At 67.9% G+C, this 113,088-nt stretch carries 100 protein-coding genes (2 of these 100 running past the window's edge); 61 read left to right on the top strand and 39 right to left on the bottom strand.

The window, feature by feature from the left end; translation table 11 throughout:
* Positions 1 to 415, top strand: the 3' portion of a protein-coding gene (locus CFB45_RS16535) for a sugar O-acetyltransferase (RefSeq protein ID WP_089426458.1). Its footprint begins 143 nt before the window's first position; only the last 415 of its 558 coding nucleotides appear in the window; its start codon lies beyond the left edge, outside the window; it ends in the stop codon at positions 413 to 415.
* 2,127 nt (positions 416 to 2,542) lie between these two features.
* A complete protein-coding gene (locus tag CFB45_RS16530; protein WP_089426457.1) occupies positions 2,543 to 6,115 on the top strand; it encodes an indolepyruvate ferredoxin oxidoreductase family protein in 3,573 nt (1,190 codons plus the stop codon).
* 92 nt (positions 6,116 to 6,207) lie between these two features.
* On the opposite strand, the gene CFB45_RS16525 is transcribed toward CFB45_RS16530, so the two are convergent.
* Complete coding sequence (locus CFB45_RS16525) at positions 6,208 to 7,875, bottom strand: Na+/H+ antiporter (protein ID WP_089426456.1); 1,668 nt, start codon at positions 7,873 to 7,875, stop codon at positions 6,208 to 6,210.
* 298 nt (positions 7,876 to 8,173) lie between these two features.
* Between CFB45_RS16525 and CFB45_RS16520 the strand changes: the two genes are divergently transcribed.
* The 3 genes from CFB45_RS16520 to CFB45_RS39030 all read left to right on the top strand — a co-directional run bounded on the left by CFB45_RS16520 (position 8,174) and on the right by CFB45_RS39030 (position 10,534).
* On the top strand, positions 8,174 to 9,460 hold the full coding sequence (locus CFB45_RS16520) for a sensor domain-containing phosphodiesterase (protein WP_089426455.1): 1,287 nt from the start codon (positions 8,174 to 8,176) through the stop codon (positions 9,458 to 9,460).
* Between the two features lie 88 nt (positions 9,461 to 9,548).
* Positions 9,549 to 10,274: a copper homeostasis protein CutC gene (locus tag CFB45_RS16515; RefSeq protein ID WP_089426454.1), complete on the top strand. Its 726-nt coding sequence runs from the start codon at positions 9,549 to 9,551 to the stop codon at positions 10,272 to 10,274.
* A gap of 116 nt (positions 10,275 to 10,390) precedes the next feature.
* Positions 10,391 to 10,534, top strand: a complete 144-nt coding sequence (locus CFB45_RS39030; protein WP_179255065.1) for a hypothetical protein — start codon at positions 10,391 to 10,393, stop codon at positions 10,532 to 10,534.
* 51 nt (positions 10,535 to 10,585) lie between these two features.
* On the opposite strand, the gene bioB is transcribed toward CFB45_RS39030, so the two are convergent.
* From bioB to aceK, 9 genes are all read right to left on the bottom strand, one after another.
* The gene (gene bioB / locus CFB45_RS16510) at positions 10,586 to 11,608 is read right to left on the bottom strand and encodes a biotin synthase BioB (protein WP_089426453.1); all 1,023 of its coding nucleotides are present in this window, start codon (positions 11,606 to 11,608) and stop codon (positions 10,586 to 10,588) included.
* 54 nt (positions 11,609 to 11,662) lie between these two features.
* Positions 11,663 to 12,382 (bottom strand): dethiobiotin synthase, encoded by a 720-nt coding sequence (gene bioD / locus CFB45_RS16505; protein ID WP_089426452.1) that lies wholly within the window; start codon positions 12,380 to 12,382, stop codon positions 11,663 to 11,665.
* Positions 12,379 to 13,797 carry an 8-amino-7-oxononanoate synthase gene (gene bioF, locus CFB45_RS16500; RefSeq protein WP_089426451.1) on the bottom strand — a complete coding sequence of 473 codons (1,419 nt, stop codon included), beginning with the start codon at positions 13,795 to 13,797 and terminating at the stop codon, positions 12,379 to 12,381. Before bioF ends, bioD begins: the two co-directional genes overlap by 4 nt.
* Entirely contained in the window at positions 13,794 to 15,140 is a 1,347-nt protein-coding gene (bioA, locus tag CFB45_RS16495) for an adenosylmethionine--8-amino-7-oxononanoate transaminase (protein WP_089426450.1), read from the bottom strand. Before bioA ends, bioF begins: the two co-directional genes overlap by 4 nt.
* 514 nt (positions 15,141 to 15,654) lie before the next feature.
* A complete protein-coding gene (locus tag CFB45_RS16485) occupies positions 15,655 to 16,929 on the bottom strand; it encodes a dienelactone hydrolase family protein (RefSeq protein WP_089426448.1) in 1,275 nt (424 codons plus the stop codon).
* Between the two features lie 106 nt (positions 16,930 to 17,035).
* Positions 17,036 to 17,473, bottom strand: coding sequence for a YchJ family protein (locus CFB45_RS16480; protein WP_069248996.1), 438 nt, complete (start codon positions 17,471 to 17,473; stop codon positions 17,036 to 17,038).
* Positions 17,474 to 17,518: 45 nt separating this feature from the next.
* Positions 17,519 to 18,196, bottom strand: a complete 678-nt coding sequence (locus CFB45_RS16475; RefSeq protein WP_089426447.1) for an SDR family oxidoreductase — start codon at positions 18,194 to 18,196, stop codon at positions 17,519 to 17,521.
* A 112-nt stretch (positions 18,197 to 18,308) separates the two neighbouring features.
* A complete protein-coding gene (gene can / locus CFB45_RS16470) occupies positions 18,309 to 19,076 on the bottom strand; it encodes a carbonate dehydratase (RefSeq protein ID WP_039346539.1) in 768 nt (255 codons plus the stop codon).
* Between the two features lie 55 nt (positions 19,077 to 19,131).
* Positions 19,132 to 20,949 (bottom strand): bifunctional isocitrate dehydrogenase kinase/phosphatase, encoded by a 1,818-nt coding sequence (aceK, locus tag CFB45_RS16465; RefSeq protein WP_089426446.1) that lies wholly within the window; start codon positions 20,947 to 20,949, stop codon positions 19,132 to 19,134.
* 304 nt (positions 20,950 to 21,253) lie between these two features.
* Here aceK and CFB45_RS16455 point away from each other — a divergent pair, with 304 nt between their 5' ends.
* Positions 21,254 to 22,333, top strand: a complete 1,080-nt coding sequence (locus CFB45_RS16455; RefSeq protein ID WP_089426445.1) for an MBL fold metallo-hydrolase — start codon at positions 21,254 to 21,256, stop codon at positions 22,331 to 22,333.
* Between the two features lie 16 nt (positions 22,334 to 22,349).
* Here CFB45_RS16455 and CFB45_RS16450 read toward each other — a convergent pair whose 3' ends face one another.
* The 6 genes from CFB45_RS16450 to argS form a co-directional block, all read right to left on the bottom strand.
* On the bottom strand, positions 22,350 to 23,996 hold the full coding sequence (locus tag CFB45_RS16450) for an ABC-F family ATP-binding cassette domain-containing protein (protein ID WP_089426444.1): 1,647 nt from the start codon (positions 23,994 to 23,996) through the stop codon (positions 22,350 to 22,352).
* A gap of 198 nt (positions 23,997 to 24,194) precedes the next feature.
* Positions 24,195 to 25,790 carry an ABC transporter substrate-binding protein gene (locus CFB45_RS16445; protein ID WP_089426443.1) on the bottom strand — a complete coding sequence of 532 codons (1,596 nt, stop codon included), beginning with the start codon at positions 25,788 to 25,790 and terminating at the stop codon, positions 24,195 to 24,197.
* Positions 25,791 to 26,287: 497 nt separating this feature from the next.
* Positions 26,288 to 27,061 (bottom strand): SDR family oxidoreductase, encoded by a 774-nt coding sequence (locus CFB45_RS16440; RefSeq protein WP_043187101.1) that lies wholly within the window; start codon positions 27,059 to 27,061, stop codon positions 26,288 to 26,290.
* Between the two features lie 19 nt (positions 27,062 to 27,080).
* Positions 27,081 to 27,719, bottom strand: coding sequence for a thiol:disulfide interchange protein DsbA/DsbL (locus tag CFB45_RS16435; RefSeq protein ID WP_089426442.1), 639 nt, complete (start codon positions 27,717 to 27,719; stop codon positions 27,081 to 27,083).
* Positions 27,720 to 27,788: 69 nt separating this feature from the next.
* Positions 27,789 to 28,694, bottom strand: a complete 906-nt coding sequence (locus CFB45_RS16430) for an SPOR domain-containing protein (RefSeq protein WP_089426441.1) — start codon at positions 28,692 to 28,694, stop codon at positions 27,789 to 27,791.
* A gap of 133 nt (positions 28,695 to 28,827) precedes the next feature.
* The gene (gene argS, locus CFB45_RS16425; protein ID WP_089426440.1) at positions 28,828 to 30,609 is read right to left on the bottom strand and encodes an arginine--tRNA ligase; all 1,782 of its coding nucleotides are present in this window, start codon (positions 30,607 to 30,609) and stop codon (positions 28,828 to 28,830) included.
* Positions 30,610 to 30,809: 200 nt separating this feature from the next.
* On the opposite strand from argS, the gene CFB45_RS16420 reads away from it, so the two are divergent.
* On the top strand, positions 30,810 to 31,133 hold the full coding sequence (locus CFB45_RS16420; protein ID WP_089426439.1) for a DUF1840 domain-containing protein: 324 nt from the start codon (positions 30,810 to 30,812) through the stop codon (positions 31,131 to 31,133).
* Between the two features lie 115 nt (positions 31,134 to 31,248).
* Here CFB45_RS16420 and metH read toward each other — a convergent pair whose 3' ends face one another.
* The 5 genes from metH to CFB45_RS16390 all read right to left on the bottom strand — a co-directional run bounded on the left by metH (position 31,249) and on the right by CFB45_RS16390 (position 38,108).
* Positions 31,249 to 33,966: a methionine synthase gene (metH, locus tag CFB45_RS16415; protein WP_179255071.1), complete on the bottom strand. Its 2,718-nt coding sequence runs from the start codon at positions 33,964 to 33,966 to the stop codon at positions 31,249 to 31,251.
* A gap of 42 nt (positions 33,967 to 34,008) precedes the next feature.
* Positions 34,009 to 35,076, bottom strand: coding sequence for a homocysteine S-methyltransferase family protein (locus tag CFB45_RS16410; RefSeq protein ID WP_089426438.1), 1,068 nt, complete (start codon positions 35,074 to 35,076; stop codon positions 34,009 to 34,011).
* A gap of 201 nt (positions 35,077 to 35,277) precedes the next feature.
* Complete coding sequence (locus tag CFB45_RS16405) at positions 35,278 to 35,535, bottom strand: BTH_I0359 family protein (protein WP_006477667.1); 258 nt, start codon at positions 35,533 to 35,535, stop codon at positions 35,278 to 35,280.
* Between the two features lie 254 nt (positions 35,536 to 35,789).
* Positions 35,790 to 37,115, bottom strand: a complete 1,326-nt coding sequence (locus CFB45_RS16395) for a DUF3108 domain-containing protein (RefSeq protein ID WP_089426437.1) — start codon at positions 37,113 to 37,115, stop codon at positions 35,790 to 35,792.
* A gap of 126 nt (positions 37,116 to 37,241) precedes the next feature.
* Positions 37,242 to 38,108 carry an IclR family transcriptional regulator gene (locus CFB45_RS16390; protein ID WP_089431738.1) on the bottom strand — a complete coding sequence of 289 codons (867 nt, stop codon included), beginning with the start codon at positions 38,106 to 38,108 and terminating at the stop codon, positions 37,242 to 37,244.
* A 155-nt stretch (positions 38,109 to 38,263) separates the two neighbouring features.
* On the opposite strand from CFB45_RS16390, the gene CFB45_RS16385 reads away from it, so the two are divergent.
* The 6 genes from CFB45_RS16385 to rfaE2 all read left to right on the top strand — a co-directional run bounded on the left by CFB45_RS16385 (position 38,264) and on the right by rfaE2 (position 44,305).
* On the top strand, positions 38,264 to 39,256 hold the full coding sequence (locus CFB45_RS16385) for a fumarylacetoacetate hydrolase family protein (protein WP_039346348.1): 993 nt from the start codon (positions 38,264 to 38,266) through the stop codon (positions 39,254 to 39,256).
* Between the two features lie 137 nt (positions 39,257 to 39,393).
* Positions 39,394 to 40,221, top strand: a complete 828-nt coding sequence (locus tag CFB45_RS16380; RefSeq protein ID WP_089426435.1) for an enoyl-CoA hydratase/isomerase family protein — start codon at positions 39,394 to 39,396, stop codon at positions 40,219 to 40,221.
* Between the two features lie 88 nt (positions 40,222 to 40,309).
* The gene (locus tag CFB45_RS16375) at positions 40,310 to 41,071 is read left to right on the top strand and encodes a PhaM family polyhydroxyalkanoate granule multifunctional regulatory protein (RefSeq protein ID WP_089426434.1); all 762 of its coding nucleotides are present in this window, start codon (positions 40,310 to 40,312) and stop codon (positions 41,069 to 41,071) included.
* A 24-nt stretch (positions 41,072 to 41,095) separates the two neighbouring features.
* Positions 41,096 to 42,322 carry a patatin-like phospholipase family protein gene (locus CFB45_RS16370; RefSeq protein ID WP_089426433.1) on the top strand — a complete coding sequence of 409 codons (1,227 nt, stop codon included), beginning with the start codon at positions 41,096 to 41,098 and terminating at the stop codon, positions 42,320 to 42,322.
* 468 nt (positions 42,323 to 42,790) lie between these two features.
* Entirely contained in the window at positions 42,791 to 43,669 is an 879-nt protein-coding gene (locus CFB45_RS16360) for a diiron oxygenase (RefSeq protein WP_011353352.1), read from the top strand.
* A gap of 150 nt (positions 43,670 to 43,819) precedes the next feature.
* A complete protein-coding gene (rfaE2, locus tag CFB45_RS16355; protein WP_089426432.1) occupies positions 43,820 to 44,305 on the top strand; it encodes a D-glycero-beta-D-manno-heptose 1-phosphate adenylyltransferase in 486 nt (161 codons plus the stop codon).
* Between the two features lie 16 nt (positions 44,306 to 44,321).
* Here rfaE2 and CFB45_RS16350 read toward each other — a convergent pair whose 3' ends face one another.
* The 3 genes from CFB45_RS16350 to CFB45_RS16340 all read right to left on the bottom strand — a co-directional run bounded on the left by CFB45_RS16350 (position 44,322) and on the right by CFB45_RS16340 (position 46,488).
* Positions 44,322 to 44,564 carry a hypothetical protein gene (locus CFB45_RS16350; RefSeq protein ID WP_089426666.1) on the bottom strand — a complete coding sequence of 81 codons (243 nt, stop codon included), beginning with the start codon at positions 44,562 to 44,564 and terminating at the stop codon, positions 44,322 to 44,324.
* A gap of 206 nt (positions 44,565 to 44,770) precedes the next feature.
* Positions 44,771 to 45,571, bottom strand: coding sequence for a type III pantothenate kinase (locus CFB45_RS16345; RefSeq protein ID WP_089426431.1), 801 nt, complete (start codon positions 45,569 to 45,571; stop codon positions 44,771 to 44,773).
* A complete protein-coding gene (locus CFB45_RS16340; protein ID WP_089426430.1) occupies positions 45,568 to 46,488 on the bottom strand; it encodes a biotin--[acetyl-CoA-carboxylase] ligase in 921 nt (306 codons plus the stop codon). Before CFB45_RS16340 ends, CFB45_RS16345 begins: the two co-directional genes overlap by 4 nt.
* 433 nt (positions 46,489 to 46,921) lie before the next feature.
* On the opposite strand from CFB45_RS16340, the gene CFB45_RS16335 reads away from it, so the two are divergent.
* The 3 genes from CFB45_RS16335 (at position 46,922) to CFB45_RS16325 (ending at position 48,558) form a co-directional block, all read left to right on the top strand.
* Complete coding sequence (locus tag CFB45_RS16335; protein ID WP_089426429.1) at positions 46,922 to 47,476, top strand: hypothetical protein; 555 nt, start codon at positions 46,922 to 46,924, stop codon at positions 47,474 to 47,476.
* A complete protein-coding gene (locus tag CFB45_RS16330; protein WP_179255070.1) occupies positions 47,463 to 48,137 on the top strand; it encodes a M35 family metallo-endopeptidase in 675 nt (224 codons plus the stop codon). Before CFB45_RS16335 ends, CFB45_RS16330 begins: the two co-directional genes overlap by 14 nt.
* Before the next feature lie 82 nt (positions 48,138 to 48,219).
* Entirely contained in the window at positions 48,220 to 48,558 is a 339-nt protein-coding gene (locus CFB45_RS16325; protein WP_165765632.1) for an OmpA family protein, read from the top strand.
* Between the two features lie 67 nt (positions 48,559 to 48,625).
* Here CFB45_RS16325 and CFB45_RS16320 read toward each other — a convergent pair whose 3' ends face one another.
* The 3 genes from CFB45_RS16320 to CFB45_RS16310 form a co-directional block, all read right to left on the bottom strand.
* Complete coding sequence (locus CFB45_RS16320; RefSeq protein WP_089426426.1) at positions 48,626 to 49,174, bottom strand: hypothetical protein; 549 nt, start codon at positions 49,172 to 49,174, stop codon at positions 48,626 to 48,628.
* A 210-nt stretch (positions 49,175 to 49,384) separates the two neighbouring features.
* A complete protein-coding gene (locus CFB45_RS16315; RefSeq protein ID WP_089426425.1) occupies positions 49,385 to 50,230 on the bottom strand; it encodes a tetratricopeptide repeat protein in 846 nt (281 codons plus the stop codon).
* An 8-nt stretch (positions 50,231 to 50,238) separates the two neighbouring features.
* On the bottom strand, positions 50,239 to 52,308 hold the full coding sequence (locus tag CFB45_RS16310; protein ID WP_089426424.1) for a bifunctional 2',3'-cyclic-nucleotide 2'-phosphodiesterase/3'-nucleotidase: 2,070 nt from the start codon (positions 52,306 to 52,308) through the stop codon (positions 50,239 to 50,241).
* A gap of 293 nt (positions 52,309 to 52,601) precedes the next feature.
* Between CFB45_RS16310 and CFB45_RS16305 the strand changes: the two genes are divergently transcribed.
* The 10 genes from CFB45_RS16305 (at position 52,602) to CFB45_RS16260 (ending at position 61,621) form a co-directional block, all read left to right on the top strand.
* On the top strand, positions 52,602 to 53,726 hold the full coding sequence (locus CFB45_RS16305) for an MlaE family ABC transporter permease (protein ID WP_089426423.1): 1,125 nt from the start codon (positions 52,602 to 52,604) through the stop codon (positions 53,724 to 53,726).
* Positions 53,723 to 54,637 carry an ABC transporter ATP-binding protein gene (locus CFB45_RS16300; RefSeq protein WP_089426422.1) on the top strand — a complete coding sequence of 305 codons (915 nt, stop codon included), beginning with the start codon at positions 53,723 to 53,725 and terminating at the stop codon, positions 54,635 to 54,637. Before CFB45_RS16305 ends, CFB45_RS16300 begins: the two co-directional genes overlap by 4 nt.
* A gap of 18 nt (positions 54,638 to 54,655) precedes the next feature.
* The gene (locus tag CFB45_RS16295; RefSeq protein ID WP_089426421.1) at positions 54,656 to 55,585 is read left to right on the top strand and encodes an MlaD family protein; all 930 of its coding nucleotides are present in this window, start codon (positions 54,656 to 54,658) and stop codon (positions 55,583 to 55,585) included.
* 23 nt (positions 55,586 to 55,608) lie between these two features.
* Positions 55,609 to 56,247, top strand: coding sequence for an ABC-type transport auxiliary lipoprotein family protein (locus tag CFB45_RS16290; RefSeq protein ID WP_441301355.1), 639 nt, complete (start codon positions 55,609 to 55,611; stop codon positions 56,245 to 56,247).
* A gap of 19 nt (positions 56,248 to 56,266) precedes the next feature.
* On the top strand, positions 56,267 to 57,418 hold the full coding sequence (locus CFB45_RS16285) for a VanZ family protein (protein WP_089426420.1): 1,152 nt from the start codon (positions 56,267 to 56,269) through the stop codon (positions 57,416 to 57,418).
* Positions 57,419 to 57,561: 143 nt separating this feature from the next.
* Positions 57,562 to 57,879 carry a (2Fe-2S) ferredoxin domain-containing protein gene (locus CFB45_RS16280; RefSeq protein ID WP_011694422.1) on the top strand — a complete coding sequence of 106 codons (318 nt, stop codon included), beginning with the start codon at positions 57,562 to 57,564 and terminating at the stop codon, positions 57,877 to 57,879.
* A gap of 13 nt (positions 57,880 to 57,892) precedes the next feature.
* Positions 57,893 to 58,537, top strand: coding sequence for an alpha/beta hydrolase (locus CFB45_RS16275; protein WP_089426419.1), 645 nt, complete (start codon positions 57,893 to 57,895; stop codon positions 58,535 to 58,537).
* Positions 58,538 to 59,024: 487 nt separating this feature from the next.
* Positions 59,025 to 60,338, top strand: coding sequence for a D-alanyl-D-alanine carboxypeptidase family protein (locus CFB45_RS16270; RefSeq protein ID WP_089426418.1), 1,314 nt, complete (start codon positions 59,025 to 59,027; stop codon positions 60,336 to 60,338).
* Between the two features lie 48 nt (positions 60,339 to 60,386).
* Positions 60,387 to 61,313 (top strand): D-amino acid aminotransferase, encoded by a 927-nt coding sequence (locus tag CFB45_RS16265; RefSeq protein WP_089426417.1) that lies wholly within the window; start codon positions 60,387 to 60,389, stop codon positions 61,311 to 61,313.
* Positions 61,313 to 61,621, top strand: coding sequence for an HP0495 family protein (locus tag CFB45_RS16260; protein WP_011353335.1), 309 nt, complete (start codon positions 61,313 to 61,315; stop codon positions 61,619 to 61,621). Before CFB45_RS16265 ends, CFB45_RS16260 begins: the two co-directional genes overlap by 1 nt.
* Here the strand turns inward: CFB45_RS16260 and CFB45_RS16255 are convergent.
* Entirely contained in the window at positions 61,605 to 62,591 is a 987-nt protein-coding gene (locus tag CFB45_RS16255; RefSeq protein WP_089426416.1) for a transcriptional regulator GcvA, read from the bottom strand. The genes CFB45_RS16260 and CFB45_RS16255 overlap by 17 nt on opposite strands.
* Before the next feature lie 102 nt (positions 62,592 to 62,693).
* Here CFB45_RS16255 and CFB45_RS16250 point away from each other — a divergent pair, with 102 nt between their 5' ends.
* From CFB45_RS16250 to CFB45_RS16220, 7 genes are all read left to right on the top strand, one after another.
* The gene (locus tag CFB45_RS16250; RefSeq protein ID WP_089426664.1) at positions 62,694 to 63,020 is read left to right on the top strand and encodes a DUF2917 domain-containing protein; all 327 of its coding nucleotides are present in this window, start codon (positions 62,694 to 62,696) and stop codon (positions 63,018 to 63,020) included.
* 84 nt (positions 63,021 to 63,104) lie between these two features.
* On the top strand, positions 63,105 to 63,863 hold the full coding sequence (lipB, locus tag CFB45_RS16245; RefSeq protein WP_039346281.1) for a lipoyl(octanoyl) transferase LipB: 759 nt from the start codon (positions 63,105 to 63,107) through the stop codon (positions 63,861 to 63,863).
* On the top strand, positions 63,856 to 64,848 hold the full coding sequence (lipA, locus tag CFB45_RS16240) for a lipoyl synthase (RefSeq protein ID WP_039346279.1): 993 nt from the start codon (positions 63,856 to 63,858) through the stop codon (positions 64,846 to 64,848). The genes lipB and lipA overlap by 8 nt, the downstream gene beginning before the upstream one ends.
* A 131-nt stretch (positions 64,849 to 64,979) precedes the next feature.
* A complete protein-coding gene (locus tag CFB45_RS16235) occupies positions 64,980 to 66,005 on the top strand; it encodes an IS110 family transposase (protein ID WP_089425898.1) in 1,026 nt (341 codons plus the stop codon).
* Positions 66,006 to 66,462: 457 nt separating this feature from the next.
* Positions 66,463 to 67,479: a taurine ABC transporter substrate-binding protein gene (gene tauA / locus CFB45_RS16230; RefSeq protein WP_089426415.1), complete on the top strand. Its 1,017-nt coding sequence runs from the start codon at positions 66,463 to 66,465 to the stop codon at positions 67,477 to 67,479.
* Between the two features lie 26 nt (positions 67,480 to 67,505).
* Positions 67,506 to 68,303: a taurine ABC transporter ATP-binding protein gene (locus CFB45_RS16225; protein WP_089426414.1), complete on the top strand. Its 798-nt coding sequence runs from the start codon at positions 67,506 to 67,508 to the stop codon at positions 68,301 to 68,303.
* Positions 68,303 to 69,265, top strand: coding sequence for an ABC transporter permease subunit (locus CFB45_RS16220; protein ID WP_089426663.1), 963 nt, complete (start codon positions 68,303 to 68,305; stop codon positions 69,263 to 69,265). The genes CFB45_RS16225 and CFB45_RS16220 overlap by 1 nt, the downstream gene beginning before the upstream one ends.
* A gap of 127 nt (positions 69,266 to 69,392) precedes the next feature.
* On the opposite strand, the gene CFB45_RS16215 is transcribed toward CFB45_RS16220, so the two are convergent.
* The 3 genes from CFB45_RS16215 to CFB45_RS16205 all read right to left on the bottom strand — a co-directional run bounded on the left by CFB45_RS16215 (position 69,393) and on the right by CFB45_RS16205 (position 74,484).
* Positions 69,393 to 71,075, bottom strand: coding sequence for a YadA family autotransporter adhesin (locus CFB45_RS16215; RefSeq protein ID WP_256978245.1), 1,683 nt, complete (start codon positions 71,073 to 71,075; stop codon positions 69,393 to 69,395).
* A gap of 497 nt (positions 71,076 to 71,572) precedes the next feature.
* On the bottom strand, positions 71,573 to 73,450 hold the full coding sequence (ggt, locus tag CFB45_RS16210; RefSeq protein ID WP_089426412.1) for a gamma-glutamyltransferase: 1,878 nt from the start codon (positions 73,448 to 73,450) through the stop codon (positions 71,573 to 71,575).
* A gap of 71 nt (positions 73,451 to 73,521) precedes the next feature.
* Positions 73,522 to 74,484 carry a LysR family transcriptional regulator gene (locus CFB45_RS16205; protein WP_089426411.1) on the bottom strand — a complete coding sequence of 321 codons (963 nt, stop codon included), beginning with the start codon at positions 74,482 to 74,484 and terminating at the stop codon, positions 73,522 to 73,524.
* A gap of 249 nt (positions 74,485 to 74,733) precedes the next feature.
* Here CFB45_RS16205 and CFB45_RS16200 point away from each other — a divergent pair, with 249 nt between their 5' ends.
* The 9 genes from CFB45_RS16200 (at position 74,734) to CFB45_RS16160 (ending at position 87,705) form a co-directional block, all read left to right on the top strand.
* Positions 74,734 to 76,866, top strand: a complete 2,133-nt coding sequence (locus CFB45_RS16200) for a 3-hydroxyacyl-CoA dehydrogenase NAD-binding domain-containing protein (protein ID WP_089426662.1) — start codon at positions 74,734 to 74,736, stop codon at positions 76,864 to 76,866.
* A gap of 29 nt (positions 76,867 to 76,895) precedes the next feature.
* Entirely contained in the window at positions 76,896 to 78,104 is a 1,209-nt protein-coding gene (locus CFB45_RS16195) for an acyl-CoA dehydrogenase family protein (protein WP_089426410.1), read from the top strand.
* 14 nt (positions 78,105 to 78,118) lie between these two features.
* Complete coding sequence (locus CFB45_RS16190) at positions 78,119 to 79,255, top strand: acyl-CoA dehydrogenase family protein (RefSeq protein WP_089426409.1); 1,137 nt, start codon at positions 78,119 to 78,121, stop codon at positions 79,253 to 79,255.
* Positions 79,256 to 79,285: 30 nt separating this feature from the next.
* Complete coding sequence (locus CFB45_RS16185) at positions 79,286 to 80,491, top strand: CaiB/BaiF CoA transferase family protein (RefSeq protein ID WP_089426408.1); 1,206 nt, start codon at positions 79,286 to 79,288, stop codon at positions 80,489 to 80,491.
* Positions 80,492 to 80,590: 99 nt separating this feature from the next.
* On the top strand, positions 80,591 to 80,896 hold the full coding sequence (locus CFB45_RS16180; RefSeq protein WP_089426407.1) for a DUF485 domain-containing protein: 306 nt from the start codon (positions 80,591 to 80,593) through the stop codon (positions 80,894 to 80,896).
* A gap of 11 nt (positions 80,897 to 80,907) precedes the next feature.
* Positions 80,908 to 82,593 (top strand): cation acetate symporter, encoded by a 1,686-nt coding sequence (locus tag CFB45_RS16175; RefSeq protein WP_089426661.1) that lies wholly within the window; start codon positions 80,908 to 80,910, stop codon positions 82,591 to 82,593.
* 358 nt (positions 82,594 to 82,951) lie between these two features.
* Positions 82,952 to 84,241: a dicarboxylate/amino acid:cation symporter gene (locus CFB45_RS16170; protein WP_060321844.1), complete on the top strand. Its 1,290-nt coding sequence runs from the start codon at positions 82,952 to 82,954 to the stop codon at positions 84,239 to 84,241.
* Positions 84,242 to 84,245: 4 nt separating this feature from the next.
* Positions 84,246 to 86,255, top strand: a complete 2,010-nt coding sequence (locus CFB45_RS16165) for a sensor histidine kinase (RefSeq protein WP_089426406.1) — start codon at positions 84,246 to 84,248, stop codon at positions 86,253 to 86,255.
* A gap of 94 nt (positions 86,256 to 86,349) precedes the next feature.
* Entirely contained in the window at positions 86,350 to 87,705 is a 1,356-nt protein-coding gene (locus CFB45_RS16160) for a sigma-54-dependent transcriptional regulator (protein WP_089426405.1), read from the top strand.
* Positions 87,706 to 87,802: 97 nt separating this feature from the next.
* On the opposite strand, the gene CFB45_RS16155 is transcribed toward CFB45_RS16160, so the two are convergent.
* Positions 87,803 to 88,339, bottom strand: a complete 537-nt coding sequence (locus CFB45_RS16155) for a peroxiredoxin family protein (protein ID WP_089426404.1) — start codon at positions 88,337 to 88,339, stop codon at positions 87,803 to 87,805.
* Positions 88,340 to 88,499: 160 nt separating this feature from the next.
* On the opposite strand from CFB45_RS16155, the gene CFB45_RS16150 reads away from it, so the two are divergent.
* Positions 88,500 to 89,072, top strand: coding sequence for a hypothetical protein (locus CFB45_RS16150; protein WP_089426403.1), 573 nt, complete (start codon positions 88,500 to 88,502; stop codon positions 89,070 to 89,072).
* Between the two features lie 333 nt (positions 89,073 to 89,405).
* Here the strand turns inward: CFB45_RS16150 and CFB45_RS16140 are convergent, their stop codons facing one another.
* Both CFB45_RS16140 and CFB45_RS16135 read right to left on the bottom strand, forming a co-directional pair.
* A complete protein-coding gene (locus CFB45_RS16140; RefSeq protein WP_089426401.1) occupies positions 89,406 to 91,037 on the bottom strand; it encodes a YifB family Mg chelatase-like AAA ATPase in 1,632 nt (543 codons plus the stop codon).
* A gap of 299 nt (positions 91,038 to 91,336) precedes the next feature.
* The gene (locus CFB45_RS16135; protein ID WP_006489451.1) at positions 91,337 to 91,588 is read right to left on the bottom strand and encodes an accessory factor UbiK family protein; all 252 of its coding nucleotides are present in this window, start codon (positions 91,586 to 91,588) and stop codon (positions 91,337 to 91,339) included.
* A gap of 355 nt (positions 91,589 to 91,943) precedes the next feature.
* Between CFB45_RS16135 and CFB45_RS16130 the strand changes: the two genes are divergently transcribed.
* The 7 genes from CFB45_RS16130 to ptsP all read left to right on the top strand — a co-directional run bounded on the left by CFB45_RS16130 (position 91,944) and on the right by ptsP (position 99,369).
* Complete coding sequence (locus tag CFB45_RS16130) at positions 91,944 to 92,282, top strand: P-II family nitrogen regulator (RefSeq protein ID WP_004198020.1); 339 nt, start codon at positions 91,944 to 91,946, stop codon at positions 92,280 to 92,282.
* Between the two features lie 37 nt (positions 92,283 to 92,319).
* The gene (locus CFB45_RS16125) at positions 92,320 to 93,834 is read left to right on the top strand and encodes an ammonium transporter (RefSeq protein ID WP_089426400.1); all 1,515 of its coding nucleotides are present in this window, start codon (positions 92,320 to 92,322) and stop codon (positions 93,832 to 93,834) included.
* A 243-nt stretch (positions 93,835 to 94,077) separates the two neighbouring features.
* Positions 94,078 to 95,367, top strand: coding sequence for a glutamate--cysteine ligase (gene gshA, locus CFB45_RS16120; protein ID WP_011353295.1), 1,290 nt, complete (start codon positions 94,078 to 94,080; stop codon positions 95,365 to 95,367).
* 26 nt (positions 95,368 to 95,393) lie between these two features.
* Positions 95,394 to 96,350 carry a glutathione synthase gene (gene gshB, locus CFB45_RS16115; RefSeq protein WP_089426399.1) on the top strand — a complete coding sequence of 319 codons (957 nt, stop codon included), beginning with the start codon at positions 95,394 to 95,396 and terminating at the stop codon, positions 96,348 to 96,350.
* Positions 96,351 to 96,581: 231 nt separating this feature from the next.
* On the top strand, positions 96,582 to 97,052 hold the full coding sequence (locus CFB45_RS16110) for a PTS sugar transporter subunit IIA (protein ID WP_089426398.1): 471 nt from the start codon (positions 96,582 to 96,584) through the stop codon (positions 97,050 to 97,052).
* A gap of 73 nt (positions 97,053 to 97,125) precedes the next feature.
* The gene (locus CFB45_RS16105) at positions 97,126 to 97,395 is read left to right on the top strand and encodes an HPr family phosphocarrier protein (protein ID WP_089426397.1); all 270 of its coding nucleotides are present in this window, start codon (positions 97,126 to 97,128) and stop codon (positions 97,393 to 97,395) included.
* 201 nt (positions 97,396 to 97,596) lie between these two features.
* Positions 97,597 to 99,369 carry a phosphoenolpyruvate--protein phosphotransferase gene (ptsP, locus tag CFB45_RS16100; protein WP_089426660.1) on the top strand — a complete coding sequence of 591 codons (1,773 nt, stop codon included), beginning with the start codon at positions 97,597 to 97,599 and terminating at the stop codon, positions 99,367 to 99,369.
* A 74-nt stretch (positions 99,370 to 99,443) separates the two neighbouring features.
* Here ptsP and CFB45_RS16095 read toward each other — a convergent pair whose 3' ends face one another.
* The 3 genes from CFB45_RS16095 to gpmA form a co-directional block, all read right to left on the bottom strand.
* On the bottom strand, positions 99,444 to 100,196 hold the full coding sequence (locus tag CFB45_RS16095) for a HesA/MoeB/ThiF family protein (protein WP_089426396.1): 753 nt from the start codon (positions 100,194 to 100,196) through the stop codon (positions 99,444 to 99,446).
* 103 nt (positions 100,197 to 100,299) lie between these two features.
* Positions 100,300 to 101,847 (bottom strand): S41 family peptidase, encoded by a 1,548-nt coding sequence (locus tag CFB45_RS16090; protein ID WP_039346234.1) that lies wholly within the window; start codon positions 101,845 to 101,847, stop codon positions 100,300 to 100,302.
* 278 nt (positions 101,848 to 102,125) lie between these two features.
* A complete protein-coding gene (gene gpmA, locus CFB45_RS16085) occupies positions 102,126 to 102,872 on the bottom strand; it encodes a 2,3-diphosphoglycerate-dependent phosphoglycerate mutase (protein ID WP_027789056.1) in 747 nt (248 codons plus the stop codon).
* 135 nt (positions 102,873 to 103,007) lie between these two features.
* On the opposite strand from gpmA, the gene CFB45_RS16080 reads away from it, so the two are divergent.
* The 5 genes from CFB45_RS16080 (at position 103,008) to CFB45_RS16060 (ending at position 105,921) form a co-directional block, all read left to right on the top strand.
* Complete coding sequence (locus CFB45_RS16080) at positions 103,008 to 103,430, top strand: rhodanese-like domain-containing protein (RefSeq protein WP_089426395.1); 423 nt, start codon at positions 103,008 to 103,010, stop codon at positions 103,428 to 103,430.
* Positions 103,427 to 103,687: a glutaredoxin 3 gene (gene grxC, locus CFB45_RS16075; protein WP_039346228.1), complete on the top strand. Its 261-nt coding sequence runs from the start codon at positions 103,427 to 103,429 to the stop codon at positions 103,685 to 103,687. Before CFB45_RS16080 ends, grxC begins: the two co-directional genes overlap by 4 nt.
* A 107-nt stretch (positions 103,688 to 103,794) precedes the next feature.
* Positions 103,795 to 104,277: a protein-export chaperone SecB gene (secB, locus tag CFB45_RS16070; protein ID WP_089426394.1), complete on the top strand. Its 483-nt coding sequence runs from the start codon at positions 103,795 to 103,797 to the stop codon at positions 104,275 to 104,277.
* Between the two features lie 25 nt (positions 104,278 to 104,302).
* Entirely contained in the window at positions 104,303 to 105,301 is a 999-nt protein-coding gene (locus CFB45_RS16065; RefSeq protein WP_089426393.1) for an NAD(P)H-dependent glycerol-3-phosphate dehydrogenase, read from the top strand.
* A 95-nt stretch (positions 105,302 to 105,396) separates the two neighbouring features.
* Complete coding sequence (locus CFB45_RS16060) at positions 105,397 to 105,921, top strand: O-acetyl-ADP-ribose deacetylase (RefSeq protein WP_089426392.1); 525 nt, start codon at positions 105,397 to 105,399, stop codon at positions 105,919 to 105,921.
* A 34-nt stretch (positions 105,922 to 105,955) separates the two neighbouring features.
* Here CFB45_RS16060 and trmL read toward each other — a convergent pair whose 3' ends face one another.
* The gene (gene trmL, locus CFB45_RS16055; protein WP_021164234.1) at positions 105,956 to 106,426 is read right to left on the bottom strand and encodes a tRNA (uridine(34)/cytosine(34)/5-carboxymethylaminomethyluridine(34)-2'-O)-methyltransferase TrmL; all 471 of its coding nucleotides are present in this window, start codon (positions 106,424 to 106,426) and stop codon (positions 105,956 to 105,958) included.
* A gap of 105 nt (positions 106,427 to 106,531) precedes the next feature.
* Positions 106,532 to 107,329, bottom strand: a complete 798-nt coding sequence (locus tag CFB45_RS16050) for a ComF family protein (protein ID WP_089426391.1) — start codon at positions 107,327 to 107,329, stop codon at positions 106,532 to 106,534.
* A gap of 81 nt (positions 107,330 to 107,410) precedes the next feature.
* On the opposite strand from CFB45_RS16050, the gene CFB45_RS16045 reads away from it, so the two are divergent.
* The 6 genes from CFB45_RS16045 to CFB45_RS16020 all read left to right on the top strand — a co-directional run.
* Positions 107,411 to 108,376, top strand: coding sequence for a methyltransferase domain-containing protein (locus CFB45_RS16045; RefSeq protein ID WP_089426390.1), 966 nt, complete (start codon positions 107,411 to 107,413; stop codon positions 108,374 to 108,376).
* A 195-nt stretch (positions 108,377 to 108,571) separates the two neighbouring features.
* Positions 108,572 to 109,096, top strand: a complete 525-nt coding sequence (locus CFB45_RS16040) for a DUF2244 domain-containing protein (RefSeq protein WP_046544359.1) — start codon at positions 108,572 to 108,574, stop codon at positions 109,094 to 109,096.
* A gap of 55 nt (positions 109,097 to 109,151) precedes the next feature.
* Positions 109,152 to 110,747, top strand: coding sequence for a cytochrome c oxidase subunit II (gene coxB / locus CFB45_RS16035; protein ID WP_089426389.1), 1,596 nt, complete (start codon positions 109,152 to 109,154; stop codon positions 110,745 to 110,747).
* Between the two features lie 43 nt (positions 110,748 to 110,790).
* Entirely contained in the window at positions 110,791 to 112,398 is a 1,608-nt protein-coding gene (gene ctaD, locus CFB45_RS16030) for a cytochrome c oxidase subunit I (protein WP_069248929.1), read from the top strand.
* A gap of 69 nt (positions 112,399 to 112,467) precedes the next feature.
* Complete coding sequence (locus CFB45_RS39025; protein WP_017334314.1) at positions 112,468 to 112,608, top strand: cytochrome oxidase small assembly protein; 141 nt, start codon at positions 112,468 to 112,470, stop codon at positions 112,606 to 112,608.
* A 35-nt stretch (positions 112,609 to 112,643) separates the two neighbouring features.
* Positions 112,644 to 113,088 carry the 5' portion of a cytochrome c oxidase assembly protein gene (locus CFB45_RS16020; RefSeq protein WP_089426388.1) on the top strand. 164 nt of this gene lie beyond the right edge of the window, so 445 of the gene's 609 nt are visible here — the first part of the coding sequence; its start codon is at positions 112,644 to 112,646; its stop codon lies beyond the right edge, outside the window.

The following is a 113,088-nucleotide window of genomic DNA, read 5'->3' as shown; positions in this document are numbered from 1 at the left end:
ATTCGGAGAACTGATCGGCACGCAGGTGGACGACGGCTTCATGTTGATCCCGCCGTTCCATGCGACGGGCGGCACCGGCATGAAGCTCGGGCGCAACGTGTTCGTCAACCAGAACTGCACGTTCTACGATCTCGGCGGGCTCGAGATTGGCGACGACGTGATGATCGGGCCGAACGTCAGCCTCATCACGTCCGGCCATCCCGTCGAACCTTCGGGGCGGCGCGACTTCGTCGTCGCGAAGCCGATCGTGATCGAACGGAACGTCTGGATCGGCGCCGGCGCGACGATCATCGGCGGTGTGACGGTGGGGGAGAACTCGGTGGTCGCGGCCGGGGCCGTCGTCACGCGGGATGTTCCGCCGGATGTGCTGGTCGGCGGCAATCCGGCGGCGGTCATCCGGTCGATTGCCGAGTAATCCGGATTGAGGGCGCGTGCCTGGTCGAGGCAGCCTTGTTGGACTGATGTGGATAACGCACCTCAACGGCGACTCGAAACGCTGTGCATTTGAACGGTGAGCGTGCCGCCGAGGCAGTCTGGAGGGGGCTTTCCGGTAAAGGCCCGATAGCGGCTGGCGGATGCGTGCGCCGTTCCGGTCGATGGTCGGACGAAAGTCGCGCCGCGCGATCGGTTGTGGATATCCTCACGCCGAAACGACTCGGCGCCCTGTGCGTTTCACAGGTGAGGGTCACCGGATGATACGGAAGGCATGAAGCGGGTTGTGGACAACTCGCCCGCGAAACGACGCGAAATGCTGTGGAATTCAACGGTGAGGGGCGGCGTCCGATCGGGCGATGCGCCTTTTCTGGCGCGGTTTTCCGATCTTTGCGTGGTTCGAGGCGTCGCGCATTCTAGCCGAACGCGCGCATGCGTGGCGGAACCGCGTGCGTGCCGCGACGTGGAGATCCGGTTCCGGCTGTCACCCGAAAGGCCGTGCATTTTAACGGCGAGTGCGGGTGCGTGGTCTGCAACGTGCAGATTTCGCGGCGCATCGCGGCGTTCGCAAGCGACTCGAAACGCTGCGCAATGCAGCGGCGAGCGCGAATACGCGATCGGCGATCGGCAGTCGGCGGTCGGCGGTCGGCGGTCGGCGGTCGGCGCGGCAAGACGCGATTGTTCGGCCGGCGGTTCCGTCCGACGTGGCGTGCATGTCCGGTTCGGACGCGAGCGTGCGAGCGGGGCCAACGCGAGCGCCCGTGTGGATATCCGATCACCGAAACGACTCGCGACACTGTGCATTTCGACGGTGAGTGTCAGTACCGATCGGCCGGTGAGCCTTTTCCCGCAAGGATTCCCAGCCGGTCGCGCCTTCCGCGGCGCGCATCCGTTATCGCATCGGTAGACGCGCCTGCATGTGGATATCCTGCGTCGCGGACCACTCGAAGCGCTGTGATTTTCAACGGTGAGGGTGCCCGCGTGGTTGGTCGGCAATGCCGGATCGGGCGTGGATAACCACTGTTGCAGACACTCGAAGCCCTGTGTATTTCAACGGTGAGCGCGAGCCCGCGATTGTGCCGCATGCGCGTTGCGGCGTACATGTCCGGCCGATAAACCTACTCGTGCCCAGTGTGTACTTCTGCGGAGAGTGTGAATCTGCGATTGCGCAGCATGGGGGTTCCGGCGTGCCTGTTCGGCCGATAAGCCCGCTCCCGACTCAATGCATTTCCCTGGTGAGCGCGAGCCCGCGATTGTGCGCCATTCGGGTTCCAGCGTGCTCGTCCGGCCGATAAACCCGCTCGCGACCCAAAGCATTTCCACGAAGAGTGCGAGCCCGCGATTGCCCGGCATTCGTGTACCAGTGCGCCCGTCCTGCTGATAAACCCACTCGCGACCCAACGTACTTCCACCATGAGCGCGAGTCTGCAATTGCCCGGCATGCATGTTTCTGCACGCCTTTCCAGCCGACAAACCCACTCACGACCCTGAGCATTCGAACGTTGAAGGCGAGCCGCCGATCGACACAATACGCCATCGCCGATGTGGATATCCGCAGCCGAAACCCACTCGCCGCGCTGTGAATTTCAACGGTGAGCGTCGAAGCAAGAGCCCAACGCATGCCGACAACGATGTGGACATCCCGGCCTCCACGCCACTCGAAATGCTGTGCAATCGAACGGTGAGCGCGCGAGCCCGATCAGCCGAGGGGCGCGGCGTTGTGGACATCCCGCGCCGCCGACCAATCGCAACGCTGTGCATTTCAATGGTGAGGGTCACCGCCAAGAGACGCTGAAACCCTTGCCACACGGGGCACGAGCGCCACCCGCCCCATACCCGGAGCCACCATCGGACCGCCACACGTTTCCCCGACAAACGACCCGCCCACCCCGACGCGTGGCCCATCCCGCCCGACCGCCGTGCGCGAAAACTCTCTCAAATCCCGCCAAAAAGCTGCGCAGTTTTTCTCACAGGGGGCCCGCCCGAGCAAGATGAGAAAAAACATTCTCGGCTGCGCGCGAAAAAATAGAGCCATTCGCTGCCGCCAGTCCCGCGTCGCCTGACGCCCTGCCGAGCAGCCCAGAACAGCACAATCCGGAGACATCCCCCCATGACTGCCCGCCTGCCCGTCGACGGCACGCCTGCCCTGTCCGACTACCGCCTGACCGACAACCTGACCGCGACGCGCGGCCGGATCTTCCTGACCGGCACGCAGGCGCTGGTTCGCCTGCTGCTGATGCAGCGCACGGTCGACGCCGAACAGGGGCTCAACACGGCCGGCTTCGTCAGCGGCTATCGCGGCTCGCCGCTCGGCATGGTCGACCAGCAGCTGTGGAAGGCGAAGAAACTGCTCGACGCCGGCGGCGTGCGCTTCCTGCCCGCGATCAACGAGGAACTCGGCGGCACGGCCGTGCTCGGCACGCAGCGGGTCGAGGCCGATCCGGAGCGCACGGTCGAGGGCGTGTATGCGATGTGGTACGGCAAGGGGCCAGGCGTCGATCGCGCCGGCGACGCGCTGAAGCACGGCAACGCGTACGGCTCGTCGCCGCACGGCGGCGTGCTGGTGGTGGCGGGCGACGACCACGGCTGCGTGTCGTCGTCGATGCCGCACCAAAGCGACTTCGCGATGATCGCGTGGCACATGCCGGTCGTGAACCCGGCGAACATCGCCGACATGCTCGAATTCGGCCTGTACGGCTGGGCGCTGTCGCGCTACTCGGGCGCGTGGGTTGGCTTCAAGGCGATCTCGGAGACGGTCGAATCGGGTTCGACCGTCGACCTCGACGCACTGCAGACGCAGTGGCCCGCGCCGGAAGGCTTCACGCCGCCGGCGGGCGGCCTGCACAACCGCTGGCCCGACCTGCCGAGCCTCACGATCGAGGCGCGCCTCGCCGCGAAGCTCGACGCGGTGCGCCATTTCGCGCGCACCAACAGCATCGACAAGTGGATCGCCCCGAGCGCGCAGGCGAACGTCGGCATCGTGACCTGCGGCAAGGCGCACCTCGACCTGATGGAAGCGCTGCGCCGCCTCGACCTGACGGTGGCCGATCTCGACGCGGCCGGCGTGCGGATCTACAAGGTCGGCCTGTCGTATCCGCTCGAGATGACGCGCGTCGAAACCTTTGTCGACGGGCTGTCAGAAGTGCTCGTGATCGAGGAGAAGGGGCCGGTCATCGAGCAGCAGATCAAGGACTACCTGTACAACCGCACGGAAGGCGCGCGCCCGCGTGTGCTCGGCAAGCACGACGCCGCCGGCGCGTGCCTGCTGTCCGAACTCGGCGAGCTGCGCCCGTCGCGCATCCTGCCGGTGTTCGCCGACTGGCTCGCGCGCCACAAGCCGGCGCTCGACCGCCGCGAGCGCGTGGTCGATCTCGTCGCGCCGCAGATCCTGTCGAACGAGGCGGACGCGGTGAAGCGCACGCCGTACTTCTGCTCGGGCTGCCCGCACAACACGTCGACGAAAGTGCCGGAAGGCTCGATCGCGCAGGCCGGCATCGGCTGCCATTTCATGGCGTCATGGATGGAGCGCGACACGACCGGCCTGATCCAGATGGGCGGCGAGGGCGTCGACTGGGCCGCGCATGCGATGTTCACCAACACGAAGCACGTGTTCCAGAACCTCGGCGACGGCACCTACTTCCACTCGGGCATCCTCGCGATCCGCCAGGCCGTGGCCGCGAAAGCGAACATCACGTACAAGATCCTCTACAACGACGCGGTCGCGATGACGGGCGGCCAGCCGGTCGACGGCAGCATCTCGGTGCCGCAGATCGCGCGGCAGGTCGAGGCGGAAGGCGTGTCGCGCTTCGTGGTGGTGTCCGACGAGCCGGAGAAGTACGACGGTCATCACGGCCAGTTCCCGCCGGGTACGACGTTCCATCATCGCAGCGAACTCGACACGGTGCAGCGCGAGCTGCGCGAGACGCCGGGCGTCACCGTGCTGATCTACGACCAGACCTGCGCGGCCGAGAAGCGCCGCCGCCGCAAGAAAGGCGAATTCCCCGATCCGGACAAGCGCCTGTTCATCAACGACGCCGTGTGCGAAGGCTGCGGCGATTGCGGCGTGCAGTCGAACTGCCTGTCGGTCGAGCCGCTCGAAACACCGCTCGGCCGCAAGCGCCGCATCGACCAGTCGTCGTGCAACAAGGACTACTCGTGCGTGAACGGCTTCTGCCCGAGCTTCGTGACGGTCGAAGGCGCGGCGCTGAAGAAGGCCGCCGGTGCCGCATTCGACGAAGCCGCGCTCGCCGCGCGCGTCGATGCGCTGCCGGTGCCCGCGACGCATCTCGACGCGGCGCCGTTCGACATGCTCGTGACGGGCGTCGGCGGCACGGGCGTCGTGACGGTCGGCGCGCTGATCAGCATGGCCGCGCACCTCGAAGGCAAGAGCGCGTCGGTGCTCGACTTCATGGGCTTTGCGCAGAAGGGCGGCTCGGTGCTGTCGTTCGTGCGGATCGCATCGAGCGACCGGTGGCTGAACCAGGTGCGCATCGACACGCAGCAGGCCGACGTGCTGCTCGCGTGCGACATGGTCGTCGGTGCGAGCGCCGAGGCGCTGCAGACGGTGCGTCACGAGCGTTCGCGGATCGTCGTCAACACGCACCGGATCCCGAACGCGTCGTTCGTGCAGAACCCCGACGCGAACCTGCATGCGGACGCGCTGCTCGAGAAGATGCACCACGCGGCCGGCGACGGCTACCTGTCGAGCTGCGACGCGCAGGCGCTCGCCGCGAAGTTCCTCGGCGATTCGATCGGCGCGAACATCCTGATGCTCGGTTACGCATGGCAACTCGGCCTCGTGCCGGTGTCGCTCGCCGCGATGATGCGCGCGATCGAGCTGAACAACGTCGCGGTGCCGATGAACAAGCTCGCGTTCTCGATCGGCCGGATGGCGGCCGGCGACGCGGCGGGCCTCGATGCGTTGTGGAACGCGCGTCACGCGGTGGCCGCGCATGCCGCGCCGGAGACGCTCGCCGAGCTGATCGCCGATCGCGAAGCGCGTCTCGATGCGTACGGCGGCGCGCGCTATGTCGAGCGCTACCGTACGCTCGTGAGCGCGGCGCGTGCGAAGGGCGACGACGCGCTGACGCGCGCGGTCGCGACGACGTTCTACCGGCTGCTCGCGGTGAAGGACGAATACGAGGTCGCGCGGCTGTACACGGACGACGCGTTCCGCGCGGCGCTCGAAGCGCAGTTCGAAGGCGTGCCGGGGCAGGCCTATCGCGTGAAGTTCAACCTGGCGCCGCCGACGGTCGCGAAGGCCGGCCGCGACGGCAGCGCACCGAAGAAGCGCGTGTTCGGCCAGTGGATGTGGCCGGTGTTCGGCATGCTGGCGCGCGTGCGCAGCCTGCGCGGCACGTGGCTCGATCCGTTCGGCCGCACCGTCGAGCGCAAGATGGAGCGTGCGCTCGCCGACGACTACGAGACGACGCTCGCGCGTGCGCTCGCCGCGATGACGGCCGGCAATGCGGCGCAGGTCATGCAACTGGCCGATCTGCATGCACGTGTGCGCGGCTTCGGGCACGTGAAGGTGCGCAATCTCGCCGGCGTGAAGCGCGCGGAGCGCGAGCTCGCATTGCAGCTCGGCATCGAAGCGGCGACGAGCGCGGCCGTGCAGCACGCGCTCGACGAGATGAAGGGCGCGGGGATGCTGAAGGGGATTCCGGTCGTCGTCGCGAAGTAACACGAACGCGGGCGGATATGAAAACGGCGACGCGTGTGCGTCGCCGTTTTTTATTGGGCCGCGGCTGCTGCGTACAGGCAGCGGCCGGCCCTTTAGAGAATGCCTTTCTTGCGCGTCGACAGCGCGGTTTCCGACAGGTCGATCTCGCGGAGCAGCTTCGTCAGCGTCTCGTCGGAAATCTTGCTCTCGCTGCGCAGCCGGTACAGCGCGGAGCGTTCCGCGCGCACGGCCGCGATCCGCATCTGCAGTTCCATCGTTTCGGCCTGCTTCGCTTCCGCGCGCGGTGTGGGGCCGTCCTCGGCGAGCGTCGCGAGGCGGCGGCGGTACTGGTCCATCACGCGTGCGGAGATGTCCGCGCAGCGGGCGGCGCCCGATTCGTCGAGATCGACCGAGATCGCGTCGTGCGACGAGTCGATCGCGCGGATCGCGGCCTGCGCGGCGGCCGCGCGCGCGGCGCGTTCCTCGTCGCCGAGCGGGCTGCGCGACGAACGCACGCCGCGCAGCAGCAGCGGCAGGCCGACCACCGCGACGACGAGCGAGCCGAGGATCACGGCCGACGCGACGAAGATCGCCGTGTCGCGGCCCGGCAGCGGCACGCCGTCGGACAGCGCGACCGGAATCGACAGCACGCCGGCGAGCGTGACCGCGCCGCGCACGCCGCCGACCGTCATCACCGCGATCGTGCGCACGCCGGCCATCGTGCCCGCGAGGCCGTGGCGCGCGGCGCGACGGCTCGCGAACCAGCGCAGCAGCCAGACCCACAGGAAGCGGATCGCATACAGCGCGAGCATCATCGCGCAGACGTTGAAGATCATCCGGCCGACGAGCGCGTCGCTCGTGTGGTGCGCGTCGACGAGCGTGCGGCCGATGATGTGCGGCAGCTGCAGCCCGAGCATGATGAACACCATGCCGTTGAACACGAACTCGATCATCGCCCACGTGCTTTCGGCGCGCACGCGCGACGCGACGGTGCTTTTACGCGAGAAGCTCGTGTAGTTCATCATCATCCCGGCCGACACGGCCGCCAGCACGCCCGACAGGTCGAGGTGCTCGGCGAACAGGTAGGCCGCGAACGGCACGAGCAGCGTCATCACGATGCCGGGGGCCGGATCGCCTTCCTGCTCGGCATTCAGGAAGCGCGTCGACAGCGCGCTGAACGCCCACGACACGAGCGCGCCCGTCGCGAGCCCGCCGGCCGCGACGATCACGAACGTCACCGACGCGTCGCGCAGCGAGAACATGCCCGTCAGCGCGGCCGCGATCGCGAATTTCAGCGCGACGAGGCCGGACGCGTCGTTCATCAGCGCCTCGCCTTCGAGGATGTGCATCAGTTGCGGCGGGATCCGGCCCTTTCCGGCGATGCCGGACAACGCGACCGCGTCGGTCGGCGACAGCACGGCCGCGAGCGCGAACGCGATCGGCAGCGGCAACTCGGGTATCAGCCAGTGCGCGAAGTAGCCCACTGCGAGTACCGTCATGAACACGAGCCCGAATGCGAGCATCAGGATCGCGCGGCGCTGCAGGTACAGCTCGCGCTTCGGAATCCGCCAGCCGTCCGCGAACAGCAGCGGCGGAATGAACAGCAGCATGAAGATTTCGGGATCGAACGTGACGTGCAGGTTCAGCTTCGGCCACGCGAGCATCGCGCCGAACGCGATCTGCATCAGCGGCAACGGCAGTTGGAACGGCAGGTTGCGAGTGACGGCGCCGGACAGCGCGACGGTCAGCAGCAGGATCAGGACGGTGAAGACGATTTCCATCGATACGGCGAATACGGGGAATGAAACGATCGTACGGAGTGTAGCGTGCTGGCGTGACGGGTGCGTTCGAGCGGCCGGTGCGCGTGCACGAAAACGGTGCGCGTGACCTGCGCCGGGATGGTGCGGCAACCCGGCGCGAGCCGTGCGGCGCACGGGCTGTCGGCGCCTTGCACGGAGCTTGCTTGAGGTTCGGCAGCCGTCCGGCGTCGACCGGGCAACCGAGGGTCCAACCAATGACATTGCACGCGCCGCTCGCTTCGTCGGGCGCCGCGTTCGAAGGCAATACCAGGAGGAAGGCATGACGATCGTGCAACAGGAGCGTCCGGCCGCCGCGTCGCCGTACCGGTTCGAGCGGGAGGTGAGTTCCGGCTTCGAACGTCTGGCGACGCAGCACCGCGACATGACGCTCACGACCGTGTTCCAGCCGATTTTCAGCCTGTCGCACCAGCGTGCGGTGGGCTACGAGGCGCTGCTGCGCGCGCACGATGCGCTCGATCGCGCGGTGTCGCCGCTCGACGTGTTCGGCGAAGCCGCGCGCCGGGGCGAGCTGCTGCAGCTCGACCGGCTCGCGCAGGCGCTGCATCTCGAGAACTTCGCGCTGCTCGGCGCCGAGCGCGAGTGGCTGTTCCTCAACGTGCATCCGGGCGTGCTCACCGACCCGTTCCAGGCAGCCGCGCTGCTCGCGAACCTGAAGCGGCTCGGCATGCCGCCGCGCCGCGTCGTGCTCGAAGTGCTCGAGCAGCGCGCGGAAGACGTCGAGCGGCTTGCCGAGGCCGTGCGCGAATTCCGCACGCACGGCTTCCTGATCGCGCTCGACGATTTCGGCGCGGGTCACTCGAACCTCGAGCGGATCTGGCAACTGAACCCGGACATCGTGAAGCTCGACCGGATCATGCTGTCGCACGCGGCGCATCGCACGGGGCTCACCGCGATCCTGCACGGGCTCGTGACGCTGCTGCACGAGGCCGGCAAGCTGGTGCTCGTCGAGGGCATCGAGACCGAGCACGAGGCGCAGATCGCGCTGTCCTGCGAGGCCGATTTCGTGCAGGGCTATTACTTCGGCCGGCCGGCGCCGGGGCTGCCGGACAGCGCGGCCGCGACGGGCTGCATCGGCGAGCTGACCGAGCGCTTCCGGCAGCAGACCGACGCGCGCGAACGGCGCGATGCGCAGCGGCTCGCGCCGTACCTGCGCGCGTTCGAACGTGCGGCCGAGCGTCTCGCGGCCGGCGAGCCGCTCGACGAGGTGTGCTGGAACTTCCTCGCGCTCGACGCGGCCGCGCGCTGCTTCCTGCTCGACGCGCACGGCCGCCAGTCGGGCCGCAACGTCGTGCTGCGCGCCGACCGCGCGCTCGCCGAGGCGCGCTTCTCGCCGCTGGCGGACGCGCAGGGCGCGAACTGGCTGCGCCGGCCGTATTTCCGCTCGGCGATCGCCGAGCCGGGGCGCGTGCAGGTCACGCGGCCGTACCTGTCGATCAACGAGGCGCAGCCGTGCGTGACGCTGTCGGTGGCCGTGCGCATCGGCGACGCGCAGCGCGTGCTGTGCGGCGATATCGACTGGCGCGACGACGAGGCGGACGCCGGCTAGCGCCGCGCGCATCGCGGGCGGCACGCTGGCGTCCGTCACGCGGCTCGGCTAGGATGCGCGAATTGTCCTGACGATTCGCGGGCCGCCCATGAACCGAAACGCCGCCTCCTCCGTTCTCCTCGAAGTGATCGCCACGACCGTCGGCGATGCGAAGGCCGCCGCCCGCGCGGGCGCCGACCGCCTCGAACTCGTGACCGCGATCACCGAAGGCGGGCTGACGCCGAGCGTCGGCCTGATCGAAGCCGTCGTGGCCGCCGTGCCGATTCCCGTCAACGTGATCGTGCGACCGCACAGCCGGTCGTTCGTCTATGACGCCGACGATCTCCGCGTGATCGAACGCGACGTGCGCGCAGCCGTCGCGGCCGGGGCGAACGGCGTCGTGTTCGGCGCGCTCGACGCACGCGGCGACGTCGATCTCGGCGCGCTGGCGCGCATCGCGGCCGCGGCGGACGGCCGCGCACTGACCTTCCACCGCGCGTTCGACGTGTCGCGCGACCTCAACGCCGCCTTCGACGCGCTGCTGCGCGTGCCGGCCGTCACGTCGGTGCTGACGTCGGGCGGCCATCCGTCGGTGCTCGACGCGGTCGCGACGATCACGCGGCTCGCGCGGCAGGCGGCAGGCTCGACCTGCACGGTGCTGGCCGGCTCGGGGCTCACGGTCGATGCGGTCGGCGATTTCGTCCGCGCGACCGGCGTGCGCGCGGTGCATTTCGGCTCGGGGGTGCGGCCGCGCGGCGAGGTGCTGGCGCCGGTCGATCAAGCACTTGTCGAGCGCGTGCGCGCGGCGATCGACGGCGCGGCGGCACACGTGTGATGCACATGGCGCACGGCAGCGGCCGCTGCCGTACGCGCGGATACGACACACCGGTGCGCCATCCGGAAGGGCCGGCCACATGACAGGCGCGTCACCCGCCACGCAGGACGGCGCAGATGACAGCGCACGCGTCGATCCGGTGCAGGCGCAGCGGCGCTGCCTGCGAGCATGCGGTCGACGGGCTCGACGGCGTGCGCTGGCGGGTCGGGAAGACCGTGATTCTCGACGCGCAGGGCAACGCGGTGCAGACGATCGGGTGAAAAAAAGCCGGGGCATGCCCCGGCTTTTTCGTGGGTACGCGATGCTGCCGCTTACGCGTTCGCCGTCATCGCGTCCGCGTCGCTCGAACGGATCCCGAGGCGTTCGAACAGCGCGCGGTCCTTCTGCGACTGCGGGTTGCTCGTCGTCAGCAGCTGGTCGCCGTAGAACATCGAGTTCGCGCCGGCGAGGAAGCACAGCGCCTGCAGCCCGTCGTCGAGCTGCTCGCGGCCGGCCGACAGGCGCACCACGGCCTTCGGCATCGTGATCCGCGCCACCGCGATCGTGCGCACGAATTCGAACGGGTCGAGCGGTGCGGTGCCTTCGAGCGGCGTGCCTTCGATCGCGACGAGGTTGTTGATCGGCACCGAATCCGGATACGGATTCAGGTTCGCGAGCTGCGAGATCAGGCCCGCGCGTTCGCGGCGCGATTCGCCCATGCCGATGATGCCGCCGCAGCACACGTTGATGCCCGCGTCACGCACGCGGTCGAGCGTGTCGAGGCGATCCTGGTAGGTGCGCGTCGAGATCACCTGGCCGTAGAACTCCGGCGACGTGTCGAGGTTGTGGTTGTAGTAGTCGAGGCCCGCGCTCGCGAGTTCCTGCGCCTGCTCGTCTTCCAGCATGCCGAGCGTCATGCAGGTCTCGAGGCCGAGTTCCTTCACGCCGCGCACCATCTCGGTCAGCGCCGGCATGTGGCGCTCCTTCGGGTTGCGCCACGCGGCGCCCATGCAGAAGCGGCTCGCGCCGTTCGCCTTCGCCGCGCGTGCGGCGTCGAGCACCGCGTCGACGTCCATCAGCTTCTCGGCCTTCAGGCCCGTGTCGTGGTGCGACGACTGCGAGCAGTAGCCGCAATCTTCCTCGCAGCCGCCCGTCTTGATCGACAGCAGCGTCGACAGCTGCACCGCGTTCGCGTCGAAGTGCTCGCGGTGCACCTGTTGCGCGCGGAAGAGCAGGTCGTTGAACGGCAGCTCGAACAGCGCGACGACGTCGGCGACGCGCCAGCGCTGCGAAACCGGAGCGGCCACGGGAATCGCGTCGGGTTGCATGGTGGCGGCGGTCTGGGCTTGGGTCATATCGTTTTCCTGTCCTGGTCGGGGATGAGGGATCGGGGGATCTGTTTCGGTTGGTCAATGCTGCGCGGTGCGCAGCGTCTCGACGAGCGTGGCGATGTCGAGCATCGCCGCGGCGGATTCGGGGGCGGCCGGGCTCAGGTGCGGAATGCGACCGAGCAGCGGCGCGCCATGCTCGCGCGCGAGCCAGTCGCGCATCGTCGCGATGTTTTCATCGGGGAACGACATTGCCGGGTCGACGTGGTTCGCAACCCAGCCGGCGAGCTTGAGGCCGCGCGCGGCGATCGCGTCGGCGGTGAGCAGCGCGTGGTTGATGCAGCCGAGCCGCACGCCGACCACGAGCACGACCGGCACGCCGAGCGCGACCGCGAGATCGGCCATGTCCTGCGTGTCGTTCATCGGCACGCGGAAGCCGCCGGCGCCTTCGACGACGACGATCTCCGCGCGCGTCAGCGCTTCGCGATGGCACGCGACGATCGTGTCGATGTCGAGCGTCACGCCTTCCTGCGCGGCGACGATATGCGGCGCGGCCGGCGCCTTCAGCAGGAACGGCGTGCGCAGCTCGGGGGGCAGCACGACGTTCGCGGCCGCGTCGAGTTGGTCGGCGTCCTCGTTGCGCCACACGCCGTCGCGTTCATACGCGCCGGCCGCGACGGGTTTCAGCGCGGCCGCGCGCAGGCCATGCCGCGCGAAGCCGTGCAGCATCGCGGCTGAGACGAAGGTCTTGCCGATTTCGGTGTCGGTGCCGGTAACGAACAGCGAGAGCGGGGCGGTCATGCCGCAGTCTCCCGCCGGGCCGCCCCAAGGGAGGCTGCAGCCCCCTCGGGGGGAGCCGTGCATGGGACCGGAGTAAGCGCTGAAGCGCCAACTCCGGTCGACAGCGAACGAAGTGAGCGTGGGGGCTGTTCTGCCTCCTGCGCGGCCTGCGCCTCACTGGCTTCGATCAGCGCGGCTTCGAGCCGCGCGAGATCGTCGAACGAATGCGCGGCCGACAGCGACACGCGCAGCCGCGACGTGCCGACGGGCACCGTCGGCGGCCGGATCGCGGGCACCCACAGGCCGTGCGCGTCGAGCGCGCGCATTGCCGCGAGCGTCGCGTCGTTGCTGCCGATCACGAGCGGCTGCACGGCCGTGTGCGAATCGACCGGCTGCCAGCGCGTGTTGCGCAGCAGCGCGCGCGTGCGGTCGATCAGCGCGGCGAGATGGGCGCGTCGCGCGTCGCCTTCGTCGCCCGCGATCACCTTCAGGCTGGCCGATACCGCGTGCGCGACGGCCGGCGGCGCGGCCGTCGTGAAGATGTAGCTGCGCGCGCGCTGGATCATCCATTCGATCACGGTCTCGTGCGCGATCACGAACGCGCCCGCGACGCCGGCGGCCTTGCCGAGCGTGCCGACGTATACGAGATGCGGCGAGCGCAGCGCGGCGGCCGCGAGCGCGCCGCGGCCTTGCGGGCCGAGCACGCCGAAGCCGTGCGCATCGTCGACGACGAGCCACGCGCCGTGGCGTTCGGCCAGCGCGACGAGTTCGGCGAGCGGCGCGATGTCGCCATCCATGCTGAACACCGTGTCGCTGACGATCAGCTTCGTTTCGGCATCCGATGCGTCGAGCAACGCGGCGAGCGCGGCCGTGTCCGCATGCGGATAGACCTGCACGTTCGCGCGCGACAGCCGCATGCCGTCGATCAGCGACGCGTGGTTCAGCGCGTCGGAGAAGATCGTCGCGCCTTTGCCGGTGAGCGCCGTCATCGCGGCGAGGTTCGCCATGTAGCCGGTGCTGAAGTACAGCGCGCGCGGCGCGTCGGAGAAGCCGCCCGAGAAGGCCGCGAGTTCTTCTTCGAGCGTCGCGTGCGCACGCGAATGGCCGCCGAGCAGGTGTGAGCCGCCGCTGCCGGAGCCGTAGCGCTGCGCGCCTTCGGCGAACGCGGCGACGAGCGCCGGATGCGCGGCGAGGCCGAGATAGTCGTTGCTCGCGAAGCCGACGATCTCGCGGCCGTCGACGGTCATGCGCGCATCGCACGCGGTGTCGGCGGTGCGGCGCACGCGGCGCAGCCCTTGCGCGTCGAGCGCGGCGAGGCCGCGTTGCAGGGTATCGAGCAGAGGGTTCGTCGCTGCCTCCCGCCGGGCCGCCCCAAGGGAGGCAGCCGCCCCCTCGGGGGGCAGTGAACGAAGTGAGCGTGGGGGCTGTTGTGTCATCCGGTGATCTCCGCGAGCGTTGCATCGAGCGTGTCGCGCGTGCTTTGCGCGAGCCAAGCGATGTCGTCGTCGCTCATCACGTACGGTGGCATCAGGTACACGGTCGTGCCGATCGGGCGCAGCAGCAGCTCGCGTTCCAGCGCGCGCTCGAAGAAGCGACGCGAGAAGCCGCGCGCCGCGTCGCCGTCGAGCGCGACGTCGAACGCGAACAGCGTGCCGCGCTCGCGCAGGTGCCGTACCTGCGGGTGCGCATCGAGCGGCGCGAGCGCGGCGCGCAGCGTCGCCGACTTGCGGGCATTGGCCGCGAGCACGTCGTCGCGCTCGAACAGGTCGAGCGTCGCGACCGCCGCGCGGCACGCGAGCGGGTTGCCCGTGTACGAATGCGAGTGCAGGAAGCCGCGCGTCGTGTCGTCGTCGTAGAACGCGGCGAACACGTCATCGCGCGTGAGCACGAGCGACAGCGGCAGGTAGCCGCCGCTGATGCCTTTCGACAGGCACAGGAAATCGGGCCACACGCCGGCCTGCTCGCACGCGAAGAAAGTGCCGGTGCGGCCGCAGCCGACCGCGATCTCGTCGGCGATCAGGTGCACGCCGAATTCGTCGCACAGCGTGCGCAGCCCGCGGACGTACGACGGATCGTGCATTGCCATGCCGGCCGCGCACTGCACGAGCGGCTCGACGATCAGCGCGGCGATCCGGTCGCCGCGCTCGACGAACAGGCGCCGCACGTCCGCAAGCGCGCGGCCCGCGACGTCGGCGGCCGTTTCGCCCGGCAGCGCGCCGCGTGCGTCGGGTGACGCGACGACGTGCGCATGGCGGATCAGCGGGTCGTACGCGTCCTTGAACAGCGCGACGTCGGTTACGCCGAGCGCACCGATCGTCTCGCCGTGATAGCTGTTCGCTACGCAGACGAATTCCTGCTTGTTCGCGCGGCCGCGGTTGCGCCACGCGTGGAAGCTCATCTTCAGCGCGATCTCGACCGCCGACGCGCCGTCCGACGCGAAGAACGCATGGCCGAGCGTGCGCTGGGTCAGCGCGTGCAGCCGCTCCGCGAGTTCGATCGCGGGCTCGTGCGTGCAGCCGGCGAGCATCGCGTGCTCGAGCGTGTCGAGCTGGTCCTTCAGCGCCGCGTTGATGTCCGGGTTCGCATGGCCGAACAGGTTGACCCACCACGAGCTGATCGCGTCGAAGTAGCGGCGGCCGTCACGGTCGTACAGCCACAGGCCCGCGCCGCGCGCGACGGGGATCAGCGGCAGGCGCTCGTGATGCTTCATCTGGGTGCAGGGATGCCAGACCGCGCGCAGGCTGCGCGCGACCCAGTCGTCGGTGGCTGGCGTACTCAAGGCGACTCCGGGGGATAAAACGGCTGCGCGGCATCGACGGGATGCCGCGCGGCGGGACACGAAACGCGCTGAGATTAGCGTGTTCCGCGACCCGTTGCACTACCGGTTACAAACACCGCAAAGCCTTGCCGGGCGGGAGTTCGACGCAGATCGGGGCGGCTCGGGACGGTACGGTTCAGATATCCCGAAATGACCGCAGATGACGGCGTTCGAGTGAGGCCCCCCAACCGAAAAAAATCGTGGGGCGGCGGGCGCCGGTGGGGTGAAAAATCGGGGCACGAAGGGGGAATCGATGGCGCGTAATGATGTGGCCCCACGTGGTCGGGACACGCTTGACGGTGAGCGGTGACACGGGACATTGGGGTGCGCGGTTGCGAGACGGCGCGTTCACGCTGGCACGCGTGGGGGGCCGCATGGGCCACGTTCGTCGCGATCGCCGTACGCAGCGCGTACGCGAAGCGACGAAAGGAGGGAGGGGAGGAAAACGAAAAACGGCGGCGAAGGCCGCCGCTCGTCAGCGCGAAGCCAGCGCCGGCGTGCCGGTGTCGCGTGCGTTGCCGTCGTCGTTGTCGGCCGTCTGCGTCGCGTCGTTCCACACGACCCGGTCGTTGACCGCATACAGCCGGCACGAACCTGCGCCCTGCTTCGAGCAGTTGTCGAGCGCGAGCGCCATCGGATCGTCGCCGCCTTCGGCCCACGACCACGCGCCTTCCGACGACACCGCGAACGCGCGGCTCGGATGCTGGTTCAGGAAGCGGCGGTAGCCTTCACGGCCGGCTTCGTCGACATACGGCACGGCGTTGACCGCGTCGATCGACGCATAGCCGCTCGCCTTCGGCTCGTGCGGGTTCGCGACCGCGTAGCGCACCGACGTCGGCAGGTTCAGCTGCGCGAGGAACGCGTTGACGGCCGGCCACCACACGGGCACGCCGTCGCGATCGACGATCAGCCGGTGCGCGTCGTCCTTGTAGCGGCCGAAATCGATGAACTGGGCCTGCGTGCCATGCGAAACGTACGCGTCGTGCATTTGCGCGACGAGCCCGGGCGTCCACACCGAGTCGTTGTCGCCGTACAGCCACAGCGACCGCACGGCCGTATGGGCGCCGTACTGGTCGAACGCATCGACGAGGTTTTTCTGCCAGCCGTCGCAGAGGTCCTGGCGCAGCCCGCCGGAGAAGTTGATGATGCCGCGCACGCCCGGTGCGGCTTCGGTGCCGTACGCGACCGATACGAGGCCGCCATGCGACGTGCCGGCGACGACGATGCGCGACGCATCGACGTACGACTGGTGCGACATGTAGCGCACCGTCGCGTCGACGTCGGCCGCCTGCGCGAGGCCGTTCTTGCCGACGTTGCAGCCTTCCTGCTGGTACGTGCCGTCCGAGCCCGCGAAGCCCTGGCGGTTCGGCGCGATCACCGCATAGCCGCGGCGCACGAATTCGCGCGCGAACGCGAGCGGCCGGCTGCGCGGCTGCTGATGGAGATCGCCGGTGTTCTTGCCGTGGTTGAAGACGACGAGCGGGAACGGGCCGGGCCCGTTCGGCTTGAAGAGCGTGGCCTCGAGCGTGACGGTGCCCGATGCGTCGGCCGGAATGCGGAGGATCTGTTCGTTCAGGTCGGCGGCGACCTGCGGCAGGTTCGAATCGGCGTAGTCGAAGCGTTCGGCGTGGGCGAGCGACCCGCTGGCGCCGGCACCCGTCCCCGTATTGGCGTTCGGCAGCGTACCGGCCTGAGCGGCCGACAGCGCACACGCCGCCATCCATCCCACCAATCCCTTGCTGAACGCCATTCGTAAGCCCTGCCATGCAACATGACCAATTCGAGGTCATCGTAGCCGGACAAAATGGGGTTGTGCAATGCGGGAATTACCCGGCGTCTGACACAGCAACTATTTGTCAACGTTCACTGACTTCGCCGTCGACGTAGCGCCAGAAACCCTGTTCGTCGCGCTCGAAACGGCTCGTCTCGTGGAGCCGGTAAGCGCGTCCGCCAACCTTGTAGCGGGCCACGAACTCGACCTCCGCGTGGCGCTCGTCGAGCGGCGCGTGGCGTTTGACCGCGAGGCCGAGCCACCGCGGCGCGTCGGGCGCTTCGGGGTCGGTGTCGAGATCGGGCGGGCAGGTGCGTGCGGCCCAGGTCGCGCGCAGGTAGTCGGTCGCGCCGAGCACGTACGCGCTGTACCGCGAGCGCATCAACTCGAGCGCGGTCGGCGCGGCCTCGCCGCCGTCGATGAAGCGGCCGCAGCAGGCCGCATAGCGGGGCGCCGGCGCTTTGCCGGCGGGAGCGGGGGACGCGCCGCCGCACGGGCACGCGTCAGGTCGGTTCAAAATCATGCGAAACAGGAATTAACGACGCTAGGTTGTCGGCTGCCTACCAGTTCACCAGCTCAGCTCGATACCGTCGTACTGGAAGAAACGGCCGTTTGCCTGCGATACGTCCGCGCCGGATTCGGCGATCACGCGGCGCATGCCGGCCACGCTGGTTTCCGGGTCGATCGCGGCCTGCGCGCCGCCCATGTCGGTGCGCACCCAGCCGGGATGGAGCGAAATGCACGCGGCGTGGCGCGTCTGCAGCGACGCGATGCGCAGCGCGTCGTTCAGCGCGGCCTTGCTCGCGCGGTACAGCCAGCCGGTCGTGCCGGTCGCCTCGGCGATGCTGCCCATCCGGCTCGACACGACGGCCAGCACGCCGCGCGCGTCCTCGACGAGCGGCAGCACGATCGGCAGCAACTGCATCGGCCCGCGCACGTTCGTATGCATCACCGCGTCGAAATCCTCGGCGGTGACCGTCTCGACCCCCTCGGTGCGCGGCCCGTACACCCCCGACACCAGCACGGCCGCATCGAGCCGCTCGCCGTCGAGCTTCCAGCCGAGCGCCGCGATCTGCTCGGGCTGCGTGATGTCGAGCGCATGGGCCTGCGCGCCGAGCGCGCGCAGCGCGTCGAGCGACGCGTCGTCGCGCGCGGTGGCGATCACGTTCCAGCCGTCGCGCCGGTATTGGCGGACGAATTCGCGGCCGAGGCCGCGCGATGCACCGACGATCAATGCGGTTTTCATGCCCGTCGCTCCTTTGCTTGGCGCCGCCGTGGCAGCAGTGCCGGGGTCAGATCCGTTCGATGGGTGGCGCAGCGGCACGCCAGCGTAGCGATCCGCTGCGCTGGCTAGCGCGTTACTTTGCGTCGTCGCACGGCTTCAGCGTGGCGGCGACCGCCTGCGCGACGCCTTCGAGCCGTGCGGCGTCCGCCGCGATCATGTCGTTGTCCGGGGCATGCTCGCCGCCAGCGACGAGCGCGGCCACGCAGCGCTTGTAGGTCTCGTCGAGCGCGTCGAAGCTCGACACGGCCATCCCGAGGTTGCGCATCCGGCCGTCATGCACGCCGTACACGAGCCCGTGCACGGTGAGCGACTGGCCGCGCGCCCACGCGTCGTTGACGATCGTCGTGCGGCACACGTTGACGACCTGCTCGATCGCGTTCAGCTCGATCAGGCGGCGATAGCGCGCTTCGCCCACCGGCCATGCGTCGAGCAGCGCCGTGTGGCGTTCGCGCACGTCCTGCACGTGATGCAGCCAGTTGTCGGCGAGGCCGACGCGGCGGTTGAGCAGGGCGGCGTTCACGCCCGAGCAGCCGTAGTGGCCGACCACCATGATGTGCTTCACGCGCAGGATGTCGACCGCGAACTGGATCACCGACAGGCAGTTCAGGTCGCTGTGCACGACCACGTTCGCGATATTGCGGTGGACGAACACTTCGCCCGGCGGCAGGCCGATGATCTCGTTCGCGGGTACGCGCGAATCCGAGCAGCCGATCCACAGATATTCCGGCGCCTGCTGGTGGGCGAGACGCGCGAAGAACTGCGGGTCGTCCTCGAGCTTGTGCTTGACCCAGGCGTCGTTGTTGTCGAACAGGTGTGAAAGCGGATTGTCTTGGGGGTTCATCGATGTGGATTCCGTTGACGGAAATCGGGTCGCAATCGGTGCGGTCTAGCGGGCGTCAGGCGGCGCGCTGCGCGTCGCCGGCGCCCTCGTTCTGGTCACTCGCGCCGAAGCGCGCGGGGTAGCGCACGCAAAAGCGCAGCGCGGTGTCGTACGGATAAAAGTCGGGCAATTCGCCCTGGATCAGCTTGTCCTTGCTGGCCTGCCACAGCGCGGGATCGAAAAAGTCCGCGTGATGCTTCATGAAGACGTCGCGCACGCGCGGGTCGCCGAGCAGGAACGGCCCGTAGGTTTCCGGAAAGATGTCGTGCGGGCCGACGGTATACCACGGTTCGCCGGACAGCTCGTCTTCCTCGTTGCGCGGCGCCGGCACGCGGCGCACGTTGCAGTCGGTCAGGTACTCGATCTCGTCGTAGTCGTAGAACACCACGCGGCCGTGGCGCGTGACGCCGAAGTTCTTGTACAGCATGTCGCCGGGGAAGATGTTCGCCTTCATCAGCTCCTTCACCGCGTTGCCGTACTCCTTCACGCCGTGCTCGACGTCGGCATCGGAGCCGTTCTGCAGGTACAGGTTGAGCGGCGTCATCCGGCGCTCGATGTACAGGTGCTCGATCACGAGATTGCCGTCCTCGTATTCGAGCAGCGACGGCACTTCCTTCTCCAGCTCGCGCACGAGCGCGTGGTCGAGCCGCGCGAGCGGCAGCGCGACGCTCGAGTACTCGAGCGTGTCGGCCATTCGCCCGAGGCGGTCGTGGCGCTTCACGAGCTGGTACTTCTCCATGATCTGCGCGCGCGTCGTTTCCTTCGGCGGCGGGAACTGATCCTTGATGATCTTGAACACGTACGGGAACGACGGCAGCGTGAACACGAGCATCACGAGGCCCTTGATCCCGGGCGCGATGATGAAGCGGTCGCTCGAATGCGACAGATGGTGCAGCAGGTCGCGATAGAACAGGTTCTTGCCCTGCTTCTGCAGGCCGACCGACGTGTAGATCTCCGCCTTCGGCTTGCCGGGCATGATCGTGCACAGGAAGTCGACGTACGCGGACGGCACGCCCATGTCGACGAGGAAATACGAGTGCGAGAAGCCGAAGATGATCATCAGCTGGTCGCGGCGCAGCAGGACGGTGTCGAGCGCGAGCACGCCCGGGCGCACGTGGCGGATCGGCACCGCGAACGGCAGCACGCGGTCGGCGTTGATGATGCGGCCGACGATGTACGCGCTCTTGTTGCGGAAGAACAGCGACGACAGCACGTGGATCTGGAAATTCGGCGCTTCGTCGAAGTGGCCGAATTCGTCGTGGATCGCCTGCATCACGCATGCGATGTCGCGCGGGAGATCGTCGAACGCCGGCTCGAGCTGGAAGTTCGTGACGATCCGCTCGAGCGTGGCCGCGAGCCCGTCGGTGCCCGGATAGTACGCGCGGTAGGTCGGCTTCGCGGCCGGCTCGTCGTTCTCCAGATACTCGGTCGAGATCGCCGGGCGCACGAAGATGAAATCGTTGCTGAAGTACGAGCGGTGCAGGATCTTGCAGCACACCGAATTGAAGAAGGTCTCCGCGCACTCGGGCTGGCGGTGCGACGTGAGCAGGCCGATGTAGTGCAGCTTGATCTGCTGCCACACTTCGTCGTCGATGTTCTCCGCGTCGTATTCGTCTTCCAGCACCTCGACGCATTCCTTCACGCGATCGTCGTACGACGTGATCCGCTCGCGCGCGAGCCGCTGCAGCCCATGCCAGTCGCCACGCTCGAACAGCGTCTTCGCCTCGACGGCCGCCTCGCGGAAGATCCGGTAATGGCGGTCGAAGTTTTCGAGCATCGTCTGCGCGACGTCGAAACCGATCTGCGAGGACAGCAGTTTGGGGAAGTGATTCATCGCGTGCAGGCTCGTTCGGGAGGGGCTGTAAGCACTCGCCATTTTAGCGCCCAAGCGGGCGGTTCAAGGGCTTTGCGGCAAGGCGCGGCTGGCCGGCAAGCGGCGGGTTGCCCGCCGTTGGGTGCCGTTCGGTGCATCTTCGCGTAAAGATACGGGTACGGAACCGATTCTGGCACGAACTTTTTTTGACGGGCAGCAAGCCGCCGGGCACGCGTTCCTCGGGACGGCGATAGAATCGGCGGAACGCCCGCCGCGGCCTGCCGCCGGCGCGCAATCGCACCGATAACGACGAGACGCCCCACCGATGAACGCACTGGAACACCAACTCGACTATCCCTTCGCCGATACGCTGCCCGCCGCGGGCGACACGTTCGAGGTCGCGCCCGGCGTGCGCTGGCTGCGCATGCCGCTGCCGTTCTCGCTCGATCACATCAACCTCTGGCTGCTGCGCGACGAAATCGACGGGCAGGCCGGCTGGACGATCGTCGATTGCGGGATCGCGTCGGATGCGATCCGCACGCACTGGGAGCAGATCTTCGACACGCATCTCGACGGCCTGCCCGTGCTGCGCGTGCTCGTCACGCATTGCCACCCCGATCACTTCGGCCTCGCGAACTGGCTGTGCGAAGGCGGCGACAAGGGCCGCTGGAACGTGCGGCTGTGGATGACGCTCGGCGAGTACATGTTCGGCTGCCTGATGGCGGCCGGCAACGGCTCGAACGCGGGCGGCGCGGCCGCCGCCGATCACTTCGCGCGCCACGGGCTGACCGATCCGGCCGCGCTCGACAAGCTGCGCAACCGCCGCAACTACTACTCGGATCTCGTGCCGGCCGTGCCGCCGCGCTACCGGCGCTTGCGCGAAGGCGACGCGGTGACGATCGGCGCGCGCACTTGGCGCGTCGTGACCGGCTTCGGCCATTCGCCTGAACATTGCGCGCTGCACAGCGAAGCGGACGGCGTGCTGATCTCCGGCGACATGGTGCTGCCGCGCATCTCGACGAACGTGTCCGTGTTCGACCTCGAACCGGAAGCGAACCCGCTCGCCTTGTACCTGCAGTCGCTCGGCCGCTACGAGACGATGGCGCCCGATACGCTGGTGCTGCCGTCGCACGGCAAGCCGTTCCGCGGCGTGCGCACGCGCATCACGCAACTGCGCGAACACCACGACGCGCGCCTGGCCGAAGTGCGCGTCGCCTGCGCGGAACAGCCGATGAGCGCGGCCGACATCGTGCCGATCATGTTCCGCCGCCGCGAACTCGACATCCACCAGATGACGTTCGCGCTCGGCGAGGCGCTCGCGCACCTGAACCTGCTGTGGCTCTCGGGTGAGCTCGTGCGCGAGCAGGGCGACGACGGTGTGCTGCGGTTCCGCACCGCCGGCTGACACCGTTTCGTTCTCCTCAAGCGACGGGTTCGTAGCGCCACCCGTCGCGATGCCATTGCATCGTGTGCGTCGGGTCGAGCGCCGCGAGAAACGCGGAGTCGTGCGACGCGACCACGATCGCGCCGGGGAAGCCCGCCAGTGCGGCTTCGATCGCCTGCACCGATTCTAGGTCGAGGTGATTGGTCGGCTCGTCGAGCAGCAGCAGTTGCGCGGGCGTGCCACGCCACAACGCGCACGCGAGCGCGGCCTTCAGCCGTTCGCCGCCGCTCAGCTGCCGCGCCGGCTGCGTTGCGCGTACCGCGTCGAGCTGCAACAGCGCGAGCCGGCTGCGCAGGTCGCCTTCGGCGAGCGGCGTATCGAGCAGCCCCAGTTGCTCGACGATCGAGCGATCGGGATCGAGCAGCGCGAGTCGCTGGTCGAGATACGCGGCGCTCACGTGTGTCGTGCACGCGCCTGAGCGCGGCGAAAGCTCGCCCGCGAGCATGCGCAGCAACGTCGATTTGCCGCAGCCGTTCGGGCCCGTCAATGCAATGCGCACCGGGCCGCTGGCCGACCACGTGATCGCGTCGGCATCGCCGGCGATGCGCCACGGCAGTTGCGCGCGGTCGAGCGTGAACAGCTGACGGCGTGCGCTGACCTCGGTGCCCGGCAGCGACACGAGCACGGGCGCATCGGCTTCGACGCGCGCGGCCGCTTCCTGTACGCGTTCGTCGAGCGTCGCCTTGAATTCGTTCTGGTGGCGCCGCACCGTGCCCATGATGCTGCGCGCCGCACCCTTGCGACTCTGTTTTGCCCCCGACGACAGGTTGGCCGTCTTCGCGTCGCGCAGCGACGCGGCCGCGTGACGCTGGATCGTGTCGTGTTCCTGTTCGAGCCTGCGCCTGACGCGTCCGCGTTCGGCACGCGCGTTGTCGAGCGCGGACTGCGCGGCATCCTGTTCCGCGTCACGCTGCGCACGATAGAGCGCGTAGTTGCCGCCGTACGAGCGCACGCCTTGTGTCGTCAGCTCGACGATGCGCTGCACGTCGGCGAGCAGCGCACGGTCGTGGCTCACGATGACGAGGCCACCGTGCCAGCCGTCGAGCGCCGCGCGCAGCCACGCACGGCCCGACGCGTCGAGATGGTTGGTCGGTTCGTCGAGCACGAGCAAGCCCGCGCCGGAGAGCAGCGCGCCGATCAGCGCGACGCGCGCGAGCTGCCCGCCGCTCAGTGCCTGCGCGGGCGTGTCGGGTTGCACGTCGTCCAGGCCGGCTGCGTCGAGCGCGGTGCGCAGCCGCTCCGCGAGATCCCAGCGATCGCCGATCAGGTCGAAGTCGTGCGGTTCCGCGCGGCCGTCGGCGAGACGCGCGAGCGCGCCGAGCGGTGCATCGAGCGCGGCGATCTGCGCGACGGTTCGCGAGCCGGCCGATACGCCACCGTAGTCGTGCTGCTGCGCGACGTAGACGACTGGCGTGTGCCGCTCGATCGTCCCCGCGCTCGGCGCGCAGTACCCCGCGATCAATTGCGCGAGCTGGCTCTTGCCGATGCCGTTGCGGCCGACGATGCCGGTCGGCGTGCGATCGATGGAAAGGTCGAGCGAATCGAACAGCGTGAAGCCGTCGTCGAAGCGGAAGGAAACGTGATGAAGCGCGACGAGCGCGCCGGTGGGCGTGGCTGCAGCCATAAGCACCTCCAAAAATGCGTGAAGACCTTCGCGCGGGCGTGCGTGGCACGGCGGCGAAAACATTTTGGGAAGGCTTAGTTGTTCACTTTGGCTGGCGTCCGGTATGAGGAATAGGCGCGCAGTGTAGCAAGCGCGGCGCGCGGGCCGCAAGCGATGGTCGGACGCACCGTCGCTTGCGCGCCACGCGCGAGGGTCGCGTTACTGCACGGCGACGGTCGTGAAGTTCTGCCGTCCGAACGGACTCACGTGATAGCCGCTCACGTTCGTGCGCGTGAGCGCGGCCGCGGTCGGATAGCCGAGCGGAATCCACAGCGCCTGGTCGTGGATGATCTTCTGCGCGGCTTCATACAGCTTCGCGCGCTTGGCCTGGTCGGCGGTCGACTTGCCGTCGGCGATCAGCTTGTCGAGCTGCGTGTCGCAGAAGCGCGCGAAGTTGATGCCCGACTTCACCGCATTGCAGCTGAACAGCGGCGACAGGTAGTTGTCCGGATCGCCGTTGTCGCCGGCCCAGCCCATGAACAGCATGTCATGCTGGCCGAGCTTCGCCTGCTTGATCAGCTCGCCCCATTCGATCACCTTGACCTCGGCCTTCACGCCGATCTTCGCGAGGTCGGCCTGCAACAGCTCCGCGCCGACCTTCGGGTTCGGGTTCAGCACGCTGCCGGTCGGGCGCGTCCAGATCGTCGTCGAGAAGCCGTTCGGGAAGCCGGCCTGCGCGAGCAGCTGCTTCGCCTTCGCCGGATCGTACGCATACGGCGCGACGTCCTTCGCGTAGCTCCACGTGTTCGGCGGATACGGGTTGTTCGCGGCCGTCGCGGTGTTGTCGAACACGACCTTCAGGTAGGTCGCGCGGTCGAACGCGAGGTTCAGCGCCTCGCGCACCTTGTCGTTGTCGAGCGGCTTCTTCTGCGTGTTCAGTGCAACGAACGCGGTCATGAACGCGGGCGTCTGCGCGACCTTCAGTGCGCTTTCGCCCTTCGCGGCGAGCACGTCCTGCGGCTTCGGCGACAGCGCGATCTGGCATTCGCCGGCCTTCACCTTCTGCAGCCGCACCGACGGATCGGGCGTGATCGCATAGATCAGCCGGTCGACCTTCGGCTTCGTGCCCCAGTAGGTCGGGTTCACGTCGTAGCGGATCAGCGCGTCCTTCGTGTAGCTCTTCAGCACGAACGGGCCGGTGCCGACCGGCTTCCCGTTCAGGTCGGCCTGCTTGCCGGCCTTGAGCAGCTGGTCCGCGTATTCGGCCGAGTAGATCGACGCGAAGCCCATCGTCAGGATCGGCACGAACGTCGCATTCGGCTCATTCAGCACGAACTTCACGGTGCTGTCGTCGACCTTCGTGACCGACTTCACGAGCTTCACGAGCCCCATCGACTGCGCGTGCGGGAAGCCGCTCGCGCCGGCCACCTTGTGCCACGGATTCGAGTCGTCGAGCATCCGCGAGAACGTGAACACGACGTCGTCCGCGTCGAGCGCGCGGGTCGGCTTGAAATAGTCGGTGGTCTGGAACGCGACGCTCGGGCGCAAATGGAACGTGTACGTGAGGCCGTCGGCGCTCGCGTCCCATTTGTCGGCGAGCGCGGGCACGACTTTCTTCGCGGCTTCGTCGTACGACACGAGCGTGTTGAAGATCACGTCCGCCGACGCGTTGGTCGTGACGAGCGAGTTGTACTGGACGACGTCGAAGCCGTCCGGGCTCGATTCCGTGCAGACGGTGAGCGGCTTGGCGGCGGCGAGGCCGGGGGCGGCGAGGGCGGCGGCGAGCGTGGCCGCGGCGAACAGCTTGAGCTGCATAGGATCTCCCACGTGGCTTGTGTTTTTTGCTGGGTGACGGGATGCGGGCGCGGCCCGGAAGCGGACAGGGCCGGCGCGGCTGGCGAATAGCATACCGTCAAAGCGCGCGACGCGTGAAAAAAGGCGCCTGAACGCGGCGAATTGGCCGAAAAACGGCTGCGTTCGCGACGGAACGGGTGTTGGGGCGGCGAGTGGGGCGAAGGAGGCTGCGGACGGCGGAACGCTGGCGCCGGGGATGCTGGGCAGTGACGCGTCGGGGACGGCGCGGGAGCGGTGCGGGCGTGTGGTGAATCGAAGCGTCAAAGCCGCCTGGCGTAGTGTGGAGAGGCGGTGATGCGGTGATGCGGAGAGACGGAGAGACGGAGAGACGGAGAGACGGAGAGACGGAGAGACGGAGAGACGGAGAGACGGAGAGACGGAGAGACGGAGAGACGGAGAGACGGAGAGACGGAGAGACGGCCCGCGAAGCTTCACGCGGGCCGGTGCTCACCGGAGCGTCAGTGCGCCCCCGCCTTCGGCTTGCGCGGCGCCTTCTCGAACAGGCGGTCGTACAGCCAGCGCGGCAACACATGCAACACCTTCGCGACCACACCCATCTGCCACGGAATCACGCGGAACGCGCGCTGCCGCGCGATCGCCTGGGCCGCACGCGCCGCGAAGCGGTCGGCGTCCATCAGGAACGGCATTCGGTACGGGTTGTGCGCGGTCATCGGCGTGCGGATGTAGCCGGGCGCGATCGTCACGACGCCGACACCGGCCGGCCGCAACTCGACGCGCAGCGCTTCGAGATACTTGATCGCGGCCGATTTCGACGCGCTGTACGCACCGGAACCGGGCAGCCCGCGCACGCCGGCAACGCTCGCGACACCGACCAGCGTGCCGTGGCGCGTGGCCGTCATCGGGCCGACGAACGGCTCGAACGTCGCGACCATCCCGTAATAATTGATGTCCATCACGTCGCGGAACGTCGCGAGATCGCCCTGGCCCGTGACGGCGCCCTGGCTGATGCCGGCGTTCGCGATCACGACGTCGGGGCAGCCGTGCGTCGCGATGAACGACGCGGCGGCCGTCGCGAGCGCGTCGGCGTCGCGCACGTCGGCGGAATAGACGGAGATGGACAGCTTCGGGAAGCGCCGCGCGAACGCATCGAGGGCATCGGTGCGGCGCGCGACGAGTGCGAGCGTGGCGCCCTGGCGGGCGTATTCCTCGGCCATCGCGAGGCCGAGGCCGCTCGATGCGCCGGTGATGAAGACCTTCAGCGGAGTAGTCATGCCGGCGGGCGGGCGGGGATCAGAGCTTCTTGTCCTGAACCTGCTTCACGAGGAAGTCGAGCACCTGGGCCGTGCCCGGGATGCTGTTCGCGTAAGCGGGGCCCGTCTTGTACTTGCCCTGGACGACGACCGTCGGCACGCCGTCGATCGCGTAGTCCTTCAGCAGCTTGGCCGACTGGTTCACTTCGCCCTGCACGCTGAACGAGTTGTATGCGTCCGTGAACTGCTTCTTGTCGACGCCCTGCGTGGCCAGGAAGTCGGCCTGCGCCTGCGGCGTCAGCAGGTAGTTCTTCTGCTTGTGGATCGCGTTGAAGATCGCCGGCGTGACCTTCTCGGAGATGCCGAGCGCGGACACCGCGTAGAACAGCTTCGAGTGCGGGACGAAATCGTCACGGAATGCGACCGGGACGCGCTTGAAGTCGATGTTGTTGCCTTGCTTCTTCACCCACGCCTCGATCGTCGGCTCGAATTCGTAGCAGTGCGGGCAGCCGTACCAGAAGAATTCGATCACCTCGACCTTGCCGGCCGGTGCGGACACCGGCTGCGGCGACTTCATCACCTCGAAGTCCTTGCCGGCGACCGGCGCGGCGGGCGAAGCCTGCGCGAGGCCGGCGGCCAGACCCAGGGACAGAAGGAGCGTGCTAAGCAGTTTTTTCATGTTGTGAACGTCGAATCAGTTGCTCGGGTTACGAAACGTAACGGGTTCTGAGTGGGCTCGGCCGGTTGCTTACTGCTTCGTGAAACGGATCACCGCCGTGTCGACACCTGCATCGGACAGGCGCTGGCGGGCCGAGTTCATATCCTCGAACTTCGAGAACGGGCCGACACGCACGCGGAAATACGTCACGCCGCTGACATCGCGCTTCGACACCTTCGACTCGAAACCCTGGAAGCCGAGGCGCGCGCGCTGCTGCTCGGCGTCGCCTTCCGTCTTGTACGCGCCCACCTGCAGGAAGTAGCCGGTATTCGCATCGTTCGCGGTCGGCGGCTTTGCCGTCGCGGCGGCCGTGGCCGACGAGGTCGGCTTCGGCGTGTTCGCGGCCAGTTGCTGTTGCTGCTGCTTTTGCGCGGCGGCTTGCTGCGCCTGCTTCTGCGCGGCGAAGCGGGCGAGGTCGTCCTCGCCGCCTTGCTGCTGTTGCTGCTGCGCTTGCTGCGTCTTCTTCGGCGGCGGCGTGGTGTCGGCCGGCTTCGGCGCGACGGCGACGCCGTTGCTCGACGACGTATTGTTCGACGCGGTCGTGTTGTTCGAGCTGCCGGTGTTGTTCGAGCCGCTCGACCCGTTGGCCTGCGGCGGCACTTCGACGATCTGCGGTTCGGGCAGCAGGCCGCCCTGGGTCTGGTTCGCGGCCTGGCCGGGCGCGGTGTTCGGCGGCGCGGGCTGCGCGGCCTGCGGCACCGGCTGGCCGGGCGTCTTGCCCTGCAGCGCGCGGTTCGGATCGAACTGCTGCGGCTGGCTCGCGCCGTTGTCGGCCGGCGGCGGCGCGACCTTCGACACGAACGGCGACGGGGAACGCGTGATGTAGAGCGCCACCACCACGGCGATCGCGAGGCCGACGATCAGGCCCAGCACGATTCCAAGAAATGTCCCTCCGGCTTGTTTCGATTGCTTCGAAGTTCGGCGTGGTTGTGCCATTGCTTGAGTCACCTGCAAAAAGAATCGTGAAAAGGCTGCGACGGGCACCCGGCGACGGGCACCCGGCGGCGGGCACCCGACGGCGGGCGCTCCAGCCGCAGCCATTCGCGCCCGGTTCGGGCCGCTTGCTACGTTACATCTTGGCGGGCGCGGACACGCCGAGCACCGCCAGACCATTCTCGAGCACCTGCCGGGTCGCGGCGAGGAGTGCGGCGCGCGCATTGCGCGGCGCTTCGTCGTCGACCAGCACGCGCTCCGCATTGTAGAACGAGTGGAATTCGCCAGCGAGATCGCGCAGGTAGAACGCAACGGCGTGCGGCGCCAGTTCGTTGGCCGCGTGCGTGAGCATGTCCGGGTACTCGGCCAGCTTCTGCATCAGCGACGCCGCTTGCGTGCTCGTCAGCTGCGACAGGTCGGCGCCCGGCAGCTGCGCGACGTCGACGTTGTAGCGCGACTTCAGCTCGTTGAGCACCGAGCAGATCCGCGCGTGCGCGTACTGGACGTAATAGACCGGGTTTTCGTCGTTCTGTTTCAGCGCGAGGTCGATGTCGAACACGAACTCGGTATCGGCCTTGCGCGAGATCAGGAAGAACCGCACCGCGTCACGGCCGCGCGTGATGGTCGCTTCGTCGATCAGGTCCGGCGCCGCTTCCTGGCCCGCCGCCGCGCCGCCCGACCATTCGATCAGGTCGCGCACCGTCACGTAGCTGCCCGCGCGCTTCGAGATCTTCACTTCCTGGCCGTCGCGCATCACGGTGACCATCTTGTGCAGCACGTAGTCGGGGTAGCCCTTCGGGATCCCGATGTGCAGGCCCTGCAGGCCGGCGCGCACGCGCGCGATCGTGCCGTGGTGATCCGAACCCTGGATGTTGATCACCTTCGTGAAGCCGCGCTCCCACTTCGTCACGTGGTACGCGACGTCCGGCACGAAGTACGTGTACGTGCCGTCCGACTTGCGCATCACGCGATCCTTGTCGTCGCCTTCGTCGGTCGTGCGCAGCCACAGCGCGCCGTCCTGCTCGTAGGTCATGCCGGCCTTGATCAGCGCATCGACCGTCTTCTCGACACGGCCTTCGCTGTACAGCGACGACTCGAGGTAGTACTGGTCGAACTTCACGCCGAATGCCTGCAGATCCATGTCCTGCTCGCGACGCAGGTACGTGACCGCGAACTTGCGGATCGCGTCGAGATCCTCGACGTCGCCCGTGCCCTTGACCGGCTCGCCGTCCGACGCGGCGACCGTTTCGCCGTTCAGGAAGTCGCGTGCGATGTCGGCGATGTATTCGCCGTTGTACGCGGCTTCCGGCCAGCCCGCGTCGCCCGGCTTCAGGCCGCGTGCGCGTGCCTGCGTCGAGATCGCGAGGTTGCCGATCTGCACGCCTGCGTCGTTGTAGTAGAACTCGCGGTGCACGGCGTAGCCCTGGCTCGCGATCACGTTTGCGAGCACGTCGCCGAGCGCGGCCTGGCGGCCGTGGCCGACGTGCAGCGGGCCGGTCGGGTTCGCCGACACGAATTCGAGCAGCACCTGCTTGCCTTTCTCGCGATCCGACGTGCCGAACGCGCGGCCCTGGTCGAACACGGCGGCGATCACGGCCTGCTTCGCGGCGGCCGACAGGCGCAGGTTGATGAAGCCGGGGCCGGCGATCTCGGCGGCTTCGACGAGGCCTTGCGCGCCCGGCTGGGCGGTGAGGGCGGCGACGATCTGCTCGGCGAGCTGGCGCGGGTTCGTGCCGAGCGGCTTCGCGAGCTGCATCGCGACGTTGCACGCGACGTCGCCGTGCGCGGCGACCTTCGGGCGCTCCAGCGTGATGACGGGGGCGACGGACGCGGCGTCGGCGCCTTTCAGCGCGTGTGCGACCTGCTTGACGCTATCCGCGAGCAGGGCTTCGAGGGTCTGTTTGTGTGCTGGCAGCATGCTGGTAGAAGGCTTCGTTGGTGGCGGCCGGAAACGCCGGCCCGCCGGCGCGCTTTTTAAGCGCGCGTTTCAGGGATCGCAGAATTTTAACAGGTGCTAATATGCCGCTCAGGCGGCCCGCGTCCGCGAGGCCGGACGCCGGTCTGCCGGCGTTCCCCAACCGCGCCGCGCAGGCACAACAAGATGAAAAGGGAATTGTCATGATTACGTTCAAGAGCAAGGCGGCACAGGATCTCGACGTGCTGAAGGATTTCGCCGTGTATGTGCTGGGTCTCGTCGGCAAGCAGCTGGGCGAGCGCGGTGTGATTACGCACGACGAGCTGGACCACGCGATCGCCAAGCTGGAAGGGGCGGTAGCGCAGGCGAAGCAGGAACGCGCCGAGCACGCCGGCCATTTCCATGAGGACGAAGCCGATCACGCGCACCACGAAGTGCCGGCGAGCCTGGCCCAGCGCGTTGCGCCCTTCCTCACGATGCTGCGCGAAGCGAAAGCCGGCGAAGCCGACGTGCACTGGGGCTTCTGAGCCTGCTTGCCCGGCCGGTCTGAAAGGATCGAAAGGCAGAAAAAAGCCCGCGTCCGAGCGGGCTTTTTCTTTTGTCTGATGATAGCGGGCAGCGGCGCGCCCGTCGAAGGGCCGATCAGAGCTGCGGCGCGAGCGCGCGGCGCGCGTCGTCGAGCGACAGCGCCATGCGCTGCGCGTAGTCCTCGAGCTGATCCTGGCCGATTTTGCCGACCGAGAAATACGTGCTGTCCGGATGCGCGAGATAGAAGCCCGACACGCTCGCGGCCGGCAGCATCGCCAGCGAGTCGGTCACGCTCATGCCGATCTCGTCCGCACGCAGCACGTCGAACATGTCGCGCTTCACCAGGTGGTCGGGGCAGGCCGGGTAGCCCGGTGCCGGGCGGATGCCCGCGTACTTTTCCGCGATCAGCGCATCGTTGTCGAGCGTCTCGCCGCTCGCGTAGCCCCACAGCTCGCGCCGCACGCGCGCGTGCATCGCTTCCGCGAAGGCTTCCGCGAAGCGGTCGGCGAGTGCCTTCAGCATGATCGCGCTGTAGTCGTCGTGGTCGGCTTCGAACTGCTTTTCCTTCGCGTCGACGCCGAGGCCGGCCGTCACCGCGAACATCCCGATGTAGTCGGCGACGCCCGATTCCTTCGGTGCGATGAAGTCGGCGAGCGAGCGGTTCGGCCGCATCACGCCGTCGACCACCGGGCGCACGCTCTGCTGGCGCAGGTTGCGCCAGGTAAGCAGCACTTCCGAGCGCGACTCGTCGCTGTAGATCTCGATGTCGTCGTCGTTGACGCTATTCGCCGGCAGCAGCGAGATCACGCCGCTCGCGGTCAGCCAGCGGCCCTGGATCAGGCGCGCGAGCATCGATTTCGCGTCGGAGAACACGCGCCGCGCCGATTCGCCGACGATCTCGTCGTTCAGGATCGCCGGGTACGGACCCGCGAGATCCCAGGTCTGGAAGAACGGGCCCCAGTCGATGTACTGCGCGAGCTCGTTCAGGTCGTAGTTCTTGAACACGCGGCGGCCGATGAACTTCGGCTTCACCGGCTGGTAGCCCGCCCAGTCGACCTTGGTCTTGTTCGCGCGCGCCTCGGCGAGCGTGACCATCGGCTGTGCCTTGCGGTTCGCGTGCTGGTCGCGGATGCGTTCGTAGTCGGACTTCAGCTCGTCGAGGTACTTCGTCGCGCCTTCGTCGGACAGCAGGCTGGAGGCGACCGACACCGAGCGCGACGCGTCCGGCACGTACACCACCGGGCCTTCGTAGTGCGGCGCGATCTTCACGGCCGTGTGCACGCGCGAGGTCGTCGCGCCGCCGATCAGCAGCGGGATCTTCTTCACGCGGAAGTAGTCGTCGCGCTGCATTTCGGACGCGACGTACGCCATTTCCTCGAGGCTCGGCGTGATGAGGCCCGACAGCCCGATGATGTCCGCGCCCTCGACCTTTGCCTTCGCGAGGATCTCGTTGCACGGGACCATCACGCCCATGTTGACGACTTCGAAGTTGTTGCACTGGAGCACGACCGACACGATGTTCTTGCCGATGTCGTGCACGTCGCCCTTCACGGTCGCGATGACGATCTTGCCCTTCGCGCGCACGTCGCCGCCCGCTTCCGCGAGCAGGCGCTTTTCTTCCTCGATGAACGGGATCAGGTGCGCAACCGCCTGCTTCATCACGCGCGCCGATTTCACGACCTGCGGCAGGAACATCTTGCCCTGGCCGAACAGGTCGCCGACGATGTTCATCCCGTCCATCAGCGGCCCTTCGATCACGTTGATCGGGCGGCCGCCGGCCGCGGCGATCTTCGCGCGCACTTCTTCGGTATCCTCGACGATGAAGTTCGTGATGCCGTGCACCAGCGCATGCGAGAGCCGCTTCTCGACCGGCTGGTTGCGCCACTCGAGGTTCTCTTCCTTCTTCGCGCCCCCGGCCTTGAACTTGTCGGCGATCTCGAGCAGGCGGTCGGTCGAATCGTCGCGGCGGTTCAGGATCACGTCCTCGACGCGCTCGCGCAGCTCCGGGTCGAGGTCGGCGTACACGCCGAGCTGGCCCGCGTTGACGATGCCCATGTCCATCCCGGCCTGGATCGCGTGATACAGGAACACGGTGTGGATCGCCTCGCGCACCGGGTCGTTGCCGCGGAACGAGAACGACACGTTCGACACGCCGCCGCTCACCTTTGCGTACGGCAGGTTCTGCTTGATCCAGCGGGTCGCTTCGATGAAGTCGACCGCGTAGTTGTTGTGCTCCTCGATGCCGGTCGCGACCGCGAAGATGTTCGGGTCGAAGATGATGTCTTCCGGCGGGAAGCCGACTTCGTTCACGAGGAAGTCGTACGAGCGCTTGCAGATCTCGGTCTTGCGCGCGAACGTATCGGCCTGGCCGGTTTCGTCGAACGCCATCACGACGGCCGCCGCGCCGTAGCGGCGGATCAGGTGCGCGTGGTGGCGGAACGCGTCCTCTCCTTCCTTCAGCGAGATCGAGTTCACGATCGCCTTGCCCTGCACGCACTTCAGGCCCGCCTCGATCACGTCCCACTTCGACGAGTCGATCATGATCGGCACGCGCGCGATGTCCGGCTCCGACGCGATCAGGTTCAGGAAGCGCACCATCGCCGCCTTCGAATCGAGCATCGCCTCGTCCATGTTGATGTCGATCACCTGCGCGCCGTTCTCGACCTGCTGGCGCGCGACCGCGAGCGCCTCGTCGAACTGGCCGTTGAGGATCATGCGTGCGAACGCCTTCGAGCCGGTGACGTTGGTGCGCTCACCGACGTTGATGAAGAGCGTTCCGGGCGTGACGTTGAACGGCTCGAGGCCGGCGAGGCGCATCATGTGATCGGTCATGGCGGTGCGAATTCTGGTGATGAAGGACGGGGGGCGGTCGGGTCAGGCGTTGTCGCTGTACTGGTTCGGCCAGCGGCGCGGCTTCACGTCGGCGAGCGCCTTCGCGATCTCGGCGATGTGTTCGGGCGTCGTGCCGCAGCAGCCGCCCGCGAGGTTCACGAGCCCGGCTTGCGCGAATTCCTTCAGGAGGCCCGACGTGACGTCCGGCGTCTCGTCGAAGCCCGTCTCGGCCATCGGGTTCGGCAGGCCCGCGTTCGGATAGCACGACACGTACGTGTCGCACAGCTTCGCGAGCTCGGCGATGTACGGGCGCATCAGCGCCGCGCCGAGCGCGCAGTTCAGGCCGAACGTGAGCGGCTTCGCATGGCGCAGCGAATTCCAGAATGCCTCGACCGTCTGGCCCGACAGGATCCGGCCCGACGCATCGGTGACGGTGCCCGAGATCATGATCGGCAGGCGCTCGCCGGTGTCCTCGAACAGCTCGTCGAGCGCGAACAGCGCGGCCTTCGCGTTCAGCGTGTCGAAGATCGTCTCGACGAGGAACAGGTCGACGCCGCCGTCGAGCAGCGCCTTCGCCTGCTGGTAGTACGATGCGCGCAGCTCGTCGAACGTGACGTTGCGTGCGCCCGGGTCGTTGACGTCCGGCGAGATGCTGGCCGTCTTCGGCGTCGGCCCGATCGCGCCCGCGACGAAGCGCGGCTTGTCCGGCGTCGCGTATTTCTCGGCCGCTTCGCGCGCGAGCTTCGCCGATTCGATGTTCATCTCGACGACGAGATCTTCCATCTCGTAGTCGGACTGCGCGACGGTCGTCGCGCCGAACGTGTTGGTCTCGACGATGTCGGCGCCGGCCGCGAAGTACTGGTCGTGGATCTCGCGGATGATCTGCGGCTGCGTGATCGACAGCAGCTCGTTGTTGCCCTTGATGTCGCGCGGGAAATCCTTGAAGCGCTCGCCGCGATACGCGGCTTCGTCGAGCTTGTAGCGCTGGATCATCGTGCCCATCGCGCCGTCGAGGATCAGGATGCGCGATTTGAGCAGCGCAGGCAGAGCGGCGCCGCGCGTATAGGACGCGTCGAGCGGGACGGAAGCGGCGAGAGGAGTCGCAGACATGGGCGAAAGACCGGCGAAGACGGGAAAACCGTCATTGTAGCCGGTGCGCATGGGCGCCGCCCGGCCTTGCGCCGCGCCGGCCGGGCCGCCAAATGAAAACCCCCGCCGGCGAACCGGGCGGGGGCAGGATCGGAGTGCTCGCGGCGCCGCGTCGATGCGCGGCGAATGGCCCGGCCGCACGAGGCGCCGGGCCGCGGGTCGTCAGTGCAGCACGACGGGCATCATCATCAGGCTGTCGAATTGTCCGAGGAATTCGTCGACTTCATCGAGCGACGGCTCATCCTCGATCAACTGCTTCACGTGCGCGCGGAATCGTTCGGCAAGTTCGCCGTCGATGAAGATTTCGCGCTGCGCGTTCTTGTCGACGATTTCATATCCGCCGGCATTCATCAGGTGGTGACCGGCCTGCGGCGCGAATTCGACGACGCAGTAGTTGGGGCTGTTGTAGATCATTTGCATGGCGGCACTCCTCTTCGCAGTGGCATCTGGCCTTGTTGTCCCCTAGGTGGGGCGAGCCTTGCCGGTTTCAAGGGGCTTGCGCTGCACACCCCGTTCCCGTCTGCATGGGGTGTATCGGTTAGAAGCCGATGTCTATGAAACGTTTCCCATTGTCTGCCGGTGGACTGAAATAGTTGTTAAAGAGTGTCATCGGCCATTTCACGGAAATCTGTAATCGGTCGAAATTGCCGAATCGCGTGCATGTGCGCGCGAGTTCACTGTCTGACAGGCGATGTGACAGGCGATGTGACAGGCGATGTGACAGGCGATGTGACAGGCGAGGGCGCGGGCGGCGCAGCCGGTTGTGCCGGCGGTTGCACGGTGGCCGGCGGCGCGGGTTGTGCCGGTTCCGCGGCGGGAGCGGTTGATGCGTCGGGCGTCGGCGCACCGGCGGGCGCATGCGTTGCGCCGCCTGCGGGTGCTTCGTCGGACGGTACGCCCGGCGCCGCGAGCCGGCCATGCCACAACAGCTCGATCTGCGCGCCGTTCGGTTCGGTCTGCACGAGCCGCGCGGGCAGCCAGCCGAGCGACGGTGCGAGCCACATGTCGATGCGGCGCGTGTCGCCGTCGCGCCGCGGCAGGCGCATGAAGTGCCGCGCGCCGATGATGCCGGCCTGCGTCTGCACCTGCTCGTCGCCGATCACGGCGATCGGCCAGGTTTCGCCGCTGTTGTTGTCGATCACGAAGAACTGCTGCGTGACGCCCGGCTTGTACGCGGACGGATTGCCGCGCACGAGCCCAGACAGCTGCATCAGCATGCTGAAGCGGTCCTGCACGCCGTCGGGCAGCGGCGCGTTGTTCGGCGTGCGCGTGAACACGACCTGCCGGATCTCGCGGTTGAAGATCGCGATGTCCTCCGGCCGCTTGCCGCGCTTCTCGACGTAGCGCTCGGGCGCGACGCCGAACGCGTCGATGCGGCCTTCGCTGCGATAGGTGAACGGGCCGACGAACGGCACGGGCATCGACACGGACAGGTCGTAGGTGTGCCCGTCGGTGCGCCAGTGGATCGTGCCGATCATGTTCTGCATGCCGTTGTAGAACGTGTCGTACTGCAGGTCGCCGGACGGCGGCGCGTTGAACTTCACGCCGTTCGTCGCGGGGCCCGGAGTCGCGGTGCTGGCGGCGCTGGCGGCGCTGGCAGCCGACGCAGCATGCGCGCCCGATGCGGCAGGCGCACCACTCGCGGCGGACGCGGCGGCCGGCGGCTCGCCGTGCTCGGCCGTTTGCGTCGACGTGAGGACCGGCTCAGGCGCGGGTTTCGGTGCGGCGGCCTTCGGGGGCGCCGGCGCAGGTGCGGCCGGCTGCTCGACCGGCTTCGGCGCAGGCGGCGCGGGTTGGCGCTCGATCGGTTGCGGTTTCAGCAGCTCGATCTGAATGGGGACTTCGGCGGGCGCGGGCGGCGTGAACGCGTCGCGGTTGCGCATCAGCCAGAACGCGGCGAGCGCGTGCAGCACCAGCACGATGACGAGCGCAATGCCCACGCGCAGCCAGTGGCGGGGCAACGCGTGACTCGGGCGGGTGTCGGCAGGCTGCATGGGCATCGGGACAGGATCGGGGCGTTCGCGTGAGCTCGGGCGCGCAGCGCGCGCCACAGGAATCGGACTGTCGAATGCGCCGCACGTTCGCGCTGCTTGACGGGCAGGTGCCGGGGGCGGTTACCGGATGCGTCAGGCGTCGCGCGCGTCGGGACTATAGCCGAGTTCGTAAGACAGTTTCTGCGCGCAGGTGCGCAGCGCGGTGTCGATCTCGCCGCCCCATGCAATGTCGAACGAGCCTTCCTGGCCGAGCGCGACGATCGCGAGCGCGAGTTCGCCGACCGCATCGAACACGGGCATGCAGAACGCATGGATCGTCGGCAGCAGCATCCCCTCGACGCGCGCGGCCTCGTGCCGGCGCACGTCGGCGAGCACCGCGTCGACCTCGTCGAGCGTGCGCGGGCCGCCGTGGTGCGGCGAGCGGCGCGTATCGGCGAGTTCGCGCTCGAGCATCGCGGCGGTCTTGCTGCGCGGCAGGTACGCGGCGAACAGCAGCCCCGTCGCGGAGCCGAGCAGCGGCATCACGTCGCCGAGCTTCAGCGACGCCTTCGCCGGGTGGCTCGATTCCATCCAGTGCACGATCGTCGGCCCCTGGTTGCCCCACACGGCGATGCCGACCGTCTGGTCGAGCCGGTCGCGGAATTCGGTCAGCGCGATCCGTGCGAGCTTCACGCCGTCGACGCGTGCGAGCCGCGCGAGCCCCATCTGCAGCGCGAAGCCGCCGAGCTCGTAGCGGCCGGAGACGGGATCCTGCGACACCACGCCGAGCCGCGAGAAGCTGACCAGGTAGCGGTGCGCCTTCGCAGGACTCATGCCCGCGCGCTGCGCGAGGTCGCGCAGCATCATCGCGCGCGGCTCGCTCGTCAGCACGTCGAGCAGGCGGAAGCCGACCTCGATCGACTGGATGCCGGAACGGACCTTCTCGCCGTGTTCGCCGGAAGCGGCGTCGTCGGTGTCGGAGTCGGCGAGATCGTCGTCGGGAAGCGGGCTGGCGGGCATGGGCGGCAGGGGCGCGAAAAGGCGGCAGGAAGCGGGCTGAAAAACCGGGCCGAAAAATCGGGGCGAAAACGGCACGCACGATCGCAGCGCGCCGCAGGGATTCACCATCGTAAAATAGACTCCCTCCATCGTCACTACAACGCCAGAGTCCCCTTATGAAACTTGCTTCGCTGAAGGACGGCACGCGCGACGGCCAGCTGATCGTCGTGTCGCGCGACCTGCACACCGCGGCGATCGCCGACGCGATCGCGCCAACGCTGCAGCGCGTCCTCGACGACTGGGCGTTCTACGCGCCGCAGCTGCGCGACCTGTACGACGCACTGAACCACGGCCGCGCGCGCAATGCGTTCGCGTTCGATCCGGCCAACTGCATGGCGCCGCTGCCGCGCGCGTTCCAGTGGGCCGACGGCTCCGCGTACGTGAACCACGTCGAGCTCGTGCGCCGCGCGCGCGGCGCGGAGATGCCGCCTGAATTCTGGACCGACCCGCTGATGTACCAGGGCGGCAGCGACGATTTTCTCGGGGCCCGCGACGACGTCGTGTGCCCGTCCGAGGAATGGGGCATCGATTTCGAGGCGGAAGTCGCGGTGATCACCGGCGACGTGCGGATGAGCGCGACGCCCGACGAAGCGCTGAAGGCCGTGCGGCTCGTCACGCTGGTGAACGACGTGTCGCTGCGCAACCTGATTCCGGCCGAGCTCGCGAAGGGCTTCGGCTTCTTCCAGAGCAAGCCGGCCACCGCGTTCGCGCCGGTCGCCGTGACGCCCGACGAGCTCGGCGACGAATGGCGCGAAGGCCGCGTGCACCGGCCGATGATCGTCCACTGGAACGGCAAGAAGGTCGGCCAGCCCGATGCCGGCACCGACATGGTGTTCCACTTCGGCCAGCTGATTGCGCACGCGGCGAAGACGCGCAACCTGCGCGCCGGCTCGATCGTCGGCTCGGGCACGGTGTCGAACAAGGACGCGAAGCGCGGCTACTGCTGCATCGCCGAGAAGCGCTGTCTCGAGACGATCGAGCACGGCGCGCCGCAGACGGAATTCATGCGCTACGGCGACACCGTGCGCATCGAGATGTTCGACACGGCCGGCAAGTCGATCTTCGGCGCGATCGAGCAGTCGGTTGCGCCGCCCGACGGCGCGGCGTAAGTCACGCGGCGCACGCAGCGTTCCGCTTTCGCGAAACCCGGGCCCGGCCCGCGCGCCGGGTTTCGCCTGATGTTTGCCCGCGCGGGCTTGGCTACACTCGATTCAGGGGCGCGAGAGCCTCGAGCAAGGAGCAGCGCATGGCCGATCTCGCCGCGTACGGCGGTTACGAAGCACTGAAGGTGACGCGCCGCGACCATGGCGTGCTCGACATCGTGATGAGCGGCGAGGGCGCGAACCGCAGCGGCCTCGCGACCGCGAACGCACGCATGCATCGCGAGCTCGCCGACATCTGGCGCGACGTCGACCGCGATCCCGACACGCGCGTCGCGGTGATCCGCGGCGAAGGCAAGGGCTTCTCGGCGGGCGGCGACCTCGCGCTCGTCGAGGACATGGCGAACGACTTCGACGTGCGCGCCCGCGTGTGGCGCGAGGCGCGCGACCTCGTCTATAACGTGATCAACTGCAGCAAGCCGATCGTGTCGGCGATGCATGGCCCGGCCGTCGGCGCGGGGCTCGTCGCCGGGCTGCTCGCCGACATCTCGATCGCCGCGAAGGATGCGCGCATCATCGACGGCCACACGCGGCTCGGCGTCGCGGCCGGCGACCATGCGGCGATCGTGTGGCCGCTGCTGTGCGGGATGGCGAAGGCGAAGTACTACCTGATGCTGTGCGAGCCGGTGAGCGGCGAGGAGGCCGAGCGGATCGGGCTGGTCTCGCTCGCGGTCGAGCCGGCCGACCTGCTGCCGAAGGCCTACGAAGCGGCCGAGCGGCTCGCGCACGGTTCGCAGTCGGCGATCCGCTGGACCAAGTACGCATTGAACAACTGGCTGCGCACGGCCGGGCCGACCTTCGACACGTCGCTGGCGCTCGAATTCATGGGTTTTTCGGGGCCCGACGTGCAGGAAGGCATTCGCTCGCTGCGCGAGCGGCGCCCGCCCGAGTTTCCCGGCGACGCGCCGTTCTGACACGCGCTGGCGCTATGATCGATCCAGGCGCGGCACGCGCGACGCATGGCGGCCGCCTCGCTCTCACCCAGTCAACCAGGATGCCCGTATGACGACCGATGCCTCCGGCTCCAACCCTTTCGCCGGCTTTGCCGGCTTCAAGCCCGCCGACATGATGGACCGGATGTGGGACATGATGCGGATGTCGCCGTTCGGCGGGATGACGTCGTTCCCGGGCGCCACGCAAGGACTGCCGCCGTCGCTGTCGAGCATGTCCGACATGATGGCGCCGCTCACGAGCGTCGAGGAGCTCGACAAGCGGATCACCGATCTGCGCGCGGTCGAGCAGTGGCTGAAGCTCAATCTCGGGATGCTGCAGTCCGCGATCCAGGCGCTCGAGGTGCAGCGCGCGACGCTCGCGACGCTGCGTGCATTCGGCGCGTTCGCGCAGAGCTCGATGTCGGCGGCCGAGGAAGCGGCCGTCGCAGCCGCGCATGCGGCGAAACACGCGTCGGGGGCGTCGAGCGATACACCGCCGGCACCGGATGCCGACGCGTCGGCGGCAGCGTCGGGCGACGCCGCGCAGCAAGCCTTCGACCCGTCGGGCTGGTGGAGCCTGCTGCAGTCGCAGTTCAACCAGCTCGCGAGCCTTGCGATGGCGCAGCCGGGCATGCAGCCCGCCGCGCCGGGCGATGCGCCGCCGGACGCGGCCGCTGCGCCGGAGCCGGCCGCGAAGCCGGCACCGGCCGCCGCCGCGCCGCGCAAGCCTGCCGCGAAGCGCGCGAAATCAGCCGGTGCGGCCGGTTCGGCCGCGGCGCGCGCGGCCGCCGCATCGTCGCCCGAAACCCGTCCGCCGAAGCGCTCGACGTGACGCGGCGCAGGTAGCAGGTCGATCATGCGGCTCGCGCTCGTTCTGATGGGAGGCGGCGCACGTGCCGCCTATCAGGTCGGCGTGCTGAAAGCGCTGGCCGAGATCGCGCGCGAGGCCGATCCGCTGCGGCACACGCTGCCGTTCGCGGTCGTGTGCGGCTCGTCGGCCGGCGCGATCAACGCGACGTCGATCGCGAGCCACGCGGACGATTTTTCCCACGGCGTGCGGCGCCTGCTCGAATTCTGGGAGCCGCTGCGCGCCGACTACGTGTATCGCACCGACTGGCTCGGCATCGCGGGCGCCGGCGCACGCTGGCTGGCGACGATGACCTTCGGCTGGGCGGCCCGCCGTTCGCCGCGCGGGTTGCTCGACAACGCGCCGCTCGCGCACCTGCTGCAGCGCGAGCTGAGTTTCCACCGGATCGAGCAGATGCTCGAGGCGCGCCTGCTGCATGCGCTCGCGGTGACGGCGCTCAGCTATTCGAGCGGGCGGCACCTCACGTTCTACCAGGCCGCCCAGCCGATCCAGGCGTGGCGGCGCGCGCAGCGCACCGCGCGGCTGGTCGACCTGTCGGCGTCGCACCTGCTCGCGTCGTCGGCGATTCCGTTCGTGTTCCCGGCCGTGCCGCTCGTGCTCGACGGGCAGATCGAATACTTCGGCGACGGCTCGATCCGGCAGATCGCGCCGCTGTCGCCGGCGATCCACTTCGGCGCGGACCGGATCGTCGTGATCGGCGCGGCCGACCCGCGGCCCGAGATTCCGGCCGCGAACGGCGCAGGGCTGGTACGCGGCTACCCGACGCCCGCGCAGATCGGCCAGCAGGTGCTCGCGAGCGTGTTCCTCGACTCGATCGGCTCGGACATCGAGCGTATCGAGCACATCAACCGGATGATCGAGCACCTGCCGCACCAGGTCGAGATGGACAGCGGCTGGCGGCACGTCGACGTGCTCGCGATCGCGCCGTCCGAGCGCATCGAGCTGATCGCCGCGAAGCACCTGAAGCAGATGCCGGCGACGATGCGCGGGCTGCTCGGCGCGATCGGCGGCAGCCAGCCGGCCGGCGCGTCGTTTGCGAGCTACCTGCTGTTCGAGGAGGCGTTTGCGCGCGAACTGATCGAGCTCGGCTACCGCGACGGGCGTGCGCAGCGCGACACGCTGGCCGGCTGGATCGCGCGAGCGGACGGCGGCAGCGCGCCGGCCGCCGGCATGCCGCCGGAAGACGGCCTCGCGACCGGAGAAATACGGGTCTAATGCTTGCAGGAGAATGTAAGGTTGCGTTTTCGCGACGGTCGGCCGCGACCGATCGCCGCACCGCGATTGGCGGGGCACGACCGGGCAGGCGTCTCGGAACCGTCATGCACGCGTGATATCATGGCCGCCGCCGTATACACCATATCGAGCAGCCCGCCGATCCGGCATCCGCACGGGACCTTTCGGGGAACCCGCCTGGGGCAGGGGACGGGCGCGCCAACGAGCCGGCCAGCGCCGGCCCCCCACTCGGGCAAGCGTGCAGCCGGTTCCGTTCGCGGAGCGTGGCTGCGGCATGCCGCAACGGCGGCGGCGCGGCCGCCCGGCTGCCGGACGAGGAATCACCGTCCGGCTGGCCGGTTTCCCGCGTAAAATTAGAGTCTTGGCTGCAAAAGGCGCGCTCGGGCGCGCTTGCGCGGCAACAGTCACGTTTAGAGAAGTCGCATTGCGCAGAACAGGGGTGGGACCATCATGAACACGATGCTTTATCCGGAACTTTACCGATCGCTCGAAGCCGTCCGCTGGGACATGGAGAAGGACATTCCGTGGGACAAGTTCGACGCGTCGCTGCTCACCGACGAGCAGGCGAAGACGATCAAGATGAACGCGATCACCGAATGGTCGGCGCTGCCCGCGACGGAAATGTTCCTGCGCGACAACCAGCACGACAGCGACTTTTCCGCGTTCATGAGCGTGTGGTTCTTCGAAGAGCAGAAGCATTCGCTCGTGCTGATGGAATACCTGCGCCGCTTCAAGCCGGAAATGGTGCCGACCGAAGAGGAACTGCACGCGGTGCGCTTCCAGTTCGACCCGGCGCCGCCGCTCGAGACGCTGATGCTGCACTTCTGCGGCGAGATCCGCCTGAACCACTGGTATCGTTGCGCGGCCGACTGGCACACCGAGCCGGTCATCAAGCAGATCTACGAAACGATCTCGCGCGATGAAGCGCGCCACGGCGGCGCGTACCTGCGCTACATGAAGAAGGCGCTGAACAACTGCGGCGACGTCGCGCGTGCCGCATTCGCGAAGATCGGCGTGCTGATGGCGTCGGCGCGTCGCACCGAGAAGCCGCTGCACCCGACCAACCTGCACGTGAACCAGGCGCTGTTCCCGCGCGACACCGTGCAGTCGCGCCTGCCCGATCCGGAATGGCTCGAGCGCTGGCTCGACGAGCAGATCCGCTTCGACGGCGAGTGGGAAAAGAAAGTGGTCGAGCGGATCCTGCACAACCTGTCGATCCTGTTCGAGCGCACGTTCGCGACCGCGCAGGAGCTGAACCGCTATCGCAAGGAAGTTACCGGCCGCCTGCAGGCCGAAAGCGGCCCGTCGTCGGCCGCGCAGCCGGCCTGAGGCCGGTTGGCGCCGCAGCCGGCGTGCATCGCGCCGGCCGCGTTGCGCGATGTCGTACCTGTTGCATGAAGCCCGCCCGGTCAGTCCGGCGGGCTTTTTATCTGGCGCCGCCGCCGCGTGCGCCGTGGCTCATTCCGTCCGACTTCCATCATGTCCGCCACCTTCGAACGCAAGCTGATCACCCGTGATGCCCTCGTCGCCCTGCGCGCGTCGCTGCCGTCGCCCGTCGTGTTCACCAACGGCGTATTCGACATCCTGCATCGCGGCCACGTCACCTATCTTGCCGACGCGAAGGCGCTCGGCGCATGCCTGATCGTCGGCGTGAACAGCGATGCATCGGTACGCATGCTCGGCAAGGGCGACGACCGGCCGATCAATCGCCAGGAAGACCGCGCGGCGCTGCTCGCGGCGCTGGAAAGCGTCGACTGGGTCGTGACGTTCGAGGAAAAGACGCCGGTGTCGCTGATCGAGGCGGTCCGGCCGGACATCCTCGTGAAGGGCGGCGACTACGACATGGATGCGTTGCCGGAATCGGCGCTGGTGCGTGGCTGGGGTGGCCGGGCGTTGGCGATTCCGTTCGAGCACGATCGCTCGACCACCGCGTTGCTGAAGAAGGTGCGCGCCCAGCAGTCCTGAGCGCGGCCCGGCGCCGTCAGGGCGCGGACGCCGCGAGCGGCTCGGCCGTGACGGACGGCGGCGCGATCGGGCCGCCGATGACGGGTTGGTCGGTGGCCCGTGCGAGCGGCGTCACGCGCAGCGCATCGGGCCGCACCTGTCGCGCCAGCACGCCGGGTTCGCGCGGGCCGGCCGCCGGCAGCGGCCCGAACACGCCGCGCGCCACCACGAACGCGAGCATGTTGGCGAGAAAGAGAACAGCGATCAGCCAGCGCAGCATCGTCGACACTCCTCGTCGTCATTGACGTGGTTCACGTCATTCAATCGGGCCGGCCGCATCGCCGGCGATTTCATTCCTTCTCATTCCTGCCGTTGACCGTGCGCGCGGGCGGCCAGCATGGCGCCGCCCGTTCTTCACCGTCATCGTGACGCAGGCCCGCACGGGCTCGCGTTGCCGTGCGCCGGCGCGATGCCGGCGCTTTTCCGTCACGCCTGCGCCGGCGTGGCGGTTGCAGTTTCCGCGGCAATCAGCGCGAGCCCGGACAGGATCAGCGCATCGTGCCGCGTATGCGGAAGCGTCAGCGCACGCGCGACGTCGTCCGCCGCGCCGCCGGCCAGCACGAGCCGAACGGGCGCTTGCCACGCATCCGCGAGATCGCGCCACGCGCGTTCGATCAGCCCGGCCTGCGCATACAGGCAGCCGGCCGACAGCGAGCGCGGCGTATCGACCTGGAACGGTTCGGCCGGTGCGCCGGCGAGCAGGCCGCTCGCGATGTCGGTGGTCAGCGTCGGCAACTGCGCGGTGTGCGTGCCGAGCGCGCGCATCATCAGCGCCCAGCCCGGTGCGATCAGCCCGCCCGTGAAGCGGCCGTCCGCGCGCAACGCCTCGAGCGTCGTCGCGGTGCCGAACGTCGCGATCAGCAGGTGCTCGCCCGGAAACGCCGCGTGCGCGCCGATCAGTCCGGCCCAGCGGTCGCTGCCGAGCTGGTCGGGCGTCGTATAGCCGTTCGTCACGCCGCATTGCGTCTGACGCGCGCGTATCGTCGTGCGCGGCAGGCCTGGCCAGCATGCATCGAGCAGCGCGTCGAGCCGGGCGGCCACGTCGGCGCCCGCGACGTTCGAGATCCACGCACCGCGCGGACGCGGCAGGGCCGACCAGTCGGGATCGGCGCCGCCGTCGCGTGTGTGGCCGAACGCGCCCGTCTCGACGAGCGTGCGCTGCGCATCGGCGAGCGCCCACTTGATCCGGCTGTTGCCGGCGTCGATCAGCAGGTGCGGCTCGTTCATTGCGCTTCGCGCAGCGACACGTCGCCGGCGGCGATTGCCTGCATGCCGTCAGGCGTGTCGAGCAGCAGCTGGCCGGTCGCGTCGATGCCCGTCGCGGTGCCGCGCACGCGTTCGACGCCCTGTTCGAGCAGCACGACTTCGCGCCCCGCGTACGCGTGCAGCGCGTGCCAGCGCGGCAGGAACGGCGCGAGCCCTTCGGCGCCGAACTGCGCGAGCGCGGGCGTGAGTGCGTTCAGCGACGCGGCGAGCGTGTCGGTGAGGTTGGCCGATGCGCACGCGATCGACAGCGCGGCGGGCGGCAGCCCGCTCGCGAGCGTCGCTTCGCGCGCGCGCAGCGCGTCGACCTGCGCGGCGACGGCTTCCGCGCCGCGCACGTTGATGCCGAAGCCGATCACGACGGCGGTGGCGTCGGCGCTGGTCCACGCGGTTTCGATCAGGATCCCGGCGAGCTTGCCGACGATGCGCGGCGTGCCGTCGTCGGTGGCGGTCAGCAGCAGGTCGTTCGGCCATTTGAGCGCGACGCGCGTATGGGCGTCGAGCGGCAGCGCGGCGAGCCCTTCGGCGAGCGCGACGCCGATCGCGATGCTGAGGCCGCCGAGTGCTTCGACGGGGCGCGGCACGATGCAGCCGACCGAGCACAGCAGCGCATTGCCGGGCTGCGCGAACCACGGGCGGCCCTGCCGGCCGCGGCCGGCCGTTTGCTCGAACGCGACGCGCACGAGCGGCGCGGGCAGCGCGTTCGCATTGCGCGGCAGCGCCTTGAGCCGGGTGGCGACGTCGGCGTTGGTCGAGCCGGTGGCGGCGACGATGTCGAGCGGCCACGCACGCGGCGCGGCGTCCAGGTGCGCCTCGAGCCGGTTGCGCGCGATGTGCGCGTCGCCGGAATCGGGCGTGTCGGAGGAGGTGGGGGCGTTCATGGCGCCTATTGTAGCGACAGGGGGCGATGGCGCGCGTCGGGCGGGGTAATAGTCATTTCCCCGGGGACAGGGGCCGATTGGTATCCGACGCTTCGCGCGTATGTGCTCGTGCCGAATCGAAGGAAGTTACGTTCAGGTAGTCGTGGGCATGCGAGCCGGAAGAAATGCCGCACCGACATTCCGGTTGATCAATTGACGAAACATCGCCGACCGATGTCGATGGGGCAGAAGTTCGAATTCGTATGATGGATTTCCTGGTGCCGATCGTGCATTTTGGTGCGATGAGATTGCGCTGATAGCGACGAGAGGGAATCCGGATGAATGGTGGCGAGAAATGGTTAAGCGAGTCTTCGTTGACCGTTGGCGGAGGGGCGGGGCCCGGTACTTTCGCGGATGAGCGTTGCTCGGGCGCGATGAGCCGAGGTGACGCCGCATGATCCGCTATTTCCTTGCCAAGGGCGATCGGGGCGGCAGCGCGACGATCACCGAGGGATTGGAATGCGTCACGTGTTCCAATCCGCCGCCGCGTGTGCAGATCGCCACGCTCTACATGAAAACTTACTGCACGGCTTGCGAGCAGGCGGGGTTTGTCGCGCCGAAAGGCCCGCGCTTGCCCGGCAGGGCGCCGAATGGTCAGGGATGGGCGTTGAGTGGGGATATCAATGCATGCGGGTGCAGTCCGCCGCCTGTGTTCTATGCCGAGCGGGGCATGAGGATGCGGGTCGGTGATGGGGCGACTGAGCCGAAAGAGCTGGGAGACGACCATTCTCACTCGCCCGGCTCTGGGGCGGAATGCGACGAGCAGTATGTATTGAAAAACGAGAAGACGGGGCAGCCCTTGGTATGTGTGCCTTATCGAATACACACCAGTTCCGGCCAGGTCTTCAGCGGTATGACTGATCGTGCCGGGCACACACAGCGCGTAGCGACGCGTCATTCGGAGAAACTGCGAATTGAAATAGTGGAGCATGGCCATGCCGCACGATGACTACGAATACGTGACCGTACATGACTCGGCCATAACGAATACGACGCGTGGTTCGAAGGTTGAGCTTTTACTGGCAGTCGACGGGCCGCCCATCTGCAAAAACATGACCGATGCGGAATTTCGGAAGAAAGTCCTGACGTTGCGCGACGATGCCGTAAAAATAATCACGCAGAGAGTCGACGAACTCGATGTCTGGAGAGAGCCTGCACGGGCGAGAGTCAGAGAGTGGTTCGGGGTCGCCGACGAGCCCACTCGCGGTGCGCTGACGAACGGATTGGTGGCGTTGATCACAGTCATGAAGGGGTTGACGGCAAGGAATTTCGTTCGCTCCGATCCCGACCTTGATCGGGCTCTCGGCTGTACGCCAAATACCAAAAATCTAGACGGCGAAGTTGCGCACGTTTGCGGCCCCGATACCGCCACGCACACGATATCGATTTCCCCGAAGTTCTGTGAGCTTCCGGATACGAGTGCGGGTACGTTTTCCTCGATGCAACTGACCATTGTTCACGAGTGTGTGCATTTTCGGGATACATTCGGAGCGATTGACTACAAGAACACCTATGGACAATTTCTCAGCAGGCGGCTCGCCAAAGAGGTCCCGACAATGGCGATCAGGAATGCGGACAATATTGCGTGGTATATCTTGTGCATCGATTAGCCTTGTGGGGCTTTGTGCTTCAAGCGTCGTGTTTGCTTGCAGCTTTTCCCTGCAATACGCAAGTAAGCTCGACCTCGGCGTCATGGCCATTTCGAATGCTGACCGGATTGCGCTCGCCAGCTTGTTGGTGACCGTTCGGAACAGTGCGGCCAACAATGGTCCCGTCGTGATCTACGGATATGCCGACGAGCACGAGCGCGACGCAATTTCGATCGCCCGTACTCGGGCCAATGCTGTCCGAGCGTATCTCCTCGATCTCGGTGTAGCAAAGGATCGGATTCACATGGACTCTAAAATCTGGCGAAGCAACTCCGTTGTTCCGTCGAGTGAACGCAATCAGATAGAGATAGAGTTCATTCCAGCGTGTTCATCGGAAGGTTGCGAGAATCCGTGCGGTACGGTCTTGCAGGAGCAGAAGTAACGACGTACGGTATTCGCATGCGAGATATCCCCGCAGTGGCGTTGCGTCGCGCCAACGCTCCATCTCCTTAGCGCCGCATCTCCATCCGCTCCAGCGCCTTGATGTCCTCCTCGGACGTCATTTCGCAGGCCAGCAGCGTCTTGCCCTTCAGCGCCGGGCCCGGGCGGGCCGACACGAGGATCAGCGCACCACCCGGGCCGCGGACCGTCAGCCTGCGCGAATAGCCGACGGACGACGCGCCCAGCAGGTGGCCCTTCTCGAGGGCGAGCTGGTAGCGTTTCGCGAGCTGGTCGGCGACTTCGCCGTCCACGAGCACGCCGATTCCGGTACTGACGAACACGACCTGCTGCGTCGTGAAGCCGTCGCGGTGGATCGGCTCCGGCAGTCGATAGACCGCGGCGCCCAGCATCGATTCGTCCGGCTTCGGATCGGACGCCTTGGCGATGTTGTAGATCGCGTCCATCAGATCCGACGTGAACGGCGGCTTGCAAAGCGCGGCGTTGAAGATGTCGGGCTGGGCGGGCGGCGCGGCGCGTGCGGTGAGCGGTGCGCCGGCAATGACGAGGGCGACGGCGCCGACGGCAGCGGCGCCAAGCCTGGAAAGGCGATGGGACATGGATGCAGTTCTCTCAGGTTTTATTGTGAGGCTGCATGTTAATGCAATGCCGCGTATCGAACGGTCGACGTGGAGCAGCCGGGGGCGGCAATGCAACAGGCGCGTACGCCCGCGCCCCTCGATCGATTCCGTTGCCGGGTGATCGATGCGCGGGGCGTCGGAGCAGGCGCGTCATGCAGCCGGTGGGATGCCGGTGCGTGCGGACGAACGTTACGGCGCGACGACCGGGTGTTTCAGCGCATGCGCGGTCTCGATCCACTGCGCGTGGAACTCGTCAGCGTCGGGCTTGAGCCCGAGTTCGCCGTTGCGATAGGCCATCGCGAGCGTCTGCACGGCTTCCGGCAGTTCGTGCTCGGCGGCGCGGCGATACAGCGCCAGCGCGCGCGCCTCGTCGCGCGGTACGCCGCTGCCTTCGCGGTACGCGTTCGCGAGCATGAAGTCCGCGGCCGGGATGTCCGCGCGCGACGCGACGTCGAACCAGTGCGCGGCCTGCACGGGATCGGCGGCGACGCCGTAGCCGCTGCGATAGATCAGCCCGAGGTAATACGCGGCGGCCGGGTCGCCCTGCGCGGCCGCTTCGCCGAGCAGCGTGCGGGCGCGTGCGTAGTCCTTCGGCATGTCGCTGCTGCCGAGCAGCAGCGCCTTGCCGAGCGCGAGCTGCGCACGCCGGGCGGCGGGCGCGTCGGCCTTGCCGTCTGCCGCCGCGGCCGTTTCCAGCCAGCCGCGCCCCTCGTCGCGCAGCCCCGGTTCGCGCGCGTCGACGAGCGCGATGCCGAGCGCCGCCTGCGCGTCGCCCGAGCCGCGGCGCGCCAGCGTGCGCAACTGCGCGAGCGCATGCGGCTCGGTGGCCTGGGTGACCATCGCCTGCCACTCGTCGAGCTGCGCGGCGCTCGGCGCGGGGCCGCCGCCGCGCAGGCCGGCTGCCGCGACGACGGCCGCGACGGTCACGGCCGCCGCCGCGAGCAGCGCGGCCGGCGGGAGTTTCGCGCGCAGCAGGCGCCGCGCGGCGGCGGCGAGGCCGGTTTCGGCCGGCCGCATCGTCCGGATCGGTTGCATCGCGGGTCTCATTGCGTGAGGTCGATTTCGTAGGTGGCCAGGTTCTTGCCCGAGCCGTCGTCGGCCGCGACCTGCGTGATGCCGGTCAGGCCGGCCGCCGCCGCGTCGCCGAGGCGGTTCGGCGCGGACGCGAACTGCACGTGCGCGACCGAGCTCGCGAGCTTCGTGAAGCGCCAGCTGCGCTGTGCGCCGTCGGCCACGCGCGTGATGGCGCCGCGCTTCTTGACGAACGCGATCAGCACGTCGCGGTTCGCGTCGGGCGACGCGAAGATCGTCTTGCTGCCGTCGAGGCCGGGGAAGTTGCCGCCGCCGCTCGCGCGGTAGTTGTTGGTCGCGACGATGAACTGCGCGTTCGGGTCGATCGCCGCGCCCTTGTACGTCAGGTTCTTGATCCGGCTGCCGACCGGCTGCGTGACGTCGATTTCATACGCGAGATCGGCCGACGTGAACATGTCGAAGTTGTAGCCGGGGAACGTGCTGACGAGCGGTTGCACGGTCGCCTTGGTCGGGTCGATGCGGTTGAAGCGCTTCGCGGCCGTTTCGAGCCAGTTCTTCACGTCGGCGCCGCTCACCTTCACCGCGTACACTGTGTTCGGGTACAGGTACAGGTCGGCCGCGTTGTTGATCGCGAGCGCGCCCGGCGCGACGTCGGTGTAGTCGGTGCCGCCGCCGAAGCCGCTCTTGAACGGCGCGCTGACCGACAGCACCGGCAGCGACGCGTATTGCGGCAGGTTCGCCTGCACATAGGTCTTCACGTAGTCGGCCTGCGCCTCGTTGACGATCTGGATCGCGCCGGGATCGCCGACATCGGCGAAGTACGAGTTCATCCGGTAGTCGGTCGAGCCGATCGGCGTCTTCACGTAGTCGATCGTCGCCTGGTGCTCGGCGGCGATCGCGGCGGACACGGACGGATCGGCCGCGACGTAGCTCTTGTCGGCGTTCTGGATCGGCCGCGCCTCGACGGTCGTCTGCGACTTGTCGACGCTCCACGTCTTGCCGTCGAACTTCAGGCCGAGCTTGATCACGCCGAGGTGCTTGCCCCAGTAGTTGGCCATCACGGTCGGCACGCCGTTGACGGTGCCCTTGACCTTGTCGACGCCCGGCAGGTTGAACTGCGACACGGTGCTGTTCGCGTCCGGGAACACCTGGTGCGAGTGGCCGATCAGCATCGCGTCGATGCCGGTCACCTTCGACAGCCACCAGCTGCCGTTCTCCATCGTCGGCGAATACGCGGAATTGTCGAGGCCGCCGTGCGAGATCGCGACGACGAGATCGGCGCCCTTCGCGCGCATCTCCGGAATGTACTTCTCGGCGGCTTCCTTCAGGCCGGTCGTATAGACCTTGCCGTCGAGCCAGCGCTTGTCCCAGTTCATGATCGCGGGCGGCGTGAAGCCGATGATGCCGATCTTCACGGGCGCGCTGACCGTCTTGCCGTCCGGCGTCGTCGCGGTCACGGTGCGGGTCAGGATCGTGTACGGCGTGAACAGCGGCGCGTTGGTCTTCGCGCTGATCACGTTCGCGAGCACCTGCGGGAAGTTCGGGCCCGCGCACTTCTTCTGCTGGGCCGGCGCCGGCAGGCCGTCGACCTCGAACGTGTTGCCGGTCACCTGCGACAGGTACGGCAGCCCGTAGTTGAATTCGTGGTTGCCGATCCCGCCGCCGTCGAATTTCGCGGCGTTCATCACCTTGTAGATCGCGAGCGTCTGGTCGCAGCCGACCGGCTTCACGAGCGCCTGGTAGTCCGACAGCGCGGTGCCCTGGATCGTGTCGCCGTTGTCGAGCAGCAGCGTGTTCGGATACTGCGCGCGCGCTTGCGCGATCAGCGTCGACACGCGCTCGAAGCCGAGCGAGTTGTCGGCGGCGAGCTTGAAATAGTCATACGACAGCACGTTGGTGTGCAGGTCGGTCGTCTCGAGCAGGGCGAGCGTGGCCGTCGTGCCGACGGGCGCCTGGGCCGCCGGCGGCGTCGCGGGCGGCGAGGTGACGTCGTCGCCGCCGCAGGCGGCGAGGATGAAGGCGAGGCTGGCGAGCGCGGCGATCGCCGGCACGCGACGGCGGGAAAGCAGGGGAAGACGCATCGGTTGTCCTGTTCGGTGTTCTGTTTTATGAAAGGCGAGAGTCGCAACGATTGGCGGCGCGGGGCGCCGACGGCCTGATGTGCGGCGCGTGAGAGTATCGAAAGGAATCGTGACGGAAGAATGAAAGGTGATGAAGCCGGCAACGGGCCGGCAGCGGCGGCTTCCACGCGGCTCCCGGGGCGGGCGTTCCCGGTCAGGCGCCCCGGGCCAGGCGCCCCACGGAAATCCTCACGTCGCGTCGTCGGGCGGTTCGCTACAATGGCCGCTGTCACCTTTTTGCAAACAACCTGCCCTTGGACTTCGAGACTCCTCCCGGCCTGTCGGTCGACGCCGGCAGCCAGGGCCAGACGGTGCGCCTGTACGGCCAGTGGACCGCGCTCGCGCTTGCACGCAATCGCGGCGCGGTGGCGCGCCGTATCGCGAGCATCGCGTCCGGGCACGTGAGCGAATGGGATCTGTCCGGCATCGAGCGGCTCGACCACGTCGGCGGCCAGGCGCTGTGGCGCGTGTGGGGCCGCAAGCTGCCGGCCGGCGTCGCGCTGAGCGTGACGCAGCGCACGATCTTCGAGCGCATCGAGCGGCTCGACAGCGAGCGCGAGGCGCCCGAACGGGTGGTGCGCTTCGGCCCGATCACGCGCTTGGGCTTCATGCTGTTCACGTTCGGCGAACACCTGAAGGGCGGTATCGCGATGTTCGGCCTCGTGATCCTCGATGCATTGTCGGTGCTGCGCCGCCCGAAGACGATGCCGTGGAAGGAAACCTCGGCGAACATCTACAGCGCCGGCGCGCAGGCGCTGCCGATCACCGCGCTCGTCGCGTTCCTGATCGGCATCGTGCTCAGCTACCTGTCCGCGCAGCAGCTGCAGATGTTCGGCGCGAACCGCTATATCGTGAACATTCTCGGGCTGTCGGTGATCCGCGAGCTCGGCCCGGTGCTGTCGGCGATTCTCGTCGCCGGCCGCTCGGGTTCGGCGATCACCGCGCAGATCGGCGTGATGCGCGTGACCGAGGAGCTCGACGCGATGCGCGTGATGGGCATCCCGCACGGGCTGCGGCTGATCCTGCCGCGCGTGCTCGCGCTCGGCATCGCGATGCCGCTGCTCGTGATGTGGACCAACATCATCGCGCTGACGGGCGGCGCGCTCGCCGCGAAGCTCGTGCTCGGCATCGACGTCAACTATTTCGTGCGCTCGCTGCCGGGCGTCGTGCCGATCGCGAACCTGTACATCGGGGTGGGCAAGGGCGTCGTGTTCGGCATGCTGATCGCGCTGGTCGCCTGCCATTTCGGCTTCCGGATCAAGGCGAACTCGCAGAGCCTCGGCGAAGGCACGACCACGTCGGTCGTGACGTCGATCACGGTCGTGATCCTCGCCGACGCGGTGTTCGCGATCCTGTTCCAGAACGTGGGGCTCGGATGAACGCATCGAACGAAACGACCGCGCATGCCGCGGCCATCGGCGCCGGCTCGGTCGGCACCCGGCCGGCCGCGGCGGCCGACGGCGGCGACCTCGTGATCGAGGTGCGCAACCTGACCAAGCGCTACGGGCGCAACATCATTCACCAGAAGCTCGACTTCGACGTGCGGCGCGGCGAGATCGTGTCGATCGTCGGCGGCTCGGGCTCCGGCAAGACCACGCTCGTGCGGCAGATCCTCGGCCTCGAGCGGCCGACGTCGGGCACGATCAAGGTATTCGGTGAAGATACCGCGACGATCGACGACGCGAGCGCGCGGATGATGCGCACGCGCTCCGGGATGCTGTTCCAGCAGGGCGCGCTGTTCTCGTCGATGACGGTGTTCGACAACGTCGCGCAGCCGCTGCGCGAGCTCGGCCGCGTGCCGCCGGACCTGCTGCACGACATCGTGATGCTGAAGCTCGAGATGGTCGGGCTGCCGTGCAAGCACGCGTCGAAGATGCCGGCCGCGCTGTCGGGCGGGATGGTCAAGCGGGTGGGCATCGCGCGCGCGATCGCGCTCGAGCCTGAACTGCTGTTCCTCGACGAGCCGACGGCCGGCCTCGATCCGCAGGCGTCGGACGAATTCGTCGAGCTGATCGCGACGCTGCACCGCACGCTCGGGCTGACCGTCGTGATGGTGACGCACGATCTCGACACGATGGTCGCGCTGTCGACGCGCGTCGCGGTGCTGGCCGACCGCAAGGTGCTGGTCGCCGCGCCGGTCGAGGAGGCCGCGAACGTCGACCATCCGTTCATCCACGAATATTTCCTGGGGCTGCGCGGGCGCCGCGCATTGCAGGCGCTGCCGCCCGAGCGGCGCGCGAAGCTGCCGAAGGCGGCCCTCGAACCGGCGCTGTCGAGCGTCGAGCTGTAGGCACGAAGGAATCCGCGAATGGAAAACAAATCACATGCGTTCTGGGCCGGCCTGTTCACGATCGCGCTGACGCTCGCGATCGCGGGCACCGTGTTCTGGTTCAACGTCGACCGCACCGTGCGCGTGCCGTACGACCTGCTCGCGCGCACCAACGTGACGGGGCTGTTTCCGGACGCGGCCGTGCGCTTTCGCGGCCTCGACGTCGGCAAGGTGCAGTCGATCGGTTTCGATCGCACGCATCCGGGCCAGATCCGGATCCGCATTCTCGTCGACCATGACGCGCCGATCACGCAGTCGACCTACGGCAGCCTCGGCTTCCAGGGCGTGACGGGCATCGCGTTCGTGCAGCTCGAGGACACGGGCCGCGACCTGGCGCCGCTGCCGTCGTCGCCGAAGGCGATCGCGCAGATCCCGATGCGGCCGAGCCTGTTCGACCAGATCCAGGAGCGCGGCGACGTGCTGCTGCGGCAGCTCGAACTGGCCGCGAAGAGCGCGAATGCGCTGATGTCGCCCGAGATGCGCGAGCAGTTGCGCGCGACCGCCGAAAGCCTGCAGCACGCGGCCGACGGCGCCGCCACGCTGACGAAGCAGCTCGGCCCGGCGGTCACTGCGCTGCCGGAAACGATGCACGAGGTGAACCGCGCGATGGCGTCGGCGAACACGCTGCTGCAGCCGAACGGGCCGCTCGTGTCGAACCTGAACAAGGCCGGCACGGCCGCCGAGCAGATCAGCGTCGCGCTGAACGGTCTCAACACGCGCGTGCAGTACGACACGCTGCCGCGTTTCAACGCGCTCGCCGGCAGCGTCGGCGACGCATCGCGGCAATTGAAGGACGTGGCCGGTGAACTTGGCCGCAATCCGCGCAGTCTGTTGTTCGGTTCGCCCGGCGCGGCGCCGGGGCCCGGCGAGCCGGGCTTCGTCTGGCCGGGTGCGACGGCCGGGCAGTGACACCCATCGAAACCGGAAACTCCATGCAGGAACACGCCATGCCACGAATCCTTGACCGCGCGCTGCGTCCCGCCGCGGCCGCGCTTGCCGTGCTGACGCTGTCGCTCGCGGCCGGCTGCGCCGGCAACAGCGCGGTGCTGTCGAATGTCCGCTATGACCTCGGGCCGGCCACGTCGGTCGTGACCGCAGGCTCGGGCCCCGCGCTGAAGGTGCTCGACGTCGCCGCGCCCGACGCGCTCGACTCCGACAAATTCGCCTACCGCCTCGCATACGTGGACGCGCAGCACGTGGCCGCCTATCGCGACAGCCGCTGGACCGCGCCGCCCGCGCAATTGCTCACGCAGCGGCTGCGCGGCGCGCTGTCGTCGCGCGGCACGGTGCTCGAAGGCTCCGACGGCGTGCGCGCGCCGACGCTCAAGGTCGACCTGAACGAATTCGAACAGGTGTTCGACGGCCAGTCGCAGAGCCACGGCGCCGTCACCGCACGCGCGACGCTGATGCTGGACGGCAAGGTGCTCGGCCAGCGCACGTTCGTTGCACGCGCACCGTCCAGCACGCCGGACGCGGCGGGCGGCGCCCGCGCGCTCGCGACGGCGAGCGACCAGCTCGTGTCGCAGATCGCCGCGTGGGTCGGCATGCAGGCGTACGCGGGCACGCCGTGACGCGTGCCGCGCAGCCGCGATGAGCGCGACCGGCACCCTTCGCGCATCGCCGCTCGCGCGGCAGGCCTTTGCCGCTTACGCGGCCCTCATCGTCTACGCGTCGCTGTATCCGTTCGCGGGCTGGGTGTCGCTCGGCATCGGGCCGTTCGACTACCTGTTCGCGCCGATGCAGCGCTACGTGACCGCATTCGACGTGGTCACGAACGTGCTCGGCTATATGCCGTTCGGCGCGCTTGCCGTGCTTGCACTGCACCCGCGCTGGCGCGGCGTGGCCGCGACGCTGATCGCAGCCGGGCTCGGCATGCTGCTGTCGGGCGCGATGGAAGCGCTGCAAACCTACCTGCCGACGCGCGTCGCGTCGAATCTCGATCTCGCGGCCAACGCGCTCGGCGCGCTGCTGGGCGCCGCGCTCGTCGCGCCGGCCACCGGTGCGCTGCTCGATCGCGGCGCGCTGCGCCGGCTGCGCTTCGCGTGGTTCGAGGACGACGGCGCGACGCCGCTGCTGCTCGCCGGGCTGTGGCCGTTCGCGATCCTGTTTCCGTCGCCGTTCCTGTTCGGCATCGGCGACTGGCCGGCCGCGCTGTGGGAGCGCGCCGACGTGTCGATGCAGGACGCGCTGCTCGCGTGGCTGCCGGCCGCATGGCGCGTGGGCGAATGGCCGGAGCGCGTCGACGGCTGGCTGTCCGACTCCGGTTGGGAGGCCGCGCTCGGCGGGCTGATGCTGTTCGCCGCGCTGACGATCGCGTCGCTCGCGATGCGGCCGCGCGCGCCGCGCATCCGGCTCCTGATCGCGCTCGTCGTCGCGACGCTCGTGCTGAAGGCGGCCGCGACCTTCATGCAGTCGGCCACCGGCCTCGTCGTCGTGTGGGCGACGCCTGGCGCGCGGCTCGGGATCGAGCTCGGCTTCGCGGCCGCGCTCGTCGCGCTGCACGTGCCGGCGACCTGGCGCGCGACGCTTGCGGCGCTCGCGCTGCTGGCCGGCGTGGCGCTCGTGAACCTGCTGCCGGTCAATCCGTTCTTCGACTTCACGCTGTCGGGCTGGCGGCAGGGCCGCTACGTGCACTTCAACAGCCTCGCGCGCTGGCTCGCGTGGATCTGGCCCTACGCGGCGCTGATCTGGCTCGGCCAGCGCGTCGAGCACGCATGGCTGCCGGCCGTGCTGCGCCGCTGACGCGGCGCTGATCTGGCGCGGCGGCGGTATCGCAGGCAGCGGCGTGCGCCGGTCGCTATAATCGTCCGAACCCGCCGTTGCCCCGCGCAGCGGCAACCGCTCCTCTTTTCGCACGGCCTCGCGCCGGGCCGCTCGTCACCATCATGGATTCCTACTACCAGCACCACGTCTTCTTCTGCCTGAACCAGCGCGAACCGGGCGCCGAACGCCCGAGCTGCGCGCAATGCGACGCGCAGACCATGCAGGAATACGCGAAAAAGCGCGTGAAGGAGCTCGGCCTCGCGGGGCCCGGCAAGGTTCGCATCAACAAGGCCGGCTGCCTCGACCGCTGCGAGGAGGGGCCCGTGATGGTCGTGTATCCGGAAGGCACATGGTACACGTACGTCGACCAGGCCGACATCGACGAGATCGTCGAATCGCACCTGCGCGATGGCAAGGTCGTCGACCGCCTGAAGATCTGAGCGGGCCGGCCGAATGAACGTTCATACGCAGAAGTCGCTGATCGCGGGCCCGGTCGGGCAGATCGAAATCGCCGTCGACCTCCCCGACGCCGTGCGCGAAGGCGGCGCCACGCCGCGCGGCATCGCGCTCGTCGCGCACCCGCATCCGCTGTTCGGCGGCACGATGGACAACAAGGTCGCGCAAACCCTCGCGCGCACGCTCGTGCAACTGAACTACGTCGTGTTCCGGTCGAACTTCCGCGGCGTCGGCGCGACCGAAGGCGTGCACGACAACGGCACCGGCGAAGCCGACGACCTGCTCGCGGTGCTCGCGCACATGCGCGCGCAGCCCGCGTATGCGGACCTGCCGCTCGTGCTTGCGGGCTTCTCGTTCGGCACCTTCGTGCTGTCGCACGTCGCGAAGCGGCTGCGCGACGCGGGCGAGACGATCGAGCGGATGGTGTTCGTCGGCACGGCCGCGAGCCGCTGGCAGGTGGCCGACGTGCCCGAGAACACGCTCGTGATTCACGGCGAAACCGACGACACGGTGCCGATCGCTTCCGTGTACGACTGGGCGCGGCCGCAGGAACTGCCGGTCGTCGTGATCCCCGGCGCCGAGCATTTCCTGCATCGCAAGCTGCACGTGCTGAAGCGCATCATCGTCGACGCATGGCGCTAGCCAGTGCGCGGGTGCCGGCATGACGCCGGCAGCCTGCGTCGCTTCGTGCACATGACCTCCGGCCCTCGCCCGAGGCGCGCTTTTCCCCACGCGACATCGCGCCGCACCGTGCGGCGCCACCTCACTTCCACCCCGCCTGCGCATGCCTTTCGCACACCTTCGCGTGCGATGACGGGCAGCTTGTCGTCACCCCGCGCCGGATGCGCATGTGCAACTGTCCGGTGCCAGGTTCGCGAAAACGCCCTGCGCGCCCACGTATAATGGCCGGATTCCGCGTCGCCCGCGGCCCGGCTGGGCCCATTGCGGCGCTCGTTTTGCCGCTGTCCGCCCGCTCGCGACGGCCGCGAACCGAACGCGTCCGCACGAGTCCAACCGGCGCGTTTCGCGTCGCCCGACGATCTCGGGCGAGTGCCCGAAACGCCCGCCGCCTTGCCGTTCAACCCTGCGCGTTTCGCACCGCACTTTCTGCCATCAGCCTGAATCGATCATGCGTCTGTCTCCCCAAGGCCTCAAGTCCCTCGCTTCCTCCATCGCCTTCGGCACCGCCGCGCGCAACGTCGCGCTCGGCGTGATGCTGCCCGTCGCGCTCGCCTCGACGATCGTCGTCGCCGAGGCGAAGCCGGCCGCCAAGGCCAAGGCCGCGCATGCGGCGCCGGCCGCCACCGAGCAGTTCACCGGCGCGCCCGCGACCTACATGCCGGGCGCGGTGCCGCCGCCGGGCGTGAATGCGCGCTCGTGGGTGCTCGTCGATGCGACCAGCAACACGGTGCTCGCGTCGGGCAATGCCGATGAACGCGTCGAGCCTGCGTCGCTGACGAAGCTGATGACGGCGTACCTCGTGTTCGAGGCGCTCGACAAGAAGAAGATCTCGATGGAGCAGATCGTCACGCCGAGCGAGGCCGTGCGCCGCGTCGGCCGCGACGAGTCGCGCATGTTCATCGAGGCGAACAAGCCGGTGTCGGTGCACGACCTCGTGTACGGGATGATCATCCAGTCGGGCAACGACGCCGCGATCGCGCTGGCCGAACTCGTCGGCGGCAGCGAAGGGCAGTTCGTCACGCTGATGAACGACGAGGCGCAGCGCCTCGGCATGAAGGGCACGCACTTCGCCGACGTGAACGGCATGCCCGACCCGAACCACTACACGACGGCCGGCGACCTCGCGAAGCTGTCCGCGCACCTGATCCGCGATTTTCCGCAGTACTACAGCATCTTCTCGGAGAAGGAATTCAAGTACAACAACATCCGCCAGGGCAACCGCAACCGCCTGCTGTGGCTCGACCCGACGGTCGACGGCCTGAAGACGGGCCATACGCAAGCGGCCGGCTACTGCCTGATCGCGTCGGCGAAGCGCGCGATCCCGGGCGTGGACGGCCAGCGCCGCCTGGTGTCGGTGATGATGGGCGAGCAGAAGGAAGGCGAGCGCACGCAGGACAGCATGAAGATGCTGAACTACGGCTACAGCGCGTTCGATTCGGTGCGCCTGTTCAAGGGCGGCCAGGCGATGTCGACGCCGCGCGTCTACAAGGGCAAGGACAACACCGTGCAGGTCGGCGTGAAGGCCGACCAGTGGGCGACCGTGCCGCGCGGCCTCGGCGACAAGATCAAGACGGAAGTCGACGTCAACGCGCCGCTGATCGCGCCGCTCGCGGAAGGCCAGCAGGTCGGCACCGTGAAGATCGTCGCCGACGGCAAGACGCTGTCGGAGTTCCCGGTCGTCGCGCTGCAGGCCGTGCCGGAAGCGGGTATCTTCGGGCGTATCTGGGACTCGATCCTGCTGATGTTCAGCAAGAAGAAGTAAGCACGACGGGCCTTTGTTTTCGCGACTTCATCCCCATCTGACATAGCTATGAGCCAAGCCGAATTCGAACCGATCGTCTACCTCAGCGTCTCGTCGCAGGAGGAAATGGTGCCGCTGTCGGAAGCCCGTGTACCGGTGCTCGACCGCGGGTTCATCTTCGGCGATGGCGTGTATGAAGTTGTCCCCGTTTATGCGCACGACGGCGCGCACGTGCCGTTCCGGATCGAGCAGCATCTGGCACGGCTCGAGCGCAGCCTGAAGAAGATCGGCATCGCGAGCCCGCACGACGACGCGGGCTGGCGTGCGCTGATCGAGCGCGTCGTCGCGGCGAATGCCGAAGGGCTCGGCGACGGCAACGCGCTGGTCTATCTGCAGGTGACGCGCGGCGTCGCGAAGCGCGGCCACGCGTTCCCGGCGAACGCGGTGCCGACGGTGTTCGTGATGACGAGCCCGCTGCGCCTGCCGTCCGCCGAAGAACGCGCGCGGGGCGTGCGTTGCGTGACGGCCGAGGATCGTCGCTGGCTGCATTGCGACATCAAGTCGATCTCGCTGCTCGGCAACGTGCTGATGGCGCAGCATGCGGCCGAACGCGATGCGTTCGAGACGCTGCAGCTGCGCGACGGCAACCTGACGGAAGGCTCGTCGTCGAACGTGTGGATCGTGAAGAACGGCGAGCTGCTCGCGCCGCCGCGCAGCAACAAGATCCTCGAGGGGATCCGCTACGCGCTGATCGAGGAACTGGCGGACGAATGCAAGATCCCGTTCGTCGCACGCGAGATCAGCGAAGTGGAGTTGCGCGCGGCCGACGAAATCATGATCACGTCGGCCACGAAGGAAGTGCTGCCCGTCACGTCGCTCGACGATCTGCCCGTGCAGGGCGGCAAGCCGGGCCCCGTATTCGCGGCGTTGTACGACGCGTACCAGCGCGCGAAAGCGCGCGAGTTTGAACAGTTTGACCTAACCCGGAGCAAATGATGAGCGAACCGACCAAAACCATCGAGGTGACCGGCGCGATCGATACCCGGAAGGAGTCGCTGCTGGAGTTCCCGTGCGATTTCCCGATCAAGATCATGGGCAAGGCGCACCCCGAGTTCAAGGACACGATCTTCAAGGTCGTCGCGGTTCACGACAACGAGATCGATGTCGAGAAGATCGAGGAGCGTGCGTCGAGCGGCGGTAATTACACGGGCCTCACGATCACCGTGCGGGCGACGAGCCAGGAACAGCTCGACAACATCTACCGTGCACTGACCGGCCACCCTATGGTCAAGGTCGTACTCTAAGCGCCTTCCATCCTCCTTCCTGCGCGCACTCGGCGGGGGTCTTCCCCGCCGCGCGCCGCGCGTCCAGCTCGTCGCACAGCCGCTTGTATTCGGCGACTTCCTGAAGCAGCCAGGTCCTGAACGCCTGCACGCGCGGCGTGTTCACGAGCGGCGGCGGACACACGAAAAAATAGTGCCACGGGCTCGGCCCGTCGATGTCGAACAGGCGCACGATGCGCCCGTCGAGCAGGTCGTGCACCGCGAGCGAGCGGCGCACGAGCGCGATGCCCTGGCCGTCGATCGCGGCCAGCAGCAGGTTCGACGAATCCTGGTACAGAATCCCCCGTTTCGGCTCGGTCAGCGTCTTGAGCCCGGCCGCGTCGAACCACGGCCGCCACAGCTCGTCGTCCGAGCGCAGCAGGTTGTAGTGCGCGAGATCGGCGGGCGTTTGCGGCAGCTTGCCGCCGTTCAGCGTCGGCGCACACGCCGGAAAGAACACCTCGTCGAACAGCGGCTCGACATGCAGCCCCGGATAGTTGCCTTGACCGAAGCGGATCGCGATGTCGACGTCGTCGCGTGCGAAATCGGTGAGCGAGTTGGTCGACTGCAGCTCGACGTCGATTTCCGGATGCCGCTCGATGAACGTGCCGATGCGCGGCGTGATGAAGCGCGCGGCGAACGACGACAGCATCGACACCACGAGCCGCCGGTCGCGGTCGCTCGCGCGCACGTCGCGGGTCGCATCGGCGATCACCATCAGCGCGGTGCGAATCTGCTGCGCGTAGCGCATGCCGGCGTCGGTCAGGCACAGCCGCTTGCCGTTGCGCGTGAACAGCTGCACGCCGAGTTCTTCCTCAAGTGCGCGTACCTGGTGGCTCACCGCGCCGTGCGTGACGAACAGCTCGTCGGCGGCGCGCGAGAAATTCTCGTGACGGGCGGCGGCTTCGAACGCGCGAATCGCGTTCAGCGCAGGTAGCTGGCGGAGGTCCATTTGCTAATTTTCCTCACATCGACGTGAAAATTGGTCGTTTTGTCTGACGCCTTGGAGTGACTACGATTGTAGCCATCGAAGCACTTTTTGGCGGAGTCGATCATGCAAGAAATTTCTTCAAGCATCACGTTCGAAATCCCCGCGGGCGAAACCGTGCCGATGAAGGTACAACGCAGCACGCGGCTGATCGTCCAGAGCGGGCCGGTGTGGGCGACGCGCAGCAACGACGTCAACGACTACTTCCTGGTCGACGGCGAAACGCTGAAGCTGCGCCGCGGCGAGCGGCTGTGGCTCAGCGCGGAGGGCCGGGAGGGCACGCGCGTGGCGTTCTCGGTGTCGCGGCCGCCCCGGGAAGTCGCGCTCGGCGGGCTGGCACGGCTGCGTGAACGGCTGTCCGCGCTGCTCCACGACGGCTGGCGCACCGTCTGACCATCATTTCCTCCGACGGATACCGGCGATCCGTCCCCCTCCCAAGGCCGGCGAGACCCACGGGTTTTCGGTAAACTACCGCCCATGTCCGTTTCGCCGGTTTCCATCGTGTCCACGCCTGTTGCCGTTTCCGCATCGCCCGCCGGGTCCCCGGATCAGCCGGCCCCGCCGGTCACCGTGCGGTGGCGGGGCGTCGAGACCTACGAGGCGAGCTTCGACGCGATGCGCGCGTTCACCGACACGCGCACCGCCGACACCGGCGACGAGATCTGGCTGGTCGAGCACCCGCCGGTCTACACGCTCGGCCAGGCCGGCGACCCGGCCCACCTGCTGGTGGCCGACAGCGGCGTGCCGCTCGTGAAGGTCGACCGCGGCGGGCAAATCACTTACCACGGCCCCGGTCAGATCGTCGCGTACCTGCTGCTGGACCTGCGCCGGCGCAAGCTGATGGTGCGCACGCTGGTGACGAAGATCGAGGAGGCCGTGATCGAAACCCTCGCGGCGTATAATCTCGCTTCGGTCCGCAAGGCGGGCGCGCCCGGGATCTACGTGGCGTCCGGCGTGCACGAGGGCGCGAAAATCGCGGCCCTCGGCCTGAAGATCCGCAACGGCTGCAGCTATCACGGGCTGAGCCTGAACGTGAAGATGGATCTGCGCCCGTTTCTTGCGATCAACCCGTGCGGCTATGCCGGACTGGAAACTGTCGACATGGCGAGCCTCGAGGTTGCCGCCGACTGGAACGACGTCGCCCACACGCTGGTGCGCCGTCTGATCGCCAACCTCGACGGCGCATCCGCGGCCGCCGACAAGCCGCAGGCACTGGAACAACATTCGAATGACTGACGTTACCGCTTCCCCCGCACCGGCCGATTCGGCCGCGACCCCTGCCTACGATCCGACCGCCAAGCAGAAGGCGCAGGCGAAGACGGCGCGCATCCCGATCAAGGTCATTCCGATCGAGAAGCTGAAGAAGCCCGAGTGGATCCGCGTGAAGGCGGCCACCGGCAGCTCGCGCTTCAACGAGATCAAGACGATCCTGCGCGAGCACAACCTGCATACGGTGTGCGAGGAAGCGAGCTGCCCGAACATCGGCGAGTGCTTCGGCAAGGGCACCGCGACGTTCATGATCATGGGCGACAAGTGCACGCGCCGCTGCCCGTTCTGCGACGTCGGCCATGGCCGCCCCGATCCGCTGGATCCGGACGAGCCGAAGAACCTCGCGCGCACGATCGGCGCGCTGAAGCTCAAGTACGTGGTGATCACGAGCGTCGACCGCGACGACCTGCGCGACGGCGGCGCCGGTCACTTCGTCGAGTGCATCCGCGAAGTGCGCGAGCAGTCGCCGGAAACGCGCATCGAAATCCTGACGCCGGACTTCCGCGGCCGTCTCGACCGTGCGATCTCGATCCTGAACGCCGCGCCGCCGGACGTGATGAATCACAACCTCGAAACGGTGCCGCGCCTGTACAAGGAAGCGCGCCCGGGTTCGGACTACGCGCACTCGCTGAAGCTCCTGAAGGACTTCAAGGCGCTGCATCCGGACGTCGCGACGAAGTCGGGCCTGATGGTCGGCCTCGGCGAAACCGAGGAGGAAATCCTGCAGGTGATGCGCGACCTGCGCGCGCACGACGTCGACATGCTGACGATCGGCCAGTACCTGCAGCCGTCCGAGCACCACCTGCCGGTGCGGGCGTACGTGCATCCGGATACGTTCAAGATGTACGAGGAAGAGGCGTACAAGATGGGCTTCACGCACGCGGCCGTCGGCGCGATGGTGCGCTCGAGCTATCACGCCGATCTGCAGGCGCATGGGGCCGGGGTGGTCTGAGCGTCCTTGCTTCGTCGTCTTCCGGCGAACCCGAAAAAGCCCGCAGCGATGCGGGCTTAATAGGATGGTCAGCCCGATCCTCACTCAGTGGACTACGCTGAGTGAGGATTTTGTCCTTCTGGAGGGCCATCATGGACACGGTATCGCTGATCGGAATCGATCTCGGCAAGCACTGCTTCCACCTGCATGGACAGGATGCGTCAGGCAGGATGGTGTTCCGTAAAAAGCTCACGCGTAGCCAGATGTTCACGCTGCTGGGCAATTTTCCGCGTTGCATTGTGGTCATGGAGGCCTGCGCCGGTGCTCACTGGATCGCACGTCGACTTCAAGCGCTGGGCCATGAGGCCAAGCTGATTTCTCCGCAATTCGTCAAACCGTTCCGGCAAGGCAACAAGAACGATTTCGCGGACGCCCAGGCGATCTGCGAAGCAGCCGCTCGTTCGAGCATGCGTTTCGTGAGCCCGCACAACGAAGCCCAGCAGATCGTTTCAGCCTTGCACCGTGTGCGCGAGCGGCTGGTGCGTGACCGCACCGGCACGATCAATCAGATTCATGCGTTTCTGTTGGAGTTCGGTATCAGCTTGCCGCGCGGCATGGCAGTGATCCGGCGACTGCCTGCCGTGCTCGAGGCAGAATCGTTGCCGCCGAGGCTGGTGGTCGTGCTCGAACGTTTGCAGGCGCACTTCAAGTATCTGGACGAGCAGATCCACCAGCTCGAACGTGAGTTGCTTACCCAGCTACACGAGGATGAACGCAGCGAACGACTGCTCGAGATTCCTGGCATTGGCCCGATGACCGCCAGCGTGTTGATGTCAGAGTTGGGCGATGCTCAGCAATATGGCTCAGCAAGGCAGTTTGCAGCTTCGGTCGGTCTGGTGCCGCGGCAGTACAGCACCGGCGGCAAACCAACGCTACTGGGCATCAGCAAGCGTGGCGACAAGGAACTGCGACGGCTGCTGGTGCAATGTGCGCGGGCCGTCATGCAGCGCATCGAGCACCGCACGGATGCATTGGGCGTCTGGATTCGCAGCCTGTTGGCGCGACGACACTCGAACGTGGTGGCCTGTGCCCTGGCCAACAAACTGGCGAGGATCGCCTGGGCCATCCTCGCCAAAGGGACACACTACCGGAGCATCGAGGCTGTTCCCTCAGTCTGACGCTTCCTATCGCTTACGGCTTCAGTTTCAGTAGTCACCTCTGGTTTTGCGACGCGAGATACGTGAAGGCATAAACGACTCAACGGCCGGGCAAGTAACCTGACACAAAAAACAGCACCTCAATGCTGTGGGCTTTTTGAGGTTTGCCCGGCGCGGCTCCCATCATGGGGCGGGATCTTTCCCATCCGCGACCCCGGATAGATTCGAGCAAGTCCACTTTAGGTCAACACTGCCTCGCTTGCAAAAATCGGGCTGACCATAGATTTTCGTTGGCGCGGACGCCCGGCTTGCGTTCGCACGGCAATCGCCACCCGACCGGACACGCAATCCGGTCGAGCATGGAAAGCAAAGCTGAAACGGCATCGATAGCTTCGCAGGATAAGTTCGCTCCCGCCGCGCGCAAAGCTCCTATAGTCGGCTCTTCCGCAGCAATGCCCGCATTCCGAAGGAGAGCCGCATGTCCCGTTTCAGCTTCATCCGCCGCGCCGTCGTCGCGCTGACCGCCTTTGCCGCGCTCGGCGCGGCGCACGCCGAAACGCGCGAAGTCGTGATCGCGTACCAGGACATGGTGGTGCCGTGGCGCTATGCGCAGGCGAGTGGTGAAGTCGAAAAGGCGACCGGCTACAAGGTCACGTTCCGCAAGCTCGACAGCGGCGCCGACGTGATCCGCGCGCTCGCGTCGGGCTCCGTGCAGCTCGGCGAAGCCGGCTCGAGCCCGATCGCGGCCGGGCTGTCGCAGGGGCTCGACATCTCGCTGTTCTGGGTGCTCGACAACATCAACGACGCTGAGGCGCTCGTCGCGCGCAACGGCTCGGGCGTCACGAACGTCGCATCGCTGAAGGGCAGGAAGATCGGCGTGCCGTTCGTGTCGACGTCGCATTTCCACACGCTCGTCGCGCTGCAGGCCGCGGGCGTCAATCCGAACGACGTGAAGATCGTCAACCTGCGTCCGCCCGAAGTCGCGGCGGCGTGGGCACGTGGCGACATCGACGCGACCTACATCTGGGATCCGGTGCTCGCGAAGGTCAAGCAGTCGGGCACCGTGCTGACGACGTCCGGCCAGGTTGCGAAAGAAAGTGGCAAGGCGACCTTCGACGGCTTCGTCGTGAGCCGCAAGTTCGCACGCGATAACCCCGAGTTCGTCACGCGCTTCGTGAAGGTGCTCGCGGCGGCCGATGCCGACTACCGCGCGCATGCGGCGGCGTGGAAGGTCGGTTCGCCGCAGGTCGCGGCGGTCGCGAAGGTGTCGGGCGCGAACGCGCAGGACGTACCGGCCAGCCTCGCGCTCTATGCGTTCCCGACCGCGGCCGAGCAGGCGTCGCCGACGTGGCTCGGCGGCGGTGCGCAATCGGGCGCGGCGAAGTCGCTGGCGGCGACCGCCACCTTCCTCAAATCGCAAGGCACGATCCAGACGGTGCTCGCCGACTATTCGGCCGGCGTCGATCCGCAGTTCGTGCAGAAGGCCGCGCGCTAAGCGGCGATCATCGCGGAGTCCTGAGCATGAGCACGCTGGAAGTCCGTCAGGTATCGGTTGCCTATCCGGGCGAGCGCGGCAGGCCGACGACGCAGGCGCTCGCGCGCGTCGACCTGCGCATCGATGCCGGTGAATTCGTCGTCGCGCTCGGCGCGTCAGGCTGCGGGAAGACGACGCTGCTGAACTGCATGGCCGGCTTCGTCGCGCCGACCACCGGTGAGGTGTGCGTCGACGGCGTGCCGGTCACGGGCCCCGGCGCCGATCGCGGCGTCGTGTTCCAGAAGTACGCGCTGCTGCCGTGGCTCGACGTGCTCGACAACGTCGCGCTCGGGCTGCGCTTCGCGCGCGTGTCGAAGGCCGAACGCGCGGCGCGGGCGCGGGAGATGCTCGCGCTCGTCGGGCTCGACGGTCATGCGCATGCGCGCGTGTACGAGCTGTCGGGCGGGATGCAGCAGCGTGTCGGCATCGCGCGCGCACTCGCGAGCGACCCGCGCGTGCTGCTGATGGACGAGCCGATGGGCGCGCTCGACGCGATGACGCGCGGCACGATGCAGGCGCTCGTGCTCGACGTGTGGGCGCGCACCGGCAAGACGGTGTTCTTCATCACGCACGATGTCGAGGAGGCGCTGTTCCTCGCGACGCGTCTCGTCGTGATGACGCCCGGCCCTGGCCGGATCGCGGAAACCTTCGAACTGCCGTTCGCGCGCCGCTACGTCGAATCGCGCGATGCGCGCGCGGTGAAGTCTTCACCGGATTTCATCGCGTGGCGCGAGCGGCTGATCGCATACCTGCATCGCGACGAAGCGGCCGAGGCGGCCGCATGATGCATGAACTCGCGCGACAGGGCGCGTCGGTCGGACGCGGTCGGATCAGCACTTTGCACAGGCAGGACAGCATGAGCACGCAGGATTCGTGGGCGGCCGACGGAACGGCCGCAGGAGTCGAGCAGGGCGATCGCACGCGGATTCGAGCGGCGGAACGTCGTGCGCCGTCGTCGCGCCGCTACCGGTTGCCGGGGGAGGGGAAGACGGCGGCCTTGAGCACGGCGACGGTCGCGGTGCTGGCCGTGCTGTGGTGGGTCGCCACGCATCGCCAGTGGCTGCCGCCGCTGTTCCTGCCCGCGCCGGAAGCCGTGTGGACGGCGTTCGTCGATGCCTGGCATGGTCGCATTCAGGGTGGGCTGCCGTTGTCCGAGCACCTGCTGTGGAGTGCGGCGCGCGTGTTCGGCGCGTTCCTGCTCGCGACCGCGATCGGCGTGCCGGCCGGCATCCTGATGGGCGTGAGCCGCGTCGCGCGCGGCGTGCTCGATCCGCTGCTGGAGTTTTACCGGCCGCTGCCGCCGCTCGCGTACCTGCCGCTCGTCGTGATCTGGTTCGGCATCGACGAAACGGCGAAGCTCGTCGTGATCTTCCTCGCGTGCTTCGCGCCGATCGCGATGGCGGCGCGCGCCGGCGTGCGTGCGGCGACGGTCGAGCAGATCAACGCCGCGTATTCGCTCGGCGGCAGCTTCGCGCAGATCGTGCGGCATGTGGTGCTGCCGGCCGCGTTGCCGGAGATTCTCACCGGGCTGCGGATCGCGATCGGCTTCGGCTGGACGACGCTCGTCGCGGCCGAGATGGTCGCCGCGACGGCCGGGCTCGGGCAGATGGTGCTCAACGCGTCGAGCTTCCTGCGCACCGACATCGTCGTGATGGGGATCCTGATCATCGGCGCGATCGCGTGGCTGTTCGATCTCGCGATGCGGTGGGTCGAACGGCGGATCGTGCCGTGGAAGGGGCGGGGATAGGCTGCGAGTCGCACCGGGGCGTGACGGAGGTCGATTGCCCCGCGCTGCAAACGAAAGAGGGGCCGGGCTTCGCGTCGAGCGAAGCCCGGCCCCTGTCGCATGATGCCGGTGACTGCGAGACGACGACTTACCAGCGATACCCGGCGCCGGCGCCGACCGCGACCGTGCCGCGCGTATTGGTGGAGCCGGATGCCTTGACCACCCAGCGCCCGTTGCGCGTGGCGGTGGACAGGCCGAACGCGACGGCCGACTGCCCGCTGTACGTGCCGCCGGCGATCGAGACCATGCTTTCGCCGGCCAGCGACGCCTGCGGCAGGTTCGCGATGGCGACGGCGGACGCGATGCCGCCGCTGGCGTCGCGACGATAGTGGTCGATGTCGTTACGCACGCTGCCGATCTGGTCGTGCAACTGCTGCACGTTCACGGCATCGGTCGGCGCGGTGCCGGCCTTGACGTTGGTGATCTGCCGCTCCTGGCCTGGTGCGCCGACGGAGACCGTGTCGTCGCGATCGGCGACGGAGTTGTTGCCGAGCGCGACCGAGTTGTTGCCCGATGCCGTCGAGTTGTTGCCGAGCGCGAGACTGTCGTCACCGGATGCCTTCGAGTTCTGCCCGAGTGCAAGCGAGTTCGATCCCGTTGCGCCGGAGCCGTCGCCGAGCTGCGCGAAGTCGTTGCCGTGGTTCCCGCCGGGCGGTGGGCTCGTGGGTTTGTCGTTCTCGAAGTTCGTCAGGCGCGTATCGAGCAAGTCGATCTTCTGCTGCATCGTGAAGAGTTGCCCGCCGTTGACGGCTTCCAGGCTGCCCGCTGCGATCAGGCCGGGCGCGACGTTGGCAAGCAGCGTGCCGCCCACACCGCCGAGCGTCGCGCGGGCGAGTGTCAGATCGTCGTACACGAGCGCACCGAGCTGTTTGCCGTTCGGGTCGATCAGGCCGGTCGCCTTCAACTGTGCGATGGTCACGGCGTCGGTGTCGTCGACACCGTTCGACAGTCCGGTCAGTACGCGCGTACCGTCCGTGCCGGCGAGGCTTACCGACGCGCCGCCCTTGTTCGCGCCGATCGAGATCGCGAGGCTCGCGGGATCCTGGCGCACGAGGCCGGTGGCGCCGTTGTCGAGGCGCGTGCCGAGATCGTCGACGTCGATGCGGATGGATTTGACGTCGCCTTCGATGTTCGTGACACGGCCGTCGAGCGTCGTGATCGATTGCGTGTTGGTCTTGGCGCGTTCGTCGAGATTCGTCAGCGCACTGCCGACGTCGTTGAACGACTGGCCGTCGATCTTGTAGTTCGGGCCGCGCACGCTCCCGTCCGCGTTGATCGCGGCATCGCCGCCGAGCGCCTCGACGACCGGCTTGAGCTGCGACAGGTTGACCGCGTCGGTGTCCTTCGTGCCGGCGCGGAGATTGACGAGCTGGCGCTCGTTGCCGGCTTGGCCGATCGAGACGGTCTTGGCGCGGTCGGCGACGCTGCCCTGGCCCAGCGCCACCGAATCGTGCGCGGTCACTTTCGTGTCCGCGCCGAGCGCGAGCGCGCGGTTCGCGTTGACGCTCGACGATACGCCGAACGCGCTCGACCGGTCGCCGTGAACGCCGGCCTTTTCACCGATCGCAATCGTGGCCTGACCATTGGCGCTGGCATCCGCGCCGATCGCGATGGCCGAGTAATCGCCGCCGGTCTCGCCGTTTGCCTTCGCACCGGGCCCGATGGCAATCGAGCCGGCTCCCGAGGCAGTCGGCGTGCCGCCCAAACCACCGTTGATGATGAGATTATCCAGCACCAGATCGGCGGCCTGACCGTAGCCCGGTGCAACCATGGCAATGGCGATGGCGAGTTTCGAGAGGCTGGCGGCGCAAGCAGCGCGGCACGCGTGACCGGAAGAGCGGAGGGGGATGCTGGCCATTGTATGAGTCGCAGTCCTTATTAATTTGGGATATTGAGTCGCAGGAGTGGCGCAGGCTGACGAGGCGCCGTCACGATACGGACATGTCTTCTTCCAGGCGGCTCGTTGGCTGCGCGATGGTGCCGTTGTGGGGGACCGCAACATGCCGTCGCTGCCGACGACCGGCCTGGATCGGACTATGCCGATACGAGCAGCGGACTATACGGATTGACGCAAGGGCCGTCGATCAGACGAATACGAAATTGATGCGGATGGTGCGGGACACATGCGTGTGTCGAGCACGATGCGCAGGGTGGACAGAGCGGGCGGGCAGTGAGCGGTCCGCGCGCATCGGGCACGCCAACGCGTCGTCACGGCCGGGCGGCCGGACGACATCGCGTAGCGCGCCGCGCCGCCACGCTTGGGGACCCTCAATCCCCCATCGCCACCCCTTCCCGCCGCGGATCCGCGCCGCCGAACCACACCGTCTGCCCCTGCACGTTCAGCCGCTGGATCCCCTGCAGCCCCGAGTTCATCTCGACGACCTGCACGTCGTGCCCGCGGCCCTTCAGCCCGTCGGCGAGTGCTTCCGACACGCGGCCGCGTTCGAGCTGCGTCGGCCCGTTCATCGACCCGACGTTCGGCAGCGCGATCGCCTGCTGCATCGTCATCCCCCAGTCGAGCACGCCCACCAGCGTCTTCGCGACATGATTGATGATCGCGGGGCCGCCGGCCGAGCCGACGATCATCGTCACCTGCTTCGTCTTCTTGTCGAACACCAGCTCCGGCGACATCGCCGAGCGCGGCCGCTTGCCGGCCTGCACGCGGTTCGCGACCGGCCGGCCGTTGTCGTTCGACACGAACGAGAAATCGGTGAGCTGGTTGTTCAGCATGAAGCCGCGCACCATCAGCCGCGAGCCGAACGCGTCCTCGATGCTGGTCGTCATCGACAGCGCCTGGCCGTAGCGGTCGACGATCGCGATGTCGGACGTCGACGGCAGCTCGGGGCTGCGGTCGTCGGCCATCGCGAGCGTCGCGTCCTGCGGCGTGCCGGCCTGCGCGACGCCCATGCTGCTGTCGCCGATCAGGTGCGCGCGCTGCGCGAGATAGGTCTTGTCGGTGAGGCTCGCCCAGCTGCCACCGGGCAGCGGCACGAAATCGGGATCGGCGACGTAGCGCGCGCGGTCCGCATACGCGAGGCGTCCGGCTTCGCTGAACAGGTGCGCGGCGAACGGCGTCGGCTCGTAGCCGACGTCGTTGCGCACCGGCTTCTGCGCGCCGATCTGCTGCCAGTCGGGCATCGCTTCGAGGATGCCGAGCATCTGCGCGATCGCGAGGCCGCCCGACGACGGCGGCGGCATCCCGCACACGACCGAGCGCCGGTAGTCGGCGCACAGCGGCGCGCGCACCTTCGCCTTGTAGCGCGCGAGATCCTGCAGCGACAGCAGGCCCGGGTTGGTCGGGTGCTTGCGCACCTTCGTGACGATGTCGCGCGCGATCGCGCCGCTGTAGAACGCGTTCGCGCCGCGGTCGGCGACCTGGCGCAGCACGGTCGCGAGCGCGGGGTTCTTCAGCACCGTGCCGGCTGCCTTCGGCGTGCCGTCCGGGTTGTAGAAGTACGCGCGCGCGGCCGGGTCGTTCTTCAGGTACTTGTCGCTGGCGATCAGCGTCGCGAGCCGCGGGCTGATCGTGAAGCCGTGCTCGGCGAGCCGGATCGCGGGCTGGAACAGCCGGCGCCAAGGCAGCTTGCCGTGCGCGCGATGCGCGGCGTCGAGCATGCGCAGCACGCCCGGCGTGCCGACCGAGCGTCCGCCGACGACACCTTCGTAGAAGCTCATCGGCTGGCCGGTCGGCCCGTAGAACAGGCGGTCGGTCGCGGCGGCCGGCGCGGTTTCGCGGCCGTCGTAGGCCTGCGTTGCCTTGCCGTCGAAGTACAGCAGGAACGCGCCGCCGCCGATTCCCGACGATTGCGGCTCGACGAGCGCGAGCACCATCTGCGTCGCGATCGCCGCGTCGATCGCGGTGCCGCCCGCCTTCAGCATCTCGTAGCCGGCCTGCGTCGCGAGCGGGTTCGCGGCCGCGATCATGAAGTGCTGCGAGGTCCAGCCCGGCTTGTCGGTCCAGCCGGACGACAGTTCGGGCGCGTGGAAGCCGGGCAGCGGCACGGCGGCGCCCGAGGCGGCGGCGACGGGCACCACCGCGCCCGACGGTGGCGTGGACGGGGACGTGCAGCCGGCGTTGAACGCGACGAGCGCGACGGCGGCAAGCAGCGTCCAGGAGCGCGAATGCGGACGAATCCGGTCGAACATTGAACCCTCGGCAGCAGTGAATTCGAAGGAGGCGACGGTGCCGGCGCAATGCGGCTGCCCGCCCCGGCGCGCTATTGTCGCCGCGTGCCCGGCGGCTTGTCACCCGACAGGAAACCCTGACGCATCGCGCCGGGCCCGCCCCGGCCGGTCTTTCCGGCCTGTTCGAGGATGAACTCTATGAACGTCGACGTCGCGCGCGTGTGGTGCCGGTTCGGCATGTAGAGCATGTACATGTGCGTGCCGAAGATGCTGAGCCGGTACGCGTCGAGCGACGTGACGACCGTGCCGCGCCGGATGTCGTCCTGCACCACGTAGTCGGGCACGATGCCGACGCCGATCCCGCCGAGGATCGCCTGCCGCAGGAACAGAAAGTTCTCCGAAACCAGCGTGGGCTCGAGCAGCACCTCGTGGCGCTCGTCGCCGAGATACGCGGCGATCCTGAGCTGCCGGCCCATCACCGTCGCGGTGACGACGGGGGCGGCCGACAACGCGCCGAGGCTCGCCGGCATCCCGTGCTCGGCCGCGAAGGCGGCGGACGCGCACGCGACGTAGCGCACCGCGCCCATGTCGCGCGCGACGAGGTTCTGCGGCGGCTCCGGCATCACGCGCACCGCGATGTCGATCTCGTCGCGCATCAGGTCTTCCACGCGGTTCTCGAACACGACGTCGAGCACGATGCCCGGATGCAGCCGCTTGAACGCGAGCAGCCAGTCGGACATCACCATCTGCCCGTAGCCGCTCGGCACCGACAGCCGCACGCGGCCCTGCAGGTCCTGGCCGAGCGTCGTCACCGATTCCTGCGCGGCGAGCAGTTCGTTGCGGATGCGCCGGCCGTGCTCGTACAGCTTCAGCCCGATCTCGGTCGGCTCGATGCGCCGCGTCGTGCGCCGCACGAGCTGCTGGCCGATCGAGCGCTCGAGCTGGTTCAGCCGGTAGCTGACGTTCGCGCGGCTCATCTTGAGCCGCTGCGCGGCCTTGCTGAGATTGCCGGCGTCGAGGATCTCGACGAGCAGCGTCAGCGCGTTCAGGTCCATGCGTCGCGTCTCCTGATCCGTCCCGGTTAATGGTCGGAAGCATTCAGTGTCAAGTCAGACTTGACAGCTTGTAAAAGCAGGAGGGAATTGTCAATGAATCTCGATCAATCGAGAATCAGGTCATGCCCGGCGTACGGCCGGATCTTGTCCCGCTTCGTGCGGGACGGGGGCCGGTGCCCCGGCGCCGCTCGCGTGGCCGTGAGCCACGAACCGGCGTCGACGCACCAGCCGCCGCGTCAAGGAGACACGATGAACTCACCCGCTTCCCCCGCCAGCCCGGCCGGCACCGTCACGCGCGAACGGCGCGACAAGGTGCTCGTCGTCACGATCGACCATCCGCCCGTCAACGCGCTGTCCGCCGCGGTGCGGCGCGGCGTTGCCGACGCGCTCGACGCGGCGCAGGCCGACGACGCGATCCGTGCGGTGCTGATCGTCGGCGCCGGCCGCAACTTCATCGCGGGCGCTGACATCCGCGAGTTCGGCAAGCCGATCGCGCCGCCGTCGCTGCCTGATGTATGCGAGCGGATCGAATCGGGCGCGAAGCCGGTCGTGGTCGCGCTGCACGGCGCGACGCTCGGCGGCGGCCTCGAAGTCGCGCTCGCCGCGCATTACCGGCTCGCGGTGCCGGGCACGAAGCTCGGGCTGCCCGAAGTCACGCTCGGCCTGCTGCCCGGCGCGGGCGGCACGCAGCGCGCGCCGCGCCTGATCGGCGCGAAGGCCGCGCTCGACCTGATGCTGACGGGCCGCCATGTGAGCGCGGACGAAGCGCTCGCGCTCGGCCTCGTCGACCGCGTCGCGCACAGCGACGACACGCTCGCCGAAGGCCTCGCGTATGCGCAGGAGCTCGTGTCGCTCGGCGCGCCGGTGCGTCGCACGCGCGATGCGCGAGGGCTTGCCGACCGCGCGGCCGCGCAGGCCGCGATCGATGCGGCGCGTGCCGAGCTGCCGAAGAAATCGCGTGGCCTGTTCTCGCCGGCGAAGATCGTCGACGCCGTCGAGGCCGCGCTCACGCAGTCGTTCGACGCGGGGATGAAGCTCGAGCGCAGCCTGTTCCTGCAGTGCATCGACAGCCCGCAGCGCGCGGGCCTCGTGCATGCGTTCTTCGCGGAGCGCGAAGCGGCGAAGGCGCCCGAGGCGCGGCGCGCGAGCGCGCGGCCGGTCGAGCGGATCGGCGTGGTCGGCGGCGGCACGATGGGCGCGGGCATCGCGGTCGCGGCGCTCGATGCCGGGCTGCCGGTGACGATGATCGAACGCGACGAAGCATCGCTCGCACGTGGCCGAGCGCACGTCGAGAAGGTGTACGACGGCCTCGTCGCGAAGGGGCGGATGACGCCGGCCGCGCACGCGGCGCGGCTCGCGCGCTTCAAGGGCAGCACGTCGTACGACGCGCTCGCGCAGGCCGACGTCGTGATCGAGGCGGTGTTCGAGGACATGGCCGTCAAGCAGGCCGTGTTCGCCGAACTCGCGCGCGTGTGCAAGCCAGGCGCGGTGCTCGCGACCAACACGTCGTATCTCGACATCGACGAGCTGGCCGCCAGCATCGACCGCCCGGCCGACGTGATCGGCCTGCATTTCTTCTCGCCGGCCAACGTGATGAAGCTGCTCGAGATCGTCGTGCCGGCCCGCGTGAGCGCGGACGTCATCGCGACTGCATTCGCGCTCGCCAAGCAACTGAAGAAGACGCCGGTGCGCGCCGGCGTGTGCGACGGCTTCATCGGCAACCGGATCCTCGCGGTCTATCGCACGGCGGCCGACTATCTGATGGAAGACGGCGCGTCGCCGTACCAGATCGACCGCGCGGTGCGCGAATTCGGCTTCCCGATGGGGCCGTTCCAGGTCGTCGACCTCGCGGGCGGCGACATCGGCTGGGCGACCCGCAAGCGCCGCGCGGCGACGCGCGACCCGCGTGCACGCTACGTGGCGATTTCCGACCGGCTGTGCGAGCGCGGCTGGTTCGGCCAGAAGACCGCGCGCGGCTACTACCTGTATCCGGACGGCGCGCGCGTCGGCACGCCGGACCCGGAAGTCGAGGCGATCGTCGCGGAAGAGCGCGCGAAGAAGGGCGTCACGCCGCGCACCTTCACCGACGACGAGATCCTGCGCCGCTACCTCGCCGCGATGATCAACGAAGGCGCGAACGTGGTGCACGAGAAGATCGCGCTGCGCCCGCTCGATGTCGATGCGGTGTTCCTGCACGGCTACGGCTTCCCGCGCTATCGCGGCGGCCCGATGCATTACGCGGACACGGTCGGCCTCGCGAACGTGCTCGCCGATATCCGCGCGTTCGCGAAGGAAGATCCGCTGTTCTGGAAGCCGTCGCCGCTGCTCGTCGATCTCGTCGCGCGCGGCGCGGATTTCGCGAGCCTGAACCGCATCGACTGAACGCCCACCGCATTCGCCACGGACCGAAGATGGACCTCAATTTCACTCCCGAAGAGGAAGCCTTCCGCACCGAAGTGCAGCGCTTCCTGCAAGCCGAACTGCCCGCGCGCATCGCGCGCAAGGTGAAGGGCGGCCTGCATCTCACGCGCGACGACATGCGCGAATGGCACGCGACACTCAACGCGCGCGGCTGGCTCGCGAGCCACTGGCCCCGCGAATACGGCGGCCCCGGCTGGAGCGTCGCGCAGAAGTTCCTGTTCGACAACGAATGCGCGCTCGCGGGTGCGCCGCGCATCGTGCCGTTCGGCGTGAACATGCTCGGCCCCGTGCTGATCAAGTACGGCAACGACGCGCAGCAGCGCCACTGGCTGCCGCGCATCCTCGACGGCACCGACTGGTGGTGCCAGGGCTACTCGGAGCCGGGCGCCGGTTCCGATCTCGCATCGGTGAAGACGAGCGCGGTGCGCGGGATCGACGCGCAGGGCGAGCACTACCTCGTGAACGGCCAGAAGACGTGGACCACGCTCGGCCACTACGCGAACATGATCTTCTGCCTCGTGCGCACCGCGACCGACGTGCGCAAGCAGGAAGGCATCAGCTTCCTGCTGATCGACATGAACACGCCGGGTGTCGAAGTGCGCCCGATCATCACGCTCGACGGCGAACACGAAGTGAACGAGGTGTTCTTCACCGACGTGCGCGTGCCGGCGGCCAACCTCGTCGGTGAGGAGAACCGCGGCTGGACCTACGCGAAATACCTGCTCACGTACGAGCGCACCAACATCGCCGGAATCGGCTTCTCGACGGCCGCGCTCGACCGGTTGCGCGCGGTGGCCGCGAAGGTCACGAAGAACGGCCGGCCGCTCGCGGACGATCCGTTCTTCGCAGCGCGCGTCGCGCGGGTCGAGATCGAGCTCGAGAACATGCGCACGACCAACCTGCGCGTGCTGGCCGCGGTCGCGGGCGGTGGTGCGCCGGGCGCGGAAAGCTCGATGCTGAAGATCCGCGGCACGCAGATCCGCCAGGAGATCACCGCGCTGATGCGGCGCGCGATGGGACCGTACGCGCAGCCGTTCGTCGAGGAGGCGCTCGGTGCCGACTACGACGGCGAGCCGGTCGGCCCGGACGACGCCGCGAGCGCCGCGCAGCAGTACTTCAACAACCGGAAGCTGTCGATCTTCGGCGGCTCGAACGAGATCCAGAAGAACATCATCGCGAAGATGATGCTCGGGCTGTAACGAGGGACGCGACGATGGATTTCCAGCACACAGAAGACCGCCGGATGCTGGCGGATACGTTGAACCGCTTCATCGCCGAACAGTACGCGTTCCCGGTGCGCGATCGCATCGCGCAGTCGGCCGAAGGTTTCGATCGCGCGATGTGGCGGCGCCTTGCCGACCTCGGCACGGTCGGCGCGCTGTTTTCCGAAGCCGACGGCGGGTTCGGCGGAGCGGGCTTCGACATCGCCGTGGTGTTCGAATGCCTCGGGCGCGGGCTCGTCGTCGAGCCGTTCCTCGGCGCGCTGCTCGCGGGGCGTGCGCTGTCGCTCGCCGGCGGCGCCGCGCATCGCGACCGGCTGGCCGCACTGATCGACGGCATCGCGAGCGCCGCGTTCGCGCATGACGAACCCGGCTCGCACTACGAACTGACGACCGTGCGCACGCGTGCCGAACGCTCGGGCGACGGCTGGGTGCTGACGGGCGCGAAGGGCGTCGTCGACCAGGCCGCGCAAGCGGCGTTCTTCGTCGTCAGCGCGCGGGTGTCGGGTCACGACGACGATGCGGCCGGCATCGGCTTGTTCGTCGTGCCGGCCGATGCGCCGGGCGTATCGTTGCGCGACTACCGGAAGATCGACGGCGGCCGCGCGGCCGAGGTGCGCTTCGAACGCGTCGTGCTGCCGGCCGATGCCGCGCTCGGCGCGCGCGACGGTGAAGCAGGCGCCGAGCTGCTCGAACGCGTGCTCGGCTACGGATTGCTCGCGCTGTCGGCGGAGGCGCTCGGTGCGATGGACGTCGCGAAGGAATACACGCTCGACTACCTGCGTACGCGCAAGCAGTTCGGCTTGCCGATCGGCAGCTTCCAGGCGCTGCAGCACCGGATGGCCGACCTGCTGCTCGAAGTCGAGCAGGCGCGCTCGGCCGTGATCAACGCGGCCGCACAGCTCGATGCGCCGCGCGGGGTGCGCGAACGTGCGCTCGCGGCGGCGAAGTACACGATCGGCCGGATCGGCACGCTCGTCGCCGAAGAGAGCATCCAGCTGCACGGCGGGATCGGGATGACGTGGGAGCTGCCGCTGTCGCACTACGCGAAGCGCCTCGTGATGATCGATCACCAGCTCGGCGACGAGGATCATCACCTCGCGCGCTACATCGCGCTGTCGAAACAGTAAAGACGAACGACGCGAACGGAGGAGACAAGGATGACGAACGAATCGCGCGCATTGCCGCTGGCCGGCGTGAAGGTGCTCGATTTCTCGCGTGTGCTCGCGGGCCCGTGGTGCGCGATGGTGCTCGCCGATTTCGGCGCGGAAGTGATCAAGGTCGAGCATCCGGCGCGCGGCGACGACACGCGCGATTGGGGCCTGCGGATCGGCGACACCGAGACGACCTACTTCAACAGCGTGAACCGCAGCAAGCGCTCGATCTGTCTCGACCTGCAGACCGAAGACGGGCGGCGGCTCGCGCGCGAGCTGGCCGCGCAGGCCGACGTGGTGCTCCACAACTTCAAGTTCGGCGGCGCGGAAAAGCTCGGGCTCGGCTACGACACGCTGGCCGAGCTGAACCCGCGCGTCGTGCACTGCGCGATTTCCGGCTACGACCGCTCGGGCGCCGAGGCAGCGCGGCCCGGCTACGACCTCGTCGTGCAGGGCGAGGCCGGGCTGATGGCGCTGAACGGCGAGGCCGGCCAGCCGCCGCTGAAGTTCGGCGTCGCGGCAGTCGACCTGTTCACCGGGATGTATTCGGCGCAGGCGATCCTCGCCGCGCTGTACGAGCGCCATGCGACGGGGCGCGGGCGGCGCATCGAAATGGCGCTGTTCGACTGCGGGCTGATGATCACCGCGTACTACGGGCTCGACGCGCTGCTGATGGGCGAGGACCCGCCGCGCTACGGCAACGCGCATCCGTCGGTCGTGCCGTACGGCGTGTTCGACGCGGCCGACGGCCCGCTCGTGATCACGGTCGGCAACAACGCGCAGTTCGCGCGCTTCTGCGAGGCGATCGAACGCCCCGACCTCGCAGCCGACACGCGTTACAAGACCAACCTCGGCCGCTCGGAAAACCGCGCCGAGCTGCTGCCGGAGATTGGTCGTGAACTCGCACGCCGGTCGCGCGCGACGTTGCTCACGGCGCTCGCCGACGCGGGCATTCCGTGCGGCGAAGTGCTCGGGCTGCACGAGGCGCTGAAGTCGGAACGCGCGACGAGCGCAGGGCTCGTCACGCGGCAGCCGCATCCGGTCGCGGGCGGCGTCGACGTGCTGGCGCCGCCGTACCGGTTCGATGGTGCGCGGTTGCCGGTGCGCGGCGCGCCGCCGGTGCTCGGTGCCGATACGGATGCGGTGCTCGGCGGCTGGCTCGGGATGTCGGCCGACGAGGTTGCGCGGCTGCGTGCGGATCGCATTGTGTAACGCGTTTCATGCCTTGCCGCCGTGGCGCGGGCGGAGCAGTCGACGCGCCAGCCATCCATAAGACATTCCTCGCGACGACGAGGAGACATTGGAGACACCATGGAGCTTTCCGTCATCGAATCGGTCACGGCGCGCCGTGACTACCAGCAGCTCGTGCGTGCGCGGCGCCGCTTCAGCTTCACGCTGACGGCGCTGATGATCGCCACGTACTACGGCTTCATCCTGCTCGTCGCGCTCGCGCCGCACGTGCTCGCCGCGCCGCTGTACCACGGCGCGACGATGACGGTCGGGATCGCCACCGGCGTCGCGATCATCCTGGTCGCGATCGGCCTGACCGCGTGCTACGTGCTGCGCGCGAACCGTGCGTTCGACCGCCGCGTCGACGCGATCCTGCAGCGTTCGTGACGGAGGCCGACATGCGACGACTCTCGATGGCGCTCGGCGCGCCTGCCGTTCTCGCTTCCACCGCCGCGCACGCGGTATCCGTCGCGGGCCCGATGCCCGACAAGGTCGAACTGAACCCGGTCGCGATCGGGATGTTCTTCGCGTTCGTGTTCGCGACGCTCGCGCTCACGCGCTGGGCCGCGCGCCGCACGCGCTCGACACGCGACTTCTACACGGCCGGCGGCGGCATCACCGGGCTGCAGAACGGGCTTGCGATCGCGGGCGACTACATGTCGGCCGCGTCGTTCCTCGGGCTGTCGGGGATGGTGTTCATGTTCGGCTTCGACGGGCTCATCTACTCGATCGGCTTCCTGGTCGGCTGGCCGTTCGTGATGTTCCTGATCGCCGAGCCGCTGCGCAACCTCGGCAAGTTCACGTTCGTCGACGTCGTCGCGTACCGCTTCGCGCAGCGGCCGATCCGGCTGCTGACGTCCGCGAATTCGCTGACCATCGTCGTGCTGTACCTCGTCGTGCAGATGGTCGGCGCGGGCAAGCTGATCCAGCTGCTGTTCGGGCTGTCGTACGGCACGGCCGAGCTGATCGTCGGCGTGCTGATGGTGGTCTACGTGTTCTTCGGCGGGATGACCGCGACCACCTGGGTGCAGGTGATCAAAGCCGTGCTGCTGCTGTGCGGCGCGACGCTGCTCGTCGTGCTTGCACTGAGCGAATTCGGCTTCAGCGTCGACGAGATGTTCCGCCGCGCGGTGGCCGTGCATCCGGGCGCGCTGTCGATCATGGGCCCCGGCAAGCTGATCCGCGATCCGGCCAACGCGCTGTCGCTCGGCATCGCGCTGATGTTCGGCACGGCCGGCTTCCCGCACATCCTGATGCGCTTCTTCACGGTGCCGAACGCGAAGGAGGCGCGCAAGTCGGTGCTCTATGCGACCGGTTTCATCGGCTACTTCTATTTGCTGACCTTCGTGATCGGCTTCTCGGCGATCGTGCTGCTCGCGCAGCATCCGGAGTTCTTCAAGCTAGGCGCGAACGGCACGTTCAACCTGACGCACGACCTGCTCGGCGGCTCGAACATGGTCGCGGTGAAGCTCGCGCAGGCGGTCGGCGGGAACTGGTTCTACGGGTTCATCGCGGCCGTCACGTTCGCGACGATCCTCGCGGTGGTCGCAGGCCTTACGCTCGCCGGCGCGACGACGATCTCGCACGACCTGTACGCGCAGATGTGGGCACGCGGCAAGCCCGACGAGCGCGTCGAGATGCGCATCTCGCGCGCGGCGACGATCGCGCTGTCGGCGGTCGCGATCGGGCTGTCGATCCTGTTCGAGCACGTGAACGTCGCGTTCATGGTCGGCCTCGTCGCGGCGGTGGCCGCGAGCGCCAATTTCCCGGTGCTCGCGATGTCGATTTTCTGGCGCGGGATGACGACGCGCGGCGCGGTGCTCGGCGGCGGCCTCGGCCTCGCGTCGGCGGTCACGCTCACGGTGCTGTCGAAGTCGGTGTGGGTCGACGTGCTGCACCACGCGCACGCACCGGTGTTCCTCGACAACCCGGCGCTCGTGTCGGTGCCGCTCGCGTTCATCGGGATCGTCGTCGGCTCGCTCGCGGATCGCGGCGAGCGCGCCCGGCGCGAGCGCGACGCGTTCGCGCAGCAGGAGTTCTACGCGCAGACGGGCGTGCTGGCCGGCCGCGCCGTGCAGCATTGATTCGTCAGATGAATGAGTGCATCCGTCCGGATCGCCGGACGGATATTTTCCGGAAATCCGGAAACCCGGATTTCCTTGCCTGCCGCATTATGAGAAATACAATGAATACAAAGGTTTGACGGGTTTCAGGAACCTGGCATTGACCTTGCAATATAAAGCGCACGGCCCTCCCCCGGCCGAACTACTACAGCAAGCAAGGAGACAATCGATGACCACTGCCTTCCTCCCCCTCCGGACGTCCTGAGGCATCGCTTGTTGCGGCACGGCAGCCGCGCGGGCGAGTGAATCTTCCCCTGTGACATTCGTCCGCGCGCGTGACGCCGTTTCCATCGGCTCATCTACTTCTGCAGGAACCATCGTGAAGAAGAAACCCTTCTACAAAGTGCTCTATGTGCAGGTGATCTTCGCCATCATCGTCGGCGTGATCCTCGGCCACTTCTATCCGTCGATCGCCACCGACATGAAGCCGCTCGGCGACGGCTTCATCAAGCTGATCAAGATGGTGATCGGCCCGATCATCTTCTGTACGGTCGTCACCGGCATCGCCGGCATGGAGGACATGAAGAAGGTCGGCCGCGTTGGCGGCAAGGCGCTGCTGTACTTCGAGATCGTGTCGACCTTCGCGCTGGTGCTCGGCCTGGCGGCCACGCACATCCTGCGTCCGGGCGTCGGCTTCAACATCGATCCGGCGACGCTCGACGGCAAGGCCGTCGCGTCGTACGCGGCGAAGGCGCACGGGCAGTCGACGGTCGACTTCCTGATGCACATCATCCCGAACACGATGGTCGATGCGTTCGCGCAGGGCGAGATCCTGCAGATCCTGCTGATCGCACTGCTGTTCGGCAGCGTGCTCGCGCATCTCGGCGAGCGCGGCAAGGTCGTCACCGACTTCATCGACGGGCTCACGCGCGTGCTGTTCGGCATCGTGCACATCGTCACGAAGCTGGCGCCGATCGGCGCGTTCGGCGCGATGGCGTTCACGATCGGCAAGTACGGCGTCGGCTCGCTGGTGCCGCTGCTCAAGCTGATCGGCACGTTCTACCTGACGTCGGTCGTGTTCGTGCTCGTCGTGCTCGGCACGATCGCGCGGGTCACGGGCTTCTCGATCATCCGCTTCGTGTCCTACATCAAGGAAGAGCTGCTGATCGTGCTCGGCACGAGCTCGTCGGAAGCCGCGCTGCCGCAGCTGATGGAAAAGCTCGAGAAGGCCGGCTGCTCGCGTTCGGTCGTCGGCCTCGTCGTGCCGACCGGCTATTCGTTCAACCTCGACGGCACCAACATCTACATGACGATGGCCGTGCTGTTCATCGCGCAGGCGACCAACATCGAACTGACGTGGATGCAGCAGCTCACGCTGCTCGCCGTCGCGATGCTGACGTCGAAGGGCGCGAGCGGCGTCACGGGCGCGGGCTTCATCACGCTCGCCGCGACGCTGGCCGTCGTGCCGACGATCCCGCTGTCGGGCATGGTGCTGATCCTCGGCATCGACCGCTTCATGAGCGAATGCCGTGCGCTGACCAACATCGTCGGCAACGGCGTCGCGACGGTCGTCGTGTCGGCCTGGGAGAAGGAGCTCGACCGCAACAAGCTGCGCCAGGCGCTGAAGGGCGGCGGCGAAGTGGCGCCGACCGAGACGGCCGGCGTCTGACGTCATGAAGGAGCAGGCGGCGGCACCGCCCGCCGGCGGTGCGAGCCGCGGCGGTCGAGGCGGAAGGGCGGAGGCCTATGACACAATAGGTGATCCGCATCGCCAGGAAGCCTCGACCGTGACGCGCCGTCTGCTCATTCTCGTCGTGCTTGCCGCCGCGCTCGCCGCGGCGTGCACGCTGACGTGGACGATCACCTGGCGGCGCGGCGTCGCCGAGCTGCAGCGCAACGCCGCGGTGCGCGTCGACCGCACCACCAACGCGCTCAAGAGCACGCTCGACCGCTACGAGTCGCTGCCCTATCTGCTCGGCAGCCATCCGTACGTGCAGGACCTGCTCGCCGAGCCGACGCGCGCCGACTACACCGGGCGCGTCAATCGCTATCTCGAAGACCTCAACGAACACGCGCACGCGACCGTCACCTACGTGATCGGCGCGGACGGCCTGTGTGTCGCCGCCAGCAACTGGCGCGCGCCCGACAGCTTCGTCGGGACCGAATACCGCTTCCGCCCGTATTTCCTCGATGCGATGAACGGCCAGGTCGGCCGCTTCTTCGGGATCGGCACGATCTCGCGCGATCCCGGCTACTACATCTCGCAGCCCGTGTGGCGCGACGGCAAGATCGCGGGCGTGGTCGTCGTGAAGCTCAACCTCGAATGGTTCCAGGGCGCCGATGCGTCGGAGCCGCTCGTCGTCGCGGACGATCACGGCGTCGTGTTCCTGTCGTCGGTGCCCGCATGGAAGTACCACACGCTGCGCCCGCTCACGGGCCCTGTCGCCGCGTCGATCTACGAGACGCGCCAGTACGCGCAGCAGCCCGTCACGCCGCTGCCGCTGCGCATCGAGCAGGTGCTCGGCCCCGATGCGGAAATCGTGCGCCTGGGCCCCGGCATGCGCGCGCCGCGGTTCCTCGCGAGCAAGCGCCGGATCGGCGAGCCCGACTGGCTGCTCGTCACGCTCGCGCCGATCGCGCCCGTTGACGCCGATGCGCGCAACGCGACGATCGTCACCGGTTTCGGCTTCGTGTCGGTCGCGCTGCTCGCGTTCTACTGGCGGATGCGCCGCGCGCGCGTGCGTGAAATGATCCGCGGCCGCGCGCTGCTGCAACAGGCGTACGCGGAGCTGAACCGGCGCGTCGAGGAGCGCACGGCCGACCTGTCGGAAGCGAACGAGCAATTGCAGAAGGAAGTCGGCGACCGGATCCGTGCGGAGCAGGAGCTGCGCGCCGCGCACGACGAACTGATCCAGGCGAGCAAGCTCGCCGCGCTCGGCCAGATGGCGGCCGGCATCACGCACGAACTGAACCAGCCGCTCGCGGCGCTGCGCAGCTTCTCGGACAACACGCGCGTGTTGCTCGATCGCGGCGAGCAGGCGGCCGCGCGCGAGAATCTCGAGGCGATCGCCGCGCTGACCGAGCGGATGGGCAAGATCACGAACCAGCTGAAGCTGTTCGTCGGCCGCGCGAAGCCGCGCAACGAGCAGGCGCTCGTCGTGCGCGCGCTGCGCAGCGTGCTGTCGCTGCTCGACGAGCGGCTGCGCGGCGTCGCGCTCACGCTGACGCTGCAGGACGCGACCGTGTCGCCCGCGCAGGATGCGCCGCTCGATCTGGCGCGCGACTATCCTGAACTCGTCGCCCGTTGCGAGGATCTGCGCCTCGAACAGGTGCTGATCAACCTGCTCGGCAACGCGCTCGACGCGGTCGCCGGGGTGGCGGCGCCGGCGATCGAGGTGACGATCGCGGTGTCGGCGGCCACGCTCGCCGTCGAGGTGCGCGACAACGGAAGCGGCATTGCCCCTGACCTGCTGCCGCGCCTGTTCGAGCCGTTCTTCACGACCAAGGAAATGGGGTGCGGGCTCGGCCTTGGCCTCGCGATCTCGTCGTCGATCGCGAGCGACGCGGGCGGGGCGCTGACTGCGCGCAACGCGCCATCGGGCGGTGCGCTGTTCGTCTTGACGCTGCGGCGCGCCCGCACGCATCATCCGGACTCCGTGTCCGAGCCGGCGGGCTCGCGCTAGGCGCGCCACGCCGCCCGCCCGATCGGCGCACGATCGGTATCAACGCCGCCGCGCGCGCTGCCGCCGCGCGGCCCGTCAGGAGCAAGTGAGTACGATGGCCAACCGGCTGCAAGTGATCTATATCGAAGACGATGCGCTCGTTCGCCGGGCCAGCGTGCAGAGCCTTCAGCTGGCGGGGTTCGACGTCGCCGGCTTCGAGTCGGCCGAAGCGGCCGAGAAGGCGATCGTCGCGGATAACGCCGGCGCGATCGTCAGCGACATCCGGCTGCCCGGCGCGAGCGGGCTCGACGTGCTCGCGCAGTGCCGCGAGCGCGTGCCCGACGTGCCCGTGATCCTCGTCACGGGGCACGGCGACATCTCGATGGCCGTGCAGGCGATGCGCGACGGCGCATACGATTTCATCGAAAAACCGTTCGCGGCCGAGCGCCTGATCGAGACGGTGCGCCGCGCGCTCGAGCGCCGCGAGCTCGTGCTCGAGAACCACGCGCTGCGGCGCGAGCTGGCCGGGCAGAACGTCGTCGCGCCGCGCATCATTGGCCGCAGCCCCGCGATCGAGCAGGTGCGCAAGCTGATCGCGAACGTCGCGCCCACCGATGCGTCGGTGCTGATCAACGGCGACACCGGCGCCGGCAAGGAGCTGATCGCGCGCAGCCTGCACGAGCTGTCGCCGCGCCGCGACAAGCCGTTCATCGCGGTGAATTGCGGCGCGCTGCCCGAGCCGATGTTCGAGTCGGAGATGTTCGGCTACGAGCCCGGCGCGTTCACCGGCGCCGCGAAGCGCCGCGTCGGCAAGCTCGAATATGCGTCGGGCGGCACGCTGTTCCTCGACGAAATCGAGAGCATGCCGCTCGCGCTGCAGGTGAAGCTGCTGCGCGTGCTTCAGGACGGCGTGCTGGAGCGGCTCGGCTCGAACCAGCCGATCCGCGTGAACTGCCGCGTGGTGGCGGCCGCGAAGGGCGACATGAGCGAGCTCGTCGCGGCCGGCACGTTCCGGCGCGACCTGCTGTACCGCCTCAACGTCGTGACGATCGCGCTGCCGCCGCTGGCCGAGCGCCGCGAGGACATCGTGCCGCTGTTCGAGCACTTCATGCTCGATGCGGCCGTGCGCTACGCGCGGCCCGCGCCGGTGCTGACCGACCGGCAGCGCGCGAGCCTGATGCAGCGCGACTGGCCCGGCAACGTGCGCGAGCTGCGCAACGCGGCCGACCGCTTCGTGCTCGGCGTGGCCGACATGCCGCAGGAGACGGGCGCGAGCGGCGACGACGCCGACAGCGAGCAGACGCTGAAGGAGCGCATCGAGCAATTCGAGCGCGCGGTGATCGCCGAGGCGCTGAACCAGACGGGCGGCGCGGTCGCCGCGACGGCCGACCGGCTGCATGTCGGCAAGGCGACGTTGTACGAGAAGATGAAGCGCTACGGGCTGTCGGCGAAAGGCGAAACCGAGCGCTGAAAAGCAAACGGACCGCGGAACCGGCTTGCCCGGTCGTGCGGTCCGTGGTGCGGGGAAGGGCGCGGTGCGCGGCCCTTCGAGCCGGATCGGGCGGCGCTCAGGCCGCGTTGCCGTCGAGTGCCTTCTTGAGCAGCGCGTCGAGTTCCGCGAACTGCGGTGCGCCGACGTAGCGCTTCAGGATCTTGCCGTCCTTGTCGACGACGAAAGTCGTCGGCGTGAGCTGCACGTTGCCGAACTGCTTCGCGACGCTGCCGTCGTCGAGCGCGACCTTGAACGGCAGCTGGCGCGTTTGCGCGTAGTTCGCGACGTACATCGGCGGATCGTAGTTCATCGCGACCGCGACGAATTCCAGACCCTGACCCTTGAAGCGATTGTAGGTATCGACCATCTGCGGCATTTCCTGCATGCAGGTTGCGCAGCTCGTCGCCCAGAAGTTCACGAGATAGACCTTGCCTTTCAGGTCGCCTGCAGTCGAGACCTTCTGGCCCGACAGCAGCGTGAACGTGGCGTCCGGCACGCTGGACTTGCCGTTGAACGCGAAGAAGCCGGCGACGGCGATCGCCGCGACGACAGCGGCGGCGACGATGTAGCGGACGGGGCCGGCGCTGCGCCGGACGGGAGGCGTGGTGTTCATCTGGTGCTCTCGGAGTCGGTCGATGACGCGGATCAATGCAAAGGACATCGAAATTCGGCGCTCATTTTAGCGCGAATGCGGCTTGCGCACCGACGGCGGCCACGCATCCCGGATGTCACGTTCAGCGGATAATGCCCGTTTTGCCTGCCCGATCCACGCCATGCCGAAGGAAGTCACCGTTTCGTTGCACCCCCTTTTTCGTCCGCTGCGACACTTCGCCGCGCTTGCGTGCATGAGCGCGGTGCTGGCCGCGTGCTCGCCGTCGTACGACTGGCGCACGCTGCACAACGACGCCGGCTACACGATCGACCTGCCGGCGAAGCCGACCGTCGAGGAGCAGCCGGTGGCGATCGGCGGCGCGTCGATGCCGATGCGGATGCAGGCCGCGCACGTCGACGGCGCGGTGTTCGCGGTCGGCACGCTGACGCTGCCGGACGACCGCGACGACACGCGCCGCGCGGCGCTCGAGTTCCTGCGTGCCGGGTTGTCCCGCAACCTCGAAGGCGCGCCGCAGACGGCTTCCGTGCCCGTGCCGCTCGCGGCCGGCGGCGCGGTGAACGGGCTCGAGCTGCGCGTCGCGGGCGCGGCCGCCGGCGGCGATCGCGCGCACAAGACGATCGTGGCGCGACTCGTCGCGCGCGGCCGGCACGCGTACCAGGCCGTCGTGATCGCCGACGGCCCGCTCACGCAGGAGCAGCTCGACCAGTTTTTCGGGTCGTTCAAACTCGACTGACGGCGGCCGGAGAGGGCGCTCAGACACTCTGTGACAACTGAAAGTTCATTCGCAGCTTTCGACGCTAGTCGCCGGATTTTGCGAGGTTTTTTCGGCTATCCACAGCGCATGTGGATAACTTTGTTGAAAAGTTGCCCGGATTTCCCGCCAAGCCGCGCGGGACGGCCTTCCGGCCCGTTTGGCCGCTCGCTCGCGTTTTGATAAAAGTCAATTAAAACAATGGGATACGGATTCCGTGCCGCAAAGGTCTCGCCGAGCCCTGATCCGGGGCCGGATTCGTGGAATTGTGCATAAGTCAAGTCTTGACAGCCGGATTTTGTCCTCCGAGGGCGTTCAGAGCGCCGTCAGTGCGCGCCGGTAGCGGATCGCTTCGGCGATCTGCGCGGCCGTCGGCAGCGGGTCGCCGGCCAGGTCGGCGATCGTCCGCGCGACCTTCAGCACGCGGAAATACGCGCGCGCCGACCAGCCGAAGCGCTCGCCGGCCTCGCGCAGCAGCCGTTCGCCTTCGTCGGTCGGCCGGCACAGGTCGTCGGTCTCGCGGCCGCTCAGCATGTGGTTCGTCTTGCCCTGCCGAACGAGTTGCAGCGCACGCGCCTGCGCGACCCGCGCGGCGACCGCGGCACTCGGCTCGCCGGGCGCCGACGCCCGCATCGCCAGCTCGGCCGGCGACAGCGCGGGCAGGTCGATCTGGATGTCGATGCGGTCGACGAGCGGCCCCGACAGCTTGCGCAGGTAGCGCGCGGCGACGTCCGGCGAGCAGCGGCAGCGCCCCGACGGATCGCCGTGCCAGCCGCACGGGCACGGATTCATCGCGGCGATCAGCTGGCACGCGGCCGGGAAGTCGGCTTGCTGGGCCGCGCGTGAAATCGTGATGCGGCCGGCCTCCAGCGGCTCGCGCAGCATCTCGAGCACGTGCCGGTCGAATTCCGGGAGTTCGTCGAGGAACAGCACGCCGAGGTGCGCGAGCGTGATCTCGCCCGGTTGCGGCGGGTTGCGGCCGCCGACCAGCGCGGCGGCGCTCGACGAGTGATGCGGCGCGCGGAACGGCCGCCGGCGCCACTGCGCGGGCGAGAAGCCGAGGCGGCTCGCGGAGAGGAGCGCTGCCGACGTCAGCGCCTCGTCGTCGGTCAGCGGCGGCAGGAGGCCCGGCAGCCGGGCGGCCAGCATCGACTTGCCGGCCCCCGGCGGCCCGACCATCAGCATGTGATGGCCGCCCGCGGCCGCGACTTCCAGCGCACGGCGGGCGCCGCGCTGGCCGACCACGTCGGCGAGATCGGGGGCGGCCGGCGTCGGCAGGCCGTCGAGGCAGGGCGCCGCGACCGGGGCGAGCCGCCCGTCGGGTGCGCCGGTGAGGTGCGCGCACAGCGCGGGCAGGTCCGGCGCGCCGAACACGGTGACGCCCGGCACGAGCGCGGCCTCGGCGGCGCTGGCGAGCGGCAGGTACAGCTCGGGGGTGTTCGACGCGGCGGTGGAGCGCGGCGCCGGGCCGGCCCCTTGGCCACCGTTGCCTGAACCGGACAGCGTACCGGAACCCAGGCCGGAAGCCGCGCCACTTTCCGCTGACTGCCCATCCCGCGCGACGCCGCACGCCATCGCGAACGCGCCGCGCATCGGCCGCAGCGCGCCGGTCAGCGACAGTTCACCCGCGAATTCGCGGCCGGCCAGCGCGTCGGCCGGGATCTGGCCGTTCGCGGCGAGGATGCCGAGCGCGATCGGCAGGTCGAACCGTCCCGACTCCTTCGGCAGGTCGGCCGGCGCGAGGTTGACGGTGATGCGGCGCACGGGGAATTCGAAGCCGCAGTTCTGCAGCGCGGCGCGCACCCGCTCGCGGCTTTCGCGGACTTCGAGATCGGGCAGGCCGACGATCGAGAACGACGGCAAGCCGTTGGCGAGATGGACTTCGACGGTGACGTCCGGCGCACGGCCGGAGGCGGGCGCGCGACTGCGCACCACGGCGAGCGACATGGCGAGGCTCCTGTAAACAAGGCGGACGGACGACGGCCGTTCGAGGCCGCATGCCGCGGGAATCGGAGGAATCGGTGCGCGCTTGCCGGCGTGGCGCAGGGAAAGAACGAGGAACAGCGGAACGACGGACTGCGAAGAGCGATGAACAGCGAAGAGCGGTGGGGCTGCGGAGAACGACGGACGACGAATAGCGGTACGGTGACTTCAGTGCTTCAGTGCTTCAGTGCTTCAGTGCTTGAGGCGGCGGGCGCGGGCCGCACGAGGCGGCCCGCGCCCGGACCTTGCGGCCGGGAAGGGCGTCAGGCTTGCGGCGCGGCGAGCTTCTGCTCGAGTTCCGCGACGCGTTTCTCGAGTTCCTCGAGGCGCACGCGGGTGCGGGCGAGCACTTGCGCCTGCGTGTCGAATTCCTCGCGCGTGACGAGATCGAGTTTCGAGAAGCCTTGCGACAGCATGGCCTTCACGTTGCGCTCGACGTCCTTGGCCGGCGAGTTTTTCAGCAGATCGCTGACGCGCGACTGCAGATCGTTGAAAACGTCGCTGGGTTGCTTCATGTGATTCCCCTTCCTTGCACAAAAAATGTGCATCTTCAGTTGCGTACGTGCCCATGATGCACGCATGACCGGAAATGGTGCGCCCGGAGCGCGAATTCCGGGCATGGCGCCCGCATGGGTGAATGCCCCGGCGATCCGGGACGTGCGTGCACTCTAGCAACGATCCTTTCGCTGCGCCAGCAAACCGGGCCACGTTGGCCATTCGGCCGGGCTTCCGCACCTTACATCACGCGATGCGACCCCTTGGTGAAGCCCTTTGAAACGGTGCTCGAACCGACTTGGCATGCGAGTTGCTGAGAAGAGTCCGTTACAACATTCCAACCAATTCGACGGGACAACCCAGCGAGAGGACTTCATGAAACTCATTACCGCAATCATCAAGCCGTTCAAGCTCGATGAGACGCGCGAAGCGCTGTCGGCGCTTGGCGTCTCGGGCATCACGGTGACGGAGGTGAAAGGGTTCGGTCGGCAGAAGGGGCACACCGAGCTGTACCGCGGCGCCGAATACGTGGTCGATTTCCTGCCGAAGATGAAGATCGAGGCAGCCGTGTCCGACGATCTCGTCGACCAGGCGGTCGAGGCGATCGAGCGGGCCGCGCGCACCGGCAAGATCGGCGACGGCAAGATCTTCGTCACGTCGATCGAACAAGTGATCCGGATTCGCACCGGGGAGACGGGCGCTGACGCGCTGTAACAGAACAGACAAGACAAGCGACAAGAGGAAACCCAAGATGCGCAAACTTCTGATGTCCCTGCTGATGGCCGGCTCGCTGATCGCGGCCGGCGTCGGCCCCGCGCTCGCCGACGACGCGGCGTCCGCCGCGGCTGCGTCCGCGCCCGCCGCAACGGCTTCCGACGCGTCGGCTGCCGCCGCTCCGGCCGCTTCGGCGCCGGCTGCCACCGACGCATCCGCCCCGGCCGCTGCCGCCGCACCGGCCTCGGGCGCCACCGATGCGTCGGCTGCTGCCGCCGCTTCGGCACCGGCCGCTCCCGCCGCGCCGACCGCGCCGTTCTCGGTTGATTCGTCGAAGATCAGCGCGGGCGACACCGCGTGGATGCTGACCTCCACCGCGCTCGTGCTGTTCATGACGATCCCCGGCCTCGCGCTGTTCTACGCCGGCATGGTCCGCAAGAAGAACGTGCTCGCGACCGTGATGCAGAGCTTCGCGATCACCGCGGTGATCACGGTGCTGTGGACGGTGGTCGGCTACAGCCTCGCGTTCACGCCGGGCAACGGCTTCATCGGCGGCCTGTCGCGCGTGTTCCTGCACGGGATGAACTACATCAAGGGCGACAAGGCGACCACGCTGACCGTCAGCCATCTCGCGACGACGATTCCGGAATCGGTCTACTTCGTCTACCAGATGACGTTCGCGATCATCACGCCGGCGCTGATCTGCGGCGCGTTCGCCGACCGGATGAAGTTCTCGGCGATGCTCGTGTTCATGACGCTCTGGTCGCTGATCGTCTATGTGCCGATCGCGCACATGGTGTGGGAGCCGACCGGCTGGCTGTCGGCCGACGGCGTGCTCGACTTCGCGGGCGGCACGGTGGTGCACATCAACGCCGGTATCGCGGGCCTCGTGTCGTGCCTGGTGCTCGGCAAGCGGATCGGCTTCGGCCGTGAATCGATGGCGCCGCACAACCTCGTGCTGACGATGATCGGCGGCTCGATGCTGTGGGTCGGCTGGTTCGGTTTCAACGCGGGCTCGGCGGTCGCGGCCGACGGCCGTGCCGGCTTCGCGATGCTGACGACGCAAGTCGCGACGGCCTGCGCGGCGCTCGGCTGGATGTTCGCCGAGTGGATCGCCAAGGGCAAGCCGTCGGTGCTCGGCATCGTGTCGGGCGCGGTCGCGGGTCTCGTGGCGATCACGCCGGCGGCCGGCTTCGTCGGCGTGACGGGCGCGCTCGTGATCGGCATCGCGGCCGGCGTCGTGTGCTTCTGGTCGGCGACGTGGCTCAAGTCGAAGCTCGGCTACGACGATTCGCTCGACGCGTTCGGCGTGCACGGCATTGGCGGGATTCTCGGCGCATTGCTGACCGGCGTGTTCGCGGTCAAGGACATCGGCGGCGCCGACGGCAGCCTGCTGCTGCAGGCCAAGGGCGTGCTGATCACGCTGGTCTACAGCGGCGTGCTGAGCTTCGTGCTGCTGAAGCTGATCGACCTGACGATCGGCCTGCGCGTGACCGAAGAGGAAGAGCGCGAAGGTCTCGACGTGATCCTGCATGGCGAGCACGTGGAATAAGTCTCACGAATCAACGGCGGGCCGCCGCGACGACGGCGCCCGCTCCGAATGAGCGCAGCGACTTCGGCCCGCCCACCCGGCGGGCTTTTTTTCTCCTGCCATCCACTGCCGTAGCGGATAACCATTCACTCTATCGGGTCAATAGCCGAAAACTTCCTCCAAACCCTTGCGAAGCCGGGAACAATCCCCAAATGGGCAGGGCAATTGCTCTACAATCTTCATTCTCCCGCTCGCGAGTGATTCATGGTTCCCCACCTCGTTACGGCGTTGAACGGTCCGCTGCTCGAACTCGAGCAGAAGATCCTCGACGCGACGCCTGCGATCGAACGCTGGTTCAGGCTCGAATGGCAGGAACACACCCCGCCGTTCTATTGTTCGGTGGACCTGCGCAATGCCGGCTTCAAGCTGGCGCCCGTCGACGCGAACCTGTTTCCCGGCGCATTCAACAATCTGCCGTCCGAAGTGCTGCCGCTCGCCGTGCAGGCGGCGATGGCCGCGATCGAGAAGATCTGCCCGGACGCGAAGAACCTGCTCGTGATTCCCGAGCTGCCGACCCGCAACGCGTTCTACCTCGAAAACGTCGCACGGCTCGCGACGATCATGCGCCAGGCCGGCCTGAACGTGCGCTTCGGTTCGCTCGACCCGAGCATCACCGACATGACGCCGATCACGCTGGCCGACGGCCAGAAGATCGTGCTCGAACCGCTCGAGCGTTCGCAGCGCCGCCTCGGCCTGAAGAATTTCGATCCGTGCTCGATCCTGCTGAACAACGACCTGTCGGCCGGCATCCCGGCCGTGCTGGAAAACCTGCACGAGCAGTACCTGCTGCCGCCGCTGCACGCGGGCTGGGCCGTGCGCCGCAAGTCGACGCACTTCTCGTGCTACGACGACGTCGCGAAGAAGTTCGCGAAGATGGTCGGCGTCGATCCGTGGATGGTGAATCCGTATTTCGCACACGTGGAAGGCGTCGACTGGCAGGCGCATGAAGGCGAGCAGGCGCTCGCCGACGCGATCGACGGCGTGCTGAAGAAGATCGCGCGCAAGTACCGCGAATACGGGATCAGCGAGAAGCCGTACGTCGTCGTGAAGGCCGACGCCGGCACGGCGGGGCGCGGCGTGATGACCGTGCACGACGCGGCCGAGATCGGCCGGATGTCGAAGGCCGAGCGCGCGCAGATGGCCGAGTCGAAGGCCGGCCTCGCGGTGCGCGACGTGATCGTGCAGGAAGGCGTCTATACGTTCGAGCGCGTCGGCGACGAAGTCGCGGAGCCCGTCGTGTACATGATCGACCGCTACGTGGTCGGCGGCTTCTACCGCACGCACGCCGGCCGCGAGCGCGACCAGAACCTGAACGCGCCCGGCATGCACTACGTGCCGCTCGGCTTCGAGCACACCGCGCTGCCGGATGCGGGCGCGAAGCCGGGTGCCGCGCCGCCGAACCGTTTCTACATGTACGGCGTCGTCGCGCGGCTGTCGCTGATCGCGTCGTCGATCGAACTGGAAAAGACCGATCCCGAAGCCATCCAGGTGTAACGGACCTTCGCCACGTACAGGACCTCATGGACATTCTCTTTATCGCCGACCCGCTCGAGCGCTTCAAGATCTACAAGGATTCGACCTACGCGATGATGGCCGAGGCGGCGCGGCGCGGGCATGCGGTGTACGCGTGCGAGCCGAACCATCTCGCATGGACGGGCTCGGCCGTCGAGGCCGACGTGCGTCGCATCACGTTCGTCGGCGACCCGGACGACCTGCATCGCGAGACGTGGTACGAGGCCGGGCCGGTCGACGCGCGCCGCCTCGAATCGTTCGGCGCGGTGCTGATGCGCAAGGATCCGCCGTTCGACATGGAATACGTGACGTCGACCTGGCTGCTGGAGCTGGCCGAGCGCGCCGGCGCACGCGTGTTCAACAAGGCGCAGTCGATCCGCGACCATTCGGAGAAGCTCGCGATCGGCGAGTTTCCGCAGTTCGTCGCGCCGACGCTCGTCACACGCGACGCGAAACGGCTGCGCGCATTCCACGCCGAGCACGGCGACGTGATCCTGAAGCCGCTCGACGGGATGGGCGGGATGGGCGTGTTCCGCGTGAAGCCGGACGGCATGAACCTCGGTTCGATCATCGAGATGCTGAGCCACGACGGCACGCGTTCGGTGATGGCGCAGAAATTCATCCCCGAGATCAAGGCCGGCGACAAGCGCATCCTGCTGATCGGCGGCGAGCCGGTGCCGTTTTCGCTCGCCCGGATTCCGCAGGGCAGCGAGGTGCGCGGCAATCTCGCGGCGGGCGGCCTCGGCGTTGCGCAGCCGCTGACCGCGCGCGATCGCGAGATCGCCGACACGCTCGGGCCGGTGCTCGCGGCACGCGGGTTGCTGCTGGTCGGCCTCGATGCGATCGGCGACTGGCTGACCGAGGTGAACGTCACGAGTCCGACGTGCTTTCGCGAGATCATGGAGCAGACGGGCTTCGACGTCGCCGCGATGTTCATCGACGCGCTGGAGCGTGCGGCCGTGTAGGCCGCTTTCCCGCGCAACCCCGGCGGCGGCCGCGCAGGTCCCCCGTCGCCGGAGCAGTTCGACCGGCCTGCTACAATGCCCGCTTGCCCGGTGCCGCGCTCGCGCACCATAGGCCCGGCGGTCGGGCCGAAACTGTTGCAAGGCTGAACATGGAACGTTTCCCTCACTCGCTACGCTCATTGCCCCGCCGCGGGGTGTCGGCCCGCCAGGGGCGGCCGGGAGCGATCTGACATGGCCGGGATCCTGATCATCGCGCACGCCCCGCTCGCCACCGCGCTGCGGGACTGCATCGCGCACATCTATGGCGGCGTGCCCGCCCGCATCGGCTGTATCGACGTGATGGCGGACAGCGATCCGACCCAGGTGATGGCGTTCGCGCACGCGGAGCTCGCACGGCTCAAGGAAGAGAACGGCGTGGTCGTGCTGACCGACATGTACGGCGCGACGCCCGCGAACATCGCCGGCCAGCTGGCCAAGATCGACAACGTGCGGGTGCTCGCGGGCGTGAACCTGCCGATGCTCGTGCGGGCCGTCTGCTACCGCACCGTGCCGCTCGACAAGCTGGTCGACAAGGCGCTGTCCGGCGGCGCGAAGGGCGTCCACGAGGTGTCCTCCGGTACGCCGCCGCCGCCGACGGAAACCGGCTGCGGCCAGTGCGCGCCGATTCCGCCCGAGCCGCAGCCGCGCACCGAGTCGCACTGAGTTCCCGTTTTCCGTTTTAGACCGCACCGCCGGCGCGCGCCGCCGGCGGCCCCGACCGACCCGACCGAGAATCATGCTTCAACAAGAAACCACCATCGTCAACAAATTGGGGCTCCATGCGCGCGCATCGGCCAAGCTTACGCAACTGGCCGGCAACTTCCAGTCGGAAGTCTGGATGACGCGCAACGGGCGCAAGATCAATGCGAAGAGCATCATGGGCGTGATGATGCTGGCGGCCGGCATCGGCAGCACCGTGACGATCGAGACCGATGGGTCCGACGAGCGGGAAGCGATGGACGCGCTGCTGAAGCTGATCGCCGACAAGTTCGGCGAAGGCCAGTGATCCTCACGCGGGATCGTTGCCGTTTCCAGCCAGAATGCCGCGGATTTCGCGGCATTTTTTTCGTCGCAAGCATTGATGCGGAATGCGCAATGCTGCGGTGCATGCAGTCAGCGGGGAGTCGCGGAATTTATAATCGCTAACCGGGGTCATAAGCGCATCGCAGCAGTGTGCCGCGGCTTTACTTGTACAGAGGAGGTGCGCGTGTCCTTCACGCTGCATGGCATTCCCGTCTCACGTGGTATCGCGATCGGGCGAGCGTATCTGATCGCGCCGGCGGCGCTCGACGTCGCCCATTACCTGGTCGAGGCAAACCAGATCGATGCGGAGGTCGAGCGCTTCCGCACCGCGCTCGAGGTCGTGCATTACGAACTCGAGGCGCTGCGCGCCGACCTGACCGACGACACGCCGAGCGAAGTCGGCGCATTCATCGACGTCCACGCGATGATCCTGAGCGACGAGATGCTCGTTCAGGAAACCATCGACCTGATCCGCACGCGCCGCTACAACGTCGAGTGGGCGCTGACCGAGCAGCTCGAGCTGCTCACGCGCCACTTCGACGACATCGAGGACGAATACCTGCGCGAGCGCAAGGCCGACATCGAGCAGGTGGTCGAGCGTGTGCTGAAGGCGCTCGCCGGCGCGCCGTCCGCGTCGCAGGCGCTCGACCGCGCGGCCAAGAACGGCACGAACGAGATGATCGTCGTCGCGCACGACATCGCGCCGGCCGACATGATGCAGTTCAAGTCGCAGTCGTTCCAGGCATTCGTCACCGATCTCGGCGGGCGCACGTCGCACACGGCGATCGTCGCGCGCAGCCTCGGCATTCCGGCCGCGGTCGGCGTGCAGCATGCGAGCGCGCTGATCCGCCAGGACGACCTGATCATCGTCGACGGCGACCAGGGCATCGTGATCGTCGATCCGGCGCCGATCGTCCTCGAGGAGTATTCGTACCGGCAGTCCGAGAAGCTGCTGGAGCAACGCAAGCTGCAGCGTCTGAAGTTCTCGCCGACGCAAACGTTGTGCGGCACCAAGATCGATCTGTACGCGAACATCGAGCTGCCCGACGACGCGAAGGCGGCCGTCGAGGCCGGCGCGGTCGGCGTCGGGCTGTTCCGTTCCGAGTTCCTGTTCATGCATCAGAAGGAGATGCCGGAAGAGGAGGAGCAGTTCGCCGCGTACAAGCGGGCCGTCGAGTGGATGAAGGGCATGCCGGTGACGATCCGCACGATCGACGTCGGCGCGGACAAGCCGCTCGAGGCGCTCGACGAAGGCTACGAGACGGCGCCGAACCCCGCGCTCGGCCTGCGCGCGATCCGCTGGAGCCTGTCCGAGCCGCAGATGTTCCTCACGCAGCTGCGCGCGATCCTGCGCGCGTCCGCGTTCGGCCAGGTGAAGATCCTGATCCCGATGCTCGCGCACGCGCAGGAGATCGACCAGACGCTCGACCTGATCCGCGAGGCGAAGCGCCAGCTCGACGACGCGGGGCTCGCGTACGACCCGAACGTGCGCATCGGCGCGATGATCGAGATTCCGGCCGCGGCGATCGCGCTGCCGCTGTTCCTGAAGCGGTTCGATTTCCTGTCGATCGGCACGAACGACCTGATTCAGTACACGCTCGCGATCGACCGTGCGGACAATGCGGTCGCGCACCTGTACGACCCGCTGCATCCGGCGGTGCTGCACCTGATTGCCTATACGTTGCGCGAAGCGAAGCGCGCGGGCGTGTCCGTGTCGGTGTGCGGGGAAATGGCGGGGGACCCGGCGCTCACGCGCCTGTTGCTCGGGATGGGGCTCACCGAGTTCTCGATGCACCCGAGCCAGTTGCTGGTCGTGAAGCAGGAGATCCTGCGGGCGCACCTGAAGGCGCTCGAAAAGCCGACGGCCGACGTGCTCGCCGCGTTCGAGCCGGAGGAAGTGCAGGCCGCGTTGCAGCGCCTGTCGGTTGCGGAGCCGCGCGCGGATGCGGCTGCGTAGTCGGCGTCCGCGTCGCCGCTAATCGTAGCGAAGTGTCACCACGCATGCGCCGCCCGGCGCATGCCCGTCGCGCGTCAGTGCCGGCTCCCGCACACGGGGCAGTCGGCCTGGCGCGCGATTTTCATCGTCGTCCATTCCATCCGCAGCGAATCGAGCATCATCAGCCGCCCGTTGAGCGTCTTGCCGATGTCGCCGATCACGCGCAGCGCCTCGGCGGCCTGCATCGCGCCGATGATCCCGACCGTCGGCGCGAACACGCCCATCGTCGCGCACGCGACTTCCTCGAATGGCTGGTCTTCCGGAAACACGCACGCATAGCAGGGCGCGGCCGGGTCGCGGAAGTCGAACGTGCTGATCTGCCCGTCGAAGCGCAGTGCGGCGCCCGATACGAGCGGCACGCCATGCGCGACGCACGCGCGGTTGATCGCATGCCGCGTCGCGAAGTTGTCGGTGCAGTCGAGCACGACGCTCGCGCGCGGCACGTGCGCATCGAGCCACGCATCGTCGACACGCTCCGCGACCGCGTGCACGGTCACCTCGGGGTTCAGCTGCGCGAGCGCGTCGCGCCCCGATTCGACCTTGTGGCGACCGACCGATGCCGTCACGTGCAGGATCTGCCGCTGCAGGTTCGTGAGGTCGACCGTATCGGCGTCGACGAGCGTGATCGTGCCGACGCCCGATGCCGCGAGGTACATCGCGGCGGGCGAGCCGAGCCCCCCCGCGCCGACGACGATCGCATGCGCATCGAGAAAGCGCTGCTGCGCCTCGATGCCGATTTCGTCGACGAGGATGTGACGGGAGTAGCGAAGGAGTTGATCGTCGTTCATGGGGAGTCGTGGCGAGGCGGCACAGGTGTCGTTATTTTAGGCGCGCATGAAAAACGGGCCATCGCGGTCTTCCCGCGATGGCCCGTCGGATGCCGGCCGGCGCTTACTTCGGCGCCGACGCGGGCTTCGGTGCGGAAGCCGGCTTCGCGCTGGCGCCCGATGCCTTCGAGGCCGTGGCGGCCTTGCCGGCCGGGCCCTTCGTGCTTTCGGCGAGCAGCGACTTCGATTCCTGGACCGGCTTGCCTTCGAGCTTGTTGAGCGCCTGCTGCATCATGAAGTCGTCGGCGCTGCCGAACTCGATCGGCTTGCGATCGCGATCCTTCTGGCGCTGCTCCGGCGTCTTCTTGTCGTTCTGCTCTTCAAGCACGCGCAGCTGATCCATCCGGCGCTGCTCGCGGTCTTCCTGTTCCTTCTTCTCGTTCGGATCCTGCGTGTTCGCGAGGTGGTTCGTGTAGTCGACCTCGCGCGTCACGAGCACGTCGTCCGGATCGCCGTCCGCGTACTGATCGACCGGCACGTCCGGCGTGATGCCCTTGTTCTGGATCGAACGGCCGCTCGGCGTGTAGTAGTACGCGGTGGTCAGGCGCAGCGCGGTGTCGGCCGTCATCGGGCGGACCGTCTGCACCGAACCCTTGCCGAACGTCGTCTTGCCCATGATCTGCGCGCGCTTCGAATCCTGCAGCGCACCGGCGACGATTTCCGACGCGGACGCCGAATAGGCGTTCGTCAGCACGATCATCGGCACGGTCTTGAAGACCGGCGGCAGGTTCTTCAGCGGATCGCCGTCGAAGGACGGCAGGCGGTAGTTGTCATACGTATCGCGGTAGACCTGCTTCGAATCGGCGATCTGGCCGTTGGTCGACACGACGACGGAGTCGGGCGGCAGGAACGCGCCGGCCACGCCGACCGCGCTCTGCAGCAGGCCGCCGCCGTTGTTGCGCAGGTCGAGGACGAGGCCCTTCAGGTTCGGCTGCTGGCGTGCGATATCTTGCAGCTTCTGCGCGAGATCGGGCGTCGTGCGCTCCTGGAAGCTCGTGATGCGGACATACGCATAGCCCGGATCGAGGATCTTCATCTTCACGCTCTGGACCTTGATGATCGCGCGCGTGACCGTGACCGGGAACGTGCGGTCGTCGCTCTTGCGGAAGATCGTCAGCGTGACCTTGGTGCCCGGCTCGCCGCGCATCTGCTTCACGGCCTTGTCGAGCGTCATGCCGCGCACCGGCTTGTCGTTGATGCGGGTGATCAGGTCGCCCGGACGGATGCCGGCGCGGAACGCGGGGGTATCCTCGATCGGCGAGATCACCTTGACGAGGCCGTCTTCCTGCGAGATCTCGATGCCGAGACCCGCGAAGCGGCCCTTCGTCTGCTCCTGCAGCTCGTCATAGTCGGTCTTGTCGAGGAACGACGAGTGCGGGTCGAGGCTCGACACCATGCCCTTGATCGCGGCCGTCAGCAGCTTCTTGTCGTCGACCGGTTCGACGTACTCGCGCTTGATCTGTCCGAAGACTTCCGCGAACAGGCGGAGCTGGTCGAGGGGAAGCGGCGCCGTGGCGGTCTGCTCGGCCGATGCGGAAACCTGCAGCGTGGCGAACACGCCCGTGGCGAGGCCCGCGGCAATCAGGCCGATGTTCTTCAATTTCATTCGCATAGAGATCTGGTGCGGTCGGGAAGCGCGTGGCGGTAGCGGGGATGATGTAGCGGACAAGTATAACTGTTCGTCCGATAACTCAGTGGAACGGCGCGAAAAGCGTCGAAAAGGGCCCGGAGCCGGTCCGGCGGGCATCGCCGCGCGCGCCGCGGGTTCGAAAGCGGATTCGACAGCGTCGGCGCCGCGAAGGTTCGCGCGGGGCGCAGGGCAAGGGGCTGGGCCGGGGCCGGGCGGGCCGCACCGGACGCGGCCCGCCCGGCTCACCCGGCAGACGGGCGTCAGCCCGCCTTGCCCTGCTTCGCGACGGCGGCCTGCGCCTGCGCGATCGCGTCCTGGTCGCCGAGGTAATAGTGCTTGATCGGCTTCAGGTTCTCGTCGAGTTCATACACGAGCGGCACGCCGTTCGGGATGTTCAGGCCGACGATGTCGCTGTCCGAGATGCCGTCGAGGTACTTGATCAGCGCGCGCAGCGAGTTGCCGTGCGCGGCGATCAGCACCTGCTTGCCGGCGCGCACCGCCGGGGCGATCGACTCGTTCCACAGCGGCAGCACGCGCGCGACCGTGTCCTTCAGGCACTCGGTGAGCGGCAGCTGCTCGCGCGGCACCTTCGCGTAGCGCGGGTCGTTGAACGGCGCGCGCTCGTCGGTCGGCTCGAGCGCGGGCGGCGGCGTGTCGTAGCTGCGGCGCCACACGAGCACCTGGTCGTCGCCGAACTTCGCGGCCGTTTCCGCCTTGTTCAGGCCCGACAGCGCGCCGTAGTGGCGCTCGTTCAGGCGCCACGAGTGGACGACCGGCAGGTACATGAGGTCCATCTTGTCCTGCACGTGCCACAGCGTGCGGATCGCGCGCTTGAGCACCGACGTATACGCGATGTCGAACGTGTAGCCGGCCTCCTTGAGCAATTCGCCGGCCTGGTAGGCCTCGTTGCGACCCTGTTCGGTCAGGTCGACGTCGACCCAGCCGGTGAAGCGGTTTTCCTTGTTCCACGTCGATTCGCCGTGGCGGATGAGAACGAGTTTGTACATGGATCTTGCGGTCGGTAGTGAAGGAAGCTGTGGCGCGTCGCGCAGGACCCGACCCGGGCCCGCCATCGCGCAAGACGGTTATTTTATAATGGCGGGATTGTCCTCATCCGATTTCTCTTTTTCCGGCGGAATTCCGTGACGTTCTTTACCAATTACACCAACCTGGCCCTTATCGCGATCCTGGTGGTATCCGGCGGCCTGCTGGCCTGGCCCGCGCTGCGCCGCGGCCGCGGCGGCCTGTCCGCCGCGGAGGCGACGCAACTCATCAACCGTCGCAACGCGGTCGTGATCGACGTGCGCGCCGCGTCCGATTTCGCTGCCGGCCACCTGCCGTCGGCGCGCCAGGTCGCGGCAGGCGAGATCGGCACGAAAATCGCGCAGGTCGCGAAGAACAAGAGCACGCCGGTGCTGCTCGTCTGCCAGAACGGCCAGCAGTCGCAGAAGGCGGCGCGCGAGGTCGAGGCGGCGGGTTACGCCGAGGTGCACGTGCTCGAGGGCGGCGTGGCCGCCTGGCAGCAGGCCGGGATGCCGGTCGTCAAACAAGGAGTGGCGAAGTGAACAAGGTTTTGATGTACAGCACGCAGGTGTGTCCGTATTGCATCCAGGCCGAGCGCCTGCTGAAGCTGCGCGGTGTCGAGCAGATCGAGAAGGTACTGATCGACCGCGATCCGGCCCGCCGCGACGAAATGATGACGCGCACGGGGCGCCGCACGGTGCCGCAGATCTATATCGGCGACACGCACGTCGGCGGTTACGACGATCTGTCGAAGCTCGACCGCGAAGGTGGGCTCGTCCCGCTTCTGCAAGCGGCCTGATTAGGGCAGAATGGCCGCCGGCCGCGCCGCGGCTTGGGCGCGCAGGATTCATCCGTGGCGGCAGGCGTGAAGCCGGGCCGCCCCGTCACCACTTTTAGGGAAACACCATGTCCGACGTCGAAAACCAACCGTTCTTCAACATCCAGCGCGTCTACCTGAAGGATATGTCGCTCGAGCAGCCGAATTCGCCGGCGATCTTCCTCGAGCAGGACATGCCGTCGGTTGAAGTCGAAGTCGACGTCAAGGCCGACCGCCTCGCGGAAAGCGTGTTCGAAGTCGTCGTGTCGGGCACCGTCACCGCGAAGGTGAAGGACAAGATCGCGTTCCTGATCGAAGCGAAGCAGGCCGGCATTTTCGACATCCGCAACATTCCGGATGAACAGCTCGACCCGCTCGTCGGCATCGCCTGCCCGACGATCCTGTTCCCGTACCTGCGTTCGAACATCGCCGACGCGATCACGCGTGCGGGCTTCCCGCCGATCCACCTGGCGGAAATCAACTTCCAGGCGCTGTACGAACAACGCCTCGCGCAGCTTCAGCAGCAGGCCGGTGCCGCAGCAGGCGCACCGAACGGCACGACGCTGAACTGACGTTTCACTCGGACCGGTGCTGGGTATGAAAGTAGCCGTTCTCGGCGCCGGTGCCTGGGGCACCGCGCTCGCGGGCCATCTGGCCGCGCGGCACGATACGCTTTTGTGGGCGCGCGACGCCGCGCTCATCGCCGGGCTGCAGGCCCGGCACGAAAATTCCCGCTATCTGGACGGCATCGCGCTGCCTGACGCGTTGCGCTACGACGCCGATCTCGGCGCCGCGCTCGCGCATGGCGCCGCGGACGACGCACTGTGCGTGATCGCCGCGCCGGTGGCCGGGTTGCGCACGCTGTGTCACGCGATGCGCGACGCAGGCTGCGTGCCCGCGCATGTCGTCTGGGTCTGCAAGGGCTTCGAGGCCGACACGCATCTGCTGCCGCATCAGGTGATCGCGGCCGAGCTGCCCGGGCAGCTCAGCAACGGCGTGCTGTCGGGGCCGAGCTTCGCGCGCGAAGTCGGGCAGTCGCTGCCCGTCGCGCTGACGGTGGCGAGCACGTCCGCCGAATGCCGCGAGCGCACGCTCGCCGCGTTCCATCACGGCGCGATGCGGATCTATACAGGCGACGACGTGGTCGGCGTCGAGGTTGGCGGCGCGGTGAAGAACGTGCTCGCGATCGCGACCGGCATCGCCGACGGTCTCGGCCTCGGGCTGAACGCGCGCGCCGCGCTGATTACGCGCGGCCTCGCCGAAATGTCGCGCCTCGGTGTCGCGCTCGGCGGCCGGGCGGAAACCTTCACGGGCCTCACGGGCCTCGGCGACCTGATCCTCACCGCCACGGGCGACCTGTCGCGCAACCGCACGGTCGGCCTGCAACTGGCGGCCGGCCGCACGCTGAACGACATCCTCGGCGCGCTCGGCCACGTGGCCGAAGGCGTGCGCTGCGCGCAGGCCGTGCTGGCCATCGCACGCGCGCAGTCGATCGAAATGCCGATCACCGAAGCCGTGTGCGGCGTGCTGTTCGACGGCATCGCGCCGCGCGACGCCGTCAGCGGCCTGCTGCGGCGCGACGCGCGCGCCGAGTAATACGACCCGGCGCCTTTGGGTGCCGTGTTCGCTGCGGGCGCGCGGCGTCAAAGCGCGCTACGCTTGAACAGTCTCCGGCGTTCCGGGAGGTTGTCATGCTGCAGATCCATTCCACCACGCTCGATGCGCAGGTCGTCGACATCACGACGCTCGATGTCGACGCGATCGTCAACGCCGCGAACGGCTCGCTGCTCGGCGGGGGCGGCGTCGACGGCGCGATCCATCGCGCGGCCGGCCCCGGCCTGCTGGCCGAATGCCGCACGCTCGGCGGCTGCGAGACGGGCGACGCCAAGCTCACGCGCGGCCACGGGCTGCCGGCGCGCTACGTGATCCATGCGGTCGGGCCCGTGTGGCACGGCGGCGGGCGCGGCGAGGCCGACCTGCTCGCGTCGTGCTACCGGCGCGCGATCGAGCTGGCCGAGGAGGTCGCGGCGACGTCGATCGCGTTCCCGGCGATCAGTTGCGGCATCTATCGCTATCCGGCCGAGGAAGCCGTCGAGATCGCGGTGGGCACCGTCGCCGAAATGCTGCCGCAGGCGCCGAACCTCGCACGCGTGGTGTTCGCGTGCTTTTCTCCCGACATCTACGACCTGTATCGCGCGCGGCTCGCACGGACGTGACGCGTCCCGCGTGGCGCGCTGCGCCGTGCAGGCGTCAGGCGCCGCCTTCGAAGCCGGCCTGGCGCCACGCCTCGAACACGACCACTGCGACCGTGTTCGACAGGTTCAGGCTGCGGTTGTCCGGCCGCATCGGCAGGCGCACGCGCTGTTCGTTCGGAAAGCGCTCGAGCAGCTCGGCGGGCAGGCCGCGCGTTTCCGAGCCGAACACGAACCAGTCGCCGGGCAGGAACGCGTGATCGTGGAAGCGGCCCGAGCCGCGCGTCGTGAACGCGAACATCCGTGCGGGGTCGGGCGTTTCCGCCGCGATGAACGCATCCCAGTCGCGGTGCACGCGCATCTGCGCATACTCGTGATAGTCGAGGCCCGCGCGGCGCATCCGCGCGTCGTCGAGCGGGAAGCCGAGCGGCTCGATCAGGTGCAGACGCGCGCCCGTGTTGGCGCACAGGCGGATCACGTTGCCGGTGTTCGGCGGAATTTCGGGGGCGACGAGGACGACGTTGAACATGTTTCGGTCTGGCTGGGCCGGCCGGGGCGGCGCCATGTGCGCGTTCCCGGCCGGCCGGTTCGTGGCGGCCGCCGCCGTGCTCGGGCGGCTGGCCTCTCTATCTAATTAATCCCTGGCGGTGCGCAGCGCAACCAGATTCGTCACGTGCGCGGCGCCCGCGGCCTTCAGTGCATGCGCGGCGGCCGCGAGCGTCGCGCCGGACGTCATCACGTCGTCGACGAGCGCGACGTGGCGGCCCGCGACGCCACCCGCCACCGCGAATGCCGCCATCACGTTGTCGCGTCGTGCGTGCCGGTCGAGCCGCGACTGCGGCGCGGTGTCGGCGACGCGCGCGAGCAGCACCGCATCCGCGCGCACGCCGAGCCGCCGCGCGAGCGGGCGCGCGATCGCCCACGCCTGGTTGTAGCCGCGCGCAACGAGCCGCCGGTGCGACAGCGGCACCGGCGCCACCAGGTCGAAGCCGCCGGCGCCGGGTGTATCGTCGATCAACCGGGCGAGCCGCGCCGCGAATTCGGTGCCGAGCGCGAGTTGCCGGTGAAACTTCAGGCCGCGCGCGAGCCCGTCGAGCGGTGCGCGGTAATCCGCCAGCGCGAGCGTCGCATCGAACGGCGGCGGCGCCGTGCGGCACGCGTCGCAACGGTATGCGGTAACGCGGCCGGCGCGAGCGCCGCGTCGCGGGGGCGAACGCGATGGCCCGATGCCCAGCGGCAGCGCGCAGACGTCGCAGCGCAGTCGCGCTTCATTCCAGTACGCGGCGTCGCAAGCACCGCAAATCAGGCTGTGTGACAAATTGCCGCACAGTGCGCAGCGATTCGGCAGCGCGACCGAGGCGACGCGCGCTGCCAGCGCGCGAACCTGCGACAAAGCGACGCGCATCGTGCGCGGGGCGGAACGGCGGATCATTGCAACACTCCTGACACCCCGCCTCAATGAAGCCTGCGAGGCGAGCGAGTATACTTCGGGCTCTTCGCCAGTGTGCCCGACATGTCCCCAGCTTCGACTTCAACCGGCCGTCCGGCCAATGACGCAAGGCGCCTGCGGCGGATCTTCGATCGCCGTGCCGCCACGTTCGATGCGGTCGCGTTCCTGCCGCGCGAGATCGCGCAGCGCATGAACGAGCGCCTCGAATACATCAAGGTGAGCCCCGCAGCCGTGCTGGACGCGGGCTGCGGCCCGGGCGACGACCTGCCGGCGCTGCGCGCGCGCTTTCCCGAGGCGCCCGTGTTCGGCGTCGACCTGTCCGGCGCGATGCTCGCGCGAGCAGGGCAGCGCGAGGTCGAGCAGACGAGCTGGCGCCGCTGGCTGCCGGCCTCGCTCGGCCGCGCACTGGGCCCGCGCGGCCCGCGCGTCGCGCAGGCCGATTTCGCCGCGCTGCCGTTCCCCGGCGGCGCGTTCGACCTGATCTGGTCGAATCTCGCCCTCCACTGGCATTCGCGCCCGGACGCGGTGCTGCCCGAATGGCAGCGCGTGCTGCGCGTGAACGGGCTGCTGATGTTCAGCACGCTCGGCCCCGATACGCTGCGCGAACTGCGCGCGGCCTGCGCGGACGCCGAAGCGGCGCTGGGCATGGCGCCGCCCGCCGCGCGCGTGATCGATTTCGTCGACATGCACGATCTCGGCGACATGCTCGTCGAGAGCGGCTTCGAGATTCCCGTGATGGATCAGGAAGTGCTGACCGTCACCTACAAATCCCCCGACTCGCTGCTGGCCGACGTGCGCCGCTGGGGCGCCTATCCGTTCGACCGCGAGGCGCCGCAGCGCGCGACGCGGCGCTTTCGCGCGGCGCTCGGCGACGCGCTGGAGGCCCGCCGGCGCGAGGACGGCACGATTCCGCTGACGTTCGAAGTGATCTACGGCCACGCGTGGAAGGCCGTGCCGCGCACGACCGCCGAAGGGCACGGGATCGTGCGCATCGAGGACATCGGAAAGGGGCGTCCGAAGAATCGGTAAAGCGGTAAAGAGGGGTTTTGTTATGTCTGAAATTAGCGGCGCAAAGCGGGGTCGAATTGGCGCCTAAAATGGCCGGAAAGCTTGTCGCGCTTGGCTCGCGGGCCGATAGTCGCTTGCTTGTGGATGCCATTGAACCCGCCTATAATGCGTCAGCTTGTCGTCCCGGGGTCCCCGCAATACGGGCCGACGAGTCCGATGCAGGCATGCATCGCATGCCATTCGCGTGAGGCGGCGATGGAAGCAGCGAGGGTGTTGGCGGAGACGACGAACGGCGAGCCGGTCCTGGAAGACTGGCTGATGAAACGCAACTGTTCGGCGTCGCCGCGCCAGTTCGTGCTGTTTTATGCGTCGCTCGCGGGCTTCTCGCTGGTGATCGCGACATTGCTGATGTGGCGGGGGGCTTGGCTCGTCATGCCCTTCACCGGAATCGAGTTGCTGGCTGTGGGTGTCGCATTTGCGATCTATGCTCGCCATGCGGTCGATTACGAACGCATCAGGCTGTATCCGCACCGGCTCGTGATCGAGCGAATGGATGCGGAGCGGCTCACGCAGATCGAATTCAACCCGCGCTGGGTGCGGGTCGAGCCGGGTGCGACGCCACGCGATCCGATTCGGCTGGTATCGCGCGGGCAGACCGTCGTAATCGGTCAGCATCTCGCGCAGTACAAGCGGGCGCAGTTCGCCGACGAACTGCGCGTATCGCTCAGGCGCTGCGGCTGACGAGGCGCGGGCACCGGCGGATAGGGCCGGTCGCTTGCGACGGGGGAGGGTTTGAATGGAAATTTTGGGTAAGGATGCTATGAAAACAATCAAGCGAGCCCTCGCGGGCGTGCTGGCATGCAGCGGATTGCTCTTTGCCGGTGCCGCCCTGGCGGTCGGTGATAGCCCGGGCGGTCCCCGTGTCAACGAGATCAACTTTCAGCCGCCTGTCACGAAGATCGCCGAGGAGCTCTACGATCTCCACACGATGATGCTCATCCTGTGTACGGTGATCTTCGTCGGCGTGTTCGGCGTGATGTTCTATTCGATCTTCGCGCACCGCAAATCCAAGGGCCACAAGGCCGCCAATTTCCATGAAAGCACGACCGTCGAGATCATCTGGACGATCGTGCCGTTCGTCATCGTCGTGCTGATGGCGCTGCCGGCGACGAAGGCCGTCGTCGCGATGAAGGACACGACCAACGCCGATCTCACGATCAAGGTCACCGGCTACCAGTGGAAGTGGGGCTACGACTACGTGAAGGGCCCGGGCGAGGGCATCGGCTTCCTGTCGACGCTCAGCACCCCGCGTGACGAAGTGATGGGCAAGAAGCCGATCACCGACACCTATCTGCAGGAAGTCGACAACCCGCTCGTCGTGCCGGTCAACAAGAAGATCCGCATCATCACGACCGCGAACGACGTCGTCCACTCGTGGTACGTGCCCGCGTTCGGCGTGAAGCAGGATGCGATCCCCGGCTTCGTGCGCGACACGTGGTTCAAGGCCGACAAGGTCGGTACGTTCCGCGGTTTCTGTACCGAGCTGTGCGGCAAGGAACACGCGTACATGCCGGTCGTGGTCGAAGTCCTGTCGGATGACGACTACGCGAAGTGGGTCACCGCGCAGAAGGCCAAGCTGGCCAGCGCCGCAGTCGATCCGAACAAGGTCTACACGATGGCTGAACTCGTCGCGCACGGCGAGGAAGTCTACAAGGCGAACTGCGCGGCCTGCCACCAGGTGAACGGCAAGGGCCTCGGCGCGTTCCCGGCCATGGACGGCAGCCCGATCGTGAACGGCCCGATCGCCGCCCACGTCGAGCGCGTGCTGCACGGCAAGGGCGCGATGCCGTCGTGGGCGTCGCTGTCGGATCTCGACATCGCCTCGGTCGTCACGTACGAACGCAATTCGTGGGGCAACCACAAGAACGACCTGCTGCAGCCGAAGCAAGTGGCCGACGCGCGTAACGGCAAGCTGCCGGAAGACGCGGCGGGCGCAGCGGCAGCGGCACCGGCGGAAGCCGCTTCGGCACCGGCGCAGGCTGCGTCGGGCGCGGAGCAGCCGGCGGCAGCGGCCTCGGCCGCGCTGTCGACGATCTACTTCGAGACGGGCAAGAGCGTGCTGCCGGCCGACGCGAAGGCGGCGATCGCCGCTGCGGCCGACTATGCGAAGGCACATCCGGACGCGAAGCTCGCGCTGTCGGGCTTTACCGACAAGACGGGCTCGGCCGACGCGAACGCCGAACTGGCGAAGCATCGCGCACAAGCCGTGCGCGACGCGCTGAAGGCAGCAGGCGTGGCGGAAGACCACATTATTCTCAAAAAGCCGGAAACGATCACGGGCGGGGCTGACGCGAAGGAAGCCCGGCGTGTCGAGATCGGCCCGGCGGCTTGACGTGTCGCTGAGTTAGTCGACGTATTCGCATTAGGAGATTCTCATGTCTAGCATCGGGCACGACGTAGCCGCGGACCACGCGCACGACGACCACGCGCACGAAATGCCGCACGGCTGGCGTCGCTGGCTGTTCGCCACCAACCACAAGGACATCGGTACGCTGTACCTGTTGTTCTCGTTCATCATGTTCCTGTCGGGCGGCGTGATGGCGCTCGCCATCCGGGCCGAGCTGTTCGAACCGGGCCTGCAGATCATGCGTCCGGAGTTCTTCAACGAACTCACGACGATGCACGGCCTGATCATGGTGTTCGGCGCGATCATGCCGGCGTTCGTCGGCTTCGCGAACTGGATGATTCCGCTGCAGATCGGCGCGTCCGACATGGCGTTCGCGCGGATGAACAACTTCAGCTTCTGGCTGCTGCCGGTCGCGGCCGTGCTGCTGGTCGGTTCGTTCTTCGCGCCGGGCGGCGCGACGGCCGCCGGCTGGACGCTGTACGCGCCGCTGTCGACGCAGATGGGCCCGGGCATGGACTTCGCGATCTTCGCGGTTCACATCATGGGCGCATCGTCGATCATGGGCGGGATCAACATCGTCGTGACGATCCTGAACATGCGCGCACCGGGCATGACGCTGATGAAGATGCCGATGTTCGCGTGGACGTGGCTGATCACGGCTTACCTGCTGATCGCCGTGATGCCGGTTCTGGCAGGCGCGATCACGATGGTGCTGTTCGACCGCCACTTCGGCACGTCGTTCTTCAACGCGGCAGGCGGCGGCGACCCGGTGATGTACCAGCACATCTTCTGGTTCTTCGGCCACCCCGAGGTGTACATCATGATTCTGCCGGCGTTCGGGATCGTGTCGCAGGTGATCCCGGCGTTCGCACGCAAGACGCTGTTCGGCTATAGCTCGATGGTGTACGCGACGGCTTCGATCGCGATCCTGTCGTTCATGGTCTGGGCGCACCACATGTTCGCCACGGGCATGCCGGTGACCGGCCAGCTGTTCTTCATGTACGCGACGATGCTGATCGCGGTGCCGACGGGCGTGAAGGTGTTCAACTGGCTCGCGACGATGTGGCGCGGCTCGATGACGTTCGAAACCCCGATGCTGTTCGCGATCGGCTTCCTGTTCGTGTTCACGTTCGGCGGCCTCACGGGCCTGATGCTCGCGATGGCGCCGCTCGACATCCAGTATCACGGGACCTACTTCGTGGTGGCGCACTTCCACTACGTGCTGGTGGCCGGCTCATTGTTCGCGCTGTTCTCGGGCTGGTACTACTGGGCGCCGAAGTGGACGGGCTGGATGTACAACGAGACGCGCGGCAAGATCCACTTCTGGGCGTCGATGATCTTCTTCAACCTGACGTTCTTCCCGATGCACTTCGTCGGTCTCGCAGGCATGCCGCGTCGCTACGCGGACTACCCGGCGCAGTTCACGGACTTCAACCAGGTGGCGACGATCGGCGCATTCGGCTTCGGCCTCGCGCAGGTGTACTTCCTGTTCGCGGTCGCGCTGCCGGCCTACCGTGGCGGCGGCGAGCTGGAAAAGGCGTCGGACAAGCCGTGGGATGGCGCGGAAGGCCTCGAGTGGACGGTGCCGAGCCCGGCTCCCTTCCACACGTTCGAGCAACCGCCGCACGTCGAGTAAGTTTCACCGTGCGTTCCGCCGCTGCCTGCCGCGCAGGCAGGCGCGGCGGGCGCCGAACCGAAGTTTCAGATGAACCGGAATCCACAACAAAGACGAACGCCCGAGCAGATCCGCGCGGGCAACAAGCGGCTCGGCCTCACCCTGCTCGTCATCGCCGCCGTTTTTTTTGTGGGTGTCGTGATCAAGCAGTGGTGGCTGTCCACTCACTGATGCAGCAACAGACGCAGTAGCGAGGAAGTTGTCGTATGTCGAAGCCGGAAGAGGGCGCCGTCGATCGCGCGTTCAATCGTTCGATGCTGGTGAAGCTCTTCGTCGTGGCCGGGCTGATGTTCGGTTTCGGCTTCGCGCTGATCCCGATGTATCGGGCGATCTGCCAGATCACCGGCATCAACAACCTGGTGCAGCGCGATGTCAGCGAGCGCGAGGTGAAGAACTCGCAGGTCGACTATAGCCGCACGGTGTCGGTCGAGTTCGATGCGAACGCGCGCGGCCCGCTCGGTTTCAAGCCGGAGCACAACAGTCTCGACGTGCATCCGGGCGAGCTGATGACGATCGTGTACGACGTGACGAACGGGCAGGGCCGGCCGGTCGTTGCGCAGGCGATTCCGAGCTACGCGCCGAAGCAGGCGACGGAGTTCTTCAAGAAGATCGAGTGCTTTTGCTTTACGCAGCAGACGCTGGCCGCGAACG

Source organism: Burkholderia sp. HI2500 (assembly GCF_002223055.1).
In the GTDB taxonomy this organism is placed as follows: Bacteria; Pseudomonadota; Gammaproteobacteria; order Burkholderiales; family Burkholderiaceae; genus Burkholderia.
Note: the sequence above shows the minus strand (reverse complement) of the source record. Positions and strands in the feature narration are given on the sequence as shown.

What these genes read in the sequence shown, in the direction of transcription:
- CFB45_RS16455 (WP_089426445.1), top strand. Translation starts at nt 21,254, where the DNA reads ATGAACGCACTGGAACACCAACTCGACTATCCCTTCGCCGATACGCTG.
- CFB45_RS16140 (WP_089426401.1), bottom strand. Translation starts at nt 91,037, where the DNA reads ATGTCGCTCGCCGTGGTGCGCAGTCGCGCGCCCGCCTCCGGCCGTGCG.
- CFB45_RS16340 (WP_089426430.1), bottom strand. Translation starts at nt 46,488, where the DNA reads ATGAACGCCCCCACCTCCTCCGACACGCCCGATTCCGGCGACGCGCAC.
- CFB45_RS16220 (WP_089426663.1), top strand. Translation starts at nt 68,303, where the DNA reads ATGCATGAACTCGCGCGACAGGGCGCGTCGGTCGGACGCGGTCGGATC.
- CFB45_RS16420 (WP_089426439.1), top strand. Translation starts at nt 30,810, where the DNA reads ATGATTACGTTCAAGAGCAAGGCGGCACAGGATCTCGACGTGCTGAAG.
- CFB45_RS16370 (WP_089426433.1), top strand. Translation starts at nt 41,096, where the DNA reads ATGCGGCTCGCGCTCGTTCTGATGGGAGGCGGCGCACGTGCCGCCTAT.
- secB (WP_089426394.1), top strand. Translation starts at nt 103,795, where the DNA reads ATGTCCGACGTCGAAAACCAACCGTTCTTCAACATCCAGCGCGTCTAC.
- CFB45_RS16440 (WP_043187101.1), bottom strand. Translation starts at nt 27,061, where the DNA reads ATGACTACTCCGCTGAAGGTCTTCATCACCGGCGCATCGAGCGGCCTC.
- CFB45_RS16360 (WP_011353352.1), top strand. Translation starts at nt 42,791, where the DNA reads ATGAACACGATGCTTTATCCGGAACTTTACCGATCGCTCGAAGCCGTC.
- CFB45_RS16480 (WP_069248996.1), bottom strand. Translation starts at nt 17,473, where the DNA reads ATGATTTTGAACCGACCTGACGCGTGCCCGTGCGGCGGCGCGTCCCCC.
- CFB45_RS16525 (WP_089426456.1), bottom strand. Translation starts at nt 7,875, where the DNA reads ATGGAAATCGTCTTCACCGTCCTGATCCTGCTGCTGACCGTCGCGCTG.
- CFB45_RS16260 (WP_011353335.1), top strand. Translation starts at nt 61,313, where the DNA reads ATGAGCGAACCGACCAAAACCATCGAGGTGACCGGCGCGATCGATACC.
- CFB45_RS16270 (WP_089426418.1), top strand. Translation starts at nt 59,025, where the DNA reads ATGCGTCTGTCTCCCCAAGGCCTCAAGTCCCTCGCTTCCTCCATCGCC.
- CFB45_RS39025 (WP_017334314.1), top strand. Translation starts at nt 112,468, where the DNA reads ATGAACCGGAATCCACAACAAAGACGAACGCCCGAGCAGATCCGCGCG.
- CFB45_RS16105 (WP_089426397.1), top strand. Translation starts at nt 97,126, where the DNA reads ATGCTTCAACAAGAAACCACCATCGTCAACAAATTGGGGCTCCATGCG.
- CFB45_RS16280 (WP_011694422.1), top strand. Translation starts at nt 57,562, where the DNA reads ATGGATTCCTACTACCAGCACCACGTCTTCTTCTGCCTGAACCAGCGC.
- lipA (WP_039346279.1), top strand. Translation starts at nt 63,856, where the DNA reads ATGACTGACGTTACCGCTTCCCCCGCACCGGCCGATTCGGCCGCGACC.
- CFB45_RS16385 (WP_039346348.1), top strand. Translation starts at nt 38,264, where the DNA reads ATGAAACTTGCTTCGCTGAAGGACGGCACGCGCGACGGCCAGCTGATC.
- bioD (WP_089426452.1), bottom strand. Translation starts at nt 12,382, where the DNA reads ATGACCGCCCCGCTCTCGCTGTTCGTTACCGGCACCGACACCGAAATC.
- CFB45_RS16380 (WP_089426435.1), top strand. Translation starts at nt 39,394, where the DNA reads ATGGCCGATCTCGCCGCGTACGGCGGTTACGAAGCACTGAAGGTGACG.
- CFB45_RS16390 (WP_089431738.1), bottom strand. Translation starts at nt 38,108, where the DNA reads ATGCCCGCCAGCCCGCTTCCCGACGACGATCTCGCCGACTCCGACACC.
- CFB45_RS16300 (WP_089426422.1), top strand. Translation starts at nt 53,723, where the DNA reads ATGAACGCATCGAACGAAACGACCGCGCATGCCGCGGCCATCGGCGCC.
- CFB45_RS16485 (WP_089426448.1), bottom strand. Translation starts at nt 16,929, where the DNA reads ATGGCGTTCAGCAAGGGATTGGTGGGATGGATGGCGGCGTGTGCGCTG.
- lipB (WP_039346281.1), top strand. Translation starts at nt 63,105, where the DNA reads ATGTCCGTTTCGCCGGTTTCCATCGTGTCCACGCCTGTTGCCGTTTCC.
- CFB45_RS16530 (WP_089426457.1), top strand. Translation starts at nt 2,543, where the DNA reads ATGACTGCCCGCCTGCCCGTCGACGGCACGCCTGCCCTGTCCGACTAC.
- ggt (WP_089426412.1), bottom strand. Translation starts at nt 73,450, where the DNA reads ATGTTCGACCGGATTCGTCCGCATTCGCGCTCCTGGACGCTGCTTGCC.
- CFB45_RS16345 (WP_089426431.1), bottom strand. Translation starts at nt 45,571, where the DNA reads ATGAACGAGCCGCACCTGCTGATCGACGCCGGCAACAGCCGGATCAAG.
- CFB45_RS16090 (WP_039346234.1), bottom strand. Translation starts at nt 101,847, where the DNA reads ATGCGAATGAAATTGAAGAACATCGGCCTGATTGCCGCGGGCCTCGCC.
- CFB45_RS16410 (WP_089426438.1), bottom strand. Translation starts at nt 35,076, where the DNA reads ATGTCTGCGACTCCTCTCGCCGCTTCCGTCCCGCTCGACGCGTCCTAT.
- aceK (WP_089426446.1), bottom strand. Translation starts at nt 20,949, where the DNA reads ATGAATCACTTCCCCAAACTGCTGTCCTCGCAGATCGGTTTCGACGTC.
- ctaD (WP_069248929.1), top strand. Translation starts at nt 110,791, where the DNA reads ATGTCTAGCATCGGGCACGACGTAGCCGCGGACCACGCGCACGACGAC.
- CFB45_RS16310 (WP_089426424.1), bottom strand. Translation starts at nt 52,308, where the DNA reads ATGCGTCTTCCCCTGCTTTCCCGCCGTCGCGTGCCGGCGATCGCCGCG.
- CFB45_RS16290 (WP_441301355.1), top strand. Translation starts at nt 55,609, where the DNA reads ATGCAGGAACACGCCATGCCACGAATCCTTGACCGCGCGCTGCGTCCC.
- CFB45_RS16045 (WP_089426390.1), top strand. Translation starts at nt 107,411, where the DNA reads ATGTCCCCAGCTTCGACTTCAACCGGCCGTCCGGCCAATGACGCAAGG.
- gshA (WP_011353295.1), top strand. Translation starts at nt 94,078, where the DNA reads ATGGTTCCCCACCTCGTTACGGCGTTGAACGGTCCGCTGCTCGAACTC.
- CFB45_RS16190 (WP_089426409.1), top strand. Translation starts at nt 78,119, where the DNA reads ATGGATTTCCAGCACACAGAAGACCGCCGGATGCTGGCGGATACGTTG.
- CFB45_RS16135 (WP_006489451.1), bottom strand. Translation starts at nt 91,588, where the DNA reads ATGAAGCAACCCAGCGACGTTTTCAACGATCTGCAGTCGCGCGTCAGC.
- CFB45_RS16435 (WP_089426442.1), bottom strand. Translation starts at nt 27,719, where the DNA reads ATGAAAAAACTGCTTAGCACGCTCCTTCTGTCCCTGGGTCTGGCCGCC.
- CFB45_RS16515 (WP_089426454.1), top strand. Translation starts at nt 9,549, where the DNA reads ATGAACCGAAACGCCGCCTCCTCCGTTCTCCTCGAAGTGATCGCCACG.
- CFB45_RS16180 (WP_089426407.1), top strand. Translation starts at nt 80,591, where the DNA reads ATGGAGCTTTCCGTCATCGAATCGGTCACGGCGCGCCGTGACTACCAG.
- CFB45_RS16265 (WP_089426417.1), top strand. Translation starts at nt 60,387, where the DNA reads ATGAGCCAAGCCGAATTCGAACCGATCGTCTACCTCAGCGTCTCGTCG.
- CFB45_RS16130 (WP_004198020.1), top strand. Translation starts at nt 91,944, where the DNA reads ATGAAACTCATTACCGCAATCATCAAGCCGTTCAAGCTCGATGAGACG.
- can (WP_039346539.1), bottom strand. Translation starts at nt 19,076, where the DNA reads ATGAACCCCCAAGACAATCCGCTTTCACACCTGTTCGACAACAACGAC.
- CFB45_RS16325 (WP_165765632.1), top strand. Translation starts at nt 48,220, where the DNA reads ATGGCCATTTCGAATGCTGACCGGATTGCGCTCGCCAGCTTGTTGGTG.
- CFB45_RS16065 (WP_089426393.1), top strand. Translation starts at nt 104,303, where the DNA reads ATGAAAGTAGCCGTTCTCGGCGCCGGTGCCTGGGGCACCGCGCTCGCG.
- CFB45_RS16185 (WP_089426408.1), top strand. Translation starts at nt 79,286, where the DNA reads ATGACGAACGAATCGCGCGCATTGCCGCTGGCCGGCGTGAAGGTGCTC.
- CFB45_RS16430 (WP_089426441.1), bottom strand. Translation starts at nt 28,694, where the DNA reads ATGGCACAACCACGCCGAACTTCGAAGCAATCGAAACAAGCCGGAGGG.
- CFB45_RS16125 (WP_089426400.1), top strand. Translation starts at nt 92,320, where the DNA reads ATGCGCAAACTTCTGATGTCCCTGCTGATGGCCGGCTCGCTGATCGCG.
- CFB45_RS16040 (WP_046544359.1), top strand. Translation starts at nt 108,572, where the DNA reads ATGCAGGCATGCATCGCATGCCATTCGCGTGAGGCGGCGATGGAAGCA.
- CFB45_RS16395 (WP_089426437.1), bottom strand. Translation starts at nt 37,115, where the DNA reads ATGCCCATGCAGCCTGCCGACACCCGCCCGAGTCACGCGTTGCCCCGC.
- CFB45_RS16475 (WP_089426447.1), bottom strand. Translation starts at nt 18,196, where the DNA reads ATGAAAACCGCATTGATCGTCGGTGCATCGCGCGGCCTCGGCCGCGAA.
- CFB45_RS16110 (WP_089426398.1), top strand. Translation starts at nt 96,582, where the DNA reads ATGGCCGGGATCCTGATCATCGCGCACGCCCCGCTCGCCACCGCGCTG.
- CFB45_RS39030 (WP_179255065.1), top strand. Translation starts at nt 10,391, where the DNA reads ATGACAGCGCACGCGTCGATCCGGTGCAGGCGCAGCGGCGCTGCCTGC.
- CFB45_RS16060 (WP_089426392.1), top strand. Translation starts at nt 105,397, where the DNA reads ATGCTGCAGATCCATTCCACCACGCTCGATGCGCAGGTCGTCGACATC.
- CFB45_RS16235 (WP_089425898.1), top strand. Translation starts at nt 64,980, where the DNA reads ATGGACACGGTATCGCTGATCGGAATCGATCTCGGCAAGCACTGCTTC.
- CFB45_RS16160 (WP_089426405.1), top strand. Translation starts at nt 86,350, where the DNA reads ATGGCCAACCGGCTGCAAGTGATCTATATCGAAGACGATGCGCTCGTT.
- CFB45_RS16335 (WP_089426429.1), top strand. Translation starts at nt 46,922, where the DNA reads ATGATCCGCTATTTCCTTGCCAAGGGCGATCGGGGCGGCAGCGCGACG.
- CFB45_RS16285 (WP_089426420.1), top strand. Translation starts at nt 56,267, where the DNA reads ATGAGCGCGACCGGCACCCTTCGCGCATCGCCGCTCGCGCGGCAGGCC.
- tauA (WP_089426415.1), top strand. Translation starts at nt 66,463, where the DNA reads ATGTCCCGTTTCAGCTTCATCCGCCGCGCCGTCGTCGCGCTGACCGCC.
- CFB45_RS16095 (WP_089426396.1), bottom strand. Translation starts at nt 100,196, where the DNA reads ATGAACGACGATCAACTCCTTCGCTACTCCCGTCACATCCTCGTCGAC.
- CFB45_RS16375 (WP_089426434.1), top strand. Translation starts at nt 40,310, where the DNA reads ATGACGACCGATGCCTCCGGCTCCAACCCTTTCGCCGGCTTTGCCGGC.
- CFB45_RS16165 (WP_089426406.1), top strand. Translation starts at nt 84,246, where the DNA reads ATGAAGGAGCAGGCGGCGGCACCGCCCGCCGGCGGTGCGAGCCGCGGC.
- gshB (WP_089426399.1), top strand. Translation starts at nt 95,394, where the DNA reads ATGGACATTCTCTTTATCGCCGACCCGCTCGAGCGCTTCAAGATCTAC.
- CFB45_RS16295 (WP_089426421.1), top strand. Translation starts at nt 54,656, where the DNA reads ATGGAAAACAAATCACATGCGTTCTGGGCCGGCCTGTTCACGATCGCG.
- CFB45_RS16225 (WP_089426414.1), top strand. Translation starts at nt 67,506, where the DNA reads ATGAGCACGCTGGAAGTCCGTCAGGTATCGGTTGCCTATCCGGGCGAG.
- metH (WP_179255071.1), bottom strand. Translation starts at nt 33,966, where the DNA reads ATGACCGATCACATGATGCGCCTCGCCGGCCTCGAGCCGTTCAACGTC.
- bioF (WP_089426451.1), bottom strand. Translation starts at nt 13,797, where the DNA reads ATGACACAACAGCCCCCACGCTCACTTCGTTCACTGCCCCCCGAGGGG.
- argS (WP_089426440.1), bottom strand. Translation starts at nt 30,609, where the DNA reads ATGCTGCCAGCACACAAACAGACCCTCGAAGCCCTGCTCGCGGATAGC.
- CFB45_RS16445 (WP_089426443.1), bottom strand. Translation starts at nt 25,790, where the DNA reads ATGCAGCTCAAGCTGTTCGCCGCGGCCACGCTCGCCGCCGCCCTCGCC.
- CFB45_RS16275 (WP_089426419.1), top strand. Translation starts at nt 57,893, where the DNA reads ATGAACGTTCATACGCAGAAGTCGCTGATCGCGGGCCCGGTCGGGCAG.
- CFB45_RS16250 (WP_089426664.1), top strand. Translation starts at nt 62,694, where the DNA reads ATGCAAGAAATTTCTTCAAGCATCACGTTCGAAATCCCCGCGGGCGAA.
- CFB45_RS16155 (WP_089426404.1), bottom strand. Translation starts at nt 88,339, where the DNA reads ATGAACACCACGCCTCCCGTCCGGCGCAGCGCCGGCCCCGTCCGCTAC.
- CFB45_RS16450 (WP_089426444.1), bottom strand. Translation starts at nt 23,996, where the DNA reads ATGGCTGCAGCCACGCCCACCGGCGCGCTCGTCGCGCTTCATCACGTT.
- gpmA (WP_027789056.1), bottom strand. Translation starts at nt 102,872, where the DNA reads ATGTACAAACTCGTTCTCATCCGCCACGGCGAATCGACGTGGAACAAG.
- bioB (WP_089426453.1), bottom strand. Translation starts at nt 11,608, where the DNA reads ATGACCCAAGCCCAGACCGCCGCCACCATGCAACCCGACGCGATTCCC.
- CFB45_RS16195 (WP_089426410.1), top strand. Translation starts at nt 76,896, where the DNA reads ATGGACCTCAATTTCACTCCCGAAGAGGAAGCCTTCCGCACCGAAGTG.
- trmL (WP_021164234.1), bottom strand. Translation starts at nt 106,426, where the DNA reads ATGTTCAACGTCGTCCTCGTCGCCCCCGAAATTCCGCCGAACACCGGC.
- CFB45_RS16330 (WP_179255070.1), top strand. Translation starts at nt 47,463, where the DNA reads ATGCCGCACGATGACTACGAATACGTGACCGTACATGACTCGGCCATA.
- CFB45_RS16315 (WP_089426425.1), bottom strand. Translation starts at nt 50,230, where the DNA reads ATGCAACCGATCCGGACGATGCGGCCGGCCGAAACCGGCCTCGCCGCC.
- CFB45_RS16405 (WP_006477667.1), bottom strand. Translation starts at nt 35,535, where the DNA reads ATGCAAATGATCTACAACAGCCCCAACTACTGCGTCGTCGAATTCGCG.
- CFB45_RS16320 (WP_089426426.1), bottom strand. Translation starts at nt 49,174, where the DNA reads ATGTCCCATCGCCTTTCCAGGCTTGGCGCCGCTGCCGTCGGCGCCGTC.
- CFB45_RS16050 (WP_089426391.1), bottom strand. Translation starts at nt 107,329, where the DNA reads ATGATCCGCCGTTCCGCCCCGCGCACGATGCGCGTCGCTTTGTCGCAG.
- CFB45_RS16255 (WP_089426416.1), bottom strand. Translation starts at nt 62,591, where the DNA reads ATGGACCTCCGCCAGCTACCTGCGCTGAACGCGATTCGCGCGTTCGAA.
- coxB (WP_089426389.1), top strand. Translation starts at nt 109,152, where the DNA reads ATGGAAATTTTGGGTAAGGATGCTATGAAAACAATCAAGCGAGCCCTC.
- CFB45_RS16175 (WP_089426661.1), top strand. Translation starts at nt 80,908, where the DNA reads ATGCGACGACTCTCGATGGCGCTCGGCGCGCCTGCCGTTCTCGCTTCC.
- CFB45_RS16205 (WP_089426411.1), bottom strand. Translation starts at nt 74,484, where the DNA reads ATGGACCTGAACGCGCTGACGCTGCTCGTCGAGATCCTCGACGCCGGC.
- CFB45_RS16215 (WP_256978245.1), bottom strand. Translation starts at nt 71,075, where the DNA reads ATGGTTGCACCGGGCTACGGTCAGGCCGCCGATCTGGTGCTGGATAAT.
- CFB45_RS16150 (WP_089426403.1), top strand. Translation starts at nt 88,500, where the DNA reads ATGCCGAAGGAAGTCACCGTTTCGTTGCACCCCCTTTTTCGTCCGCTG.
- CFB45_RS16200 (WP_089426662.1), top strand. Translation starts at nt 74,734, where the DNA reads ATGAACTCACCCGCTTCCCCCGCCAGCCCGGCCGGCACCGTCACGCGC.
- CFB45_RS16520 (WP_089426455.1), top strand. Translation starts at nt 8,174, where the DNA reads ATGACGATCGTGCAACAGGAGCGTCCGGCCGCCGCGTCGCCGTACCGG.
- CFB45_RS16350 (WP_089426666.1), bottom strand. Translation starts at nt 44,564, where the DNA reads ATGCTGCGCTGGCTGATCGCTGTTCTCTTTCTCGCCAACATGCTCGCG.
- rfaE2 (WP_089426432.1), top strand. Translation starts at nt 43,820, where the DNA reads ATGTCCGCCACCTTCGAACGCAAGCTGATCACCCGTGATGCCCTCGTC.